A 115,343-nucleotide genomic window follows, 5' to 3' on the forward strand; every position below is an offset into this window, starting at 1 on the left:
GTCAAGGGGATCGTTGATATCTCTCCATCCTTTATCATTCCAAAGGATGGAAAGATAATGGCTGACCTTATCCAAAAAATAAATCAAGCACGTTACCTGCTGTAGAGGCTTCTTTATTGTAAAACTCCGAGTAACCACAATCCGTACAATAAACCACAATAAAACGGTTATGCTGTACATCAAACATTTTCGATAGTCCCGTTCCTGTCATCGCCACCTCTTTTTGATCGGCATTTCGACTGCCGCATTTCATACAACCTGATCCTGTATTCATGTTATCACTCCTTATAAAATAGTTACGAATGGAAATAGTGGTTGGTTTCATTTATATGTAACAGATTTTCAGGAAAAATTCAAACATGCTTCCATTCAAAACGACAAAACTAAACACCTCTTCACTCTTATTATATCAAAAGGGATAAAGAGGTGTTTTATTTCTGCTTACTATAAATATTGTTGACGCTTCATTTACCTGATTGGAGAATTTTTTTGCTCACTCCTTCACCATCCGTGTCACCAGCACCACTAACTCTTCCTGGTAGCTAGCCATATCAAACGAATCATTCTGCAGCAACAAGCTCTCGCTAATCGCTCCATTGATCAGTATAGCTGCTGTCTTCGGCTGGATGGCGGACGAAAATATACCTTCCGTTTGACCTTGAACAAGTATCTCCTCTAATTGTAGATATAAAGCATCCTCGTCATCCCCTGCCAGTTTGTAATACGGGATATTGTCCGCTGTCCGGCCATTAAAAATAATCTCCAGCATGGCTACATTATACTTATAATATTCTGTTTGATAGGTGAGGCTAGCCTGTATAAAGGCAAGTAATTTCTGATATGGACCCTCTTCTGCTTCCACCTTTTCATTAATATAATGGATCTGGGTGGTAACGACATACATCAAAGTTTGGTTCAATACATCCTCTTTATCTGAAAAATGATAAGAAATCAGTCCGGTGCTTATCTTTGCCTGTTTCGCGATTTTGGCTAAACTGACCTTGACATAGCCGATTTCATTTAATACCTCGATAGCTGCCTTGATGATTTGCTCACGGCGAGCTGCTCCAATAAATGATTGCTCTTGTGTCACTGTGTCGTCCCTCCAGCTATTCTTACATATTGGCGTTTATCTTCATCATGAATAACGATGCCTTCTGCTGCCAGATCTTTGCGTAGGGTGTTCGCTTCTTTAGAATCATCCGCTTGCAATGCCTTTTCCCTAGCAGATAGTAAGGCATTAATGGCACTGGAAAAGTCAGGGTGATCCGCTACCCAACGCTGATAGTGGCCAGCATATGGATCGTTTCTCTGCCACGGAAATCGGTGGTCCTGCATGGCTTTTTCGATTGCCGTTACCTTCGCTTCAGACTCCCCACGGTATAACTCCTGTCCTTGCCCTCCTAAAAAGACAATCTCTTTGCGATCCAGGTAAACAGCAGAAAGCGCTTCTCGTTCTAAGTACTCTTGCTGACCAAGCTTTTTAAGCGTAACACCTTGATCGGTCATCGTCATTTTCAACGATTCGCTAAAGGCATATATGATAAAAATGACTCCAGCAATCAGCCCAATAACGAGTCCAATGACAGGAACCCAAACATTATCCCAAGCTGCAATCCAGCGAAAGAATGGATCAAACGGGATAAACGGTACCATCACCAGCCAATCCGCTATTACTGGAATAAACCAGCCCAACAATGCGCCAATTAGCGGTGATAGGACGATCAGAATCCCTTTATCTAACTTTGATAACCCTACGACGGTTTCCTGTTGCATAATCTCTCCACCCTTTTTAACTGTATAACCATTTTTTTGATTGATCAGTTAAATAATACTATAAATTATCTAACATTGCAACCTCATTAAAAAACGGCGTCCTAGTTGGACACCGTTTCTCCACAGCCTATATTAACGTGTCTGCACAATCGTAATCCTGCGCATAAATGGAAAACCAATCAAAGAGAAGACAATCCCAATCGCAAATAGGATAACGAAAGACATAAAATCAACATTAGGAATTACATTCATTACCAAATCTATCATCCAGCCTTCAAACACCCCAAACAATACGGTGACTAACATGGCACCTAGCAGAATACCACCGCCTAACAGACCGGTTCGATAAAAGATAAGTGCAATCAAGTATAATGCAGCCATCAAGAAGAACATCACCAGCGTATCTACCACGATTCGCATCGCCCAATTATCCGTTAACGCCATCGCTGGGTGAACAAATTGATAATTCGTAATGCCAGCCCATTGCTGTAACCATTCGATGATTTGACGAAAAGTGCTGGCAGCAACAGCCATCGCAAAGGAATACAATACCATAAAATACAATTGCATGATATAGATATTTTTCCTGGTTGCGCCCATCTTCAGGCCAAATGGCACATTTCCTTTAATCAACTGGTAAGAAACAATCGCCACATTGGTATACGTAGCAAATGGAATAGCGAAATACATCTCAAAGTCCGCAACATCTAATAAGAGATAACAAATAATATTCATGGTCAGTATAATGGCCACCAGTATCGTCCAAAATATTTTCGTAGAATGAAGTACACCCTGCGTATAATAATAAAGCATGCCTTTGATTTGATGATTCATCGATTATCCCCCTTTCTTTTCTGTTAAATGTATCATCAGTTCTTGAATCGGAACCGCTTCTGTCTGCAGCCCCACTGTTTCCGCTTCTTGCCTCGTACCATAAGCATAAGCCATCGAATGACCCGCTAAGTCGGTCCGCTGAATCACCTCTTTGTTTTCTAAAAAGGTATCTACTTTTGCCTTTGGACCTGATACACCAACGGTTTTCTCTCTCAATGTCTCCGCATCCTCTGCCAAAATCAAAGCACCCTCTTGCAAGATCAGCACTTCTTCAAACATCAAGCTCACCTCATCAATTAAATGGGTTGAAAAAATAATCGTTCGAGGATTTTCTTGATAATCATCCAATAAAATCTGATAAAACGCCTTACGTGACGGGGCATCCATTCCAATATACGGCTCATCAAATACTGTGATCGGTGCCTTGCTTGCCAATCCCACCGTAATGCCCAAGGCCGATTCCATCCCTTTTGATAAGGTTTTGATCTTCATCGATGGTTTTAGATTAAAGGTCTCCAGCAATTCTTCTGCCATTGCTTGATCCCAGCCCGAATAAAAATAAGCAAAGATCTTCAGCACTTGTTTAATGCGCAATTCCGGGCTGAAGTTATCGGCCTCCTTAATCAAACAAATCGATTCGGTTAAACGCTGGTTTTCAAACGGCCTTTCACCATCAATGGTAATCTCCCCTGAACTAGCAAGAATCTGGCCGCTTAAAATGTCCATAAACGTCGTCTTCCCCGCCCCATTTCGACCGAGCAAGCCATATATCTTGTTCTCCTCCAACGTGAACGAGACGTCGTTTAGAGCATATGTCTCTCCATATTTTTTACTTAAATGCTTCACCTCAATCTTCATCCAAATCACCCTCTCTTCTTAACATATCGATTAATTCCTGTTCATTCATGCGCAGCTTTCTCGCCTCTCGTTTCAACGGCAGCATATAATGTTCAAAGAAGGTTTGCTTCCGTTTTTCGATAACAATCTCCTTTGCTTCATCTGTCACAAACATCCCCACACCCCTCCTCTTTAACAAAATACCTTCCGCGACTAGCTCGTTAATCCCTTTCCCAGCCGTCGCCGGATTGATTTGATAGACGCTGGCAAATTCATTAGTAGACGGGGCACGATCTCCCGCCTTTAACGAATCATCCATCACAGCGTCCTCAATCTGTTCCTTGACCTGCAGGAAAATCGGTTTGCTTTCATCCCAATCTTTATTCATTAGCCTCATTCCTTAATTGGTTAATTACTTATGTAACTAACCATATAGCATAACCGTGAAAAAGTCAATTGTTTTTTAGATAAAATCAGAAAAACCGGGCTGAAATCCGCCGGTTCTTTATGACCACCCGAAGCTAGCTACTAACTGCCGATAAGATGGATTATGTGAAAGGTACTCTGGTTCATTCAAGGTCAAATCGTCCCAAATCCCATTATACTAAGGATTCTATGTTTTCTTCTCTTTTAAAAAACCTGCTTCTAGTGGAATCATGATTCTTCCATTAGAAGCAGGGTTGCTGAGAATTTTATATTTCTTGTCTATTAGTATTTAGCGTGCTTTACAGATCTATCAATATACAGGGGAACCTACATACATTTTCGAATACGCCTAAGCGGATTTCTATATCTTTTTACGGAAATACATAATGGCTAAACCATTAATAAGAATCAGGGCAGATAATCCAATAACAACCATTAAACCAAGTACTTCAGCTGAGATATTGGAAAAAGAGATAATTAAAATGAAAATCGCATAAATAAGAAATAACAAACCTACTGTGATATGTGAAGATTTAGCAAGTATCGATTCTCCCCGCTCATCCTTCCCCTCCTTAGAGGAAAAAGTAATATATCTCCCTAAACCAAAACTAGCAATAACAATGGATAAGACAATCATTATATTAATCACTTCGTATCACCCTTTCTAGTATAATCAAAAATGTCTTCAATCTGCTTATCGAATAATAACGCTATTTCAAAAGCTAATTTCAAAGAAGGATTATATTTGTTTGATTCTAAAGAATGAACGGTTTGTCTTGTCACACCTAATTGTTCTGCAACATATTTTTGTGGCCAACGCTTTTCCGCTCTTAAGATGTACAAGTTATTACGAAGTATTCCTTCTTCTTTTTTCACAAACTCACTCCTTCGTTAGATTATTTTTACTTAAGTTAAAAATATATTACTTAAGTAAATAATATATTACTGATATGTTTTTGTCAAGGCACCATTTAAAAACGCCATTTACCGGTACATACCGTTCAAATGGCGTTTGGAGTGATAGCGTATTAAAAAATTGACCTTAGACAGGGCGACGTATCCTGTATCGCTGTTAACTACTCATCATTATCCTAACAAATAGTATCTGGAAACTTTTCTCAGTTCAAGACCCTTTGTTTTTTTATTATTCTTTATCCCCAGGATTTTCGCCTGCAATACCGTAGAAAAATAAGCGGCTAAATTCCATTGAAACAGGTAGCATCTCTTGCATGACGCCTTCTCTTTGGAGATAGTCGGTAAACATTTGTAGATACTGCAACAAGGTTTGATCGCTGATTTGTTCATGGATATAGCCCTCTTCTCTTCCTTGGTGCAGCAGTTTAATCAGTGCAGGTAGCACCTTTTCTTGATAGACTTTCTCGATATAATTCCCTTCTTCTGTATAATACTGCATGATAAATTGCAGAAATTCCTCACTGACTTCATTCGCTATCTCGATTTCATCTAAAAATAATTGCTTGATTTTCTGCTCGAATGACATGTCCTCTTCCATTAAAGCCTGATACCTCTGCCACATCTGGTCCATATAATAAACGATCACTTCTTCTAACAATTTCTCCTTGCTTTCCAAGTAATTGTAGATCGTTACCTGTGATACATTTGCTTCCTTGGCAATCTCTGCGATCGAGACCTTTTTATATCCTTTTTTTTGAAATAACCGCAGACTTGTTTCTAAAATCGCTTGTTTTTTTTGTAATTTCCTGCGTTCAAATCCGTTCATTTTTTCTTCCCTCGTTTCTTCATCAACCCATCATTTCACGCTTATTATACCTATTTTAACATAAAAATTTTGAAATATTTTAATTATTTTATTTCAAAACTCATTGACAATCTTAAACAAAGAGCATATCATAAGAAATGAAATATAAAACATATAATATTTCATAATTCCAAGAGGAGGTTTTCCTATGAACATACTCCAGTTAGAACAAATTTCCAAACGATTCGGACGTTTCCAAGCCTTGAACCAGGTTTCCATGGAATTAAAAGCTGGGGAGATTTATGGTTTTATTGGTCCTAACGGTGCTGGCAAATCAACGACGATTCGCATCCTTTTAGGTATGTTAAAACCTACTAGCGGCAAAGCAGAGATATTTGGCATGGATGCTTGGAAGGAGGCCGCTGCTATCCATAAACGGTGCACCTATGTTCCAGGCGATGTAAATGTCTGGCCCAATCTTACCGGAGGAGAAGTCATTGATGTACTAATGAAAATGAACGGCAGCTCGAATACATCATTAAAAAATCAGTGGATCGAACGGTTTCAATTTGATCCCTCCAAAAAATGCCGTTCCTATTCCAAAGGGAATCGACAAAAGATTGCCCTCATTGCCGCCTTCGCCTCTGAGGCAGACTTGTATATTTTGGATGAACCCACTTCTGGATTGGATCCGTTAATGGAGCATGTTTTTCAACAGGGTGTACAAGAAGTGAAAAATAATGGTAAAACGGTACTACTTTCAAGTCATATATTATCCGAGGTAGAAAAACTCTGCGATCGCGTGGCTATTATCCGTCAAGGAAGTATTATCGAGCAAGGATCCTTGCAAACATTACGTCACTTAACGCGCATGCATATTGCCGTGGAAACACGTGAAGCTTTGGGCGACCTACCTGCCTATCCAGGAATCCATGACATCGAGGAAAATGGAGCTGCCGTTACTTTCCAAGTTGACATGGAGCAGTTGGATACGATTATGCAGTATATCAGCCAGCAAGGAATCATCCGCTTGGAAAGCAGCCCACCGACGTTGGAAGACTTGTTCATGCGTCACTATGAACAAAGTGGAAACGGAGGGGAAAGATAATGCGCCACCTTCAAGGGTCACATTGGCTGTTCTCGATTTTACTGCGTCAGCATAAAATGCGCCTGTTTTATTGGCTTACCGGGCTCACCGTCGTTATAGTCTCTGTCGCCTCTGCTTACCCTTCTATGTATGAAGATCAGGCTGACCGAGAGGCTTATGGTTTCACAATGGATAACCCTACCATGGTGGCGATGTTAGGGATTGGTTATGATGATTATCAAATCATCGGCAGTTTGTTTGCGATGGAAATGTTACTATTTTCTGCTGTCACTGTTGCCATCATGAATATTCTGCTAATGGCCAAGGCTACAAGAGATGATGAAGAGAGGGGGATATTGGAGCTGGTCCGTTCGCGGGCTGTGGGGCGATTAAGTTACTTACACGTCTCTTTGCTGCTAATGCTGGTAACTAATATGCTCTTAACCGTCTTACTAACCGTTGGCATCGTTGTCTTACAGATCGACGGTATGGATTGGCAAGGTGCTTTCTTATACAGCAGTGTACTAGGGGCAACTGGTATACTTTTCGGTAGTCTTACTGCATGGTGTGCCCAGCTGGTAGAGACATCGAAAAGTACGATCACTTTTTCACTGGGGATATTGTTTTTCTGTTATATATTACGCGCGATTGGAGATGTACAATTTACCGCCCTTTCCTATATCAGTCCTTTAGGCTGGCTGTCACGCGCCTATGTATTTACCGATAATGATTGGTGGCCGGTTGTTGCTTTACTCATAGCAGCAGTTGTCATAACACTGATTACCTATTACCTGCAATCGATCAGAGACATAGACGCTGGTTTTCTTCCCGAGCGCAAAGGACGCAGGACGGCTTCCCCTATCTTACAAACAACATTCGGGTTCGTCTTTCACCTGCAAAAGACCATGATCTTCTCCTGGCTGATTGGGATTCTATTATTAGGTAGTGCCTTTGCAGCCATATTAAATGAGTTAGAGGTATTTCTAGCAGAAAATGAAACGATCCAGGAATTATTAACGGCGGAGGGAAGCCTGATCGAGCAATTCGTGCTATTATTGATGGCGATGATGGCCGTTTTCATAACTGCTCCTGTGATCCTGTCTATCCTGAAGCTGCGTGGAGAAGAACAAGCACAGCGGACAGAATTACTCTACAGTCGTTCTTTGTCTCGGCTGCAATGGTACATGAGCTACACATTACTAGCCATCTTGATTGTCTGTATTTTCCCTGTGTTGCTGGCGTTCAGTATCTGGGGAATAGGTTCCTTGACCACCGATAATATGATGTCTTGGCAGGATGTCTTCGGTTCAGCAATCATTTACATCCCTGCTCTGCTGGTTGTTGCTGGTATTACCCTCTGCTTGCTGGGATGGCTGCCCAAGCTTACATCGATCAGCTGGATTCTAGTGATCTATGGCTTTATTGTAATTTATCTTGGGGATTTATTAGATTTACCAAAAGGGGTGAAAAATCTCTCCCTTTACGAGCATATACCTGCTTATCCTAGTGAAGATTTTTCCTTAACGGTATGCCTCCTGTTTCTGTTGATCAGTTGTTTGTTGATTCTGTTTGGTTTTATCGGCTACCGACAACGGGATATGGAAGGGTGAGCGAAAAACGCTCCGCCCACTCAGGCATAGTGGCTGGAAGAAGCGTAAAACTATGTTATATAAACAGAAGTATTGCTATTACTCAGATAAGATGGCATCTAAGGTATGGCGTGCCGATTGTCGCACGTCTTGATCTTCTGCATGGTAAGTAATCAGTGCCTTCCACAGTGCCCAGCCCTTTGCCCGCTGCCAAGTGGCCTCATCCAACGGCAGGTATTTCTTAAAAATCTCTCTGCTTTCCTGATCAAAGAAGGTCCAGGCCATCACCAAATCACAGGCTGGATCGCCAATTGCTGATGTGCCAAAGTCAATCACCGCAACTAATTGACGATTCTTTACCAGCAAGTTTCCACTAGCGATATCACCATGCACCCAGACCGGTGTTTTTGTCCATTTAGTTGCTAATGCGTTAGCGAGGATTTGTTGACATCGATCCGTATCTACTACATCTGCTAATTGCTGAATGGCTTTCTCAGTTTCCTGCCTGTAAACAGCGAAATCTCCTCCACGATAAAAGCTGTGAGCACCTGCACTTGGACCATCTTCCGCATCAAGCGATTGCAGTTGCGTGAGAAATTGTGCTAAATCTACGGCAAATTGGGGCATATCGACAGGAGCAACTGACAACGCTTCTCCCTCTAACCAATTATTAACCGACCACGGTAGCGGATAAATAGCAGAGGGCTCTCCTTTGGCAATCGGCGTAGTGATTGCCATATCTAATCGCGGTGCTAGATATGGCAGCCATTTGGCCTCCTTCTCAATCGCTGCGGCATAAGCCTGATGACTAGGCAGCCGCAGACTCATTGTCTCCCCTAACCGAAACGTGCGATTGTCATGTCCACCTTTTTTTACCTGTCTCACTTGTAATGCCGACCATTCCGGAAACTGCTCTACCACCAACTGCTTAGCTAATTCTGATGTAATATTGATCATTCATCACACCCCTCATAAATTAATCCGTGCTTCTTTTTCTCCTCGATTCATAATCTCTTTCACCGTTTCCTCGGCAGTCATCTCTGTTGAATCAATCCATAAACCAATGCGAGGATTCTCCTTGATTAGCACTTCTTGCAATGCCGCCACATCCCATGTATGATATCCTGTCTTATCTCGAGTCTGTTCCCGTGTTTGCACAGCGGCTAAACTTGGATGAAGTGTAATCAAGTAAAGCGACTTGGTCTGAAATTCTCGTAAAAAATGATAAGCTTCCTTGCCTAAATAGTTGTCTTGTACTATTACGGTGAAACCAGCACGATAGTAGGCTTCTGCAGCCATGGCTGTCAAATGATAGCGCAATCTTAATTGTTCTATGGCTTGGGAAGAGGGCTCATTCGTCATCTCTTCTTTTCCGTTTACAATCATTTTTCGGTAGATATCGCCGTTTATGTGCACACTATGATCGATTCTTTCCGCCAACCTCTGTGCCACCGTCGTTTTTCCGGAAGCCATAATCCCTGTTATAATATAAATCCCTTGTGGAAGAGTCATTTGATCACCTGCTTTTTCAAAAGAAATGAAGCTTGTCTGATAACTTGATAGACCATTAACTAAATGATCATTATTCGTCCTCACCTGTTTTAACCACGCCCATTATCAATAAATTTCCTTCGCAGCAGCTGGCAATTGACGAATATGATCCAGATAAGACCGCACTCGCTCCACCATTGCCGTCGGATATCGGAAATCCAATGAGGTTGCCACATATTTAGCGGTTTGCTGGAACAGGGAACACATGGCATCCAGTGCCCGCCAAGCGCTCTGATAATTACCAGCAGCATAGGTTTCCATCAGCTGTTCCCACTCCTGGGCAGTAAGCAATTGCTCCAAATGCTTGCCCGATTTTCCCACACTCAAGGAAAAATTGGTTTCGATTCCTACACGCCAGCTTAATATCTGCAAGAGCATTTCTCGGATAATCTGCAAGTGATCCTGTGCATAAATAATTTCTCGACGCCACAGTCCTTTGACCACATACGTAGATACCCACCAAAACTCATTACAACAATCATCAAATAACTGCTGATTTGGTTTGTTTACCCAATAATTTACATCGCTTGGCTCTGGCAGAGAAGGTAGGCGATGATCCTTATCTAGTAACACTTTCGCCAATCGATCTCCCCCATGCCATTCCTCTGCACGCTCAACCGGACACAATGTCAAATCGATGCGGTTGCCATCAGTAAATAACATTAAATAAGAGAACATGCCACCTAATTCCGGCGGAAAAAGCTCCATTGCCTCTGGTGTTTGCATGATAATGCGTTCACCAAAGGCACCAACCCAGCTTGAATCTTGAACAAACGCTTCCATATCTTCTACTACATAGACCATATCATAATCTTGAAAAATATCCGCTCGTACCCTCGGATTGGTTCGTGAACCGTTCATCCCCACGGCACGAATCCGTTGATCATCTTTAGCAACCTGTAAAATCAGCTGCATCATTTCTTCTTCTGTACGCATGGTTTAGCCTCCTTATCCTACTTATTTCTTACAACCATTATAACATGTTTCTACCGCATAAAAGGAAGACAAAAGGGCATACTTTATGATAATGACGAAACGATAGAAACAGAAAGGACCGGATTGATCATGAAAAAAAGAGGTATTGTATGGTTAACGCTACTACTATTGTTGCTTTTAGCGGCCTGTAATAACAACGATAATAATGACACGGTCGATGAACGACCAGCCAATGAGAATTACAATGACCCTGACGTTGATATAACAGAAACCAACACCAATGGAAAACACTTATCCATTGACGAGGTTGCCTTATCTGTAAAAGAAGCCTTGGATCTCTATCAGCAAACTTTTCCCGATACGCAAGTAGATTCGATTGACCTAGATGAAGAAAATGGCGAATTGATTTACGAAATAGATGGATTTGATGATACGAATGAATATACAGCACATATCGACGGTTCTGGAGAAGTTATTTATCAAGAGGAAGAAGCCTTGGATGCTGACGATCAACCGCAAGCGCTCGCTATGGGAGATTACGTGGCGATCGAAAATGCTATCATAACGGCAAAGCAGGCACCAGAAGCAGACAACTTAACCACTACAAGCTGGAGCTTAGATGAAGATAATGGCGTGATCGCTTACGAGATTACCTTTAAAGATACAGAAGGGCAAGAGGTAAAGGTGACGATAGACGCAGAAACTGGTGAACAGCTTTCTGTGGAAATGGAGAGTTAAATAAGGACCATGCAGTGAGCCTGCTTACAGTACAGCGGCTCACTCTTTTTTATGGAAAACAAATTTTCGATTCTATTGATTGGATTACGGACCGATAAGCTACCTATCAACTTCAAAGCTATTCTTTATTCCGTTTCTCTGCGCCTTTTGTTATACCCTCTTCTAATCCTTCTTCCTTTCTGTTCACTCAAAAAGTCCAAATATTTCCTAGTGCCATATCGTCTCCTTTCATGTACCTCAATATCATATATAAGAGATGACAATTCCAGCATTATTTTCACCATGTAATGCACCCCTGATTCTCCAGTCCATTTTTGGTCGTCATTTTCCAGATGACTACCGTTTTTTAGTTTTCACACTTGGATTTTGGTCGCCATTTCCACGATGACGCTTTCTTAACAATAGGATAACATTTTCTTTTTACATGTTAGCATAACTTATACATGAGTGAAAAATTTTAGTGAATAAATCAAGATTAAAACAATCGACAAAATTAATAAAGTCATCCCAAATTTTCTATGATTCTTTCTTATCTCCTCTGCACCAAGACTTGCTAAAATAATAACAAAAAGTGTAGCGCTTACATAATAATAAAGTTCATTCACATCAAAAAATAGCCCATATAATGAATAGGTCATTAAAATCACACTAGAAACCACGGTCACTATAACAAACACGTCAACCACTCCAATTTATAACACTATTTACATTATGTTTCTTGTTATTGGTATACTAACAACCCAAATACATAATGTAAAACTTATCTTCGTAATTTTCTTCCTATTTTTATTAGTTGAAATGAAAAAAAGGCTATCTGCCAAAAACAGATAACCTCTTCTTTGATTTGCTTAACGCGGACGTCGATCTTTCACTCCCGGTAGTTCTGGAAAAGGCTGGTGCGGCTTGGTTTGATACCAATAGGCAACCGAAGCAATATCATCCGCTCGTTCAAACAAGCCAATATCATCATTGCCAATTTGCTGAAGCGTGACCGTCAAGTTTTCTTCAAAACGAATCGGATCAGGCAGGTGCCATCTGTACAGGCCATGCATTGGTAAGGCATCTCGGCCAAAACCGTGAGTTGGAATACTATCCTTACGCGGAAAATGATCCCTTGTATGATCTTCCGTCGATTGAAAGGCATAGCCCATAAACGGCGTATTATAGGTGGAAGAACTAATCGTGCCATCATCATGCTTCTTATGGAACGCCCAAGCACCGCCAAAGTAATCCTCTGTGCCTGTACCACAAATGGTCGGATACTTTTCGTCGTCATCGATATAGAATTTAAACTCGCCTTCGCCCCACCAATAACGTTCTAAAGCAGTCAAAGCAAGGTACGTTCCTACATAATGCCCTTTTCCTTTAATATCACTGACTACCGTATAATCAACGGCTTCCTTGGTGTACTTTTCCCGACGCCATTGTGCATGGAAATAGGCGGTATCTTTATCGATTTCATCTTCTACGGTATAATTGATCGTATAAAAGAAAGCCTCGATATCCCCTTCATGTTCATTGGTTATCGTAATACGCGCCTTCTCACGGAATGGCATCGGAAAGTAGCTATTCATCGCACCGGATGGATTGACGACAATCGGCATCGAATTCACTTCACAACGGGCACCAAACCCATTGCAGAAAAAGTCTCCTAGCGGCGATTCTACAGAAGGAGTATCTTCTCCATCCCAGTACATACGCAGCACCAAGTCGCGCAAGACGAAACTACCATGTGTGGTAGCCTCTGTTACCGTCATCCAGATATGACGAATCGTACCTGGTCCTTCTATTTCTGCTAGTGTAGCTGTTTCCCCACTTTTTAAGTCTATTTTTGGATTCCCTTTTCGGCTGGGACCGAGGTCACTATCTGTTGTCCCACCCCTACCTGGTGCACCAGTAGGATTTTCCGGATTAATCGACCGGCTCTTATTATTTTTTAATTTTTCAATTCCATCTAATGTAAACATCTTTCTCATCCTTCCCTATTTTTTCTAACTATTTATCTAACCTTTAATCGCTCCTCCTGTAAGACCAGAGATAATCCCCTTACGGAAAATGATTGTCAGGATAACGATTGGCAGCATCGCAATGATGGAGCCTGCAAAAATCGTGCCATATGGAATCGAGTATGGACCACTAAACAATGCGATCCCTACAGATACCGTCCTCATCGATGGATCCGAATTGATAATCAGCGCCAAGAAAAACTCAATCCATGTCGCAATGTACGTAAAGATTGCGGCTGTAAAAAGACCTGGCTTGACTAACGGTAAATAGATTTTGTAAAAGGTATAAAACGTACTTGCCCCATCTACCCGAGCACTTTCTAGCAACTCGGTCGGGATTTGTGCAAAGTAATTCCGTAACAACCAAACGGCAAATGGCAGGTTAAAGGCAATATACGGGATCACCAGACCGGTGTACGTATTTAACAGCCCCATATTATTCAACATAATATAAATCGCTGGTGCAACCGTAACCGGTGGAAACATGGATAGAATAAGCAAGCCCACCATCATTGGGTATTTATTCGGCAATGGCAGTTTGGCAATTGCAAAGGCAGCCATACTAGAAAAGATCAAGACAATAATCGTTGCCGAAATAGATACAACCATACTGTTAAACATATTGGTTAAGAAGCCATGATCCACTATCGCCTCCCGATAATGTTCTAATGTCCACGTTTCCGGCAAAAATCCTGGTGGATAATCTCCTAATTCAGAGCCTGGCTTAAAGGAGGTAATCACGATCCAATAGAACGGCGAAATAATGAGAATAAGAAACGCTATTAAAACTAGGTAACGACCTACTTTTGATAAACGCATAAGTTATGACTCTCCTTTCACAACGGATCGAATCAGCGGATAAAAGGTGATCGAAAGCATGATAATGAAAAACACTACACTCACAGAAATCGCTGAACCTAATCCAAAATTCAAATTCTGAAATAGAGACTTTTGGGCCAGCATCGCGACAGGCTGTGTTGCATTACCTGGTCCCCCGCCCGTTAATACAAACGGCAAATCAAATACCCCAAACGCCTGTAATAAACGGAAAATGACCGATACTGCAATACTTCCTTTGATCGCTGGTAAGGTGATTTTCCAAAATGTCTGCCAACGATTGGCACCATCCATTGCCGCTGCTTCATACTGATCTTTCGGCACCATCTGTAAACCAGCTAATAAAATAATCACAACAAAAGGCGTCGTTTTCCAAATTTCAGCGGCCATCATACTGATAACAGCCGTATCTGGAGTTGCCAGCCATGCGACTGGTGAATCGATTACATGCACGGCTTCCAGGAGATAATTTAATACCCCATACACCGCATTATAGATATAAGCCCACATCTGTCCTGAAACCACGGTGATCAATGCCCATGGAATCAACATGATTACTAGTGATACATTCAATAATCGTTTTACTTTGTTGATCGCTAAGGCAATCAATAAACCAAGCACAATCTCCACTGCTACCGTTACAAAGGCAAAATAAAAGGTGAACCATAAACTATCCCAATAAACCGAATTGGTAAAAATATTGATGTAATGTTGTAACCCAACAAAATCAAACGTATAACCATCACTCGAAATTCCCACATCGCTTAAACTCATCCGCAATGTGTAGAAAATCGGATAGAACATAATAACAGCAAGTGCCAGAACGGTTGGCAGTACCATTAAATACCCCGGGCGATTCAGTCTCCAAGACTCTCGCAAAGAACGGTTAGACCCATTTGTTCGTTTTGACATACCTGCACCTCACTCCTCTATTTCTTACTGTTTTTTATAGTGCTGGACCTCTTATAGTCCGGAATCGTTAGCCGACTTCATCTGATCTTCCATTGTATCTAAGATATCCTGTACGTCATTATTTTCCACGATCATTTCGTTAACGTTCATGTAAATCCCTTCAGATAAGGCATTGTAATTAGGTGTCTTTGGCCTTGGTGTAGTAATAGCCTCCTGATAGATTTCTAATATTTCGTACTCGTCAATCAGTTCTGGATCTTCCGTGACCGCCGTATTTGTTGGGATCATATCGTGTCCTTCTAACATGATCCGCTGAGCTTCCTCACCGGTTAGATAATCCATAAAAGCCAAGGATGCCTCTAAATTCTGTGTGTTTGGATTGATAAAGACGTTCCAACCGGATTGCGTCGTATGTCGCTCTCCTCCCTCAAAGGCAGGCAAGGCAGAAATTCCGATATTCTCACTCATTGCCGACATTTCCGGATCTTGCAACTGACCATAATAGCTCATCCAATTTCGCAAAAAGGCAGCAGAGCCTGAACTAAAGGTCGTAGTTGCCTCATCTTCATGGAAGGTAGCTACTGCGCTTGGTGTTGCCCCGCCATTCACCAATTCTTGCATAAATGATAAGGCTTTTTCCGTTTCTGGGGTGTTGATATTCACTTCTTCGTTCTCGTCTAATACCTCACCATTAGCGGCATGTAAATATTCTAGAAAATTGGTAGTAAGCCCTTCATACGAGGCGCCTTGCCAAACAAAACCATAGTCTACTAACCCTTTTTCTTTCAGTTCAATCGACATGTCCTGCAACTCTTCCCATGTGCTAGGCACCTCAAGGCCTTCCTCTTCTAAGATGTCCTTGCGATAATAAAGCACACCAATGTTATCGTAGAATGGTGCACCGTAAATTCCACCTTCATAGGTAACAGAGTCGACTAAGGTATCCGGAAAACGATCCCAAAATTCATCCGGCATGATCTCTGACAAATCTAAAGCAATATTGGCATTGCCGAATTGTGCCGGCCAATTGGAATCGCCACTGTAGATATCCGGTTTTTCGCTTTGTCCGCCAATCGTTGTCGTGTAATAAGTTTGCGACTGATTCGTGGTAGAAGGAGCCTCTTGTAATTCTACTTCTACATTCGGATACTTCTCTTCAAACCCTTCTATTAATTCCTGTCGCAAACCAAGACCAGATAAGCTCCCGCTTGACCAGACGATTTTACCTTCTGGATTCGAATAATCTACTGGCTCACTAATATCTTGGTTAGATGCACCATTGTCATCCTGACTACACCCCAGTATCAATAGAAAAAGAAACAAACTCGCCATCCAGATAATCTTCTTCATTGTCTCCCACTCCTTTACTTTGGCAAATGCTTAACTGTCGTTTTCTCCTTTTCGTGTGTAGCTTTCACCACTCAGCTCTATTGTTCGTGATATATAACGACTTTATACATTCCCTCCTGACAAAAGGTAAACGTTTAACTTTTAAGTGTAGAAAAACAAGGGGGTTGATGCTCCCTTTGCTTTTCTCAACTGTCTCTTATCCACTATTCTCGACAGCCACATGTTTCGGCAATGATAAACTGGTTGTTTAAATCCTCACTAAGTGTCACTTTGTTGTTTTTTACATCAATCAATTTTTGCATAGCATGTTTTCCCATGTCTTCAACAGGTTGTTCTACAATCGAAATGGCAGGATGAAGAAATTCCATCCAAGGCTCAACATCAAATCCGATAATTGCCAGTTCGTCTGGGATTTTCATCTGTCTTATTTTTAATTCTCGATAGGCTCCTAACAATAATTTATTGTTAGCTATATAAACCGCTTCCAGCTTGGGATGCTCTTCTAGCAACTGTTTCATGGCTTGTTGTCCGCTTTGAATACTTCCATCTGCTTGAGCCATCAAGTAACCTTTCACTGATAAACCTGCATGATTCATAGCCTTGATATAACCTTGTTTCCGCTCTTCCATCGAGGAGACCTTCGTATCTGCATAAATCAGACCTATCTCACGGTAGGCATGTTGGTGAATCAGATGTTCCACTACGGTTTGAGAAACTTGCAGGTTATTCGTAGCAACTACATAATCTTCTAAACCTGATATTTTTCGGTCGATGAAGACCATTGCGGTATGCTTCATGTATCTGCCTAGCTTTTCCTTTGTCCAGCCTTTTGTAGGTGCCATAATGATGCCTTCTACCCTTTTTTGCATCAAGGAATCAAGGAAAGATTGCTGTGCCTGTAAATCTTCATCGGTACTACCTACAATAATCTTCCAACCTAATGCATCCGCCTGTTCTTGAATGCCTCGGAGAATATTAGTGAAAAATTGGTTATAGCCAATGGTCAAAACGCCGATCAGACGACTGGATCCTGCCTTTAGCTGGCGGGCTGATTCATGCGGTATATATCCTAACTCTTCCACCGAGCGCAATACTCGTTCTTTCGTTTCTTTCTTGACGGGCTTGGTGCCATGTATCACATGAGACACAGTGGCCGTAGACAGCCCGCAATGTTTACTTACTTCTTTCAACGTCACGTTCAAACAAGCCTCACCTCCATGTACACAACTTAAAAATTAAACGTTTAACTGTAGTGTAATCACTTTCATGAAATTTGTCAAACATTGTTTTATTTTTCATGTAAAAAAGATCGATAAACACTGCAGGCTATACCTTACAGCCAAAGTAACAGCTTCACCTTTTTATTCGTTAGTTCGGTTCTGTCAACTTGAGAACATCCACTCTTTTTTTCATAAAATAAAACCCGCAGCACGCGCCGCGGGTTTCATTAATCAGCCTTCGTTATGGGCTGTTTTTTTTCTTTTTTTTGTGAACCAGCCTTTCACTCGTTCTGATAAATTATCAAAGTAAGTGTATACGACCGGGATCAACACAAGAGTGAAAATACTCGATGTAGCTAAACCGAAAATAACGGTAATAGCCATTGGCTGTTGCATCTCTGCCCCTTCTCCATAACCAAGTCCTAATGGAATCATAGCGAGAATCGTGGTTAATGTTGTCATCAGAATCGGACGCAGTCTTGATTTGCCTGCTTCAACAATGGCTTCATGACGATCCACCCCTCGATCACGGAGGATATTGATATAGTCAACCAGGATAATCCCATTATTGACGACAATGCCGGCGAGCATAATCACCCCAATCAATGCCGTTACGGACAATGGTTGACCAGTGATAAATAAGCCGCCAAGTACACCTACAATAGCTGATGGCATCGAGAACATGATAATAAATGGATGCAAGAAGTTCTCAAATTGCACAGCCATAACGGCATATACTAAGAAAATCGACAGCAGCAAGGCCAAGCCTAAATCGACAAAGGCATCCACCATATCCTCAGCCTGACCACCAATGGAGTAATCATAATCATCTGGCCAGTTCAAGGAGCTTAAGGCGTTATCTACTTCCTGCGAAACGGTACCTAAATCACTACCCGAAATGCCGGAAGAGATATTTACCTGACGCTGTTGATTTTGTCTAGTGATAGTCGCTGCACTCTGCACCTGTTCAAAATCGGCGATCGTTGTTAACGGCACTTGAGTACCTTGCTGATTTTGAATTGTAATATTCTCCAGGTCATTAATGGTTGTACGTTCGTCTTCTGGGTACATCAGTCGTACATTCATTTCCTCACCATCTTCACGATACTGCATGACCGTTTGACCAGTGAATGATAATTGTACTTGGCTCATCACTTCCTGATAAGTCAATCCATATTGAGCAGCCATATCTCGATCTACCTGCACTTCCATTTCTGATTGCGTATCAGACAAGGACGAGGTTGGATTGTGTACCCCTTCCACATCCTCTAAAATATGCAGGGCTTGGTCCGACAATTCTTGCAATACTTCTGTTTCAGGTCCAGAGATTTGAATCTGAATCGGATCTCCTAATCCGGCAGCACCAGAGCTAACATCGTCGACGGAAATCTCAGCGCCAGCAATGGCAGCTAGTTCCTCATCTAATTCCGTCACTACATCGCTCGTTGTTTGCTCTCGCTCTTCCGGTGGCACAAGTTGGATCTGATAGGTCGCAGCGCCACCACCTCCCATCAGAGCTTCTTCAGGATTTCCACTGCCAACTGTTACATAGCTGACATCAATGACATCATCATATCCTGATAGCTTTTCATTCACTTCTTCGGTAATATCCAAGCGTTTTTCCTCATTGGTTCCCGTTGGTGTTTCTACGGTAATCGATAACTGCCCCTGATCCCCTTCTGGGATAAATGCAGCACCCATCAATGGTGTCAAGGAAATACTTCCGATAATCGCCACAAGCGTGAGAGCTATTGTTGTCTTACGGAATTTCAACGCTTTTTCCAGTACTCGCTGGTAGAAGTTAATCACTTTTTGCAAGAAGCGATTGAACCAATAACGGCGATTTTTTTCGTCCGTAATCCTCGTAAGCAGCTTGGAAGATAACATCGGCACCAAGGTTACCGCAACAACTAACGAGGCAATCAGCGAGAAGGCTACCGTTAAGGCTAACGGTGTAAATAATTCAGAAGCAATCCCATCGACAAACACAATTGGTAAAAAGACGACCAATGTTGTTGTGGTGGAAGCAATCACGGCAGGTGCTAATTCCGATGCCCCTTTCACCGCTGCTTCTTTCAATTTATAACCCTGCTGTCGGTAACTCACTATATTTTCCAAAATAACAATCGAACTGTCGACCATCATCCCAATTCCGAGCGCCAGACCGCCCATCGTTAAGACATTCAGCGTTTCTCCTGTGAAGTAAAGCAGCACAAAGGTGGAGACAATCGCAATAGGGATCGACAATCCAATAACAAAGGTAGCTCGAATACTCTTAAAGAATAAGAGCAATACCAATAAAGCAAAAATTCCACCGAAAATCATATTTTGAATAACGGAGTCTACCGACTGTTTAATGAATTCAGAGGTATCGACGACTACTTGTAATTCAACACCCTCTGGCAATTCCTCATTCAAACTATCAATTGAACCCAAGATATTGTCTGATACATCAACGGTATTCCCATCCGATTGTTTGAGAATGTTTAGTACGACTGATGTTTCATTATTCACCATGGTTGTTCCGTTCTGTTGCAAGGTATCATTCACATTGGCAATATCAGAGATTTTCACCTGACTGCCTTGTGGGGATTGAATAATCGTATTCGCAATATCATCAACAGAGGTAAACGTGCCATCGACACGCAATTGTAAATCCTGATCCCCTTTTTGAATGGTGCCGGCAGAGCCTGACTGATTAGCACCTTGCAGACCTTGTTGCACCATTTGCGTCGTTATGCCATATTGATCTAAAGCAGCACGGTCTAATTCTAGATCAATCACTCGTTCTTCTCCACCTTCAATACCAACAGAAGCAACGCCGCCTTGTCGTTCAAAATAAGGCTGTACTGTATTTTCTGCTACGGATTGAAGGGTAGTTGTGTCCGCACCGGTTAAACCGACCCACATAATCGGCATTTGATTTGGGTTAAAACGGAGAACACTAGGGTCATCTGCCCCTTCTGGCAGCATTCCCTTCACCTGGTCGACGCTTTCCCTAACATCGAGCAAGGCATTATCAAGGTTGGTTCCATTCTCAAACATCAAAATAACCAAGGATGAGCCTGATTGTGACTGAGATTGAATCGTATTTACCCCTTCAATGGAACTCAGACTTCCTTCTAACGGTTCTGACACCAATTGTTCTACCTCTTGTGGTGCTGCGTCCTGATAATTGGTGGCAACAACAGCAATCGGTAAATCGATCTCTGGAAACAAGTCAATGGCTACATTTCGAACCGATATCACACCCATGGCAATGATAGCGAGGACAATCATGATAACGCCAACTGGCCGTTTTACGGATGTTTTAATAAGCTTCATGATCAATCCTCCTCTACAATACTAATTTGGTTACCATCTGCAAGGGTTAATTGACCACTTACAATAATTTGATCTCCTTCGCTTAGATCCGCCTCAATCGCTGTTTGATTGGAGTGCGTTTCTTGTACGGTTACATCCACTTGCTTCGCCGTATCATTATCCACTATATAAACAAATGTTTCGTCATCTTCTTCTACTAAGGCAGCGGTCGGAATAATTAAACTATCTTGTAGGATATTTTCTTCCACAACCACTTTGGTTACTGTACCTGCTCGATGATTCGTATCTGTATTATCAAACGTTAGATCAACAGTGAATAACCCGGATTCACCTGCCGTATTGCCAATCGAAATGACTTCCGCCACACCTTCTTCATCATCAGCGTTGGTGAGGGATACGTTGACTTCCTGCCCTGTTTCAAACAAATCCAATTGAGTATCTGGCATCTCCAATTGAATCGTCAACTGATCTAAATCAATTACCGTTGCAAAAGGATCTTGATCAGAAATAACCGATCCTTCCTGCGCCTCTAACTGAGATACTGTACCATCAGCCGGGGCCTCCAACGTAACATTACCTTGCTGTGTAGTGATGGTAGCAAGGTCATCCCCTTCTTCTACTTCATCTCCATTTTCCACGTTTAATTCATCCACTTCACCAGCTCCTGGAGGCATCACAGGAATGGTCTGATCCGGCATCGCCCGACCATAAAAAACGCGATCGGCCATCAAATCTCCTTGTGTCACCTCATCTGTTTCAACTGGTACTACTACTTCTGTTTCTTCTTGCTCTTCTGGCTCTTGTGAACAAGCCACTAGCGCTATGGTGATCATAACGAACACAGCTAATAATCGTTTCATTTCATGTCCCCTCTCGTTTTCTTTAATTTTTGAACAGCAGTATAGAAGGATGGATAAGACTCTAAATGGGCAAGCATACTTTGAATAATGATTTGCCTTGGTTCTTGCTTTTCTATTTCCTCCTCTAACGCTTGGAGGGCTTCTTCCATCTGTTGTTTCTCCTTACTACTGGTTTTTTTCATCATTTGTTTCATTTCTTCGATAATTTGCGATGCACCCTGCGTCTCTTCGACGTAAAATCTTGAGAGATCTTCCAGACAGAAAATCGGCTTCTCTGCCCCTGTTATCACTTGTCGGACTAGACAATCGATTTGATTCACTATGTAATCCGCTAATCGCGAGGGAACAAAGGTGATGTCATGCAAGACACTCCACTGCATATAGCTGCTCATCATGCCTTCTAATTGAATCGCTATATCCACAATATAAGGCGTAATCTGTTCACCATAAATGAGAAATAACTGTTCCCGCATCCATTCAAAACTTTCCTTGTGCAAATTGAAGATTAATTGATCCATTTTATCACCAAGATGAACTTGATTACGAATTTGAATCAAAATATATTCTCGATGCTCATTGAAAATTTGCAAAAATACTTCTATTTGCTGCGCGAATTGCTTGCTAGGATCATCGGCTGTCTGTTTTATTTCTCCTATTTTCCCCATCAACATATCGGTATAATATTTGAAGATGTCCACCAATAAGTCATCTTTGGAAACAAAGTGTAAATAGAAGGCACCTTTGGAAACATCGCTTCTGGAGGCAATCTCTTGAATGGAAGTAGCATGAAACCCTTTCTCTGAGAATAACTTTACACTTTCTTGTATAATACGTTCCTTCTTACTATCCACCAGCCAGCAGCTCCTTTTTTATACGTCTTATCCATTCGATTGGTTTCATTTTTTCATGGATGACCAGTCAGTCACTATGTTAATTTACCATGTTAATCACTATTTTTCAATGGATAAGGCTTTATAATTTGGGGGAAAAAGTTTAATTGTTAAAAAGGCTGACTACTGATTCAGTAAAGTCCCCTTCTCTTTGTACTGATGTTATTACGACAAGAGAAAGAAATCAGATGACTTTTGAATAACAGTCTCACTTTATACAGCTTACTAAAGGATGACTTTCCAGCAAACGGTCTGGGGATATATTTTGGAGTAAGACTTAAGGCTTAGAAAAACAAGTGATAATAACATTGGGATGGGAATTTAGTGGAGAGCGGATCATGTGAATCATTTTATTGTACAAAGCCGGATTGCCTCCATGCCTTAATATTGCACCATGTAAAAAGACCAATCCCTATTATTACTGAATTGGTCTTTTCTTCGTTATTCTTCTTCTTGTTTTTGCTCTTCCGTCGTGTTCTCTTCTACTTCTTGTTCTGTTTCATCTAAACGATCTTGCGCATCGCCTTCCATGTCTTCATCTACCGGATTATCGTCATTGGGGTTTGTCTCATCTGCAGGGGCTTCTTCCATCGGCACTTCTTCCTCTGCAGGCTGTTCTTCATTATCATTGGTAGCACAAGCCACGAGCAATCCAACAGAAACAAGGAACGCAGCAAGATATTTGAAATAGCTAGATTTCATGTTATGGCCTCCTTTTTGTTACTTCGATAGGTAGCATAACCACTCTAGCTAGAAATATGCTTCATACCTCACTTTTTTATCAAGACAGTCAAAACCCAGCTATTCGTTGATTGGTTCTCACCTAGCAGAAATAGGAACCATTCAGGTATAGTCTTTAGAGGATCTTTTTTTCAAACTACTATTAGCTAAGCACTTATTTTTCAGGCATAGCGAATGTAACAGAAGCACCATTGCTTTCTTCGATTTTCTTAAATATTTCATGCAGAACTTCTAAAGTTCTAGCTTCTGTTTCATACTTCCCCAAATCTTTGCTCCAGTCATATCTAACCTTCGTACCGACAATACCTTTTATTTTTTTCTTGTTCACTGTAACCTCTTTTGGATTGATGAGGCTTTGTTTATCCTGACTAATAATCCATAACATAGAATAACTCATCCCTTTCATTTAGTTTTTTAATCGTTCTATAATATTACTTATCGAGAAAATTCTTTGTGATATACATCATTTAAAATGGTTATCATAAGTTTAACAAACATCTAATAACGTACTCAACTTATTGTCCCCCGTTTCCCCACTCGCCAGCAGGAAAAACAATACTTGAGCACATAGAATGGTATAAATCGCTAAAACCATTGTCAACGTATTCAATACATTCCACCGTAAATAAACGGATGGTTTTTATAATTTATCTTGCCATTCTCTTTGATCACATGTTTGCGATGAAAGGGAATCATAATTGCCAAAATCAACAGCAGCCAGATTCCTGATACGATAAAAGAAATAATAATTTCTGTTCCCATCTGACTCCTCCTATCTATGATATATGTATAGTGTCATCTTACTCTCTGATGATAGTCTAATAATTGGACATACCAAATGGGGATTTTTATACTAAATATAATAATCTCTAGGAGTGTCTAACATGGCAAAACGATATGATAAAGAATTTAAAGTATATGCAGTAAAATTAGTAGTGGAAGATGGAAGGAAAGCAGCCGAAGTGGCAAGAGAATTAGACTTAGTTCCCCAGACGCTGCAAAAATGGGTAGCTAGGTACAAGGAGGACCAAGAGAATAGCTTTGTAGGAAGCGGTAATCGCAGTCCCAAAGATCAAGCTGGGTATGAAAAAGATAAACGGATTCGTGATTTGGAAGAGGAGGTAGCTATTTTAAAAAAGGCTATGGGCATCTTCGCAAAAAAGCCGAAGTAATCTATGGATTTATTCAAGAACACCACCACGAATTTCGTGTAGAGAAGATGTGCCAAGTATTAGGTGTTTCTAAGAGTGGCTATTATGAGTGGAGAGATCGCCCTGTCAGCGATCAATCTAAACGTAAACAAAAGCTAACAGCTCAAATCAAACGCATATTTATCGCATCCAAAAAAAGATATGGCAGTCCTAAAATCACACAGGTTTTACGCAATGAAGGGGTACCTGTTTCTCCAAAAACAGTGTCTCGTATCATGAAGGAAAATGGTTTACGTTCGAAAACAGTGAAGAAATATAAGGCGACAACGAACTCCAAACATTCGCATCCTGTCTATCCGAATTTATTAAATCAAGATTTCCGGGCAGATAAACCAGGACAAGTATGGGTAAGCGATATCACGTACATTTGGACCAGAGAGGGATGGTTGTACTTAGCGACCATCATGGATTTGTTTTCCAGAAGGATTATTGGTTGGGCCATGAGTCATCGAATGACCAAAGAATTAACACTCACCGCTTTAAGACGAGCCATTAATCAGCAAACGCCGCAAAAAGGATTAATTCACCATTCCGATAGAGGCAGCCAATATGCGGCTAAAGAGTATCAAGCACTTTTAAGAAAACATCATATCACCACAAGTATGAGCCGGAAAGGCAACTGTTATGATAATGCATGTATCGAGTCGTTTCATAGCGTGATCAAGAAGGAATTAATCTTTCATGAAGATTATCAAAGCCGAGAAGAAGCAAAGCGTAGTATCTTTTCTTACATCATGACATTTTATAATTCCAAGCGAATTCACTCCACCATTGGATATATGTCACCAATGGCGTATGAAAAAATGTATCTACGTAAAATAGTTTCATAGAAAAGCGTAATTAGCCTCTGTGTTAAAAGAAGGGGGCGGACTTCCCCTTCTTTTAACACAGAGGGAAGCAAGCGGAGTGCGGTAGGAATTTGAAAAAATTCACCATTTCTATTGTCCAATTTCTTGACATAGATCCATCTCCTTCCTTTTTTCTTTAGTTACTTACTATACAAATGGGGAGGATCAAAAGTTCATTTTTTGATAAAAAAACGGAGCAAAACTAATTCCTATTATACCAAGGTTTATATACTTTCCTAGCTAATAAAAAAACCTAGAGAAAATATCTCTAGGCTTTCCATCTTTTATTTATTTTACAGCAAAGGTGATTTCTGCTTCACAAGCTAATTCCCCATCTACGGTTGCGGTTGCCTTTCCTTTACCAATTGGTCCTTTGATACGAATAATTTCTACCTCAAGGTGAAGCTGATCACCTGGTTTCACTTGGCGTTTGAAACGGCACTTATCGATCCCTGCAAGAAAACCGATTTTGCCCTTGTTCTCTTCTTTATTCAAAATAGCGACAGCACCAACCTGCGCCAATGCTTCCACAATTAATACCCCAGGCATCACTGGGTAATCGGGAAAATGTCCTTGGAAAAAAGGTTCATTAATGGTTACGTTCTTTTTTCCTGTGATTCGTTGTTCCTCTTGTTCCGTAATGACATCCACTAATAAAAAAGGATAGCGATGCGGAATCGTTGCTTTAATTTCTTCTATATCCATTATGTCAGCTCCTTTCCAAGTTATTTAATACTACTACAACGGCTTGAATGTTTAAAACGTGACAGACAAGCAGCTACGTAGCCTAGTCCACTTTTACAAAATCAATAATGTGCTGCCATGTCTCCCATTTCAGTACATCTAAGGGATTTCCGTCTCCAAGTATACTGAAGCCTATCATTAGACCAATCAACAGGGCAAATAAGCTCAAAATAACAATGAGGAGGAATTTTGCCCAGACTGGTATCAGTCGGCGTACATATTTTTTTTGTTTCTTTCGTTGTTTCTTATCTTGCTGTTTTTCTTTCTGTTGCTTATCCTGCTGTTTTTCTTTTTGTTTCTTTTGACTCCTGCTGTTTTCTTTCGCTTGTTTTTCCTGTGTCATACATGATGGCTCCTTACTAGCTTATCTCAATTGATTAATCAAACCATTCATCTGATCGTGCATCGAGATAGTTCTTGCATTGAATTGATATGCCCGCTGTGATTCCAGCATATCTGTCGTTTGCTTAGCAATATCTACATTAGAACTTTCTAATGCACCATTTTGTAAGTTCATCTGATTCGCTGCTACTTCATTTATAACTTCGTCGATTGGGTAGTTTTCTAGGGTGTCTTCTGATAAACGAAATTGATTGGAACCAGATGCCTCTAACAGCTTAGGACGGTCCACTGCTATGACTCCTAATTGTCCTTCCACATTTTGCACGCTATTTCGAGTAACATTGATTTCACCATTTGCCTCTATTTTAAGATCATCCATGTCATTGGCCAATACAATCGGCTCTTGATTAGCACCAAGCACTGGCTGACCTTCTGCGGTGACCAGCATCAACTGTTCATCGGCTACAGGTGACAAATAAAAGTTTCCCGCCCTTGTATACTGGACTTCTTCCTGTCCATTTTCAACGGCACGCACTTGAAAAAATTGATGATCCTCTTGTAAAGCAACATCCAGATTACGGTCTGTTGTTTGCAACGAACCTGGACTAAACTGGAAATTCGTGTGCCCCAGCCGTGAACCTGCTCCCAATCTAAAGCCTTCTGGCGTTTGTCGACCGGCTTGATTCAATGGGTCTGGTTCGGTATTGAACTGTTGCGCAAGTAACGACGAAAAATTCGCATTGCGTTGCTTATATCCAGTCGTATTAGAGTTGGCAATGTTATTGCTGATATTGTCTAGCTGTTGCTGCAGTTGTCCCATCGCAACAGCTGCTTGTAAAGTCATTCTTGACATGTATATCGAACCCCTTCTTGAACATCCTCATTAGCCAAGTCGTGCAATATCGTTGACTGCCATATCGAGACTTCTGTCATATTGCTGTACGATCTTCTGATTCGCCTCAAAACTGCGATAAGCCTGCATCATATCAGTCATTGTTTGTGTCTGGTCAACATTGGAATTCTCCAATTGACGCTGTAATACTTGAAACTGTAGTCCATCAACTGCCCTGGCGTCACCCAAAGCCTCCCCTTCCTCTAGTTCATACAAATCCTGTCCATTTTTTACGAGGTCATGGGGATTTTCGCTATAGCTTATTCCAAGAGGAATCGCTTGATCTGGTAATTCTATCAGTCCTTCAGGTGTCACGGAAAATGCCTGGTTATCAGTCTGGATTGGTTCGCCTGCTTGATTAAGCACATAATAACCTTGATTGGTGGTTAGGTTCCCTTCCCCATCCACCGTAAAATTACCATTCCGAGTATAACGAATCTCCCCTTCATTGTTCTGTACGGTATAAAAGGCCATCCCTAACTCGTCAGGTGTCGTCTGTTGAACCAATGCCATATCAGTGCTTATTCCTGTCTCACGCAAGCTTCCTTGCACAAAATCTGGGATCGTTTCTTGTACATAAACACCGGTGTGAAGCGCACCAATCTCATTCATGCTTGGTACACTCGTATTCTGAGAAGTAGGGATATCTCGATTCTCCATGCGATTAATCAGTAACTCTGGAAAAGCACGTAAAGTGGTTTGATCCTGTTTGTATCCTGGGGTTTGTGCGTTAGTGATATTGTTCGAAAGCACTTCCTGCCTTCTTTGTTGTGCCATCATCCCGTTAATGGCTGTGTAAAAACCTCTAAGCATATCCTTTACTCCCTTCAGAATAACCTAAGCTCACACGACAGAACGTTCTAATTTGTCGATATTGTCTAACATAATACCGGTTCCTTTGGCAACACAATTCATTGGCTCTTCAGCCAGCAATACCGGTACCTTTAACTCTTCTGCCAATAATTGATCCAAACCATGCAGCAAGGCACCCCCGCCTGTCAGAATGACACCTCGGTCAATAATGTCAGCTGATAATTCTGGCGGTGTTTTTTCTAATACACTTTTGGCCGAGTCGACAATCAAAGCAATCGATTCTCTTAACGCCTCTTCTACTTCTGTTGACTTAATCGTAATAGTGCGTGGCAGACCAGAGACCATGTCACGTCCACGAATATCAATGACTTCATCCCGGGCCCCTTCGAAAACCGTAGCGACATTAATCTTAATATCTTCTGCCGTTCGTTCGCCAATTAATAGTTTGTACTTGCGTTTGACATATTGCAGGATTTCGGAGTCAAAATTATCGCCAGCCATCTTAATCGACTGAGCGGTTACAATATCTCCCATAGAAAGGACAGCAACATCTGTCGTCCCACCACCAATATCTACTACCATATTACCGCTCGGCTGAAAGATGTCCATTCCCGCACCAATCGCCGCTACTTTTGGTTCTTCTTCTAAGTATACTTTTTTTCCGCCAGACTTCTCTGCGGCTTCTTTAATCGCCTTTTGTTCTACTTTTGTTATGTTGGTTGGACAGCAAATCAGCATTCTCGGCTTGGATAGGAAACCTTTGGCATTAATTTTATTAATAAAATATTTTAACATGGCTTCCGTTACGTCAAAATCTGCAATAACACCATCTTTAAGCGGACGAATGGCCTCAATATTGCCAGGGGTCCGTCCAACCATACGACGGGCTTCTTCCCCAACTTCTAAAACCTTTCCCGTGTTACGATCCATCGCTACTACAGACGGTTCATCCAGTACAATTCCTTTTCCCTTTACATGAATAAGCACATTTGCTGTACCCAAATCAATTCCAATATCCCTTGAAAACATGAACATTAATCCTCCCTATTCCGTCACATTAGTTGAATTTTATGTCAATTATTAGTGAAAATCCATTCTATTTTTCCCGTTGAGCATAGTTGTTATAGTACATAATACCTCTAACTTATATCATATCATAAACACATGAGAACGGACATATCTTTCTGAGAAAATGTTGTTATTTTTTGAATGAAAATGGCGAAATAATGGATAAGATGAAAGGAAAGATAATAGATCGATAGAGAGGATCAAATAGCTATTTGGTCAATAATTCCTGTTGTGGCGGTGCTTTACGATTATGGAGCTGATATTTGAGTTTCGTTGCTTCTCCTCCTCGGAGATGTCGAATCGCCTTATGATGACTGAGTATTAACTTTACTTCATTAGCAAGCTCTGGATGTAGTTCAGGCAATCGTTCGGTTAAATCTTTATGCACTGTACTTTTAGACACACCGAATTCTTTTGCTATGACCCGAACCGTTTTTTTTGTCTCAATAATATACCTGCCAATCTTTAATGTCCTTTCTTTGATGTAATCATGCACTGTTTGCTCGCCTCCCCAAAGTTGTCAGCGTCCAAGGTGTTCTGATAAAGGCGGAATAATTGCTGTGTATAATAAATGTTGCCTTAGACGTTTTTAAAAAAAGATAATTGCTAACATCTTATTACAGAGCAGTAAACAATATGACTTGTAATTACATCAACCTATGTCAGGACAAGCTGTGGGGAAGTAGTCTGTTGCAGTCAAGGGTAGAATTAAATCGTTGCATAATGAAAACGCAATCAAAAAAAGTGATGAGCAACTCATCACTTTTTACTAACCAATATCACCATAATCTGGATCACATTTTTTCAATACATTCATCCACCTATTCTCCCATCCTAAAATTAGAATCTTTTAAATCTATTTATCAGGCTTTAAGTGGTAACTTTTAGAAAGACGTGCAACATTCATACTTATCAACGAACGTTTTGCCATGATAGCGATTGTTCAAAAAGTATAATAGAACACACTGTGTGCAAGAGCGCTATTTGGTTTAAAAGCGTACGTGCGGCTTTCACTGATTCGACGATTCTTTCTTTTTGCCAAACCTTTTAACTTGCACTTGTCATTACTTTCTTCTCATTGAAAAATATGATCCCTCCTTTTGTGGTAAACTATGATCTCTTATAAAAGATCTACTGAAATATGCTTTTACTAAGGTTTTTTTCACCTTTGATGTATATTTCTGTGAATTTTAGCATACTATTATTATTTCATATTCAGTCAAATATGCAACCAAAATCGTTCGTCAAATAACTAGACAAATCGACATTTTAGCAGTTGTATACTTTGTAGTATGGGAAGTGCACTGATTATGAGCGAATTTGATTGTTTAAATGGAAACATGATAGAAATATTTAGTGATCCACAAGCAAACTACCATAACATTATTATAGTGGCATAACCCAAGCTAGATAACGCACATTAAGATGACCTTTTATTTTTCTAGTGAAACTGGTACTCTTTTGTTCTTACAAAAATAGGGCTGGTTCCATTTGGAATCAGCCCCGTTTTTATTATACTCGTTCTTCCGAGCGAAACGAAAGTTCTTGACTTGCTTCTTCATCCGTTTCTTCTTCTGTTGGTTCTTGGTTTGGCAGTTCTTCTTCTAGCTCACTATCCTCTGCCGGATTATCTGCATTCTCATTCTCGTCTGGTGCACTCTCTTCTTGTCCAGACTCTTCCTGATCCACTTCTTCTTGATTTACTTCACCTTGCTCTTCCTCTTCTTTTTCAGGTGCCGTAATCTTTTGAATCGGCTGATTGATAAATTCTTCTGGATTTACCGGTGTGCCATCTTTTCTTACTTCAAAATGGACATGTACGCCGTTATCTTGTCCCAGCGTATTTTGACCAGCTGTTCCTAAAGAATCACCTTGCTTCAATTCACTGCCTTCTTCTACTACAACATCGTCAAGACTTGCATAATAAGTGGAGATTCCTTCCTCATGCTCCATCTTCACCACATTACCCAACAGTGGATCGTGTTTAATTTCTGTCACTGTGCCTGAAAGAGAGGCCATCACATCAAAAGCCTCATGGTCAGACGTAGAGATCGCAATACCGTCACTTTGATAATATTTATTTTCGTGTAAAATCAGTGCGTCTTGCTGATCCTCTACATCTGCGCCATAATCATAAAATTTGGTCACAATTTCAGTTTGCAGATTTTCTGCGACAGGCATTTGCAATACTTCTTGCTGCTGCATAACAGGTGCTGACTCATCATCTGTCTGATCATGTCTTGAATCACCAACATTCTCTCTTGCATTATCTGCTATGTCTGGTGTATCCGTAATGACCTGCTGATACCATAATACCCCTGTCAGAACAAATGCCGCTGCCACCAGATATACCGCAGGAAAAAACCATTTTTTCTGGAATAGACGTTTCCACTTATTTTTTGGAACGCTTTTGTTTTCCTTCATTTTACATCACCTCAGCAACCATTGTGATCAAATGAAGGAATAAATATACATGTTTTTTTATTTTTTTACTAAAAGAGTTGGCGTAGCCTGTTCTAAAGTGTTTAATTCTGTCCCTTTGTAATAATAAGCAATAATGTCATCGTATGTCTTTCCCTCTTGTGCCATACCGTTTGCACCGTACTGACTCATTCCCACTCCATGCCCAAAACCTTTTGTTGTAAAGACATAGTGATCATTTTTCTTACTAATCGTGAAATCATTAGATGATAACCCTAATTGTTCGCGTATATCCCTACCACTAAATGTCTGACCGCCTATTTCTACTTGATCTACCCGTTGACTATCTGTCCTGGTTAGCTGAAATTGATCTGACTGATTGGACAGACTGACCTGTAGCTTATTCTCTAGTTCTGCCGAAGTAAATACCTGTTGATCAAGGAACTTAGGAGATATATCCTCATCCCAGGGACTTTCAACGGCACGCAAATAAGGTAATTCATTCTCCCAATAATCCTCTGAATTCTCTGTATAACCATTACTGGTAGAGAAAAAGGCTGGTGTAATCGGTTGGTCCTCATACGTAATAACTGTGCCCTGGGTAGCAGCTACCGCTTGTTCAATCTTGTCAATTTTCCAATGATAGTCGCTGCCCCATATCTGTCTTAGTTCATCCGTGTTTTTATACACTTGATGATCAACCGTATCTGTTACATCGGCACTGTCTGGTAAATCCTCTGATTGTTCGTATGTCAGAAAGCGTACGATATAAGTTCTCGCGGCTAAAGCTTGTGCCTTTAACGCCTCTAATTCAAAATCTGCAGGCATTTCCGAGGCCACTACATGTACGACATAGTCTTCTAGTGGGATTTCTTCCACTGTATCCTCTTCGGTACGGAGAACACGGACATCAAAAGGTGATACCAGCTTTTGGTTTGCCTGCTTTTCTTCTTGGACGACTGGCTCCGCTTCCTTGGACACCTCTGACTCCTCACCACCAGCAAAAGGTAAGACAATCACGGTAGGAATGACAAACATAAAGGTAAATAAGATAGAAATAAAGATTAGACTAGGTGTTTTCCAGTTTTTCTGCTTGCTTTTGTTCGGCCGTCGCAGCATGAATAACCTCCTCTGTTCGTTTCTACTCTATCTTATTCTGTAAGCTAAGAGATTAGAACTGATCAGTGAACTTATTACATTGCCCAATCTTCTGATATTTTCCATATAAAATGGACCCCATGCCGAAGCTACGCCTCTGCTTAACAGGGCGTAGCTACGCTGTATAACGTTATTAGATTCCTCTGCAAGCAGAAAAAGGATAACTTTTCACAAACCTTTCTTACTGCCAGTTCATAAGTTATCCTTTTTGCCTGTTACTATACTTCTGCTTGTTCCTGCATCGTGTTAATTGGCGTAGATTCCACTTCCACACGTTCAATATCGGCACCAAGCTGCGCAAATTTATCAGTAATATTTACATAACCTCTATCAATGTGATAAAGCGAGGTTACCCGGGTATATCCATCGGATACCAATCCTGCTAATATTAAGGAAGCACCAGCACGCAGATCTGTCGCAGCAACTTCTGCTCCCTGTAATGAAACAGGCCCTTCCACTATCACACTACGGCCTTCAATCTTCAATTTGGCATTCATACGGCGAAATTCTTCCACATGCATAAAGCGATTTTCAAAAACCGTTTCCGTAATGACACTTGTGCCGTTAGCAGCAAGCATTAACGCCATCATCTGTGATTGCATATCAGTTGGAAAACCTGGATGTGGAAGTGTTTTAATATCGGTGGCCTTTAAATAATCAGGTCCAATTACACGAATACCACCTGTCAATTCCTCGTATACCTCAACACCCATTTCCTCCATCTTTGCAACCAAGGCACGTAAATGCTCTATCTCGGCATTCTCTACCAACACATTTCCACCGGTGATAGCTGCAGCCACCATAAAGGTTCCCGCCTCAATACGATCCGGGATTATCGCATGTTCGGCGCCAACTAATTTATCTACTCCTTGGATCTTAATGGTTTCTGTGCCTGCACCTACCACATTAGCGCCCATCTTATTTAAATAGTTTGCTAGATCTACTATCTCTGGTTCTTTTGCTGCGTTTTCAATCGTTGTTTTTCCCTCTGCCAGTACCGCTGCACTCATAATATTCTCTGTTGCACCTACACTTGGCATATCTAAATAAATCTTCGCCCCTTGCAGTCTTCCCTGTACCGAAACCTCGACAAAGCCATTTCCGACATTGACATTGGCCCCCATTGCTTCAAACCCTTTTAAATGCAAATCAATAGGTCTTGATCCAATGGCACATCCTCCAGGTAAAGCTACCTTCGCATGGCTGTATCGGGCTAATAATGGACCAAGCACTAATACAGAAGCGCGCATCTTTCGTACATACTCAAAAGGAGCTTCTGTTAATACTTCTTTTGTTGCATTAATGGTTACGGTATTTTTATCATATACTACATCTACATTCATATGTCGTAATACTTGGTTTATCGTGTTTACATCTGCCAATGCAGGTACTTCATGAATCACACTTTTGCCTTCACTTGCTAGTATACTTGCAGCGATAACAGGTAGTACAGCGTTCTTTGCACCTTCAACCCTAACTGTACCCTCCATTTTTCTTCCGCCACGAACGATGATATTTTCCAAAGTTCATTCTCCTCTGTGTCCATATTCATTATTATTAGTATTCAGTAATAAGGATAGGTGTGCCAATTGTGATATTGGTTTTATCGCCTATCCTTTCGCTCACAGCAATATGTACATTGATATCGTCATCCTGCTGTTTTAATTTATTCGTCCATTGTTTCGTATAACCTGTCCATGTATAAAATTCGGGTTCATTTATTTCGTCAATAATTGTTATATCTAATTGTTTTTTTACAAATTTTATAAAAGAAACAATATCTATAATATCATCTTTCCATGCCTCTAGACAAGAGAAATATTGAGCATTTTGTGAAAATAATTCATTAGTAACCTTTTTTACTTTCAAATGGTAGGTATCAAGTACTTTCATCTGGTCTAAAGGTGACGAGATCGTATAAATGATTTGGTATGTTGAATCCTTTGCTGTTGGTACTAATAATAATGTTTCTTGTGTTGGCATCTTATTTTTATCAGCTGATTCAAATCGGATGTTTTTTTCATTTTCCACTATATTCATGTGATACCCTTTCATGCTTTCTATAAAACGGTCCATTTCCGAAATTTTTCTTGTTTCTTTGATCGTGGTTTGCAAGTTTGCTAGATTCAGGTCATATGTCTGGAAGGTGGCCAGCATATCCCCTATTTCCTCTTCGTTCGCGGCGGCTTTGTCCCCTGGCGCATATATAAAATTCCAAGCAAGCATCATACTACATAAAAAAAATAAATACCTCATTCCCCATTCACCCTTTCTTTTTTAAAAGTGTTGGCAGGAAATAAGATATTTATACGTGTGATAATCGAATTCGTTTTCTCAAAAAGGAAGCCTTCTTCATAACTTCTTTGTTACTTTATTACATGGTCTTACTATGCATTTTTATTCAAAAAGATAGATAAGCTGCTGAGACCATTGCAGAAAATCGAGAAAGAAGTTACTAACGGTAGTGCCTATCACAATAGTAATTAAAATGATCAAGATACGTGCCTCAAATACTCTTTCTTTGCGAAAAAAATCATCAAAATTGACGGATTGAATCACCCGCCAAGTAATAACAATAAAAATAATGTGCGATATAATCGATATTAGCCCTTCTTGGGCAACGGTTTGCATCATTTGAAATCCCTCATTCATTCACTTTTGGTTTTAGTTTAACATATTTGTGTCTTCGTGTCTTGATTCGTTTCTTCTTTATTTCCCGGGAAATTTCGACTTGATATGTTGTCAATTTTTCAATCATTAACAAGAAAAACCGTGCAAATGTCGCCCGTTCCTTTACCGACCACTTAAAGAAGTCACTGAACTGCCGATAAGATAGACTATGTAAAGTATCCCACTTTCCTTAGTGGTGAGTTTGATCATTTTATTTGTGCTAAGCAAACGCTGCGGGAATATGCTGCGCTTTTACCCACAGGGCATAAGTCAACAGGCGATTCGAGCAAAGAACGCTCTCATCGTGTTTCCTATACCGTGGGGCCGGCTTCAGCTAACTTGCAAAAGAAGAGCACTTTTACAAGTGGATCTTCAGCTCGTCCTGGTCCCACAGGAGTCTCCGCATATTCCCTCCGCTAGATATACGTACAACAATGGTTGTTACTGCAAGGATGAAGCAGCTTAGGTACCAAGCCAGTGTTGTAGTAAAAGGAGAAAATCGTCAACTGATTTTTCGGATATGCCATGGATCATGCTACAAAATGGTTCTTTCATTTATAAAAACCATAATGTATGATCGAATCATGCTCTGAACAAGTTTATCTAGCATGATAATGGTGCCTAGAATCCTACATTTTAGCAGTCATTCGATTGTAGTCCTACTACCTAGCGGAGGAAATAGGTGGAGACTCCTGCGAGAAAGGTGGAAAGCGGAACCTATTTCCGAAGCGTTTCCTAGCACAGACAAACAATCAACTTTACTACATGGAATAGATGGACTTGTTACTTTACATAACCCGTCTTATCGGCACATTGACTGGAAGTGATGCTAATTTTCTGGAATCGTCTTCTACTCCCGTTCAAAATCGTTCAAACCCTATTGTTTTTTGAATAGAAAAGAGACTGTATCAATTTTTAATATTGAGACAGTCTCTAATGCTATTATATTAGAAAATCAGTATGCAAAAACGTTGTCTTACCTGTTTTCCACAACATCAATTCGATTTAAGGCACGCTTAAGTGCTAATTCTGCCCTTCTGAAATCTATTTCATCTTGTTTAGCTTGTAAACGACTTTCAGCTCGTTCCTTCGCAGCTCGTGCTCGTTTGACGTCAATATCGTCGGGACGTTCCGCTGATTGAGCTAAGATGGTCACTTTATCAGGACGAACCTCCAAGAAACCTCCACTAACTGCTACACGTTGAGGATTGTCACCCTTCAATCGCACACCACTAATAGATAATGGAGCAACGAGCGGAATGTGACCAGGTAGAATACCCAACTCACCATTTTCTGCTTTACAGCTAACCATTTCAAAAGCTTCTTCCAGAACAGGGCCATCTGGAGTAACAACACTTACCGTTATTGTTTTCAACAGAACCCCTCCTTAGACTGTTATAAACTGAATGTTAGTTGAACCATTCGGGCCGTTATTGGCTGTTGGATCCTCCACCCAAGCATCACACTTTTCCTTCATTCTTGTAGTGGGAGTCTTACAGCCATTACACTGAAATAAGACAGATTTTCTACTATGCAAATTGTTTTGCTTTTTCAATGACCTCTTCAATACGTCCAACTAATCGGAAGGCATCCTCTGGAAGATCATCATATTTACCATCGAGAATCTCACGGAAACCTTGTACTGTTTCCTGAACAGGGACATAAGAACCTTCCTGGCCAGTAAACTGCTCAGCCACGTGGAAATTCTGTGATAAAAAGAATTGGATACGACGTGCACGAGCTACTGTGAGCTTATCTTCGTCTGACAATTCATCCATCCCTAAGATGGCGATAATATCCTGTAATTCTTTATACTTTTGTAAAGTTTGCTGTACTTCTCGCGCTACGTTGTAGTGATCGTCTCCCACTACTTCCGGGTCTAATGCACGTGAAGTAGAAGCAAGTGGATCCACCGCAGGATAAATACCTTGTTCGGATAACTTACGATCAAGGTTGGTTGTTGCATCTAAGTGTGCAAAGGTAGTTGCTGGGGCCGGGTCCGTATAGTCATCGGCAGGAACGTATACCGCTTGGATAGAGGTAACAGAACCTTTATTCGTTGACGTAATACGTTCTTGTAACTGCCCCATTTCCGTTGCAAGTGTAGGCTGATAACCAACGGCTGACGGCATACGACCAAGTAAGGCAGATACCTCTGAACCTGCTTGGGTAAAACGATAAATGTTATCGATAAATAATAACACGTCCTGCCCTTGTTCATCACGGAAGTATTCCGCCATAGTCAGGCCTGTCAAGGCAACACGCATACGCGCTCCAGGTGGTTCGTTCATTTGTCCAAACACCATGGCTGTCTTTGATATAACACCGGAATCCTTCATTTCATAATAAAGGTCATTCCCTTCCCGTGTTCGTTCACCTACCCCTGCAAATACAGAGATACCACCATGCTCTTGGGCAACATTATTAATCAGTTCCTGAATAAGTACGGTTTTACCTACACCCGCACCACCAAACAAACCGATCTTACCACCTTTAATATAAGGTGCTAATAAGTCTACTACCTTAATCCCAGTTTCTAAGATTTCGGTATCTGTTGCTAATTCCTCAAATTTAGGTGTTGGACGATGAATCGGATCACGACGTATATCGTCACTCAATTTCTCATCCAGATCAATATTATCACCTAGCAGGTTGAAGACACGACCTAATGTTTCTTCTCCAACTGGTACAGAGATTGGCGCTCCCTGGTCAATTGCCTCTGCTCCACGTTTTACACCTTCCGTTGATTCCATAGCAATCGTGCGTACGGCGTCATCTCCAAGGTGAAGCGCTACTTCGACTGTAAGTTCATTTGCTTCACCGTTGACATCATATTGAATTTTCAACGCATTATAAATCTCCGGGAGGTTGCTGTCTGCGAATTTCACGTCAACAACCGGCCCCATGATTTGGATAACGTGTCCTGTAGCCATCGATTTCCCTCCTATCATAATCAATCCTTACCGTTTCTTCTATTCTAATGCTGCTACGCCACCAACAATTTCCGTAATTTCTTGTGTAACAGCCGCCTGTCTTGCACGGTTGTACTGCAGTGAAAGATCATCAATTAGATCATCTGCATTATCTGTTGCACTCTTCATAGCGGTCATACGTGAGGCATGCTCACTTGCCTTACTATCAAGCAATGCTCCAAAAATCAGGCTTTCTGCATATTGTGGCAATAATGTATTCAAAATTTCCTGTTGGTTTGGTTCATATTCATAAGCACTTTGTACACCTTTCGCCTCTTCTGCCAACTCAGTAAGTGGTAAAAGCTGTTTATTGGTTACCTTTTGCGAAATCGCACTAACAAAGTGGTTATAAAAAATTACCAATTCATCAATCTCTTCCTCTACAAAAAGCTGTACCGTTTCTGATGTTAGATCTTGAATATCTGCAAAGCTTGGTTGATCAGAAAGACCTGTTATCTCTTTTAGAATCGGCATCTGACGTTTTTTGAAGAAGTCACGACCAATACGGCCTACTGCAATAATGGCGTATTCATCTGTTGATTGATGTTTCTCTTGAATCGTACGATATACTTCACGAAGAACTCCACTGTTGAAAGCTCCAGCCAGACCACGATCGGAAGTGATCACAAAATATGCTGTTTTTTTCACTTCGCGGCTTCGTAACATCGGGTGTTCTGCTTCTCCGCTCCCAGCGATACTGTTAACGACTTCCTTAATTTTATTGCTGTATGGATCAAATGCCTTTGCGAACTCTTCCGCTCTGGACAATTTAGAGGCAGATACCATATGCATAGCCTTGGTGATTTGCTTCGTTTTTTGTGTGGAGGTAATCCGAGTTTTAATATCTCTTAACGATGCCACTTCGTTTCACCACCCTTTCCTTCAAGGTTGACGCTTGGAATCCCATTATTCTGACGCTACGAATGTTTGTTTGAAGCTTTCAATGGCTCCATTCATCTCATCGGCATCTGGTAATGCACCTGTATCTCTAATACTTGCTAACAATTCAGGCTTGTTATTATCTAACCAAGTCATAAATTCTTCTTCAAATCGTGTAATATCCACAACAGGAATCTCATCCAGAAAGCCTTTCGTTAAGGCATAGATAATCATAACCTGCTTTTCAACTACTAATGGTTTGTGAAGTCCTTGCTTCAAGACTTCAACGGTTCGTTCACCACGATTCAGTTTGGCCTGGGTTGCCTTATCCAAATCGGAACCGAACTGAGCAAATGCCTCTAGTTCACGGAAAGATGCTAAGTCGAGTCGAAGTGTACCAGCAACTTTTTTCATCGCCTTGACTTGGGCAGAACCACCAACACGTGATACGGATAAACCAGGATTTATCGCTGGTCGTACACCCGAGAAGAACAAGTCTGACTGTAAAAAGATTTGTCCGTCGGTAATCGAGATCACGTTGGTTGGAATATACGCTGAAATGTCCCCTGCTTGTGTCTCAACGAATGGCAGTGCTGTTAAAGAACCTCCGCCTTTCGCATCACTAAGCTTTGCTGCACGTTCTAATAAACGAGAGTGTAAATAGAACACATCACCAGGGAATGCCTCACGACCTGGCGGGCGACGTAGTAACAAAGAAAGTTCACGATATGCGTTAGCCTGTTTAGTTAAGTCATCATACACAACCAAGACATGCTTACCGTTATACATGAATTCTTCGCCCATGGAAACTCCAGCATATGGCGCTAGATATTGAAGTGGTGCAGGATCACTGGCACCTGCAGAAACGACAATGGTATAATCTAACGCCCCATACCTGCGCAGTACTTCAACCGTACTGCGGACGGTGGAATCCTTTTGTCCAATCGCCACATAAATACAAATCATATCTTCATTTTTTTGGTTCAAAATGGTATCAATTGCTACCGTTGTTTTACCTGTTTGACGGTCACCAATGATTAACTCACGCTGACCACGACCAATTGGCACCAAGGCATCGATTGCCTTAATCCCTGTTTGTAGTGGCTCATCCACCGATTTACGATCCATAACACCAGGTGCAGGTGACTCCAATGGACGTGATGCTGCCGTCTCCACTGGCCCCTTACCATCTACTGGCTGCCCTAATGGATTAACGACACGACCAATAAGTTCCTCACCAACTGGCACTTCCATAATACGACCCGTACGACGAACTTCGTCACCTTCACGGATCTCTGTATAAGGTCCAAGGATTACAATCCCGACATTAGATTCTTCTAAGTTCTGTGCCATACCCATGACACCATTTGAAAATTCGACAAGCTCACCAGACATGACGTTATCCAAACCATGTGCACGTGCAATACCGTCACCGATTTCGATAACCGTACCCACATCACTTACTTCAATATCTGATTCATAGCTCTCGATCTGCTGCTTAATCAGTGCACTGATTTCTTCAGCTTTAATGCTCATGCCATTTCACCCCTATCGTCCTTAATTTGCTACTGTTATTTGTCGCTCTAAGCGATCTAGTTTACCTTTAAGCGAACCGTCATATACCGTATTGCCGACTTTAATTCGAATACCGCCAATAACCGTTGGATCCACTTGGTTATTTATCTTTAACGATGTTACATTCCATTTTTTCGTAAATACACGTTCAATCTCTTGTTGTTCTACTTCTGTCAATGCTCTAACCGAGTATACAGTCGCCTCTTTGATACCCTTTGCTTCATTGGCAAACGTGATAAAGTGATCGACAATTTCAGGCACAATCTCCTCGTTATGGCGGTCAACAAGGATGAAAAGAGTATGTAATACATCCTTGGAAAAACCGGAGAACGCTTCTGAGAGAAGTTGTTTTTTCTTTTCACCAGCTACTTGAGGATGTTGTAGAAAGGCTAGGAACGTTGCATTTGCCTGAAATACTTCCTTCACTGTAGCTAATTCTTCTTCTAACATATCCGTTGTTGATTTCTCTTGAGCTATTTGAAAAAGAGCTTCTGCGTAACGTTTGGCTACATTTGCTTTACTCATCGCTCTTCTCCTATCTCTTTAATGTAGTCATGAATCAATTGTTCTTGATCTTCTTCGTTAATTTCTTTCTCAATTACCTTGGTAGCAATCTGAACAGATAAGGTCGCCACCTGTGCTTGAAGTGCTTCCACTGCTTTCTCTTTTTCACGCGCGATATCTTCTTCAGCTGATTTCTTAATACGAACAGCTGCCTGATTAGCCGCCTCTACAATCGAGCGCTCCTGATCAACGGCTGCTTTCTTCGCATCTTCAATAATTTTCTGTGCCTCTTGACGAGTTGATTTCAATTGCTCATTTGCTTCTAATACGGACTTTTCAGCCTCTCTGCGATTCTTTTCTGCCGTATCAATTTCATTGGCAATGTGGTTCTCTCGTTCTTCCATCTTGTTCATCAACGGGCCCCACGCAAACTTCTTCAATAGTGCAAGCAAAATTAAAAAGCTGATAATCGCAAAAGCCATATCTCCACCTTGCAATCCACCAATTGCTGCCTGTAAAACAAGGCCATCTGTTAAAAGTTGCACCGTGTTCACTCCTTCCTACCGTTAGTTATCTATTTCACCATTCATTTCATTCCACGTTAAGTATCCAATAACTGCTTACAAAGGAATGGCGAAGGTTGTCTTAGACGAACTTCGCCATTCTATTCTTCATTTAAATAATAATTACATTACCATAAAGGCAATAACTACGGCGAAAATTGGAATCGCCTCTACTAGCGCTACCCCGATAAACATTGTCGTTTGAAGTGGACCTCTTAATTCGGGTTGACGAGCAATCCCTTCTACTGTACGACTTACGATCATACCATTACCTAAACCAGCACCAAGTGCCGCCAAACCAATTGCTATTGCAGCTGCTAAAGCTCCCATTGTGTGTTTCCTCCTTTAAAATGTATAAGTAATAAAGATTAAATTATATTAATGGTCTGAACTCACTTTATGAGACATGTAAACCATTGTTAACATGGTGAAAATAAATGCCTGGATAGCCCCAATAAATAAACTGAAACCTTGCCATGCCATCATCGGTACAATAGAGACGACGGTGGTAAGTGGGACTGCTATCATCGCCATTTTCGTGATAAGTGATAATAAAATTTCACCAGCAAAGATATTACCGAAAAGACGCAGACCTAGCGTTAAGGTATTTGTAAATTCCTCAATAATTTTGAAAGGTAATAAAAATGGTACAGGGCGGATGTAATCTTTCAGGTATTCGCCAACCCCTCTTGTTTTTATCCCATAGTAATGCGTTAAAATAATGACCAACGCAGATAGCGATAATGTAAGTGTTGCATCCGAGGTAGGTGACTTCCACCACAACGTATGCCCCCATACTCCCATGGTAATAACACCTAGAATATTACTGATAAAAATGTACACAAGTAAGGTTAACCCTAATGGGAGAAAGACCTTCCCTGTCTTCCAATCCATTGTATCTCCAATAATCCCCTTAACAAAATCGACAATCCATTCCATGAAGTTCTGAAAACCAGTAGGCTTCATCTTGAGGTTTCTCGCTGCTAAGGTACAAATGATAAACACAATGATAGAAGAGATAAGCGTCATAAGTGATGTTGATAAGTCAAAATCCAGCCATGGTATACCAAATACATCATTCAACATCGGTGATTCGTGATCCAATTCCTTCACCTCACTTCCCTTTGCTAGTTCTATAAGTAGATATTGCAAAATCTATCATAATAACAACATAGGTTGTCATTAATCCCAAAATAACGGACATCAAATGGAATTGTTCTTCAAAGCGCATAGCAATAATGACGGCTAATGCGGCGGTGGCTAAACGGGTGAAAGTTCCGATTCCTGTTGCTCGATTTTCTTGAGCAACGGCCTGTCCAAAACGATCGATCTTCCGTTGCATTGTCCATAAGCTGTAAAAGCTTAATGCTGTTCCTAGAAGGAGTCCGAGGAATATTCTTGTATAAGGTGTAAAACCCCAGCCAAGAACAAATAATGCAAGAAGGTAGAACATCCATTTACGCTGACGGGTTATCATCTGTTTGTATTGATTCATCATTTATTCGTCTCCCGTTACGTCTCTTACGTAAAGAATCGTTCCATATAATCCGGCTCCTAACCCTAAAAGAAGTCCAATGATTAAAAAAAGTGGTGAGGTTGATAAGTGGTTGTCAAGATACTTCCCTGTGAAGAGTCCCAACAGCGGTACTCCAACAAGCTGTGACAAAATTGCAGAATAAATTGCAAAACCGTTGTAGATTTTCCCTTTAGGTGGTGACATCTACTCACCTCATTTAATCAAGCACAAGTTTAAAGGACGGTAGAGTGATACGTTACACCATGCTGTCATGCTAAAAAGTAACTATTTATGTATGTACGCAACAAACGCATAACTTATGCAAATATTTTATCACAAAGCTGAAACCCTTATCATCCATACTAGATTAGAATACAATAGAGACCCATTGTTGTCAATCGAATTTTAGGACAAAAACCCAAAATAAATGATTCTTTTGCTCTTTTTTTCGAAATATGCTAGATTAACTTCTCTTTTACAAGTTCATTCTTCTTCTTTGAATGAAATGTGACAATTGTTTCGTCCACCGAAATAATGGAACTGGGGAGAGTTACTCTCCCCAGCTTGCTTGATATTGATAGGTCTGTCCCGTTGTTGTTTCCACCGTGACATTTGCAATATAGGCATGTTCTAATAGCTCCGTCTGGTTGATTTCACCTTCCAACACTCCCTGTGGCGCGTCTTTCACTTCTGCCGCCGTTGTTACAAAGGCGAAAGTCACCGGATCATAAAGATCGATGGTTACTTTATTGGCTGCTTCCACTAAATACAGCTGATATTGATAGCTGTCCTCAAAAGGGATAATATCTAACTCTAATCCCATTGCCTGTGGGATATCGGCGTTATTACTGACATACATATAAGGTAGTGGCTGATCATTGAGAAATAAGTAACCTTGATTAATCGGCTCTGGCTTCCCAGTCTGTCTAATGGTCGCTTTTATGTTGATCTGCTTGCTCTCATTTGGTTCAAGGGTAAAACTTTTGGGTAATTGAAAGCGAATGGCCTGCTTTTGTTTCGGCAGATGAAAAGCATATTGCTGGGTTTGATTGGATACATTATAAACCGTAATTGTTTCCGTTGTTTGTTCACTCTGTTCTGTTTTTTTGCCAAAGGATAATAAAGAGTGGTCCAACAATGTAGCTGTTTCAATAGCGGCCCTTGGGTTTATCTTTCCTGCCCCTTGTTCCAATGGCAGATAATCAGGTAAGGGTTTTGCAGTGGTTAAAACGGCTGCTTTTAATTGAGCAGGTGTCCAATCCGGGTGTGCCTCTTTTATCAGGGCTAATACGCCGGCTACATGTGGAGAGGCCATGCTAGTTCCGCTCAAAGCTTGATACCCACCAGGCACGGTGCTAAGAATATTTGCCCCGGGGGCAACAATCTCCGGTTTAATCGCCCAGTTTACCGTTACTGGTCCTCTGGAACTAAAATCGGTAATCGTATCTGAAACTGAAGTCTGCTTTATCTGGAGATAACCTTGGTTCTTTTCCAGCCATTCTCCGTCCTCCTGTGAGATGGCGGCAACTGGAATGGAAACCTCCGCTTCAACCGCCCCTTGAAATAAGCCCGGTTCTTTATTGGCAATTAATAAAGCCGTCGCCCCTTGACGTTCTGCCTCCAACGCCAGTTTAGCAAAGGGAACATCACTTCTTTTGACTACTAAAATACGGTCATGATGCTTTAGCTGTTTTTGATTGGTAGTTACTTTAAGGTCCTTCTCTAATTCCCATTCTGCCGATCCTTGCATAGGAGCTAATTCGATTGTTTTATCTTGAAAACGGTCATACAAATAAGGCTGCTGAAGTTCTGGCGTGGAGGCACCTACCGAAATTACATGGTCCGCCGTTGCAGGTGAGCCTACCGTCCATAGTTCCGGACCTGTATTCCCATTCGCTATGACAACAGATACCCCTTGCTCCACTGCTCGGTTAACGGCTACACTGGTCGGCCAGTCAGGACCATTAATGGAGTTGCCAAGCGATAGGTTAATAATATCCATTTCGTCCTTGACGGCTTGTTCAATCGCAGCCATCACTTGAATCGAGGATCCAGTCCCCCCAGGGCCAAGCGCTCGGTAGGCATACAGCTCTGCATCTGGAGCAACCCCTTGCATCTCTCCATCCGCCGCAATAATCCCTGCCACATGACTGCCGTGATTTGTTGGAAGACCGTCCTCCACTTTTGTTTCCATCGGATCGTCGTCTAAATCGACAAGGTCATAGCCCCCTTGATAATTCTTTTGCAAATCTGGATGGCTATAATCAATTCCTGTGTCAATTACTCCAACCTTCACTCCTTTACCACTGTAAGGAAGATCATCCGGGATTAAAAATGGAATGCTCTCGTTTATATTGCTGGTAACCGTTTGTGTTTGATAGGTTTGAACAGGATAGCTCTTTTTTATAAAAGATCGCCGCTCCAACTTTTTTAGGTTGCGTTGATCGGTTTTAATCGCCACCCCATTAAATATCGTATCGTACACTGCGAGAATGTCTATCTGAGGGTAGTATGTTTCGATTTGTTCTGCAGCATCATGAGGGTCATTTTCTACTTCGATAATTAATGAATAATCTTCAGAGGCAGTGAACAGCATTAGTGATAGTAAAAACGACATAGTGAGCACTCCTTTTTCAAATAGGAGTAGTATGTGTTACTTCCTGGTTAGATATGTACACCATGCTTATTTTTCGTCTTATAGCTGTCTGAGTGGAAGATTTTGATGGTTGGGATTTGACGTTTTTTTGTCCGTTAGATTCATTCTTATGGACTGTGGAACGGGATTTAATCTCTTCAGTCCGCGAGATTTATTCTTACGGACAAAATTTCGCGTTTGGGCGGTTTTGTGTCTGTTAAATCTATTTTTCCATTATGGCTGAGTAATGCTATCTTTTTTATTTGCAGCCTGATTCGTTCCAGGTCCAGGTCATTCCATACCCTATTATACCAAGGATGGTATTCTTTTTTAAGCTATAAAAAAGGCAGCTTTGTCTCGCATAAACTGCCTTTTGCGACAAAACTGCCTCCTCATTTATTTCGTTCCAAATAATCGATCACCGGCATCGCCTAGACCTGGCACGATGTAGCCTTTTTCGTTTAGTTTTTCATCTAATGCACCTAAATATATATCGACATCTGGATGTTCTTTTTGCACCAACTCTACCCCTTCAGGAGCGGCAAGCAGGCACATCAATTTGATATTGACAGCACCACGTTTTTTCAAAGAGTGGATCGCGTCATTCGCTGAGCCGCCAGTAGCAAGCATTGGATCTACGACAATTAATTCACGTTCTTCGATATCACTTGGTAATTTCAAATAATATTCAACTGGTTTTAATGTTTCTGGATCTCGGTATAAGCCAACATGTCCGACTTTTGCTGCTGGAATTAATTTCAGAATGCCATCAACCATCCCTAAACCAGCTCTTAGAATAGGGATAACACCGATTTTTTTACCACTAATGACTTGTGATGTTGTTTCCTGGACGGGGGTTGGAATGGTTGTTTCTTCTAATGGAAGATCTCTGGTAATCTCAAATGCCATTAAGGTCGAAACCTCATCAACTAAGGCCCGGAACTCCTTGGTCCCCGTATTTTTGTTACGAATATACGTTAATTTATGCTGGATTAATGGATGATCTAGAACAAATAACTTACTCATGCGAAAAACTCCTTTACCCTATTAAATTTTGTCGATATTCAAACGAATCATCGTTCAAATTGTACAGAAAAAACACCAGTCATGCAAGCACCTTCCTAATAATCCATGTGCACAGACGAAAGCAGACTCATCCAAAAGACGAGTCTGCTATTATTTATTGATATAAGGGGAATTTTGCCGTTAGAGCACTTACTCGATCACGAGCTTCCGTTAACGTTGCTTCGTCGGAAGGGTTCTTTAGCGTTAAGGCGATAATTTTTGCTACTTCTCCCATTTCTGCTTCAGCAAAACCACGAGTAGTAACAGCAGCAGTACCAACACGCACACCAGATGTAACAAACGGGCTTTCTGGATCAAATGGAATCGTATTTTTGTTCGTAGTAATACCCACTTCGTCCAAGGCTGCCTCGGCTTTTTTTCCTGTTAGCTGTAAATCACGAACATCTAATAATAATAAATGATTATCTGTACCACCTGAAACAATGCGAATACCTTCTGCTTGCAGTACCTCCGCAAATTTCTTCGCATTTTTGATAATATTTTCACCGTACACTTTAAAATCCGGTGATAGAGCTTCTTTGAAAGACACAGCTTTCGCTGCGATCACATGCATTAATGGGCCGCCTTGCATTCCTGGAAAAACGGTTTTGTCAATTTTACGACCATACTCTTCTTTACACAAAATCAAACCACCGCGCGGGCCACGTAATGTTTTGTGTGTCGTTGTCGTTACAAAATGGGCATGCGGTACAGGGTCTGGATGTAAGCCTGCCGCAACTAGACCTGCAATATGTGCCATGTCTACCATTAAATAGGCATCCACAGCATCCGCAATTTCACGAAATTTCTTGAAGTCTATTTCACGTGAATAAGCACTTGCACCAGCAACGATCAATTTTGGTTTTACTTCTTTTGCCTTTGCTAGCACTTGGTCATAATCTATTCTCTCGGAATCCTTATCTACTCCATAATCGACAAAATGGAATAACTTACCGCTGAAATTAACTGGACTACCATGTGTCAAGTGACCGCCGTGATTCAAATTCATTCCAAGCACTGTATCACCTGGATCCAACACTGTGAAATAAACAGCCATATTTGCTTGTGCTCCAGAATGTGGCTGCACATTGACATATTCTGCACCAAAGATTTCTTTTGCTCGATCACGTGCCAAATCTTCCGCCACATCCACGTATTCACAACCGCCATAATAACGTCGACCTGGGTATCCTTCTGCGTATTTATTGGTTAATACAGAACCCTGCGCTTCCATTACTGCTTGAGAAACAAAGTTTTCTGAGGCAATTAACTCGATTTTATCATGCTGACGTTTACGTTCTAACTCTACCGATTGATAGATCTCCGGATCAAAATTTTTCAAGTGCTCCATGGATGATTTCCCCCTGTATTCATTATTGATAGTGTGTAAACCATTCGTTATTTCGTGCAACTTATTCTAAAATAACATGATTTTGAAGAAAATTCTAGCACTTTTTACGAATGTTAAAAAGAAAAGATGCACCTTTATTCGTAAATAAAGATCCATCTATTATAAAGCAGTTCATGGAGAGACCGGATAAACCGCCCTCGGTCCACCGATTAACTTCGGTCTTGTGCGAGCATGGGTTGTTCGTGCTTGACCGACATAACGTTGCGTTAAACGAAGCGGAACGGCTACCGGCTTTAAATGCATGCCAATCATTGTCTCACCAATATCTATTCCTGCATCTGCTTGTAAGGCCTCTACCACTACCGCTTCAGGCAAATGTTGATAAGCATAGGCAGCCATTGATCCACCAGCATGACGAACAGGTTGTACAGAAACTTGAGTGAGGTTCCGCTCCTGTGCTAGCTGCTTTGTAACTACGACGGCGCGATTCAAGTGCTCACAGCACTGAAAACATAGGTGAACGCCTGTTATATCCTGCAGATGTTTGAACGCATCATACAGCATTGCTGCCACTTCTTCACTGCCTGCTGTTCCAATATGCTCACCAACTACCTCACTGGTAGAACAGCCAATTACAAACAAATCACCTGCTGTTAGAAAATCGAGTGATATCCATTCATCTACCATCGTTCTTATTTCTGTTTGCCATTGTTCTAGTTGCATGAATAGTTCCTCTTCTCCTTTTCATACATGTATCGAAACGCTTTGTTTTTTTATCCTCTTGTCGGGCACTGCCACATTACTGATTTTCGTAACTTGTTACTTTGCCGACGCGATTAGCATGACGTCCACCTTGAAATTCAGTGGTTAACCATGTACGGGCAATTTCACGGGCAAGACCTGCCCCTACGACACGCTCTCCCATTGTCAATACATTGGAATTATTGTGCTCCCGTGTTGCTTTGGCACTGAATAGGTCATGTACAAGCGCTGCCCGAATCCCATTCACCTTATTAGCAGCAATCGACATACCAATACCCGTCCCACAAATTAAAATAGCCCGATCAAATTCCCCGCTCGCCACACGCTCGGCTGCAGGTATGCCATAATCCGGATAATCTACGGAGTCAGTACAATGACAACCAATATCCTCATATGGGATGGCTAACTCCTCTAATAAAGAGACAATTTCTTTTGCCAAATGAATGCCTCCATGATCTGATGCTAAAATGACCTTCATGTTATAATGCTCCTTTGCCTAATTAATATCCTTTATATAGGCTATCTTATCATATTTAGCAACAAAATACTTCTTTTTTAGAGGTTGTTTCAACATTTCAATACAAAACGTCCTTCTGTTTGAAAAGGCTAACAGAAACATAGGCAAAACGATATTAATTCAGTTTAAATTGACTAATTTTTCCTTGTAAATATTGTGCCTGACGATCCAGGGTGACTGCCAACTCCTCTAAATGTTCCGCAAAATCGGCCTGTTCCGTGATCGTTGCATGCATCTCCTCGGCACCAGCTGACGTTTCTTCAGCAATCGCCGCCACATTCTCAGACTTAGCTTGGGTCGCTTCGATTTCCTGTAATTGTGTATTCACTATTTGCGAAATGGCTTGAATCGAAGAAACTACCTCATTGATAGAAGTGGCCATTTGATCAATCACGATCGTTGTTTGTTCCCCTTTTTCCACCTCGGCATGTGTGCCATCCACATGCTGACGGATCGTATCGACTACTACATTGACATCCTGTTGCATCGTCTTAATCAAGGCAGAGATCGTTTGGACTGCCTCAGAACTCTGATCTGCCAATTTACGCACTTCCTCCGCCACCACGGCAAATCCTTTTCCTTCTTCTCCCGCTCTTGAGGCTTCAATGGAGGCATTCAATGCTAGTAAATTGGTTTGTTCACTAATATCACCAACCATCGAAATGACATTCTCTACTTCTTTCGCCTTTTGCGACAATTGATTGACATCTTGAAGAGCCGCTTCTTGATTGTCTGCCAACCCGCTAATCCCCGCCACCAACTTACTGATCACTGCTTTTGATTCTTGAAGCTGTGCTACCATTTCATTGGACTTGACCTGGGAGTCCTCTGCCTTCTGATCCACCTGTGTAGCCAATCTTGTGGAATTCTCTACGGCCTCTGCTGTTTGCTGAATGGCTTCTGAAGTTTCTTCCGCACCTGAAGAAATTTGCCCAACCGTATCTTCCAATGCCGTGGTTTGCTCCTTCGTTTTCATAGTTGCTTCTTTCATTTGTTGTACAGAAGCAGAGGTTGTTTGTGCATGCTGATTAATCTCTTCTAATACAGCTCGTAAATGATACACCATTTTCTGAAAGGCAATGGTCAAAGCACCAATTTCATCATCCGTTGTGCGCGGTGGGGAGATATCTTGATTCAGATCCCCTTCTGCTACTCTCGTTGCAATGTTTTTTAAGCGTTTTAGCGGTTTAGTGATGACACCAGCTGCCACAAAGGCCAGAATGCCAGACCAAATAATCCCTAATAATAATGTAACTAACACAAATACAAGTTCGGGAATATCAATATATGCTTGAATCCTCTCCTGAAGCACATAAATAAAAAATGCACTTGTGGAATATGTAATAATTGCTAATGTAGTAGTAAATAGGACCAACTTAATCCCCAAATTAATTCCTTTCTTTTGTTGTGTTGCCATTCCTTCCCCTCCTGAACCATGACTTTTTATCTACTTCTATTGTCTATCTTTTTAACCAATAATTCAAGATAATTATCGATTTCTTGATAAATTTTTTGATAAGTCATGATATTACCACCAAAAGGGTCAGCTATATCGGTATTTTGCACGATTTTCTCTAATTGATTAATTTTTTGTTGTTTTTCTTCTATCTGTTCATCATTTGATAACTTGGCCTCTTCTAATGCAGCATAGGCCTTCTTCAACTGTTCCCACACCTTTTGAAACTGCGGATCTGCATATTCTTTTAAGGTAAAGATTTTTTCCTCAAAGGGAAAGTATTGTTGTTTAAGAATGTCACGGTGACCTTGCGTCATAGCCAAGACCAAATCTGCCGATGCGATCATTTCTTCATTAACTGGTTGTGAAGAATGACGAAAATCGATCCCATGCTCGTCCAATACCATACGTGTTCCGTCTGAGGCAGGTTGTCCTTCCCCAGCAAAAATACCAGCAGATTGCACATCGTGTTCTGTCTTATCCTGTAGAATGGCTTGAGCCATCGGGCTTCGGCATGTATTTCCAGTACAAACAAATAATATCTTCATTCTTGCTGCCTCCATTTATTCATTCACTTCTTTATCTACTATATCGTGTACGTTTATGATACGCAACATCAGAAGGGTTGCCTTACCACCAGACTTGTAAACCAAAGAAAAAAAGAATAACGCCACCTGCCACCTCACTATAAGCCCCCAATAAGTGATGGGCCCTCCGACCGATCAATAAGGCAAGCCAAGTGAAGACCATACTAAACAATCCAAATAAGAGAAGCGCCAATAAGGTCACTACACCAGACAAGCCAAGGGACAGACCAATAGAAAAACTATCCAGGCTGACAGTAAAGGCAAAAATCAAGAGACCAAGCCCTGCTGGAGCGAGCATCGGTGTTTCTCGCTTTAAACATGTTTGCAGAATCATTTGCAAACCAATCGCACATAACAATAATCCCGCCGCTAAATGAGCAATACCTTCTATTTTATCAGATAGAATGGAACCTAAACTGAGACCCGCAAATGGCATCATCACATGAAACAAACCAACGATAAATCCAATATAGGCAATGCGCTTTAATCTAATCTCTTGCATGCCAATAGCTAGTCCTACGGAGAAGGCATCCATTGATAAGGCAAGCGCAATACAGCTAATCGACAACAATTCTCCCACATAAAAACCCCCTGTACAAAAATGGACAAACACGACTACTTCTTGTCCCATTTCTATGCAGGGGGAGTGGATTATATGTGTTGGATTCGATCGGTTGCTGCTTTGTCAAGCCTGTTCATAATGGCTGCTCCCATTCCTTGAGCAGGAAAACACTCAGATAAAATAACATCGACCGTTTTATGATTAAAATAGCGCAAACCTGTATAAAGGTTGGCTGCCACCTCTTTCAAATTATCCTGTTCTCCCATCGTGAAAGCTTCATCCGCTGTAAGTTTCGTCATCAACGGGGTCGTGGCCATGACCCCAACTTTCTTACCAGCTTGCTGAAAATGGATAATTTGTTGTTGAAAGAAAGCCGATTCTCCTTCTATTAAATATAAAGGGGCTTCTGGTTCATAATGATTATATTTCATACCAGGTGATTTCGGTTGAGCTTCTGCCGCTAATGACTTGGTCAACTTCACCTCACCAATAACCGCTTCGATTGCTTGTTTCGTAATGCCTCCTGGACGCAAAATGACAGGTACCTCTCCTGTCGCATCGACAACCGTTGACTCCAAGCCAACTCCTGTCGCCCCCCCATCCAGAATACAAGGGATCCTGCCACACAAATCTTGATAAACATGATCCGCAGTAGTAGGACTTGGTTTACCAGAAACATTAGCACTCGGCGCGGCTAGCGGTAAATTAGCAGTCTGTATTAAGGCCTGTGCTACCGGATGTTGCGGTACACGGATTGCCACAGTATCCAAACCGGCCGATACGGTTGGTGCTACCTTTCCATTACTTTTCAGGATAATGGTAAAAGGACCAGGCATAAATTGATCAATCAGTTGTTGTGCCATTACAGGTATCGTCTCCGTGTAGTACTTGATCTGTCCTGGTTCATGAACATGCACAATCAACGGGTTATCCGCTGGGCGTCCCTTCGCCTCAAAAATCTTGGCCACAGCTGCTTCACTTGTGGCATCTGCCCCTAGTCCATACACAGTCTCGGTAGGAAAGGCTACGACTTCCTGTTGTTGTATATAAGCTGCTGCTTCTGCTAGTGTGTCGCTAGCTGCAGTTAATCTTTCTGTTTTCATATTATCCCTCGATCTATTCATTGCACTATTTGTTACCCCCTGCTGCCGTTTAGCAGCAGGCATAACAGGTATTAAAATGTTTATCTATTAGGATGCATAGCAAGCCTTGACTAATGATCGTCTCGCTTTATTATGAACGGGCTCACACAAATGTGCAAGCAAGATAACTTATCCACAAACTTATGCACAAGTTACTTGTAACCTGTGCATAAATACCTTGCTTATCCACACTTTCACTAACGCTTTTTTGTTAATAGTTTGATACATTCTATTTATACACATATCCATGCACAGATAAGCCTAGCTTTGTGTATAACTGCTTGTTTTATCCACATTTTCCAGTGAAGTTATCCACCAATTTGCTTCTATAGATTGATCTAATGCCTGATTTGACGGTTTATAACCCAATTGTGTGAATAACTCATCAAGTATTTGACTGGTGCTGTGGGTAACTAAATGGGACGCTTGACGATTTGCTGCTAATTGTTCCGCAGACTGAATTAAACTGACTGGCAGCAAAATATGGGCTTGACGTTTGATCAGTAAGCTACGCAGCCAACAAACCTGATCCTCCATCTCTATCAATGTAAAAAAGGCGATGGGCAGATCGTGATCATAAAGAAAATAGCCATGTTCTTTATGCTGCACCTGTTCTACCCCTGGCATTGTCTCATCAAAAAAAGCCTGGAATTCCTGATCATCTAAATATTTGGTTGCTTTTAGCTCCATTTCAATTCACCTCTATCATTTTTCTATTAGTGTTAATCTATGTGAAAAATGATAGATATATGATTACTGAAACCATTTTAAAAAGAAAAAAGTATATTCCACTTCCTCTTCTGACGTTTCCGTTACTTCTGGTTCTTTCTCCTGACCCTCATCATCCTCTACCGTGGTACCGAAAGAAAAGTCTAAAAAGCACAAAGGTGGGAACACGACACACCACCAGTTGGATCCTTCTGCCTCACCGAGTGTAATAAGAATCGCTTCATACTCACCAGCCGGGTAAAGATAGTCGCCATAAAGTTTGACAGGAAAGGCAACATCCTCACGGTAATCTACCTGATAATCTTCATTGCCGACCGTTTCTGCCACTATCTGATCAATATCATCAATTCGTTCATTAATAAGTTCTCTCGCCTCTTCTATATTACGAATATCTGCTACCCACTTGGTTACTTCCTCGTTTACCGCATCGCGCACCTGATGTTTTAACGCCTGGTCCTCATCTGAATCACTGTTAGCTAGAATACGTAAACGAATCGCCTCATCTGGAATGACCTGTGGACCGCTTTGTTCACTTGCTACCTTTTGTGGAAAAAAACCAATGATTAAGCCAATAAGTACAGTAAATAAAATAAGTTTTCGCATGATTATCCCCCTGTGGATCGTTTGTTATCCCCATTGTGGACAATATCGAAAACTTTTAAACTTGCTATCTATTATTTTATGGAAGTTCCTCTCTGATTCTAGCTGCACATTCCATTGTAGTGCTATCGTTAGCCTTCACCTTGGCATATCGTAACGTTTCTTCCCTTTATAGTCTTGCTTGAATGATACGGTCTTTTCCATTGATATCTTGCAAGACGGTCACCTGACTCATAGGAAATTTGGTTTGAATAAGGGTTGTCACCGACTGTGCTTGGGTATAACCAATCTCAAAGAAGAGCCAGCCGTTTGGATTCATCACATAAGCTGCCTGCTGGATAATTTTTTGATAGGCATATAAGCCGTTGTTTTCAGCAAAAAGGGCCAGCTCAGGGTCGAAGTGACGAACGGTTTCTGTCAGCTCTTCTTTCTCCTGATAGGAAATATAGGGAGGATTGGAAACCAATATATCTATTTTTATATCTTGTTCTATAAGCGGTTTTAAAAAATCTCCTTGATAGAAGCACACAGGTGCCTTTAATAACGTTGCATTCCTCTTTGCGATTTGTAGTGCCTTATCCGATATATCCACAGCCAGTAAGTCTGCTTGTCGTTCTTGCGCCCACTCCTTTGCTAGGGTGATCGCAATCACACCACTTCCAGTCCCAACATCCACACAAGTAAAAGAAGGATACTCCACTTGCTGCAAGACTTGTTGCACTAGTTCTTCCGTCTCTGGACGGGGGATCAGCACATCGGAACTCACGTAAAATTCTCTGCCAAAAAAAGTTTCTTTTCCCGTTAAATGCTGTACAGGCACTTTTGTCCTAGCATGTTGTTCCACTTTGTGCATAAATTGTTGATAAGTTTGCGCTGCAATTGGATCTCTTAAACGAGTGATCAATTCTGTCTTTGTCCATTGTAATTGGTCTAACAAAAGGATCTCAGCTACCTTGGTCTCACATTCAGACTCCTCTAAAAAAGAAGAAGCCCTATTCAGGGCCTCGTGAATTGTTTTTACCATTATCATTCACCGATTTCTTCCATTTTTTTCGCTTGTTCCTCAATAACTAAGGCTTCGATCACTTCATCCAGTTTTCCTTCCAAAATCTGATCCAGCTTCTGAATCGTTAAACCAATACGGTGATCAGTCACACGATTTTGCGGAAAGTTATACGTCCGAATACGTTCCGAGCGGTCGCCTGAACCAACCGCTGATTTACGCGTCTGGTCGTATTCTGCCTGTGCCTCTTGTTGAAATTTGTCATAAATACGAGCACGCAATACCTTCATTGCCTTTTCTTTGTTTTTTATCTGTGATTTTTCATCTTGAATGGAAACAACAATTCCTGTAGGTACATGCGTCAAACGCACCGCTGACATCGTTGTATTAACCGATTGTCCACCAGGGCCACTGGAGGCAAACGTGTCCACACGGATATCTTTTTCATGTACATCTACTTCCACTTCTTCAGCTTCCGGCATAACAACAACCGTGGCAGTGGAGGTATGAATACGTCCGCCTGATTCGGTTTCTGGTACACGCTGCACACGATGAGCACCGTTTTCGTATTTCAGTTTGGAGTAAGCGCCTTTTCCATTAATCATAAAAACAACCTCTTTAAAACCACCAACTCCTGTTGTATTGGAATCCATGACATCCATCTTCCAGCCTTGCGCTTCCGCATAGCGGGAATACATGCGGAATAGGTCTCCCGCAAATAAAGCAGCCTCATCACCACCTGCAGCTCCGCGAACCTCCATAATAACGTTCTTATCATCATTGGGGTCTTTAGGAAGCAATAAAATGCGCATCTGTTCTTCTAATTCCTGTTGATGCTTAGACAATTCATTAATCTCGACCTTAGCCATTTCCCGCATTTCATCATCCAGATCCTCTTCCAACATTTCTTTGGCTTCACTCAATTGTTGGGTTACCTCTTTATATTCTCGATACGTTGTAGTTACCTCTTGAAGATCGGATTGTTCTTTTGAGTATTCCCTTAATTTTTTCGTATCATTAATTACCTCTGGATCACTCAATAATTCATTTAATTTATCATAACGTGCTTCTAGCGATGCTAAACGATCTAACACGTATCTCACCTCTTTCTCCGATTCGCCTATATAAATAGTATATAGAATTTACAGGAAGCCGTCAAAAACTACCGGTAATGTGTTTTCAATTTCTCCTTAGGATGGTTCGGCACCTCATGATGGTGGCGACATCTTGGTTCGTAATTCTCGGTAGCACCTAGCAAAAAAACCGGATCATCATAGGAAGCTGGACGTCCATCAATGAGACGCTGCGTTCTGCTAGCGGGAGATCCGCATATCGGACAGACAGCGTTTAATTTCGTCACAAATTCACTAATGGCTAATAGCTTCGGCATCGGGCCAAAAGGCTCTCCACGAAAATCTGTATCTAATCCAGCGAGTACCACTTGGTATCCTCGATCAGCCAGTTCGGAAACAACCGGTACAATCTCATCATCTAGAAATTGCACCTCATCGATCGCAATCATGTCAACTTTTTTTGCTACATCCATTAAGATATCCAATGGCTTTTGAATTGGTTTGGCAATTACCTCAATACCGCTATGTGAGACTACGCATTCATGACTGTAACGATCTTCCCATTGGGGTTTATAGACAGCCACACTTAGGTTACCATATGTAGCGCGATGTACTCTGCGGATCAATTCCTCTGATTTTCCCGAAAACATACCCCCGCATATTAATTCGATCCAACCAGCCTTTTTCATAATATGCATGTTTCATACTCCCTCCAACGTTCATACCCTCTCATTTTACCACGAATGATCATGGAATATGTAGATTTCTTCTTCTGTTGTGTGAGTTGCATCGTTACCGAGTACACTCTTGATTGAGAAAAAAGAATTCGAATAAGAACATCGTCAATCATTTTCCTGCCATGGCATGTGAATGACGGACGGTTTTTTGTTTTTTCCTCGGATTTTGGCCGTCATTTCCGTGATGACGTCCATTTCGACGCTTGCTCCTCGGATTTTGGCCGTCATTTCCGGTATGACGCCCATTTCAGCGCTTCCCCCTCGGATTTTGGCCGTCATTTCCGTGATGACGCCCATTTCGACGCTTGCTCCTCGGATTTTGGCCGTCATTTCCGGTATGACGACCATTTCAGCGCTTCCCCCTCGGATTTTGGCCGTCATTTTCGGTATGACGCCCATTTCGACGCTTGCTCCTCGGATTTTGGCCGTCATTTTCGTGATGACGCCCATTTCGGCGCTTACTCCTCGGATTTTGGCCGTCATTTTCGTGATGACGGTCGTTTCCCTCGGATTTTTTTCCGTTCTAGGTTCTTTCCTTCACTCAAACAAAAACAGACAAATGAGTAACCATTTGTCTGTTTCTAAACCTTATATCGTTTTTTTAAAATACCGATTAGCTAAGGTTGTATTTTTTCTTGAATCGATCTACACGACCACCGACTTTGTCAGCTCTTTGCTTACCAGTATAGAACGGGTGAGAAGCTGAACTAGTCTCTACACGGATTAATGGGTAGGTGTTGCCATCTTCCCATTCGATTGTTTCATCGGACGTTGTCGTTGATCCGGTTAGAAATTTGTAGTCAGAGCTTGTATCAAGAAATACAACTTTGCGGTATTCTGGATGAATTCCGTCTCTCATATCTATCCACTCCTTTTGCCCTGAATCCCTTGGAAACAGAGTTAATTCACATGCGTTCGTACACGCATGTCACACAGAAGAATTATATCAGTATGAACCATGGTTTGCAAGAGTAAGTTACATTAAACTGATTTTTTTGTTCCTTTTCGTTTCATTTCTTCATCAAGGGCCGTCAAAAATTCTTCATTACTTTTGGTCGAACGTAATTTTCGCAAGAAGCGTTCCAGAAAATCTGGTGAATCCTGCATACTCTTACGGATCGCCCACATTTTTTCCAAATGATTTTTCGACACGAGCAGTTCCTCTTTTCTCGTGCTGGAACGTAAAATATCGATCGCTGGGAAAATACGACGTTGTGCCAAATTCCGATCTAAATGAAGTTCCATATTGCCTGTTCCTTTAAATTCCTCATAAATAACATCATCCATGCGAGATCCAGTTTCCACCAAGGCTGTCGCTAATATGGTAAAGCTACCACCATCCTCGATATTTCTTGCTGCACCAAAGAAACGTTTCGGTCGATGGAATGCCGCTGGATCTATCCCGCCGGACAACGTCCTTCCACTTGGGGGAATCACCAGGTTATAAGCACGTGCAAGACGTGTAATACTATCCATCAGAACCACAACATCCTTCTTATGCTCCACCAAACGCATGGCACGTTCCAAAACGAGTTCTGCTACTTTGATGTGATTTTCTGGTACTTCATCAAAAGTGGAACTAACGACGTCTACGTTTTCACCAACCGATCGTTCAATATCCGTAACCTCTTCCGGGCGCTCGTCCACTAATAAAATAATTAATTTCGTATGTGGATGGTTTGTAGTAATACTGTTGGCAATCTGCTTTAACAGCATAGTTTTACCGGCTTTCGGAGGAGCAACAATCAAACCGCGCTGTCCATAACCTACCGGTGTTAATAAATCCATAATACGTGTTGAAATTAACTTTGGTCCTGTTTCTAAATTCATTAATCGATCAGGATAGAGAGGGGTTAATGCAGGGAAATGCACTCGTTCTTTGGCAGCCTCGGGATCTTCTCCATTAACGGCATCAACATGTAATAAGCCATAATAACGCTCATTTTCTTTCGGGGGGCGTACCTTACCAGATACTTTGTCCCCATTGCGCAAATCAAAACGACGAATTTGTGAGGCAGAAATATAAATATCCTCGGCACTCGGCGAATAATTAATCGGGCGTAAGAAACCGAATCCTTCGGTAGGAATAATCTCCAAAACTCCATCCATAAAAAGATAACCGCTTTTTTCTGCTTGTGCCTTCAAAATAGCAAATACCAATTCCCTTTTGGTTAATTTCGCATAATAGGATACTTTGAAATCTTTTGCTTGGGCATATAATTCTTTCAATGTCATTGACTCTAATTCTGAAATGGTTACTTCACTCACAAAATCACCACACCTATATTTATTATAATATTTGTTTATCTTACAGATTTAAAAATTTTCTACATAAACCATTCCCCTGACTTGCACAGCAAAAACACACAAAGCGTGGAAGTGCAAGACTTAGCCGCTTTGCAAACACTACTATTGCGTGATGCGCAACAAAGCGGATTTGCTATTGCTTTTCTTCTCTGTTTATACACATGTAAAAATCCTCAATCAATCTTTTTGGAATCATTTATGTAATGTTTCATTCATTTGGATAACATTATTTTGGAAGCACAGAGATCACTTAAAACCTCAAGAAGAATTTGAGATGGGAGCCACATTCACCTATCTGTGTATAGATGACGATACGAAGCACGTATTAAGCCCTTACTATTTTCTATAGTACATGGTACGGTCTAGATATTCAACTTATTTTTTAAGAAATATGAAATTTTCGAAAAAAAGGCTGCGGAAAACACTCAAGCAACGCCCTTGTGTATCCACAGTCTTTATCATCTGCTAAGAATTCTGAAATTGCTGAATTTCTTGTTCAGACATCTCTTCTCGCCAAATATTTGCCCCGAGACTTTTGAGTTTCTCGGTAATATTAGCATATCCTCGGTCAATATGATCCACGCCGGTAATCTCCGTGACACCGTTCGCAAGCAGTCCTGCTACAATAAGCGAGGCGCCCGCTCGCAGGTCACTTGCTTTCACCTTGGCACCTTCCAACGGTGTCGGTCCTTGTACAATGGCAGAGCTGCCTTCCACTTTAATTTGCGCATTCATCCGTCTTAGTTCATCGGTATGCTTAAATCGGGCTTGATAGATGGTGTCAGTAACTACACCAGTCCCTTTCGCTTGCGTTAATAAGGCGGTGAAGGGTTGCTGCAAGTCGGTCGGAAATCCAGGGTGTACCAAGGTTTTAATATCAACACATTGTAAGTCCGCACGACGTTGCACACGTAAATGCTCTTCCCCTTCTTCAATATATACGCCCATCTCTCTCAATTTAGCTAGTAGTGGTTCCAAGTGTTGTGGAATAACGTTATCTATAATCACATCTTCTCCCTTAGCAGCCGCCATAATAATATAAGTGCCTGCTTCAATTCGATCAGGAATAATGGTATGCATACAACCGGTTAATCGTTCGACTCCATCGATACGAATCACATCGGTCCCGGCACCTTTAATCTTCGCTCCCATACTGGTTAAAATGGTTGCCACATCAATAATTTCTGGTTCCCTGGCTGCGTTCTCGATGACCGTCCGTCCCTCTGCACGTACAGCGGCCAGCATAATATTAATCGTAGCTCCCACACTGACTACATCCAAATATATCCGAGCTCCTGTCAGCTTCTCCGCTCGCAAATAGATAGCACCCTGCTCATTTGTCACGGTTGCCCCTAATGCCTCGAATCCTTTAATATGCTGATCAATGGGACGCGGACCTAAATAGCAGCCTCCTGGCAAACCAATGACGGCTTCTTTAAAACGTCCCAGCATGGCCCCCATGAAATAATAGGAGGCCCTTAATTTTTTTACGCGTCCATTTGGTAATGGCATGGCTGTCATATTAACGGGATTGATATGTACCGTATGCCCTTTTCGCTCAACAGTACCACCGATTTCTTCCAGCAAATAACTCAATGTCTTTACATCTGATATATCCGGGAGTCCTTCAATGACCACTTCTGATTCGGCTAAAATAGCTGCAGGCAATAATGCGACTGCACTATTTTTCGCTCCACTTACACGTACCTTGCCTCTTAGTTGATGTCCACCCTCAACAAGCAATTTATGCATGATGTTATCCTCACTTTCTTCAAGTTCCATTCCGTTTCATTCTATTATCTATACCTTTGATCGTTATCTTGATTTTATAATTAGCTTGTACGATGATTACCATATTTATGTAACCTTTTTTCAATCAATACTATTATAGCTTATTTGAAGAGGAATTCAAATAGGAGGTCTGACTTAATAAGCGAAATTCCCCCACTAGTTTTTTCTTCATTCCACTGAATGGTGTTAATTTTGCTGAGTGTAGCATGAGTTAGGAGACTTACTCTACTTATCCCCCCTTTGTAAGAGAATATTTCTTTTTTATTATCTATTTATGACTGATTGGAAGATTCGACTTATCTACACCTCTTTGAACCAATATATACAAACTTACCATAAAATAACTTGCACCGAACTAAAAGTTTAGGTAAACTCTATAAATGATAATGATTATCAATATCAAAAAGAAGGAGTTTGATTTCTCATGCAAACGAGGAGAAAAACGTGGATATTGGGTGGATTACTGGCTTTACTACTTATATTAGTAGCTTGTAGCCAAGAAACAGATTCAATGGATTCATCAGATAGGGAGGAGAATGCAGAGGATGTTCGTGAGGTTACCCATGCAATGGGAACAACCACTATAGAGGGAAACCCAAAAAAAATTGTTACCCTCTATCAAGGAGCAACAGATTCAATTATATCATTTGGGATTACTCCAGTAGGTGCAGTTGAGTCATGGCAGCAACAACCCATGTACGATTATCTAAAGGATGATTTGGAAGGTGTTACATATGTAGGGCAAGAAACACAACCTAATCTGGAAGAAATAAATAAATTAGAGCCAGATTTAATTGTTGCTTCAAAGGTAAGACATGAGGAAATCTATGACCAATTATCAGCCATTGCACCAACCGTCATGGAAGAAACTGTTTTTGCATTTAAAGATACAATTCATTTAATAGGAGAAGCAACAGGGGAACAAAATAAGGCAGAAGAAATTCTAACAGAATGGAATGATAGGGTAACTGATTTTCAAAATAAGGCAGAAACTGAATTTGCAGACACTTGGCCGTACCACGTATCCGTGCTGAATTTTAGAGCAGACCACGCTAGGATTTATTTAACAGGTTTTGCTGGTTCTATTCTTCAAGAACTAGGTTTTCAGCCGCCAAAGCAATTATCAGATGATACACAAGATATCATTCAGCTAACGGACAAAGAGAGTATCCCAGAGATGAATGCAGATGTTTTTTACTATTTTATTCAAGATGAAGCAGCGGAAACAACCTATGACGAATGGACAGAGCATCCACTATGGCAGGAATTAGACGCCGTGCAATCAGATCAAGTATATCAAGTAGATGAGATCACCTGGAATTTGGGTGGGGGAATTCATGCTGCCAACCTGATGTTAGATGATATCTATGACCGTCTTGATTTAGAAAAATAGTAAGACAAAATGAATGATCTTATGTAAACGTAAGAATTATTAACCTATAATTGGATTGTGGGTTTCTTAGCGAAGGAATTTCTTAGCGAGAGTATAGAAGCCAAGAAAGTATCCTTCCAATTATGTTTTGATGTGTTGAAAAGGAACCGTAAAACCTTTCCTTATTTTCTCAATTCGTAGAAAAGGACGTTCGAATGATGCATACCACTAATCATATAACGATAAAGTTTATATGCGTTATCGCAAGCGGCATACTGTTAATTTTTTCGTTTCTCGCAAGTATATCGACAGGACAAACAGCTATTACCTTCTCGGAAACTTTAGAAGCATTGTTCCACTATGATGCAGTCAATACCGAACATGTTATTGTACATACTTCACGGTTAACAAGAGCCGTTATCGCCATGGTAATAGGTTCCAGTTTAGCTTTAGCAGGAGCGCTGATGCAGGCTTTGACCAAAAATCCTTTGGCTGCTCCAGATATTTTAGGAATCAATGCTGGTGCTATTTTCTTTATTGTTTTTTCTGTCACTTTTTTCTCTTTAGATTCACTTGTTCATTTTATGTGGATAGCGTTTATTGGGGCTGGACTAGCGGGTGTTTCTGTATATAGTTTGGGGGCTATCGGCAACAATAGTCTTTCATCGATAAAAATCGTGTTAGCGGGATCCGCCATCTCGGCTTTGTTTATTTCGTTTACCCAGGGCCTATTAGTGATAGATGAACAAAGATTGCAAAGTGTGTTGTTTTGGCTGGCAGGTTCAGTAGCAGGACGAGAAATGGATATGTTGTTGCCTATATTGCCTTTTTTATGCGCAGGATGGATGACGGCGTTACTTTTGGGCGGATCTGTCAATATCCTGCTCTCAGGGGAGGATGTAGCTAAAGGACTTGGACAAAAGGTCTGGCTGATTAAAATACTGATTGGCATAGTCGTTGTATTGCTAGCCGGAGGTTCTGTTGCTATTGGAGGCGCCATTGGTTTTATTGGATTAATTGTGCCGCACATAGCTAGGGGGCTGATTGGTCCGGATCATCGTTGGCTCCTTCCTTTAAGTGCTATCTTGGGAGCAAGCTTATTACTATTATCTGATGTTGTTGCACGTATAGTGATAATGCCTCAAGAAGTACCAATTGGCGTTATGACAGCCATGATCGGAACACCTTTTTTTATTTATATCGCACGCAAGGGGTTGAAATAATTGAAAAATCTTCAATCCGTTAAACACAAGATGAATTGGAAAGCATATATTGTTATTCTTACCCTTGTCATTCTTCTATTCCTCCTTAGTTTATCTACTGGGAGTACACTGATTCCTATCCAAGAATTATGGCAGCATATCACACGCCAATCTGATCAGCATGTATTTACAATCAATATATTAAGAATGCCTAGAGCTTTACTGGCATTATTAGTCGGAGCGGCACTTGGAACAGCTGGTTTAATTCTGCAATCGATTATCAGAAATCCGCTTGCTTCTCCAGATATCATTGGAATTACATCAGGTGGCTCATTTGGAGCCCTATTTTTCATAGTCTTTTTGCTAGATATGTTTAGTATTCAATGGTTACCTCTTGCAGCCATTATCGGTGCTGCTTTGGTTGCTACACTTGTATATCTGCTTTCATGGAAAAATGGAGTAACACCGACGAGACTTGTTCTGATAGGAATTGGAATAGCAGCAGGAATGAGTGCTTTAGTAACTTTCATGGTGGTTTTTAGCGAAACGGCGGTGACAACAAAAGCTTATCTATGGTTGACTGGTAGCTTATATGGTGCAGCAATGACTGAAGTATGGCAAATGTCAATTTGGTTTAGCAGCTTATTCATAGTAGTTCTATTGCTTGCGAAAACGATGGAAGTATTAGAACTGGGAGATGAATTAGCTACAAGTTTAGGGGTTAGAGTGCAATTATTACGTTGTGCATTACTGTTTACTAGCGTGGGTCTAGCAGGAGCCGCGGTTGCATTTGCAGGCGGAATTGGTTTTATTGGTTTGATAGCACCGCATATAGCGAAGAAAATCGTTCCTTATTCCTTGTTGCATTTACTGCCTATTACCGCAATGATTGGTGGATTCATGCTAATGAGTGCTGATCTAATTGGTCGAATAGCCTTTATGCCATTGGATATCCCCGCTGGAGTATTCACAGCAAGTATTGGTGCACCGTTTTTTATTTATTTACTCTATAGGAATCGTTATATATAAGGGAGAGAAAACAAAAGATGTTAAACTTAGAACGTTTTTTCATTGATCAAGGAAATAAAGTAGAAAATGGTGTATGGTTAATCGATATTTGGCAGCAATCCAGCTGTGAAGATTTTTTAGAAGAACTAAAGCAGAGATGGGGAGCTTCTCATTCAAGTATTGCTGCCTCGATGCTAGTGAAACGCCTAGCTGTTATGATGGTATCTTCAACTTTATATTGTATGGCTGTTTATCAAAAAGCACCTGAATTTACACTCCATCAACTCAAATGGACAAATCAAAATCGTTTAACGAGTGAAGACAACCAATTAGGATATAAATCTGTTCAGCATGCAGAAGAGCGTCAAGCAAAACTACAAGAGTTGTTGCAGCAGATTATTTCTCCATTAATTGAACTGTTACATCAACAAACAAGGTTGAAAAAAACTATATTATGGGAAAATGTGGCTGTTAGGATTGCCTCCATCAACCGAAAAATGAAACAAGAAGAACTACCAATATGCAGTATAAATCGGTTTCAGAAAGACTTGATTTTTTTAAGTGATCAGCAAAGTCCTCTTGTTGAAGGTATAAATCCACTAGCCAATTATCTCTCATCGGAAGAGGGTGAGCAATGGAGGAAAACCTGTTGTTTATACCATCAATTGGACAAAAACAAAGGTAAGGGAATCTATTGTGTACTTTGCCCCTTAAAATAGGTCTACATATACTTGTTCCAAAGTTAGAAATAGTTTTTAATATACCATTGTAGTTTAGCTTCTATGCTTTCTTGTCCCATAAAAAAACACCCTCTTTCGGAAAAACGATAAGAGGGTGTTTTTTACCTATTCTAATATACCTTACGCTTGGTTGGAAGATCCAAATTCGCGCATTTTACTTACAACTGTTTCTTTGATCGCATCTCTACCAGGTCCTAGGTATTTACGCGGATCAATCATTTCTGGATTCGCCTCTAATACTTCGCGAACTACTTTTGTTTGTTGGATCTGGTTTTCCGTATTTACATTGATTTTAGAAGTACCATACGAAATGGCCTTTTGAATATCTTGTGTTGGAATACCTGTTCCGCCATGAAGTACTAACGGCACACCGGCAACCACATTTATCTCTTCCATCTCTTTGAAACCTAAATTAGGCTCTCCTTGATAAGGGCCATGCACAGAACCTAGCGCAGGAGCAAGACAGTCGATTCCCGTACGATCAACTAATTCTTTACACTCTTGCGTATCAGCGTACATAATACCACCTTGTACTCCATCTTCATTACCACCAACGGTACCAAGCTCTGCTTCAACAGATACACCATGGAAATGGGCAAGCTCCACTACTTTAGAAGTCACGGCAATATTCTCTTCAAATGGATCATGAGAGGCATCGATCATTACCGAAGTAAATCCAGCATGAATAGCCTTTGCACAAGCTTCAAAGCCAGAACCATGATCTAAATGGATGGCCACTGGCACGGTAGTACCCTGTGCTTCCATTGTTGCTTTTACCATTGCTACTACTACACCAAAGCCACCCATATAACGTCCTGCACCTTCAGATACACCTAAAATAACTGGGGACTGTTCATCTTCTGCCGCTTGAAGAATAGCTTGTACATATTCCAGGTTATTAAGATTAAACTGGCCTACGGCATAGCTATTTTGATTTGCTTTAATAAGCATTTCTTTCATTGATACTAATGGCATTCTTTTTTCCTCCTTTAAGTATGTAAACTCTGTTGATATAAACATTCGTTCGTTTGTGAATGATTGTACCTAATATATAGAATACCAATTCCGACAGAAAGGTGCAACAAAACTTTTCAGTGAACCGCTTTCTTATGCGATTTCTTTCGATTATTTTATATTGCGTATGGAAGTGCCATATATTCGAAGTACTGGCAGTCCCTAAAAGATGCTCATTGTTTCATTTTATAACAAATTTGGAAATGAGAGTTCTTTCGTATTGAAGGATAAACGCCGAACGTTATTCAGCCATTCCTTAGCCAGTTGTGTCGTTCTCCATCTTATTAATCATTACAATGTCGTTTATTTTTGCATAAGAAAACCCTTATCTGAACGCCTTTTTATCTTATGCGCTGGATAGATGTTTATCATGGCGAATGACTGATTATTTCAAGATATTGCTTACCATCTCCCGTATATCGTTTAATTGAAAGGGCTTTTCCACAATTTCACAAACCATATCAATATTTTTTACCCCTTCCCTCGCCTTATCCGGTAAACCGCTCATCATCACGATCGGGATCTGATAATTTTTCTCCGCTAACATTTCAATCAATCTCGGGCCATCAATAATGGGCAGCCTATAGTCGAGCATAATTAAATCTGGCTGTTTATCTACTATCTTTTCATAGGCTTCCTTACCATTGACGGCAAGTTCTACATGATAGCTCTCCTGCGTGATCACTTCCTCTAATAAGAGGCGTATCCCTACTTGATCATCTACCACTAACACTGTTTTTGTCATGTTCATTATCCCCTTCTACCGTTTTCTCGTCTAGTTGATTCCATTGTCTAAAAATAGTCAAAGATTTCACGACAATTATATATTGTAATTCGCTATTTCCGGTGAAATTCCTGCATCATTTTCACTTTTTTTACATTATTAATAGCAATTTCGTTCCTTTAAACAAACCTTTAATATCCTTTTCATATACAAAAACCCAAAAAGACACCATAGTTCAGCTGAACTACGGTGCCTTTTCTGCTATTCTGCATGAACGGCCGCCTGGATAAATCCATTAAATAATGGTTGTGGACGAGTAGGTCTTGATTTGAATTCTGGGTGGAATTGAGATGCAACAAACCAAGGATGATCTTTTAGTTCAATCGTTTCTACCAATTTCTTATCCGGGCTTGTACCAGAGAATACAAAGCCGTGATCTTCCATTTGCTCTCGATATACATTATTGAACTCAAAACGGTGACGATGACGTTCATAAACGATATCTTCGGCGCCATATGCCTCTTTGGTCTTTGTTCCCTCTTGCAGACGGCATGGATAAATTCCAAGGCGCAAGGTACCACCAAGGTCAGAAATATCCTTTTGCTCTGGTAACAAGTCAATAATAGGATGTGGTGTATTGGGATCAATCTCAAAGGAATTGGCTCCAGTCAATCCAACTACATTGCGGGCGAATTCAACAGTTGCCAGCTGCATACCTAAACATATGCCCAAGAAAGGAAGTCGATTCTCACGAGCATAACGAATCGCAGCGATTTTCCCCTCGATTCCTCGATCACCAAATCCGCCTGGTACTAGTAATCCTTCCACATCGGCTAATTCATCCGCCACATTACTGCTAGTAATTCCTTCTGCATTAATCCATTTAATATCTACATCTGCATCATGCGCATATCCGGCATGTTTCAGCGCCTCTACTACTGAAATATAAGCATCTGGCAGTTCAACATACTTCCCGACCAGACCAATTTTTATTTTCTTAGAAAGCTGTAAGACACGCTGGACTAATTGATTCCATTCCGTCATGTCAGCCTCACCGCAGTCCAGGCCAAAATGATCACACGTAATTTGGTCAAGATGTTGCTTTTGTAAATCAAGCGGTACATGATAAAGCGTATCTGCATCACCCGCTTCGATGACGGACTTCTCGTCTATATCACAGAATAAGGCAATCTTCTCTTTCATTTCTTGACTGATGGTGTGTTCTGTCCGTAATACAATGACATCAGGCTGGATACCTAAGGATCGCAATTCTTTCACACTATGCTGGGTCGGCTTCGTCTTTAATTCCCCAGCCGCTTGAATATAGGGAACCAAGGTACAGTGGATATACATGACATTTTCCCTGCCAATATTACTCTTGATTTGACGAATAGCTTCTATAAATGGTAAAGACTCGATATCACCTACCGTGCCACCGATTTCTGTGATAACAATATCGGCATTGGTTTGCTTGCCTGCCTGAAAAACCTTGTCTTTAATTTCATTTGTGATATGCGGAATGACTTGGACGGTCCCTCCTAAGTAATCACCATGACGTTCTTTTTTAATAACGGTGGAGTATATTTTTCCTGTCGTAATATTACTATATTGATTCAGATTGATATCAATAAACCGTTCATAATGACCCAAATCTAAGTCCGTTTCAGCTCCATCATCGGTTACGAATACTTCTCCATGCTGGTAAGGGCTCATCGTCCCTGGGTCTACATTGATGTAGGGATCAAATTTCTGGATCGTCACTTTCAATCCCCTATTCTTTAGCAATCGGCCTAATGACGCAGCCGTGATACCTTTTCCAATGGAAGAAACAACACCACCAGTTACAAAAATATACTTGGTCACACTATATCCCTCTTTCTATATTTTAATCACTCTATATTAGATCTAGCCCACAAGGTGTCTATTATTGTTCGTATAACACAAAAAAAGAATAGCGCTCCCCTTGAGCAGGGAACGCTATGTATTTCTATTATGAATAGAGCCCAATAAAAATTTTACTTAGAAGCTTCTCGAAAGTCAAGTGCCTAACAGAACTATTTTTCTAAATCGTCGTCATTAGTGAACTCATCATCGATGTCGCCTTCGATCTCTTCTTCGTCTTCCTCATCGTCCAGATTGAAATCGTCATCCTCTAAATCATCGTCGACTAATTCATCGTCGTCATCAAGGTCATGAAGATCCTCAACTGCACCAACGATCGTTTCGTCAAGATCCTCGGTTTCATCCAGTACCTCTTCTTCTTCTTGCTTTTTCTTTTTCTTGGCTTTTTTCTTTTTCCTTTTTGGTGCTACCGTAATATCTTCATCGATGTCTTCTACAGGGTACCATTTCTTCAATCCCCAAAGGTTAGACCCTTTTGTCAAAAAGCGTCCATCAATATTTAAGTCGGTATAATATTGAGAAATCCAGGCATCTTTTTCGGATTCCGAGAAACCTTTCAATTCTGCCACTCGATCAAATATATCGCGAAAATCTAATGCTTTATTTTCGGATTCTAAAATCATTGATGCAATATCAATCATAGCCATTTCATCTATCTGTTCTTTAGATAAATCCTGTAACTTCACAGCTAAGCACTCCTTTTTTTCATCCATCTCTATGTGCGTATTCAAAAAAGCTTGGTGAACACCCTTTTTAAATAGCTTCTATATGTAAATCCAAGCACATGATGATGTAGTCTATCACCATATTATATGGCTTTGTTCATGGAAATGCAATACTCAGTGTTTGATTGATTGTCAAGTTTCCTCAAGTCCGTCTATGCCTTAATAAAATCGACTAGGCGCTCGACTTTGTCTGACGTTATTTTCCCCGAATTTTCAAACACATGAATATGCTTGGATGGGATATCCCAATTAATGGTCGGGATAAAGTCTACCCTAGTTTCATAAGAATCCCAATTATCAAGCTTCCATGTATCACGTACGGTACCGCGCCCTTCAATACGCTTACGTTGTTGTTCAACATCTTGCAATGTAACAATAATAACCTTGATATCGATCTCTGCTCTTGTCTTACCGCTTGCCGCAATCACTCCATCCAACCACGCTTGGCTTTTGAGTTCTGTCGTGAAAGGAGAAATCATAAACACATTTTGTCCAACCCGCAAGTTCTCCATACATACATCCTTCGTTGCATTATATTCTAGATCCCGCAGATTTTCTTTATAAAACTGGGAATCGCGATCATTGGGATCCTCCCCATTCATTTCCAGAAAACGCTCAACAAAACGTCCTCCTACGGTATCACGATCCAAAAAAGCACAAGGGACATGTTTTGCAACTTCCTCTGCTACTGTTGATTTTCCTGTCCCTGCTACACCTACAAAAAAAACTAATCTTTGCACAAGTTTACACCTCTTCTACATTTATCTTCTGTTAATATGTTAACGTATTCTGAACAAAAACGCACCCCTTATGTTACTCAGCTTTCACATCTCGAAAATGTAAATAGCAGAGATACCCCCTGATCATAGTGGACGTAATATGCTTGATATCGAGGAGCACAGCTGACACATGCCAGAAAACCTTTCAAATGGTGAGTTAATACCTGTCGGTTTCATTTTGATATATTTTTTCAATGATTTGTTTCGTATCCGATGCGTCGATCCCTCTTCTTACAGCTGTTTCTATCACAATATACAATAATACGAAAAAAATAATAGCGGAAATTATGAGGAATGAAATGGATAATTCCACGCTTGATCACCTCCCTGACATGATGTAACAGCTTCCATACTATCATAATATTTGGGAATTTAATATGGTTACAAGAAATATACTAGGCTTTTATAGGTCACGCGCTGATAAGCATGTCGCTATGATTCTCAGCAACTAGGATTCAAAGGGAAGTTTATCTAATTATTCCTTTCTGTATGATCAAGCTATAGACGAGACTTGTTCCGATTTTTTTCTGCTGTGAAAATGGAATTCTTGATTAATAAATTATCATTTTTGGGCATTCTAAGATAAAAAGCGGGGGATATGGCATGTTATGGATCCTATTATTGCTGCTACTTATTTGGCTCGATTTTCAATTAGGGAAACGACTAGCAGCAGGACAAAATCATAGTAAAAGCTGGCAAACATCGATTAAGGATGTAGAGGTGTTCACAACAGGAAACAATCTATTCAAGGCAATCTGTGCCGATATAGAACAGGCCAAGCATACCATTGATATTCAATTTTTTATTATTCGTAATGATCGGCTGAGCAATCAAGTTTACAGTCTGTTAGCACGAAAACAAGCAGAAGGTGTTAAGGTACGTTTTTTAACCGATTGGGGTGGGAGCATTCGGTTTCGCAAAAAATGGTTGCAAGATAAATTCGCCTTTCAAAAACGGAATGGTCCTGCCTTCCCACTTTTTTATCATTTGCAGCGCCGCAACCATCGCAAGGTATTAGTTGTTGACGGTCAAATCGGTTATGCTGGTGGTTTTAATTTGGGTGATGAATACCTGGGCAAGGATTTAGCATTAGGCAAATGGCGTGATTATCACATCCGTGTAACTGGAGATATAGTCGATGTACTACAGGAAAGCTTTCTTAATGATTGGAAAAAAGACAGCGAACATGCAATGGTAAGTGATCATGGAGATATAGAGGTGTTAGCTTCGGAATCAACCACTTTAGAACAGCTGCTACTGCATTATATCGAAAACAGTGAGCATTCCATTGATATTGGCTCCCCCTATTTCATCCCGAGCCGTATGATAGAAAAGGCACTCACTACTGCCTTACAAAGAGGAGTCCAATTGACCATTTTAATCCCTGACAAGGCCGATCATCCCTTAACAAAAGCAGCGGCTCTACCATATTTACGGCGTATGGCGCAACAAGGGGCAATCATTCGATTGTATAAGGATGGCTTTTTTCATGGAAAAGTAATCTTTATTGATGAACAGTTCTGCCTCACTGGCACCGCAAATTTTGATCGACGCAGCTGGCAGCTTAACCAGGAACTGAATATCATCGCGCCTAGTACGTCCTCTTTATATGACAAGCTTTATCATGCCTTTTGGCAAGACGTCCTGATCAGCAAAAGCTTGACGAAGGGCTGGTTGAAGCATCAACCGCTCTATTTAAGATTGCTTGCTTGGCTGACTGTTCCAATTCGAGGCCTGTTATAAGTAGGTAGCGATCAGATTCATGAAGTGTTTCCGGACAGTTTTAGCTGTTTTCCTGACGATTTTGCGTTCTTTCCGGACGGTTCGAGACTTTTCCCGGACAGTTTTGCGCTCTTTCCGGACGGTTTCAGCTCCTTTCCGGTCAGTTTCGTATTATGTCAACTAAAAGCGCCGTAAAAAATCCCCCTTCACGCTATTGGTGAAGAGGGGATTGTTTTACATACTTTCTGGTACCTGAACGCCAATTAATGCTGCGGCGTTGGCGATGGTAATGCGCACCGATTCCATTAAGGCTAAACGGGCTTTAGTCGCCATCAGGTCTTCTTGATTGATCACTTTTTCCGCGTTATAGAAGCTGTGGAGCTGGGCAGACAGATCGAACACATACTGTGTGACGCGATGCGGTGTACGGTTTTCTGCGGCATCGGCAATCACTTGAGTAAATTCACCGAGCTTCTTCAGTAAATCTACGGCCTTTTCCGATTGCAATAAGCTCGCATCATAATCGCACCAGTCGATCCCTTTTTCCTGTGCTTGTTTTAGCATCGTACAAATCCGCGCATGGGCATATTGAACATAATAAACTGGGTTGTCGTTCGATTGCGATTTTGCCAAGTCCATATCAAAATCTAAGTGAGAATCGGCAGAGCGCATTACAAAGAAATAACGCATCGCATCAATGCCTACCTCTTCCATAAGTTCACGCAGGGTGACTGCTTTTCCTGTCCGTTTACTCATTTTCACTTTTTCACCATTTTCAAATAGATTGACCATTTGAATAATCTGCACTTCAAGGGTATCGGCGTTATAGCCTAATGCTTGAATCGCCGCATGCATTCTTGGGATATAGCCGTGGTGATCAGCTCCCCAAATATCGATCAGCTTGTCAAAGCCGCGATCAAGTTTATTTTTATGATAGGCAATATCTGGTGAGAGATAAGTATAGGAACCATCCTGTTTAACTAGTACACGGTCCTTATCATCCCCAAATGCAGTGGCACGAAACCATGTTGCACCATCTTCTTCAAAGATATATCCCTTTTCTCTTAATAGCTCGATCGCTGGGACAATTTTATTCTCATCATATAGTGACGTTTCGGAAAACCAATGATCAAAAGGCACGCGAAATTGTTTTAAATCATGAGCCAATTTATCCAATTCAACTTGCAAGCCGTAAGTACGGAAAAAAACAAGCTGATCCTGTTCTGCTTTCTCTACAAGGGAATCACCATGCTCTTCTGCCAAAGTCTCGCCAATTTGGATGATATCTGGTCCATGATAGCCGTCCTCAGGCATAGGAAAATCCTTACCTAATGCTTGCATATAACGTGCCTGAATGGATAGCGCGAGATTATCGATTTGGTTACCAGCATCATTGATATAATATTCACGTTGTACTTTGTAACCAGCCTTATCCAGAATATTGCACAACGAATCCCCTACAGAGGCACCACGGGCATGACCAAGATGGAGATCTCCCGTTGGATTCGCTGAGACAAACTCCACCTGAATCCTTTGTCCCGCGCCAGAATCAGAACTGCCATAATCTTGACCTTCATTTAAAATAGCTGGGATTAACTCCGCCAGATATTGATTATTCATCGTAAAATTGATAAAACCCGGCCCTGCAATATCCACTTGTTTGATCGATACCTTTGCTGTATCCAATTGAGCTGTCAGTTCTTCCGCAATTTGACGTGGCGGCTTTTTGGCAATACGGGCAAGCTGCATGGCAATGTTTGTGGCATAATCGCCATGTGCCTTGTCTTTTGGTTTTTCCAAAATAATATCCGGCACCTCTGCTTCTGCCGCTAACTTCGCTTTTACTACGGCCTGTTTAATTTCCGCTTTTACTTTCTCTTGTAGCTCTTGCATCACGTTCATATTGGTTACCTCCACTAATCTCTATAATTCAATAAAATGGTGAGCTTATGCTGCCTCGGCTCCTCGCCATTTAAACTCGTTTGGTAGTTTACATACAGCTTACCCGTCTTTTCCCCTAGAGGACGGTCAAAGTAAACTTGTTCAGTCGTGGTTTCCATATGCATAGAACCATACGCGTGTTTATATATATTCTCGGTTATTTGACCTGCGATAAACCGCTGAACCATGGAAATCCCCCCGTTCCTCTTCACGGTTACTTTGTCCTTTTGTATCGTGATGAGGGAATCAATCGGTTCTTCCTCATGATGCTGTTCACGAAAGGTTAACACAGTCAAATTACCTCTTTCCATCAATTGACCCTCTTCTTCTACTACGGTTACTTCTTGTTGATCCTGGTCAATGATCTCCATCGTCATCTTGACGGACACGATAGATTTATTCACGTTATCATGCATCCTTTTATTTATCAAGTCTGTTTAGTGCTTCTAATGGTAATCTGGCGTAAAAATAATCATCCCGCTCATCGATAAATCGTTGATAAGAAGCCCGCAACAATTCTTTATCCTTTTTCGCCAAGCCCAAATAATATTGTTGAAAAGGGGTTAAACTGGAAAAGCTATTCAGTATCTCAATGCATTCCTCATTTCGGTTATCCGCTAAAGCAAGATGAGCTTGCTCTGCCTTGTCCTCCGTCTCTATACCATCGTTTTTCCCATGATAGGCGGAGATAAACGCCAAGGTATAATTCTTCAAACCGTAAACAGCTCGTTCATTATCAATATCTTTGGCAATCTTGAATGCTGTATGAATATGATGAATGGCTTGATCATAACTCTCATAAATGTACCCTTGCGCCAAAATATTGTGGATATCAATTTTCTTCCTAGGGTTATTAATCGATTGTAATAACTGATAGCCATACTTGCGGGAAAGAATTAGCTCATTACGCTTCCAATGATAAATAAACAAAGCTTCTTGCAAACGGAGATCAAGCAACCGATATAATAATGGATCTTTGATCTTGCTTAAATGTTGTTTGATGGTTTGGTTAAACGTGCCAATCATGCCATATTGGTACATATCAAAGTAACAATAAATATGGACAAGATCACTCAATATCCTCAGAAAATAATCCTCTTCCTGCATCTTCATACGATGTAGCTTCTTCAAATATTGGACTGGCGCATCTGGCTTAAGCTGTTTTTTCCCTAATGTTTTGCGCTCGTACATGATTTGATAGATCTTGGCTACTTTTCGACAGAAGGATTGATCAGTTTGACGAACCTTCTCCAATAGCTGCCTTAACTCTTCGTATAATCCATTTATATATAAGTACTCCATTGCGACACACTGATTTACTGCTTGCTCACTCGCCAAACAGATCTCACTCATATCGCGTAATTCATTAGGTTGATTTTCTAGTTGACGATAGACGGCATACAACGGTATTTCCTTCTTATTCAACTTAAAGTCTTCCACAATTGTATTACGTTCCATAGAATATCTCCTAATCTTTTTTTACTAAATGACTGTCTAGAGGTTACAAGTATGTTTGTGCAATTCTTTTACTATACAACATTTTATCATATTATGACACAGGTTGGGATGAAAGCAATCGTTTTAATTGAAACTTTTTCATCTGATAGCTCTATTCCACGCTTTCTTGGTGTTAAATTCCCAAAAAATGCATGTTTATTATGTGTTTTTTAAGCCATACTGCTAGTAATGAAGAGAATGGGGTGGGAGAGCAATGCGACGCCTGGCGAAGGTTCTTTTTTTTCTATTAATGATGATGATTTCTTGCTTTACTGTGTTGATGATTGCTTGTTTTCTGCTTGGTCCCCCTTCACTGGATCGATCACAGAATACCATCTATTTCAGTAATACCGAGGAAGTAATCGGGGAAACATCCGGCTCGGAAAAACGTTATTGGGTGGAATTACCTGAAATTGATGACAAATTAGAAAAGGCAACCGTTTGGACAGAAGATCAGCATTTCTATCAGCATGTTGGCTTTGATTTCAAACGACTATTAAGCGCGATTTGGAAGGATATTCGCACTTTGTCCTTAAAAGAAGGTGCAAGTACGATTACCCAGCAGTATGCACGAAATCTTTTTTTAACGCATGAAAAAACATGGAAACGCAAGCTGTATGAGGCTTTTTATACGATTCGTTTAGAAATGTTTTATGATAAAGACGAATTATTAGAAGGTTATTTAAACACGATCTATTATGGACATGGTGCCTATGGCATTGAAGCTGCCAGCAGACATTTTTTTGATAAATCGGCCAATGATCTCAGCTGGGCAGAGGCTGCAATGCTTGCTGGCATCCCGAATGGCCCGTCCCATTACTCCCCTTTTCATAACGAGAAACGCGCAAAGGAAAGACAGGAATGGATCTTGAAAAATTTAAACGACAAAGGAGTGATTGATCAAGCGACTTACCAAAGGTCGATCAACGAATCACTGGCTTTTGCAAATCAAGAAGAAAACCAGACAGCAGCGATTGCTCCTTATTTTCAAGATGTGGTCAGCCATGAATTGGAAGAATTACTAGGCGTGGACGAAGAAGAGATCCGTTCTGGCGGTTATCAGGTATACACCACACTAGATGCCCAGCAGCAACAATTTTTAGAGGAAACGGCGGAGCAGGTTATCAACAATCAGGAAATACAGATTGGTGGAATGGCTATGGACCCCGAATCCGGAGCAATCACCTCCTTAATAGGCGGGCAAGATTATCAGGATTCTTCTTTTAATCGTGCTACTCAGGCAAAGCGAATGCCGGGATCTGCCTTTAAACCTTTTTTATATTATAATGCCTTGGAGGGTGGAATGACAGCTGCTACAGCACTAATGAGCAAGCCGACTACCTTTGAATTGCAGGATGGAAAAAGTTATCAGCCAAGCAATTATCACGATTACTATGCGAATAAGCCGATTACCTTGGCACAAGCATTGGCATTATCGGATAATATTTTTGCTGTTAAGACGAATTTGTTTGTCACTCCAGAGCATTTTGCCCAAGCAACCAAAGAAAAATTTCAATTCACCAGCGATTTAGACCCTGTCGCTTCCCTGGCATTGGGCACAGAGGTCGTTACCATCAAAGAGATGGTAACCGGGTACAGTATCATTGCAAATGGCGGTGAAAAGATTCATCCTCATACGATCACCAAGGTAACCGATGGCTTTGGCACTGTTTTATATGAAAGAGAGAAAGCGGTGAAAGAGACGAGTGGCTGGAATATTCTTCGTAAAAAAGACGATAAGCAAGTATTAAATCCAAGCTACGCTTATATTCTTAGCGATTTAATGAAAGGTATGTTTGATGAGTCATTGAATGGATATATGCGAGTAACCGGCGCTTCGATTGCCGATGAATTAACTCATGAGTATGCCGGTAAATCAGGCACAACCAATGTCGATAATTGGATGGTCGGCTACAGTCCTGCTCTGGCTGCGGGGTTCTGGGTTGGCTATGATGATAACCGGGAAATTGTCAGTACTGAGGATCAGCAATATGCCAAAGAAGTCTGGGCCAAGTTTATGGAAAAAGCCCACACTGGCCATGCTGATACACATGTGGTAAAACCGGATAATATCACAGAGGCGGAGATCGACTTAGAAACAGGACTATTAGCAGCGGAGGGCTGCGGACCAAGCCATGCCATGCTATTCGTCCGTGGTACGGAACCGACCGAATATTGCCATAAAGACTCTGAAAAGGAGACTATTCCTGAGGATCATTTGTTAGAGAACTGGTGGGAGTGGCTTTGGACCGGTGAAGAGTAATTTTATATCGAAGGTGACTGTTGGATTAACGTAAAAAGGCTGAGCACAATGCCCAGCCCTCTTACGGTCCTAGTAACTAAGAGTTACCTTGTATCTATTCTATTAATATTGAACGCTAAGAACAAGTCTAATTTACCCTTTTATTAAAAGTTCATAAAATGTTCATATTCTCTTTCTGCACAATTCACTGCTAAAATGCTTGGTGATATGTTGCTATTCCGGTAATGCCTGCTTTAATTCATCTGATGAAAGTTCCCACATGCTAGCATCAAACTCTCGCAGGAAATCTCCTAATAGTTGTTTAGACTTTTCATCCATATGATCCACAATCACATGGCCCTTCATCGATTTATCCATACGATTAACATGCTCTGGCATCGATTTATAGGCGCGTTTAATCGGGCGGTCCACGATAATTTCACAAGCAGTTACGCCATAATAGAATGGACCTTTTTCTGTTTTTTCTACCGTAACCCAGACAATCCAATATAGTTTGCCATTAGGTACTTCGTCTTTGTTTGGCAGAAATTTCACTCGTCGCTCCACTTCACTTCTGCCATGCATGGCTCCTATGTCAATGAAGGCACGATCTTCTTTTGGATCGATAATAACGGGAGAAATGTTTTCCAGACTGATGGAGCCAACACCATAGCCGCCATGACCGTCGTTAGGATCATCCTTCATAATCGTAAATTGATTCGATTTTTTGGGTTTATTATCACTCATGAGCAAGTTCCTCCTCATACTAATTTTCTCTCTTATTGTAGCATCGTTATTTTCTACATTTCATTTTCTATGTTCACCTTTTACTTTACATGATATACATCCTCATCTGCAAATAATGGCTTTTCCGTGTTCTGTAGATTGATCTCGGCTCGGCTCTTTTGATGGGAGTTGTCTGGTTAGCTGTAGAACTCCTTTTCTCGTGGAACCCCCGTTTCCTTAGGAATGACGACCGTTTTTTCGGTTTATCCTCCGATTTTGGCCGTCATTTTCGTGATGACGCCCATTTCAGTGCTTTCCTCTTCGATTTTGGCCGTCATTTACGTGATGACGCCCATTTCAGTGCTTTTCTCTTCGATTTCGGCCGTCATTTACGTGATGACGCCCATTTCAGCGATTTCCCCTCCGATTTTGGCCGTCATTTACGTGATGACGCCCATTTCAGTGCTTTTCCCTCGGATTTTGGCCGTCATTTCCGTGATGACGCCCATTTCAGTGCTTTTCCCTCGGATTTTGGCCGTCATTTTCGTGATGACGCCCATTTCAGCGATTTCCTCTCCGATTTTGGCCGTCATTTCTGCGATGACGCCCATTTCAGCGATTTTCCCTCCGATTTTGGCCATCATTTGTTTTCAATCTATAAGTCGCAATGGTTAATCACGCTGTTCACCGCTCTATGATGAAGTTTACCATTCTTTTTCTTCATAAAAAAACACCAAGTCTATGGTGTCTTTTAGAATGATTCAGCTACTTTCCCCAAATAATAGGGCATTTGACGACGCCACCATACCCAATCATGGGCGACATCATCTCCCCACTCATCAAACCATGCAGGGATTTGTTTTTCAGCACAGGCCTTTTTTAACGTAAAGTAGGAGGGAAGTCCATCCTGCTCCCAATCTCCTAACCCGGTACAAACAATAATATTGGCGGAACGATAGCGATCGATAAACCAGCCGTCATGCTGGTTCCAAATGTAGTCACTAGGCGAATTCTCATAGACAAGCGGATCATTGCCGTACTCCCCAAAAAAGAACCGTACATCGTATACCCCGCTTAAGGCAATCGTTGTTTGAAAGACGTCTGGATGCCGCAAGAAAAAGTTGACCGCGTGATATGCGCCCATACTGCACCCCGTTGTCATCATCGGATCAAACCAGCCTGTTTGGTGCTTTATAAGCGGAACTGCCTCTGATATCAGATAACGATCATATGCCTCATGGGCTTTTGCTCGATCATGTGGTGATTTCCCATCATCCAGCCAACTTTCACTGTCGATGCTAGCTAAGGTGAAAAATTGAAATTGCCCTGATTCGATAAAATCATGACAAGCATCGATCATTCCGAAATCACTATATTCCATATGCGAGCCCCCGGATGAAGGAAACACCACAATCGGCATACCGCTATGGCCATACCTGTTTACTGGCATATCACGTCCTAATTCCCCACTCCAATGACTCAGCTGTTCCATATACATAACGAAAACCCCTATCCTTGAATTTTTCGTGCATGTACAAATCGAACGATATCGTCAACTTCTTCCTGCGAATCGGCATTAATCGCATAAAATTGGTTCCCTTGGAGCTCAGCAAATGCCTCTGGTATACGCTGGACAAATTTCACTTTAGCACCAAAACGTTGATAGATCGCCTTTGTATCATGTTGATAGACGTACACATCACGTTGTGTGACACCAACGCAAAACTGATTATCAACCTCAGGCTCGCGGAATGAACCACCCGTTACAAGGGAAGCATATTGGGCAAATAAGTCGATTGAATACGCATAATTATACATATCAACCGTATAACCTCCAGCCAAACGGTTATTATACTCAAGTGCCACATAATCACCATTGGCTAATTGAAAGAACTCAATATGAAAAAAACGCTCCTTCATGCCAAAAGTCTGTACTATTGCCTTGCCATACGCTTCAAGCTTGGGATCGATTTCCTTCTGAATGACATATGCTAAGTCGAGCTGGCCTGTAACCAGTTCCAGTGTGGGGACGTTATAGGTGAAGCTTGTTTGGAAGACAATATCCCCTTGCTGATTCACTAATCCATCGAAGGTACAAAGCTTGCCTTCGACATATTGCTCCAAGAAGTAAACAATCGTTTCATCCCATTTTTCTTCAAAACGGGAGACAGCCTCTCTTGTATCGAGCTTATGGGTAGCTGCCGTACCCACACCATTATCAGGCTTGGCAATGACTGGAAGACCTAACACGTCAACCGCCTGAGCTAACTCCGCTTTCGTGCGTACCACCTTGCCATCTACTACTGGAACCCCTGCTTGTCTAAACAGTTTTTTCATTTCGGATTTATATTTTACCTTTTTCAAATCATCTGGCTTATTCCCATACACATAAAATTGTTCACGCAGAGTCGCATCCAACGTTAACCAGTACTCATTATTTGATTCTATTCGGTCAATCGGACCATGTTTATAGAACAAAAAAGCAACGGCGCGTTTCACTTCATCCAGATTAGTTAGATCATTCACGCGAAAATATTCAGATAACGCCAGTTGTAAAGCCGCGTCTAACTGCTCATATGGCTCTTCACCAATGCCTAAAACATGGACACCAGCCTCTTTTAAACGCGTAGCAAATGGCTGAAAATTGCGAGGGTAATAGGGAGAAATTAAAATATAATTCATCAGAGAGCTCCTCTCGCAGCTTTTTAAAAAGGGTTCATATTACCTTTAAAATACCATTACACCAACAGAAAATCAATCTAAATTTTCGAAAAAATCTGACAATAATAGACGCAATATTCTACCGTTCCTCTTTCAGCTCTTATGAATGCCATTCTTCACTTAAAAATCGTAAACATTCCGGCAAATGCTTCGCCCAAGCTACTTCATCGTGCTCTTCGTCAGCAAATATACGCAAACGAAGCTGATCGATTGGAAGGCCTCCTTGTAGAAGTTGCCGATAATACGCAAGCGAGCAATCAATATAGGCTTGCTTCATATTACCGTACATCAATTGCCGATCGGTCTCATCCCCTTCTTGTGTCCCAACTTGAATATATACCCGTTGCTCAGGATCCAGCTTTTCTTTTGTAATATAATGGTCAAAGGGTGCGCTGGCGATCCAATTGGCCAGTGAAAAAACACCCAATGCACCAATTTGGTCTTTACAGGCAATCCCCATAAAGGCGGTGATATTACCACCTAGCGAACTGCCAATCATGGCGGTATGTGACTTATCTGGTTTCGTACGATAATGTTGATCGATAAACGGCTTGACGACATCGATGACAAACTCGGCAAATTCCGCACCACCACCGCCTAATGCAATATCTTCTGGAAGTGGGCTTTCCGTTATTTTCCACGGGGTATACTCATCGATTCGATCTTGTTCGGCATTATCTATGCCTACCACGATCATTTTCGGTAAATCAGGGTTGCGCTTAATCGCCGGAATCACTTTCCATGAATGGCCACTGTAGGCCTCACTGCTGTAAAAAACATTTTGTCCATCATGCATATATACAACGGGATAGTGGGTGTCCTCTTCCACTTGATAGTCTTTTGGCAATAGAACACGGATACGTCGTTTTTCGTTTTTATAAGGCATAGTTAAGCGATGTGTCTCCAATTTTAAATAGAAATAGGATGAATTTTTCATGTTTTTCTCCCTTTCTGATGAGTAGACCCTGCCAAATTAAGATATGGCTTGTCTTAAATGCTGAATAAACGTCCGCGCTTCCGTAATATCTTCTTTCGTATAGTTAGATTTCTTTTTCACTTCTGCGACTTTCTCTTCTATCTCTACTTCACTTAAATGATCAAAATACTGCAGCGTTGCGACCAATTCTAAAAAACGTGAGCTCCGCTGTTTCATATCCTGCAACAAGGTAGAGGCAATCGAAAGTTTTGCCTGAGAATGCTCTAGAAAATCTTCCCCTTCCGGTGTCACTTGATAGCGATATTGATAGTAATTACTTCGCTTTTCCTTTACTTCTGAGACGAATCCTAGGTTAGTGAGTTCTTCGATCCGCAGGCTAAGTTCCTCAGAATAAGGTCCATAGAAATAGAAGGTATACTTCTCCTCAAAAGGGAATCCTAACTGCTTCATGATATAAATCATTTTCTGCAATTTCTTACGTCCTACGATTCCATCTGCCGTAGCGATGACTTCCACTAATCTAGCATGGTTATCTAGCAATGCAAACACTCCAGTTCTTTAAGAGGCAGTTCAAAAACAATCCTAGCGTTTGTATTTATCAAACTCTTTTTGAACAGTTATTCCCCTAATGGTTATTGTTCTAGTATTCTTTGTATCTTGAGTTTCTCTGGACGATCATCTGCTAACTGTTCGATAGCATCCTTCGGGTAATAAAGTTTATGATCCGTTCGTTTCTTACCAGAAATAGCTTCCACCACGTCGGATTGCCGTGATAGTTCCCTTAACTCCTGATTTGGCATCAACAAATGAATCGGCAATCTCTCCTCTTCTTCACCTGGCCGATAGAAATCATAAGGCAAATCCGATGACGAGTCGACAATCAAGTAATATTCTGGGTCTATACCTACTTGTTGGAAAAGCTGATAAAGCTCCATCCATGCCTTCATTTGTAGATTGGGATTAAATTCAATATATTTAAATAGACGACGATTCATAAAACGATCAGCCAAATCGGCTAAGACCGGGTCATCTTCCTCCATCCACATTTGGAAATAGTAGACTACAACGGCCTCATCCAGTCGTATGTAGTCCGATAAGGAAACATCCTCCTCGAAGAAAGAGATGAACGGGGTTGGCTTCACTTGAAACTGATACCCTTCACGATATAAATCCTTCACTCGATGAAGAATTTTCGTCAAGATCACTTCGGCGCTTCTTGTCACCGGGTGAAAATACACTTGCCAGTACATCTGGTATCGACTCATAATATAGTCTTCTACCGCGTGCATCCCGGATTCCTTGATAACCACTTGATCCTCTAGCGGGCGCATCACGCGCAAAATACGCTCCATATCAAAATGTCCGTAACTCACCCCTGTAAAATAGGCGTCACGCTGTAAATAATCCATTCGATCGGCATCAATCTGGCTGGAAATCAGACTAACCACTAATTTATCATGATAGGTTTTATTAATTACATCCGCTACTTTTTGCGGGAAGTCTGCTCCTACTTCGGCCAAAATTTGGTGTACTTCGGTATCCCCCAAAATAATCGCCCTTGTATATTCTTCATGGTCGAGCTTAAAGACCTTTTCAAAAGAATGGGAGAATGGACCATGCCCCAAATCATGCAGTAATGCGGCACATAAACAAAGCAGCCGCTCCTCACGATTCCAATTGGGGCGATCCTCAAAGTTAATCAAAATACGCCGGACGATCTCATAAACACCCAATGAATGATTAAATCGGCTATGTTCGGCGCCATGAAAGGTTAAAAAGGTAGTGCCTAACTGCTTAATCCTTCTTAACCGCTGAAATTCCCGCGTGCCAATCAAATCCCAGATGACGAGATCTCGAACATGGACATAGCGATGGACCGGGTCTTTAAACACCTTCTCTTCATATAATTGTTCATCTTTATAAGCCATGGCAAATACCTTCCTCTTTTTACTTTCTATTAGTATAATATAGTTCAGAACGATCTTCAAAATTTCGTGATGTAAGAAGCTGGAGGAAACTTGATGAACGATTGGAAAAATTTTTTCGCAGATAAACATATTCGGCTCGTGGACCATCGTAATCCACAGGTGCTGACGACAGCGATGGCTTCTTTTGCCGTTGATGACGCCTTATGTGAATCCATTGGAGGTGCGATAGATCAGGTAGCTTGCCGTTTTTGGGTGCATGATACGACAGTTGTGCTGGGAATCATTGATACCAGACTGCCTGAGATCGAGCACGCTGTCTCCTTTTTACAAGATCAAGGGTATGAGGTGATCGTGCGGAATTCCGGTGGCTTAGCGGTTGCATTGGATCGGGATGTCCTTAATTTTTCTTTTATTTTGCCGGATCTACCAGAGCTGGGGATTCACTCAGGCTATCAGCTAATGACGGCATTTGTCCAGGATATGTACCGTGATTTAACCGATGAAATCGAGGCCTATGAAATCACCGGCTCATACTGCCCAGGTGACTATGACTTGAGTATTGGCGGGAAAAAATTTGCCGGCATCTCACAACGACGGGTAAAAAAAGGGATTGCCGTGCAAATATATATATGCATGTGTGGCAGCGGCGCCAAACGAGCGGAATTGATTCGTGATTTTTACCAAGCCGGGAAAGCCAAAACAGACAAGCGTTTTGAATACCCGATTATTAAACCCGACACCATGCGGTCGTTGTCGGAATTGCTTGGTGCGGATTTGACCGTAGAGAATGCGATAGAACGTGTGTTAAAACAACTGGGTCGTGTGGTTGAGTCAGATCTTACTGGAGAGGAGCTTGCTATTTTTGAACGGCGGATGAAACAAATGATCGAGCGGAATCGGAAGGCACTTGGGTAAAATGCATTCTATATGATGGAAAAGGGGCTTGCAATACACCCTTTTCCATTGACTTTTATAGGGTGAAAGGCGGAATAAACCGTCCATCTATATCAGTAAATTGATACATTTTTGCCAAATCAGCGCTCCTAAACACCTGACCTGTCTTCTCCAACCTGGTTGGATCACCTGCCAAGGCAGCTACTCCTTTTCCAACATAATGCGGTGTTTCCGTTCTGCTTAAATCCTCCGCCTCCTGCCAATTTTCTTCATCTGATGCATGATATTGCAAAACTAACTCCGTCCTCATAAACCCTGGTGAAACAGCAATAACCGCAATATTTTCCGGTTTTAGTTCTATAGATAGTCCATAGGACATGCGGATTAATGCTTGTTTTGCTAAATCGTAATAAAATTGCCCAGTGTATTTATTATCATCCCAGAAGGTGGTATGGATGATCAAAGCTTGTTCACTTTTGCGAAGCAATGGTACAGCAAAATGATTGGTTGCTAATTGTGCCCGTACACCGGCTGTAAACATTGTCTCCCAATTTTTCAAAGATAACTGCCAAAATGGTTTTGCTTCTACCCCTAGATCATGCGCCCCCCACACATTGTTAACCAGGATATCTAATTTGCCTTGCTCTTGTCGGATTTTATCAATAACGGCTTCTGTTTCTACATCCTTTGTATGGTCACAGCGAACAGCAATAGCGTTTCCGCCATCAGATGTTATTTTAGAAGCTGTGTCATCAATCGTCCCCGGCCAATTATTAATGGATTTATGTTTAGTACTGCGCCCCGTCAGATACACCGTTGCCCCAGCTTGTGCCAACTCTATAGCAATCCCCCTTCCTGCTCCTCTGCTGGCACCTGTTACAAGTGCTATTTTTCCTTCAAGTGGTTTCATCGCTTTTCCTACCTTTCTACATGAGTTATCGTGATTATACCGAACCATTCTTGACAACAAGTGTCATATTTCAAGAAATAAAGAATGCTTGCATGTCCTTTCTGTTAAAATAAGAAATATGCACCTATTGAAAAACTAGCCATTTTAAGAAAAGAGGAATGTAAGATGCGCGGAGATCGCTTGATATCCATTTTGTTATTGTTGCAAACACATGGACAGATGACAGCCAAACAATTGGCAGAACGATTAGAAGTCTCGGAAAGAACCATATACAGAGATATGGAGGCGTTGAGCGGTACAGGTATCCCCATCATGGCAGAACGAGGTACGAACGGGGGATGGTCCTTATTGGAAAACTACCAGACAAAGCTAACCGGGTTGAAAGAAATCGAAATACATTCCCTATTGGTTTCACCTGCTATCCAAGTACTCGAGGATTTAGGGCTAAGTCATACTTCCGAGGACGCCAGAAATAAACTCATCGCCTCTCTTCCATCCATATATCGGGAAAATGCGAAGGATGTTTGGAACCGAATCCATATTGACACCAGTTCGTGGCGGAAACCAAAAGAAAAAATGGCTGTCTTTGACGTAACAAAACAGGCCATTTGGAAAGATACTAAATTGAATATATTGTATCAGCGTGCTGATGGAGAAGTCATGGAATACCTCGTAGCACCGCTCGGATTGGTTGCTAAGGGGGAGAATTGGTACTTAGTTGCCTCTAAAGAAAATGGAAAGGTGCGCAATTATAGGATTACTCGAATCCAAGAAGCCGCTCCAGTTTCCGAAACGTTTACAAGACCGAAACAATTTTCCCTAGCGCAATACTGGAGGGACTCAACCAAAGCTTTTGTCCAAAAATTACCCAGCTACGAAGTCAACATATTGGTTACAGCCTCTATTTTGCCAAGACTGCAATTCAGCGGACGTTTTGTACGGATTATAGAAATAGGAAACAGCGAAAAAGACGGCTGGATACCTGTTACGCTCTCTTTTGATACAGAAGAAGAGGCAAAGGGATATATACTAGGATTTGCCGATCAAATCAAGGTGAGGAAGCCGAAAGAATTGCACCATAAAATCCTTAAAATGGCAGCTACTACGGTTGCTTTTTACCAATCGGACCGATAACGTCAGTTTTTGAGTTATCTTGATTCATTCTTTTTACATCTGCTCAAAATAAAACAATGGGATGATAAGTTTGTTATTTTCTTATCCAACGCTAGTTGATATTAACTGCTATACACCTGCTCACTTGTAGATAAATCAACTTGATAGCCCATACCAGGTTGTTCTGGTAACGTGATCATACCTTTTTCCATGCCGATTTCCGGTTGAATGATGTCTCGCTGCCAATAACGGTTCGATGGCCCTGGATCGGCAGGATAATAGAAATTAGGTAAAGTGGCTAGCGCCAAAGACTGTGCTCTGCCGATGCCTGCTTCCAGCATCCCGCCGCACCATACCGGCACACCGCGCTCTTGACAGTAATCATGAATAGCACGCGCCTGATTGAATCCCCCTACTTTTCCAAGCTTGATACTGATGATCTGACAGCTCTTCAGCGCTAACGCAACCTGAACATCTGCCAGCGTATCAATACTTTCGTCTAAGCAAATAGATGTCTTTAGCTCTTGTTGCAGGATACTATGATCAAGCAAATCATCCGATCCCAATGGTTGTTCGATCATCAATAAGTTAAAACGATCTATCTGCTGAAGCAATGCCGTATCTTGTAAGGTGTATGCACTATTGGCGTCTACCATAAGCGGTATATCGGGATAATGACGGCGCACTTGCTCCAATACATGCAGATCGTACCCTGGCTTTATTTTCAATTTTATTCGTTGAAAACCGCTGGCAAGTGCTTCTTCTATTTTTGTTAACAAGGTTGGTAGATCGGATTGTATGCCAATAGCTGCACCTACTGCTACTTGGTTCGTTTTACCACCTAACACTTGATAGAGCGGCTGCTTCATTTTTTTTGCATAGATATCCCAAACCGCTCCCTCCAGTGCCGTTTTTGCCATATGATGGCGCTGTACCGAATCGAGATTCAGCTCACGTGGGTGGGTGATCTCTTGTGATTGGAGCAGCGGCCACAAATGTTGTTGAATCATGTGTTGTGCCGTCTCAACCGTTTCCTCTGTGTACCATGGTGAATCAAATGCGACACACTCCCCATATCCTCGCAGACCATCTTGATCGATGAGTTCAGCAAACAGTACGTCTTTTTCTGTTACAATGGTGGAGCTGTTTTGAAATGGGTGTTTCAGTGGTAGCGCCTGACGGTAGAGACGAAGCTTGGTGAATGATAGCGTCATAAGATAGTCCTTTCTTTCCGTTTGGTCGTCATTACCAATATGACGACCGTTTTTTGAAATTCCGCTTGATCTTGGTCGTCATTACCAATATGACGACCGTTTTCTCAGGATGTCACTGCTTTTTGGTCGCCATCGCCTATTTCAAGATCAAGACCATTCCAATATCTATTGTAGCAGAGATGACATGCTTTCATATATAAGAAAACGCACAGCAAAATTCACTGTGCGTCTAAAGATTGGGCAGCGGTGATCAGAGCCAATTTATAGGCATCCTCACTGCTGCAACCTCTTGATAGGTCATTCACTGGTTTATTCAATCCCTGTAAGACCGGACCTACTGCGTCAAATCCGCCAAGACGCTGAGCAATTTTGTATCCGATATTACCTGCTTCCAAACCCGGGAAGACGAAGACATTGGCATCCCCTTTTAATATAGAACCTGGTGCCTTTTTCTCCGCTACAGAAGGGACAAATGCGGCATCAAATTGGAACTCACCATCAATCGTTAATTCTGGAGCCTTTTCCTTAGCGATCGCTACTGCCTCTGCCACCTTGTCCGTCTCTTCTGACTTGGCAGATCCTTTGGTAGAAAAGCTTAACATAGCTACCCGAGGATCGATGTCAAACAAAGCAGCCGTCTTAGCACTCGTAACGGCAATCTCTGCTAAGTCCTGACTATCTGGCGCAATATTAATGGCACAATCTGCAAAGGCATATTTCTCATCATCACGCACCATCACAAAACAGCCAGATGTTTTTTTAATCCCTGGTTTCGTTTTAATAATCTGCAAAGCTGGTCTTACCGTATCTGCTGTAGAATGTGCAGCCCCGCTTACCAACCCATCAGCTTTATTCATGTAAACCAGCATCGTTCCAAAATAGTTTTCATCCAATAACATTTTTCGCGCGTCTTCTTCTGTTGCCTTTCCCTTACGACGCTCCACAAAAGCTGTAACCATTTCTTCAAACGCTGGGTAAGTACTTGGATCGATCACTTCCACATCTTGGATAGAAACATTGATTTCTTTCGCCTTCTGTTCTATTTTTTCTTGTAATCCAATTAGTACAGGTTCGACTAGCTCATCTTTTTTTAATTGACTTGCTGCTGTGATAATTCGTTCGTCAAGCCCTTCTGGTAATACGATTCTGTTAGACTTTCCTTGCAACCTCTTCTTAATATCTGCAAATAAATCGCTCATGCATATAACCCTCCATTTGATTATCTGTATTATATGATACACTATTTCGTGTAACATGAAAAGTAAATATGATATCCGTTTCCAATCAAATATTTAGACAATACATAACTATCGTTCCCTAATACCTTCAACTTAAAACGCTTTTACTTGCTCCACTCTTGCCAATCTCTACTCAGAAAAGGTTCTTTATTTATTCATTTTTTTGGGATTTATTAGTCAATTTACATAGTAGGTTCGTGCTTATCTTTCCTACAATATGTTATAGTAAAGCAAAGGAATGAAAAAAAGGAGTGAATTCTTATGCCAGAAGCGGTAGAAACGATGGATGGCTGGTATTGTTTACATGATTTACGCAAAATAGATTGGACCAAGTGGAAAAAGGCAACAGAAGAAGAACGCAAACAAGCAGTAGAAGAATTACAAAACATGTTGCGCAAATGGGAGACGGTAGCTGAAGACAGGGATGGCAGTCATGCCTTCTACTCCATTATTGGGCAAAAGGCTGATATTATCTTGATGATCCTACGCCCTACTATGCAGGAACTCAGTGACATTGAATTAACATTCAACAAGTCCAAGTTCGCTGAGTTCACTATACCTAGTTATTCTTATGTATCTGTTGTGGAATTATCGAAATATATGTCAAAAGAGAATGATAATCCTGAAGATAACCCTGGTGTGCGTGCACGACTAGCACCAAAATTACCACAATGGGATCACATTTGCTTTTATCCAATGGACAAGCGTCGACAAGGGGATGACAATTGGTATATGCTTCCTTTTGATGAGCGTCGTCAGCTTATGTATGAACATAGCTTCACCGGCAGGAAGTATGCAGGCGAGATCAAGCAGATTATTACCGGTTCTATGGGATTTGACGATTGGGAATGGAGTGTAACGCTCTTCGCCAAAGATGTTCTACAAATCAAGAAAATAGTCTATGAAATGCGTTTTGATGTCGTTAGTGCACGCTATGGTGAATTTGGTTCCTTTTATGTGGGAAATATCCTCAAGACGGAGGATGTACCCGCTTATCTAGCAGTATAATAAGTGAAATGGCTGGCTTGGAGACCCTAAGCCGGCTTTTTGGTTTTGATGGATTCTACTAATCTGCAGTGGAAAAACCACCTGTTGCATGAAGTTTTAGTTTATTGGAATGTTCACCCTTTTCGTTGCATATAGATAAGTTAGCAGACCGATGCTTGACTATCGAAAGGGGTTTTATGGATGAATCAATATGATAACCAAGGCCAGTTTCAGGCACAGCCTTTTTACCCGCAAAACTTTTATAACAATGGTAATGGCATGCAGCAATTTCCTATGCAAAATCAGCAGACAGCTCCGATGACACAGCAACAACAGCAACAGCAGCAACAATCGCTAAATCCTCCTGGGATGCTGCCCGTCGAACAATCCTATATTGAAAACATTTTGCGACTTAATAGAGGCAAACAGGCGACCGTTTACATGACCTTCGAAAATAATGACCGTTGGAATGCCAAAATATTTAAAGGAATTATTGAGGCAGCTGGGCGGGATCACATTATTTTAAGTGACACGGAGACAGGAAAAAGATACATTCTATTAATGGTTTATTTGGATTACATTACATTTGATGAAGAAATTGCCTATGACTACCCTTATAATATGGCTAACAATTCTCCTCGCTAATAAGGCAGGACACGGATGAAAGCTGCGATTGACGACATACACATCGCCTGTTTTTGCATGACGTTAGCGCTCATTATGATTGCCTGGGTCTACAGCTCTATGCTGTTGGCCATGATCGCTCTTACTAGTTTGAGCATTAACCTTTTTATCGATGCCTTTAAAGAATGGCGGCAAGGGAATACGTACTTCTTTTCACAATCGCTTGTAAGGGGGTTAGGTTTGATCGGGACAATTCTGCTGATCCTCTTTATTTAAAAGCTAGTGCATTCGCAGTGAATGCACTAGCTTTTTTAGTCTGTTACATTACCTCTCACGCTTTAAGTATATTTCATTACAGCATAACCTAATAAGATCCAACCGATTAAAAAGGCTACTCCGCCCAATGGTGTGATCATGGCAAAGGTCTTGATTTGTGTCGTAGAATAAATGTATAAGCTGCCGGAAAATAGGATAATCCCCGCCAAGAAAAACCAGCCGGCAGACACGATACTCCCTGCCGTGATTTTCTGCATCAGCAACCCTGTTACAAACAATGCCACCGTATGGAACATCTGGTATTGTACCGCCTTATTCCATGTGTCGATCATCTTCTCCGACAGTTTACCTTCCAAACCATGTGCGCCAAACGCACCCAATGCAACGGCGATAAAACCATTTAGCGCCCCTAATAATAAAAACAATTTCATTTCTTGGTACACTCCCTTATTAAAAATCTAATAACGAATCACTGGTGCCTGCTTCATCATCTGACTTTTGTGTTGATTTAGTGATGGGTGGTGGCGCAGGTTGTCCAACCATCTTCTGCCACTCCATATCCTCAATTTTTTTAACAGAAGAGCTGATTGGCGCATCATGTTCCAGTAATAAATCTGTCAATGTCTGAATCGCCCTGGCATGCTCTCGTACTTTTGTTTCATTTTGTAACGCCTGTTCACACTCGGCGATTATTTTTTCTAATATTTGTTGATTGGTAATAGCCATTGAATTCATCCTCTCTCCACTCATTATACAATGGTTGTAGACCGTTGCAAAACACAAACCCACTTCTTGTATACTAAAGTCGATTATTTTTTTCAAAACGTGACCATGATATACTGAAATACAGGGAGGTAATAGACATGGAAGAGAAATTAAGACAATTAGGTGACGACACATCAATACGCAAGATTCAACCTGTATCTGGCGGTGATATTAATCAAGCCTACTATGTCGCAACGGAGAAACAAGACTATTTCATTAAGGCAAATCGAAAGGTGTCCAGTAACTTCTTCCAGATAGAAGCCGATGGATTAGAACGCATCCGTGCTACACAAACCATCGCCGTTCCCGATGTGTACTATTATGATCAAAAAACAACAGACGAGGACATGGTATTGATTATGGAATGGATAGATGGTGAAAAAACCACAGCTACCAGTCAACAACTTGGTGAACAGCTAGCTGCTATGCATTTAGCCAAGAACACTGCTCAATATGGGTACAATCAACCTACTTTTGTTGGGGAATTAACACAATTGAATCAATGGTACGATAACTGGGTGGATTATTATCGCGAAAAGCGGTTGCTGCCACAAATGGAATTGGCTATCCAGCAAAACCGAATGCCTCAAGCAAGAAGATCACGGTTGACGTCACTGATTGAGCACTTGGAGAAGTATCTGCCTAGCAAGCCTCGTACTTCCTTATTACATGGAGATTTATGGGGAGGAAATTGGCTGACCGGTCCACATGGCAGACCCTATATCATCGATCCTTCCGTTGTTTATGGCGATCATCTCTTTGAACTTTCTTTCACCGAACTATTTGGCGGGTTCCCGGCCGATTTTTATCATCATTATCAGGATATTTTCCCATTAGCGGATTATTATCAGGAGGTAAAGCCTCTCTATCAGTTGTTCTATTTACTGGTCCATTTGAATATCTTTGGCGAAGGATATGGAGCAAGCGTCGATCGAATTCTCAAGCATTATGTTGATAAATAGCTAAGCTTGCACATGCTAATATCAAGAATTATAAACTTTCCTACCTTACTAAATAAGGGCCGTTGCCTTTTTTAGCGCAACAGCCCTTTTGATCTGACTTGATTAAGATGATTTTTCTTTCATTTGATATGCCTTTTGCCGTCCTCTTCGCTCTTGCAGCCATGTTTGCATTAGATCGTTCTTCCCTTCTACGATCGGTTGTGCAAAAGTAACCACCCATTTGGAGGCTAATAGCCAGACAATCGAAGCTGCAATGACAGCCAATCCTAGTACATCTAAGTTTTGATCTACTGCTAACAAGTTTGCCTCTCGTGCATATTGAATAATCACCCCATGCAACAAATACACATACATTGTGTTTTGACCTAGGTTGGAAAAACCAAGGCTTTTACGAGGAATTAACATCAGTACCGCAAACACCATTAAAAGAGCGACTCCATATAACAACGCTCGGTAAAGTCCACCGGTCATGGCAACATCCATTCCATTATAAGATTGCGATCCAAACAACCATTGTACCGGTATTCTTGGCGTCACATATGTTATTGCAAATACGGCAAATAATAATCCAGCCGCTGTTACTTTCTTTGGAATCGTTTGCCATTTATATAACTGCGCAGAATGGAGCCAATACCCAATCAAGAAAAATGGAAAGAATACAAATGTTCTCGACAAACTAAAATCCGGACCAATAAACGGTAAGTAACCCGCCCCGATTCCGATTAAAAAGGCAAGTGGAATACCAATAACTGGCTGGATCTTTTTGAAACCAATTAACAGCATATGCCAGCTGAACAGGCTCAATAAAAACCATAACCCCCATTGTGGATCATACACTGCTTGATCCCAGCTGCTTTTCCCAATTGTAAGAAAATAAACAGAATAAAAAACTTGAAACATAAAATATGGTAGTAAGATTCGTTTTGCTAGTTTGATTATATAACCACGATCTCCTGCGCCTTTTGCGAAGAAACCGCTGACTAAGATAAAGATTGGCATATGAAATAAATATATCCATTGATACAAAGCACCAACTACCTCAATGTTATCTTTTAAAGGTTGAATCAAATGTCCAAACACAACCAAGAAGATAAACAAGAGTTTAGCATTATCAAAATAAACCTCTCGTTTCATATCCCATTCGCCCTCTTTCTTTTAACTATTCTTCTTCATGATACCCCCTTTTTAAATGAAGCAAAAGCGTTTTGGCCGATTGTTATCACTTTGTAAATGTACTGTTATCAAGCTGCAATTATTAGTAAAGCTGTAATGAAAATGATGAATGTATGATATGATAAACAGAGGACTTTTAGGCGAGACATGTCCTGCAGAGATAAGAATAAACGTGACATCAATTCATGACAAGCGAGGTGGTCGTATTGAGAAGAGTGATTCGATACAGAAAAATCGTCTGGGTATTTGTTCTATTATTTATTATTGTCGGTCTGTTCACTTACCTACAAACACCCAAGCGAGATATTCCTGAAATAGAGCAGCATATGGCCTCTGTTTCCGTTGCCTACCCTGGAGCCAATCCAGAAACGGTAGAGAAAACAATTGCTAATCCTATCGAAGAGGAAGTGGTCGATTTGGCTGGCATTGATCAGGTGAATTCCACTTCTACCAATGGATTTGCTAATGTCACCATTTCTTTAGCTGATCAAACCGACACCGAGGCGGTCTATGCCATTATTCGACAGACCGTACAAGATGTTCAGCAGGATTTCCCTGACGAGGTGGTCTCCACAACCGTTGACACGGATTTGGTATCATCTAGCGTTGCTACCTATCATTTACAAAGCGACGACAGAGAAAAACTCTTGCAATTAAGAGAACAGCTGACGAACTGGGAAGACACATTAACGACGATCCCTGGGGTACAATCAATTTCTATCAAAGGGCTCCCGGAACAAAAGGTAGTCGTATCTCTCCAGCAAGAGGATTTAATGGCCTCGCAGCTTCAGCCAAATCAAGTAATAGAGGCGATTCAACAAGCAACAAGCCCATCTCCATTAGGCGTAGAGAAAAATGAAGAGCAGCAGATTTTATTACATGTGGAAGAAGTGAATCAGTTCGATCAATTGGGAGAAATTTATTTGCCAGGAGCAAATGAAGCATCCCTTCAATTATCCGATGTTGCCACTATATCTGTAGAAGAGGAACCATTAGAAGATCTAATAACAGTCGGAAACCATGCTGCCTTATCGATAACTGTCTTTGCAGAAGACGGTACCGATATTACCAGCCTACAAGATAACATTGATCAACAGATAGAAGAGCTGACGCAAGAACTGCCAGACCATATATCAACAGAGAAATACTATTCACAGAGTCAGATCATTGATGAGGTCTATCGCAGTTTATTAATATCTTTTGTCTTATCTTTTATCTCTGTGATCATCATTATGGTGCTTGGGTTACCTCTATTTTCTGCCATTTTGGTTGCCTTGGCTATCCCAGTTTCTATTCTTATCGGACTTATTCCCATGCCCTACGCTGGGGTAGATCTCAACCAGATCTCTATCATTGGAATTATTGTGGCCATTGGTATATTAGTCGATGATGCCATCGTAATGAATGATAATATTATGCGGCGTTATCAATTAGGGGATGGCCCTGTAGCAGGGATTCAAAAAGGAGCAAGAGAAGTGAGGATATCGATTATCACCTCTACCTTGCTGATTATTTTCAGCTTTTTCCCTCTCACCTTTTTGTCTGGGAGTAATGGAGATTTTATTCGCGCCTTGCCTATTGCTTTAATGGGAAGTATTATTGCTTCCACCTTGGTTGCCTTGACTGTCATCCCTACCTTGCAATACGTGCGCAAAAAGGCAAAAGGTCGAGAAAAAAAACCAAAGACTGGTTTATTAGCACATTTTTTTGAATGGATCGCGAATCGTTATGCCGACAAGATTTTACCCAACATGATTAAAAAACCTTGGCTTACGACGATATTAGGTTTTCTTATCTGTATACTCCTGATCCTGCTTGTTTTCAAGGTACCATTTGAATTTTTCCCATCGGCTGACCGTGAGGAGGTTACTTTGTCCTTCACCTTGGATGAGGGAACACCTATTGCTGCAACCGATGAGAAATTAGCAGAAATAGAAGCGTATATTCAGGAAGAAACCGATCATGTCAAAGAAACAGTAAGGTATACCGGTGGTGGTTTACCAAATATTTTCAACTCGGCTTTGAATCGATCTGGAGAAAATACAGGGCAAATTGCGATTCGCATTGATCGTGATCACACCTCTGCTGCAGCCTATATTTCCGATTATCAGCAATCATTGCGCGAGACCTTCCCAGATGGGGACCTTTTTCTCGAAACGATTGTTTCTGGCCCACCACCGTCTGCTGCACTAGAATTGAAGCTAAAAGGACCTGATTTAGCAACACTGCTCGAAAAATCGACTCTACTTAGTGAACAGCTAAATGAACTAGACACAGTGGAGATCGCAACACGAAATACCGGTTCCAGCCAGCCTGTCAAAACGTATCAGATCGATCAGAACTTTCTTGCAGAACAACAGATTCCTTTAAATCAAATAACCGGAACCTTACAGTTAGCCAATGCTGCTATTCCATTGACGGAAATACAGGTTGATAACCATCGACTAGACATGGAGCTTATCCTGGATGAAGGAGAAACAGATGGTATTGATCTTGAAAGCTTGAATGCTGTAGCGCCTAATCAAGGGGAAGTGTTTCGTTATGACAGCTTTATTTCTTCCCACACAGAGGAACAAATGGCTGCCATTACCCATGAGAACGGGGAACGCACCATTACTGTTTCTGTGTATGAGGCAGAGGGGAATCAACACTTTCATAGCGAAACAGAAACGGTTATAGAAGACATTCGTAATCAACTCGGTCCAGAATACCAACTAGTGACAGATGGAGAGGCAAGTGCCGAAACAGCTTTCTTTGTCGAAGTCGCCAAATTGTTTATCATTGTGTTATTCCTGATTTACATTACATTAGCTATTCAGTTTAATTCCTTACTAACACCCGTTTTAATCGCAAGTACGATATTCTTAGCAATTACAGGTGCGATTGTTGGTTTATTTATTAGTGGGCAGCCTTTGAGTTTCTTAGCGGTTTTAGGAATTGTCTCTTTATCTGGTGTGGTTGTACGTAACTCGATTATTATTATCGAGTTTATTGAACAAAACAAAGATGTATACCAAGGGGATCTGACAAGATCAGTGATTGAGGCAGGTCGCGCCAGAATAAGACCGATTATCTTGACCGCCCTTACTTCTATCGCGGCTTTAACGCCTATTATAATCATGGGCGATGTTTTATTCACGCCATTAGCGGTTTCGATCGTAGCAGGTATTATTTTCTCCACTGTGTTAACCTTGTTATTACTGCCAGCGATGTATATAGCGACAAAACAGAGAAGCAGAACGAGGAAAGTGTCTGATCAATAATGATACGCTACCTGTTAGCCATTTTGCGATATGATGATGCTTATCTTATTAAGGAACGTGTGACAAGCAAGCCTTTGCTCGCATTATTTCCTGATAACACCTCGTTTGATCCATTCGTGTGAATGACCACTCACACGCCCTTGAGCTCTACTGAAAGGTAGCAGTATGAGGACCCCACGTCTTATTATACCAAGTTTTATACACTTTACTTATAAAAAGGAAACCCCCATCAGTGGTCAAAGCTGATGGGGGTTCTTATTAAAGAGCGATATCCTTGTTAATCGCCTCTTTGTCATTATACGTTTTAATGTTTAATTTTTTCATAATCTTTGATGTAATCGTACCGGACAAGATCGAGTCATTGACATTCAACGCTGTACGCCCCATATCAATCAACGGCTCTACTGTAATAAGCAGACCAGCCAATGCAACTGGTAAGTTCATCGATGAAAGTACGATCAAGGCTGCAAAGGTTGCACCACCTCCGACACCTGCCACACCAAATGAACTAATACCGATGATTAAAACTAGAGATAGCAGGAAGTTTGGTGATAATGGATCGATTCCTTGCGTTGGCGCAATCATCACCGCCAACATAGCTGGGTAGATACCTGCACAACCATTTTGACCAATCGTTGCACCGAATGAGGCCGCCATGTTGGCTGTACCGCTATGCACACCCAAACTTTCTCGCTGGACCTGGATAGATAGTGGAATCGTACCTGCACTGGAACGTGAGGTAAAGGCAAAGCCTAATACCGGCAGCACTTTTCGAACATACGTAAATGGATTTAACTTGAACACAGCCAGGATAATCATATGAATGATAAACATGATGATCAAGGCCACATAAGAGGCACCAACAAACTTACCAAGCTCTATAATACCAGCAACATTCGTCTGCGCTACGGTATTGGCCATTAATGCTAAGATACCATATGGTGCTAAACGCAAAATAATGGTAACTAACCGCATCACTACGGTATAAATGGTATTAACCAGATCAATAAATTTATCGGCTTGCTCTGGCTGTTTTCTTTTCACACCTAATACGGCAACACCGACAAGCATGGAGAATATGACTACTGCAATAACAGATGTTGCCCTGTCACCCGTCATATCCAAGAAAATATTCGATGGAATAAACTCTAAAATCTTCTGAGGCGTAGTCATATCCTCTACAGAACCCAATCGGTCTTCTAAGTCTAAGCCACGCTCCTGCTCCTCTTGACCAACATCAATCTGATCGGCATTTAAATCAAAAATCGAAGCGCTGGTTACCCCGACCAGGGCAGCAACCATGGCAGTTGTAACCAATATACCAATTACCCATGCCGATATTTTTCCCAAATCCGATGATTTCTCCAAGTTAATGATCGATTGGATGATCGAAACCATGACGAGTGGAATAACAATCATCATTAAGAGCCTGATATAACCGCTCCCTGCAATACTGTACCAATCCGATGATGCACTAACGATTTCAGAGTCTGCGGCATATGCAAACTGCAAAAAGGCACCTAATAAAATTCCCAAACCTAAACCAGTGAAAACACGCTTACTAAATGACACGTGCTTTCGCTGCATAAAAATAAGAATACCTATAAATGCAAGCATTATAGCAACGTTAATTAAAATAAATAAAGTATCCAATGTATTCCCTCCTTTTTTTGTTTTTCGAAATTATCAAAGGCTTAAAACTTATTATTGCTACTATTCCTTTTATGAAATGATGTCCAAATCACCAGTTTGATAAATCCGATAAGATTACTATGGATATAGTACTACCATTACTACCTTATGTCAATTATATGAACTGATATTGAAAATAGGAACGAATAATGATTTATTACGGTTTAGTTTATAAAAAGTATATCCTCCTTAACTGGCTTGAAACCCTCTCCCAGCAAAGTAGAAAATCACCAACTCATTGTAAAACAGCGCCAAATATAGTTTTGACGCCGTTCTAAATCCTATTTTATTCGCGTTGCATAGGACTTTTATTCATTGGCAAGTTTCTTATCTTTCTTGATAAAGAAGCTAATGACAACTCCGATAAGTGACAATATAGTAATAACCATAAAAGCCCGGTTGACACCGTGAATCATCGGATAAGCTATATCTGGATCAAGCTTTGCAGCTACTTCCGTTGTCGTCATCACTGTAATAACGATAGCTGTTCCAATCGAGGCTGAAACCTGGCGCATGGTATTGGTCATCGCAGTACCATGTGGAAGCAACTCTCGAGAAAGCTGATTTAAACCGGCCGTTGTCACTGGCATCATGACCATAGATAAACCAAACATTCGTATGGCATACAAAATCATAATCATCAACATCGATGTAGAAGCACCTAAATTAGAAAAGGCAAGAGTAGCAATCGTGATAATCGTTAAGCCGATAATGGAAAGCCATCTTGCACCGAAACGATCAAATATGCGCCCCGTAATTGGCGACATCATCCCATTCACAAGTGCACCGGGAAGAAGTGCGATTCCTGCTTCCATCGCTGTAAAATTGCGACCATTTTGCATATAAAGCGGAATCAGTGTTTCTGCACCAATCAGTCCCATAAACGCAATCATAGGAATAATCGTCGACAAGGTGAAGATTGGATTTTTAAATACTCTGAAATCAAGCATAGGAGTCTTCATACGTAATTGTCTAACAATGAAACATGCTAAAGACACAGCGCCAATAGCTAATGTAGCAATCGTGATAATACTCTCCCAGCCATTGTTACCCGCGCTTGTAAATCCATATAAAAATCCGCCAAAACCGAAAGATGATAGGATAATCGATAATATATCCAGTTTTGGATATGTTAATTCCGTCACATTTTTCATCACTTTCGCAGCAACTATAATGATAATAATTGCAATAGGCAGGATGATAAGAAAAACGGCACGCCATGAATAAGCGGTGATGACCCAGCCAGACAAAGCCGGGCCAATCGCCGGAGCAAAGGAAATCACAAGTCCTACAAGCCCCATTGCCACCCCTCGATTTCTAATTGGAAAGAGTAGTAAAAATACAGTTTGCATTAGTGGCATAATGACGCCTGCCCCAGTAGATTGAATGGTTCTGCCTAAGAGTAACATACCAAAGTTTGGCGCAAGGGCAGAAAAAGCGGTTCCGACAGCAAACACAATCATCGAGGTAATAAATAACTGTCTTGTCGTGAATCGCTCCATTAAAAACGCCGTAACAGGGATCATTACGCCATTAACAAGCATGAAAACCGTCGTCAGCCATTGCGCCGTATTTGCAGTAACATCCATTTCTTCCATAATTGGCGGAATTGCAGTAATCATTGTTGTCTGATTTAAAATAGAAATAAACCCACCAGTCAGAAGTACGATAATGATAGGTGTTTTATTAAATGATTGCACTTTCTTGAGCTCCTTCCTTCATACATTAAATTACAATAGTGACCATCTTACATGAATGATTTGATTTTGTCGATGATTGTGTTTTTCTTTTCCCTCCCACAGTAACCTTTTCACCCCACTATTTCCTAATATACGAAAAACGTTTGACAAGCAAGCCTTTGCTTGCATTATTTCCTGATAATACTTTGTTTGTTCCATTCTTGTAAATGGATCAAGAGCACCTATCCAATCCATGAGAAATGATTTCATTCACCTTAATCATCAAAAGAACATGCTGACTACCGATAAGGAGGGGTGATGTTAAGTAGGTAGCGCCTTTTACGGATTGGTGCATTTGATCGTTTTATTTGCGCTATCTAGCACCGACAAACGATCAACTTTACCACATGGAATAGATGGACTGGCTACTTTACATAAGACATCTTATTCCCCTTGATTCGTTCAAGGTCAAAATCATTCCAAGCCCTATTATACCAAGGATTATTTACTGTCTTTACATATAAAAAAAGACCACTCCGAAAAGAGTTGGTCTTTTATTTGACGATTATCTCTACTCCCACAAAATACAATGGTTTTCACATCATACCCCTGAAACAGACAGGTTTTCTTCCAATTCCACGGCTACATTCCCCTTAATTGCTCTAGAAATCATGCACGATGACTCGGCCTGGCTGATGATGTTTTGCAGCCGCTGCAATTGTTTATCTGTCGCCCCTTTTTGCAAGATTACGATCGGCTTATGGATAATTCGTTTGTACGTGATCACACCATTAGTAACATCGACCTCGCCTACCGAGTTCAATTCCATATGTTGAAGTGGCAGCTCTGCCCTTTCTATCATAGCCGCAAGCGTAATCAAATAACACGTCGAAGCTGCCCCTAATAACATCTCATCAGGGTTTGTCCCAATCCCAGGACCATCCATTTCTGGCGGGATGGAAATCTGTGTTTCTAAATTACCAGCTTTTATATATCCTGACTGATTTCTGCCTCCAGGCCAAGAAGCCTCTAAGGTAAAATGGTGTCGTGCCATGCTTATCACTCCTTCACCATTTATTATAATGGCTTAGCTTGATGACGTTAAACCATACGCCCTTCTTTTTTTCGTTTATTCCCTGAAAGAAACCATCCTGCTAACGCTATCCCTACTAAAATAAGATAGAAAGTCAGTTTCCAAGGTAAAGAATGAGCGAAATCATGGGAAAGGATATGGACATCTTCATGAGCCAGTACACTAACCACTAATTTAACCCCTACCCAGCCAACAATCACAAAGGCGGCAATCTCTAACCCTGGACGATCATGCAATAATTTCACAAATACATTGGCAGCAAATCGCATAATGATTAAACCAATCATCCCACCTGCCAGTACCACAATAAATTGACCAGTATCTAAGCTACCAACCGTACCTAAACCTGTCGCCGGTAATGCTACGGCCAGTGCAACAGCTGCCAGAATAGAGTCTACCGCAAAAGCCAAATCAGCCAGCTCTACTTTAATAACCGTCGCCCAAAAGCCTTTGCCTCGTTGTTTCTTTCGCTTTTCCACTTGGTCATCCGACTTTTCCTTTTTACCAAACTTGTCGTAAAGGTTTTTGATCGATATAATCAATAAGTAAGCCGCTCCAATTGCTTGCACCTGCCAAACATCAACAAGAAAAGAAATAATAAATAAAGAACCGAATCGCAACACAAAGGCACCAGCTAATCCATAGAAGAGTGCCTTTTTCCGTTTTTCCTCCGATAAATGCTTGACCATAATCGCTAGCACTAATGCATTATCCGCTGCTAGAATCCCCTCTAAACCGACTAACACAAGTAATACCCAACCGTACTCTAAAAGTAACTCCACTAGTCCCATCTCCTTTGATATTTCGGCGCTAATTGTGCTTTTTCACTCCATCTACTTGGAATAAAAAAGTGATCTCCACCAGTTGGCAAAGATCACAAAAAACGAGACCTTTACCAACAACAGTGGTAAAGGTCTCGCTAACAACGTTGAGTTGCCAATAATGCCGGAGATGTCTCTCGAAATGACGACATTTATTGTGCAGCTACTCCCCTTTATTGATGTTATAACTATAAGCCTTTTTGTGAAGCCTGTCAATCATCTTTTTGAAAAAACTTGTAATTGGTTTGGCTTTCTTAAGTCGAAAAGGCCATTTCTGCAACACCCACTGTAGCTTCTCTACTATGTAACAAAAAGAAAGATGACTTCTGGAATTAAGTCATCTTTTAGTATGGCCGCACAACGATTATTTTATTCTTTTGAAGAACCAGTTATTTCCTGATACCAGGTCTGTAAATCTGTCTTCATCTGCTCGGTTAACTCAGGATATTCATCTGCTGCATTATGGCGCTCTCCTGCGTCTTTCCGCAAATTAGTCAATTGAATGACATCTTCTGCTGTCTCATCAAAATCAAGCTTTCCATTCCAAACCAGCTTCCAATCTCCTTGCCGCATGGCCAATTGATCATTATATTCCCAGAATAATTGATCATGAGGAGACTGGGGATTTGACTGTCTCGTTAACATATCCACCATGCTTTTTCCGTCTATAGCACGATCAGCAACAGGTATGCCAGCAAACTCCATAAAGGTAGGCAGGATATCCATCATGATGCCTGCTTCTTCTACAACTTGCCCACCTTGTATTTGAGCCGGATAACTAAAGATAGCCGGTTCACGAATACCACCTTCAAACAAACTTCCTTTATGTCCTTTAAATATCCCTGCATCACCACCATAATACTTGTCAGGCGTCCCATCCAACCAGTTTCGCACCTCGGTAGAAGGACCATTATCACTGGAAAAGAAAATCATGGTATCTTGATATTGTCCAGATCGTTTCAAGGCATTGATCACTTCTCCGACACCATCGTCCACTGCAGAAATCATTGCTGCCATCACTTGACGATCCCATGGCAAATGAGAAAAACGCTCCATATATTTGGCCGGGGCATGCATTGGATAATGTGGCGCATTATAAGGAACATAGAGGAAAAAAGGCTGATCCTCCCCTTTATCCTGGCCCTGTCCTTGGATAAATTGAACCGCCCTCTCGGTAATTAATTCTGTCATGTATTCGCCATTATTCCAGACCTCTTCCTCATTCTCCCATAAATCATGAACAGGTACTCCCTCCCAGTAAAAGATATGAGAGAAATAATCGACACAACCTGCATGAAATCCAAAGAATTCGTCAAAGCCATGAGCATTAGGACTCGTTTCTGATGTTGTGCCCAAATGCCATTTACCATACATAGCTGTTCGATAACCATGCTGCTTAGCAATCGAAGGTAAACTCTCATGACCATGAGATAATCCTGCGGCACCCCTTTGCCCGCTCAAAATTTGATCCACTTCTGTCCGCATTGGATATTTCCCAGTAAGTAATGCCGCTCTTGACGGAGAGCAAACAGGGGAATTCGAGTACCAGTCGGTAAATCGAACACCGTTTTCCGCCAATTGATCAATATTTGGTGTCTTGATCTGATCCGATCCATAACAGCCTAAATCGCCATATCCCAAATCATCACAATAAAACACAATAAAATTCGGTCTACTCATCATCTTTCCCACCTTTCTTAAAATCGCATGTCTTGGTATTGCTCTAATGCCCTATCCTGATGATTCTTCATCCATTCTGCCAGCAGGTTCCGCATATGACTTAACATCTCTTGATAATCGGTGTTGTCGATCTGATTCACAAGCTCATACTGGTCTTGCTCTAAGTCATATAATTCATCGGTATCCCCACAATTAAAGATATATTTCATCTTGCCATAGCGCAACATTCGCTGTGTATAAAGAATTTCCGCTAAACCATTACCTTCTGTTACCGCTATTTCCGGCCAGTCCGGTACAGGCTGATGATTCACTAGTGGCACCAGAGAGCGGCCATCACCTGTAATGCCATCTTCTGGTATACCTGACCAATTCAAGAAGCTGGCATATAAATCACAAGTACCAACAAACTTCTCCTCCCGACGAGTATTTGACAGTTTCTCTAATGGTTTCACCACCAATGGAATATGGCATGTTTCTTCGTACATAAAGAAATTTTTGTCGCATAAGCCACCATGAATACCCAACGATTCCCCATGGTCTGCTGAGAAAACAATAATGGTATTATCATATAAATCATGCTGTTTCAAATATGCGATTAAGCGTCCAACCTGTTCGTCAATCAAGCTTACATTAGCAAAGTAATGCTTGACGTAAGGTTCAAAGGTTTCCCAATCTCTGTTTTTGGAACGCTTGACATCATGGATAGCTGGTTTATTATTAGACGAATCAATAAAATTACCCCATGGTTCAAGATCCAAATCCCGATACAGATCCAAATGTTTGGTAGTAGCAATATACGGCTCATGCGGTCCCCAGAAATTCAATTGAAAATAGAAAGGCTGGTCTGCTTGACGAAATTGGTCGATATAGCCAATTGCCTGTTCTGTCAGAAAATATTCAACGGTTGTTTCTACTGGTGAAACGACTTCTGCTGCATAATGTCCTTTGTAATGCCCCGTTAATTTATTTGCATATTTTACTTCTAATTGGTGGTCTTTGAGATATTGATGATATTGCTCATAACCATGACCTCCCGCACCATGGCCTGGAAAATCATCCCCCTGATAGCCAACTTCTGTCGGACCCCAGCCGAGATGCCATTTACCCGTATAGCCAATTTGATAGCCTTGCTTCTTTAACTGGTTGCTTAGCAGTCGGTCCGTATTAGGCAATCTATCGTATCTACAGCCAGGTTCTGAAGTGTTATTTCTCATTTCATGATTATGCGGGAACAACCCCGTTTGCATCGATGCCCGTGCTGGGGTACAAACCGGGCAGCTGGCATAAGCATTATCAAACACCACGCTATGTTCTGCTAATTGATCAATATTCGGTGTTTGACATACCTCCCCTCCATATGCCTTAAGCGTATCTACTCGTTGTTGGTCCGTTAAAATAAAAAGTATATTGGGTTGATTTTTTGACATATGTATCCTCCTTGGTCACGATTCTAAATGATGTTTTATTGAATGATAGCGGATTACAGACTGAATAGTGTAAAAGATCTACTCAGTCTGTAATCATGCCATTATTAACTATCTGCCCAGCGGTCATAAGCCGTCTGATGAATTTCGACATATCGATCAACATTCATGTTTTCAATGGTTTTTACATAAGAATCCCAATTTGATAATGGTTCAACACCTGTAATAAACTTTGCCTCCATTTGTTCAATATAGGACTCTAGATCGACCTCAATTGTATTGATTTCAGCCTGCTCTTCTTCTGTAAGATATACAAGAGGAAACGGTATTTCTGCATGGGGTTCAATCTTCGTTTCTGTCTCTTCCCTGACAAACTGATCGAACTCATTCTCCTCTTTTCCAGTAATAGGAACGACTAAGCCCGGTGCTGAAATCCCGAAATTCGGCGTTAACGTACCCCGATAATCCTCCGTTGATTCAAAGCCTTCCGGCGCTTCATCATACCATGTTTTTGTTCCTGCTTCTTCATCTTCCCATTCCCAAAGGTATCCTTCAGGACCTTGTGCCAAGAAATCAAAGCCTTCTTGAGAATAGAAATAATCAACCCAGCGGATCGCCGCTTCTGGATTCGGATTATCCTTGGTAATAGCGAATGTTCCTCGGGAAATGGCTGGATTTCGTGTAATAACTGGTTGCTCCGAATACTCACTGGTTAAAGGTTGAAACATTGGATTATTAACAGCTTCTGATGGTGACTGTCCCGTGGCAAAATAAGAAAACCACGTTTGAAATACACCTAATCGGTTACTTTGTCCTTTTGCCGTTTCTTGTTCACTAGTTTGCGCAAAGGTTTCCGGGTCCAATAATTCTTCTTCATATAATTTATTCATAAAAGCTAGAAATTCTCGATAATTTTCCGTAATGGGAGTATACCTTACTGTTCCATTAACTTCCTCAATTCCCCACTCTTTCAAACCAAAGGCACCCATAAGCCATAAACGAGTATATCGCTCTTTTGTATCACTTAAAGGGATTTCATCTGCCTCTCCATTTCCATTAGGATCTTCTGTTTTAAAACGCTTTAATAGTTCATAAAACTCATCAACTGTTTCCGGAAGTTCTTCTACACCTAAGGCATCTAACCATTCCCCATTATACCACATCGGCCCCAATGCCCATGCATTAGTCGGACCTCTGGAAACCCTAGGTAAGGAATAGATATGTCCATCAACGGTGGTCACAGATTTTTTAATATTTGGATCTTCCTCAAACAGTCGTTGAATATTCGGCGCATGTTCTTCAATGAGATCTTCTAGTGGTAACAATATCCCTTGTTGTCCGTAATCCACCTCCATACCTGGTGTCAAATTATCAGAGCCTGCTCCATAAATAACGTCTTTTAAATCTCCACTAGCAAAAGCCAGATTCAATTTCGTTTGAAAATCACTTAAAGGTGGCGTGTCAAATGCAAAATGTACATTTGTCATCTCCTCATACTCTTGCAACACAACCATATCCTTCCACTCTGCTTTCCCTGTTCCAGGAGCCATCATGGTCATGTCAATCGATTCATCTACTATTGGAAAACCATCTTCATTAATACTTACTTCTGGTTGATCTGACTGATCTGATGAGGATGCTTCTTCCTCTTCCTCCCCTGAAGCACATCCATATAAAAAGATGCTCATTAATACTAATACAAATAGAAAATTGCTAATATTACCTCTCATCATTTCCCCTCTCCTTCTTTACTATAATTATGATGTTAAGTGAATATCGCTTTCGTTGAAGGCGTTTTCACTTAACCTTCATTCTATGGAGATGAGGTATTGTAAACAATATGTGAAATTTAATGAGTGTACAAATATAAAATAACCTTCCCATAAAAACGCTTGCAATAGAGGCTTTTGTTAACACAAAATATGTTTTATTTAATAAATATGTAAAACTTGATATTGTGATGTCAGAAGGATCTTATTAGCTTTTTGAACAAATTTCATTGAAAAAGTTTGCGATATTGACCTGGCGTCATACTCTCTACTTGTTTAAAACGCCTGGTAAAATTCGATACATCCTTATACCCAACGGTTTCAACAATTAGTTTAATTGGATGGTTTGTCTCTCTTAGTAGTTTTTTCGTCTCCTCGATACGCATTTGAAAAACATATTCAGTGAACGTAACCCCTGTCTGATCTTTAATAAACTTACTCAAATAAGGGACTGATAAGTGAAACTGATTAGCTAAACCGTCTAAACTAAGTTCAAAATCCTTAAAATGCTTTTGTATATAGGTGAGAATATCATTTATTAAGCGTTCTGTGTGACTAGCTTCTCTTTGTTGCACTCTATTACATATTTCTATTATCACCATTTGCAAGGACTCTTGCATCTGTTCCATGGAATCAAAATCACCAATCGCTTTAAAATCATCAATATTCTTGGTCAAACCAAGCTCCATAGCTGTTTTGATAACCGTGTTAATAATGTCAAAACAGATATACCGTAATGTATTCATCGAAACTTCTGCTTCTCTTAAACTATTCACAATAAAATTAAGCGTTTCGATTGCAACGATTGCATCACCTTCTCTTAAGCTTTGTGACAATTTCATTTGAGATTCTTGCGGATATCCACCTTCTGATTGATGATTAGAAACTAATTCTTCAAAATAAATTGTGCTACCTTGCGAAACCGTCAATTTATGTTCTAGGGCTGCCATCGCTTCTATAAAGGAACGATTAATATGTGTTATTTTTTCATAATAGTTACCAACTGCCATCACCTTTATATTAATTTTGCGTTCTTGAAGGATTTTTTTCTGAATAATTCTAGTGATTTGCTTCCTCTTTTTTTGGTTGTTTCCTTCCGTCCTCAAACTTACGATAAATGCAAACAAATATGGATTAAATAATTCAACCCCATTCATTGTTGCTTGTGATAAATTAAAGTCTGATAAGGAAAATATATCTCCTCTATGTTTTGGAATCGTCTCTTCTATAAATTCCACCACTATTACAAAATGCGGACCATGGGCAAATGGCATCGATAAGGTCTCTATTAATTGCTCAACTGTATCCTCACGTTCAATGTCTCCTTTTAAGATATGTGATAACAATTGATCTTTTGCATACGGTTCTTGTAGGTCCAATGTTTCCGTTAAATGCTGCCGGTCGTTTAATATATCAGTGATGGACTGATGAAGGGCTTCTATTTCATTCTGCCCCTTCTGGGTATAACGATTCTTACTTACTTGTGTTAAAGAGGCCAATCGTTTAATCGGCCGATATTGGTTCTGCCCAATAATAATAGCAAGAATCACACCTACTATGAATAAAATAACTATTAATAATACAAAAAAAGTCTCTCGTTGAACTACTCGTTCCGTAAATTGTTCAACATCCATTACCGTAATAAATGTCCAGCCACTCACCTCAGAAGTTATCGAAGAAACAGAATAATCACGGTTATCTATTGTTACCGTGCGAACACCTTGCTGTTGAAACGACTTCTGATTCAATTGTTCCCACGAAACCTCCTCTCCATTTGAAGCAGAGACAATTAACTGATTATTTTCATCAACTATGTACGTACTACCTTGAAAATCACCTAATGTATTCTCTGTTAAATTCGTTAACATAGATTCCTCCACAAAATACATAATGGCTCCGTATGGATTGGGGTTACTTGGAGAAATTGGATATGTAAAAGCCATCATTTTATCTTCGGTACCATTCTTAAACTCCACTTTTTTGGGTGACATTACGGTAGGTATATCACTATTCAAGTAAACTTTGAGTTCTTCCTCAGTAACTTCTTCAAAACGGTAGCTTCGCTGCAACAACTCAGAAAAACTATATGGTCCTTGAGAAGAGTACAACAATTGTTCTTGTTCATAAAGGTAAATAAAAAGTTCATGAATAATCGCATTATTATCTTTAAGATTACTTAATTCTTCAATTGCCTCCCCTCCATAGTATCTATGACTTATCTTATAGGGGGTAAGTTGTGGAGAAAAGGCAATTTTTGAAGCAGTATTTTCTAATTCTTTGATGCGCTCATTCGTAATGCTCTCTATCTGTTCTAGTTTATTGACATTCGAACTCTCTATTTCTTCTCGCAGACTGACAGAAGATTGGTAGTAAACATACAAACTCATAAAAACAAAAGGAATCAGAAAAACAAGAATATAAGATATAATATACCGATATACCAGGCGAGGTTGAAAATAATGATGTTTAGGCATGTCATCCTTCCTTTACAGAGATAGATTCTTTTCTTATCATTCTTAATCATTACCATTTCATTTTTAATATTACCACACTTATATCCATTTTGGTTTAAAGCACAAAGACGTTTATCTCATAACATCAAAGAAATCAACAAAGTAATAACATAGCAAAAATTGGTAAGGTATATTTTCAAAAAATTATAATTGGAACAAAACAGTACCGAGAATGGCTTTTGGAATATCTTATATGGTTTAAACATTTCCAATTTATTTCATTCATTTTGTTTGAACCAATATAATGCAAGAGACAATACTGTTTAAAAAAGCCCAAACGAACTCGATCAGAATATATATGGTCTACCTCCGTAGCATTTAGGACATAACATGTAAGTATTATGAATTTTTTTGATACGTATAACGATATTCACTAGGTGTTAAACCTACTGATGATTTAAATTTCCTTGTAAAGCTAGGAGGATCAATATACCCGATTTCAATTATAATTTCCTTAATCGGTACACTGGTCTCAACTAATTGTTTTTTTACCTCTTTAAGTCGAAGCTCCCAAACATATTGAGAGAAAGTTTTTGAAGTTTTTTCTTTTATAAACCGACTCAAATAAGAAATCGATAAATTAAAATCTTTCGCTATATTGTCCAGACTAAAATTTTGGTCTTTAAAATTATTATGAATATACTCTATGATATCAACTTGCAATTGGTCTTTTTGAGTTTCTTTCTTTTCTGATATTTTGTCACAAATTTCGCCGGTTAATTCGAATAAAGAAGTTTGAAAATGATACCAGTTTTCATTATTCATTTGAAAATATATTTTTTGAATATCCAACGAGATGCCTGTTTCACTTGTAATTTTTATCAGAGTATTCACTAAATCATATTTCATGTATTTCAATAATGGAGGAGGAGCACTATGTTGCAACCAATAAACCAATGATTGAATGGTTTCATCAGCTATTTCTTTATTTCCTTGCTTGCAACTCTGCGTTAATTTAAGTAAATCAGTATTAGGAAGCCACATTGTCTCTTGTTGTTTTTTTATTTCATCGAAATGAACAATTCCTTTAACTTGATTTGCTTTCCCATATTCAAACGAGGCAAAAGCTTCGATGAAAGAATGATTCATAGAATTTGTTCCACTGTATGTTTTACTAACTCCAATACATGAAAAATTATCAAACGGAATTAGTGTTTGAAATTGAGTTAGAAACATATTTTTTTTCGCTTTTGAGTCGACTAACCCATTAACGATATAAGCTATTACCTTGTCATTTATTAACTCCACTCCATACACTTTGGTATTCTTCATTAACTGACTAGCAGTTGTTTCAACCTTTTTCATATCTATAACACGTAATTGCTCTTGGGAAAAAGCAGTTACAATCACAAAGGCATAAGGACCACTAAGATCAAGCTCTAAAGAATCAAATAACTCCTTTGGAGGATAAACAGTTGTGGATTGTCCTTTAAGAAGGAGGGTCAAGCATTGATCTCGAACTAAGGGTTCTTGTTTGTAATATTTGCTGTTTAAATCATCATGTTCCAAATACAAGTTTTCAATAGCAGAACTTAAATTTACTAAGTCACTTTTACTTTTAAATTGAAAGCTTTCATCCTTCTTTTTTATAATATTGTAAAGCATCACTTTATTTCCTCTCAAATAGGGTTATCTTGTTCAAACTCCTCCAGGATAATTACTGTACTTTCCTGAAGTAATATGCTAAATTTTTTGCATATTATAAGGGGGAGTTTTTTAATGATTTTTTTACACGACTTTGGAATTGGGATAGAAGAATATGAGAAGAAAGGAAAAAAGAATAACTTTCCGTTATTTAAATGGTGCCCAAATTGCCAAGCAATTGCTTATGGAAACTTGCACAGACATGGTTATTATTGGAGATACGGAATAAACCAGGAAGAGGAACTACACATTCCTATATGTCGTTTCAGGTGTTTGGTTTGTCAAGTAACGATCTCTATTTTACCGAGTTTCTTAATTCCCTATTTTCAACATACATTGGATACCATGATGGAAAGATTAAGCAGTGTGCTTAAGGGAGAGAAAGTAAAAGGAAGTCGCCAGCAATTAGAACAACATCTGAAACGTTTTTATGAAAGCATCCATTGGACCCATAGCTTTTTTACAGACGCAGGATATCAATTGGGTTTCACGAAGGATATAAAAAAAGAAGCCCAAAAATACGTGACAATGATCCAAGATTTTGGCGAATCAACCTCCTTCTTCCGAAGGAGCTGGGGTCATTTATCATCCTATTTTATGGGCAAATTAATTCTACCATATTTACCACCAAAAAAGAATACTATTCATCCCACATAGACTTTTCCTAGCACTGATGGGAAGGACAAAGTAGAATAAAAGCAATGGATAACCGGTTATCCTTCTATAAAAAGGAGGAAAAGTTCATGAATGAAAAAACACGGGAAGAAATTGCTTTATTTCGTTATGGATTGATTGCCCCACTTTTGAATGGACAAGTAAAGCCAAAGGATTATTTGAAAGAAATGGAAGGGAAAATGCATACGATTCCTTATTATGGGGAACGAAAGGTTGCAGCCAAGACAATGCAAGAATGGCATCTGCATTACCGAAGGAATGGATTTGATGCATTAAAGCCTAAAAGGCGTTCTGATCGAGGGGGCGCCAGAAGATTATCTCCGGATGACAAAGATCATATACTAGAAACACGAAAAAAATTTCTCCATATGCCTGTTAGTGTTTTCTACGAACAACTAATAGGAAATGGAGAAATCAACAAAAATCAAATCTCTTACTCTACTATAAACCGATTACTAAAAAAACACAAGATGGCAGGAAGGAATTATATTCATTATCATCCAGAGAAAGAACGAAAACGCTTTGCGCATGATAAAGTCAATGTACTATGGCAGGCAGATTTATCACACGGCCCTTATGTCCCGGTTAATGGAAAAATGAAGAAAACGTTTCTTATTGCTTATATTGATGATTGTTCGAGATTGGTACCGTATGGACAATTTTTCTCTTCTGAGAAATTTGATGGTTTAAGAGAAGTGACCAAAGAGGCATTCATACGCAGAGGAAAGCCAAACATCATTTATGCAGATAATGGAAAGATCTATCGGTCAGAAACGCTACAGTATGCATGTGCCCAATTAGGAATTACCTTAGCTCATACGCAACCCTACGATCCTAAAAGCAAAGGGAAAATAGAAAGGTTATTTAAGACGATACAAACGCGTTTTTATCCACTACTTCAAACCAATCCAGCTACCTCTTTGGAGGAATTAAATGAGAGATTCTGGTGTTGGCTCGAAGAGGATTATCATCGGAGAGTACACGCTTCCTTAGAAGGAAAAACGCCACATGAAGTATTCCAATCGCAGCTAGATCGAATCAGCTTTTTAGAGGACCTCTCTATTTTAGAAACCATCTTTTTAAGACGGGTAGAGAGAAAAGTAAAGCAAGATGGAACGATTACATTGGACAAGCAGTTATATGAAGTTCCTTCGGAATATATTGGTCAGCGAATTGAAGTTCGTATGGATGAACAACATGTTTATGTATTTGAGGACGGAAAAAAGGCAGCTGAAGCCAGAGCGGTCACCATCCACGATAACGCCCATATCAAACGTGGACCATCGCCGTTTTCTCTCTCTGAAGCAAGGCAGGAGGAGGGAAAGGATCATGTATAAAACATACTATTCCTTAGCAAAGGAAGCCTTTACCAAGGAAGCAACAGCAACAAATGCCTTCCAATCGACGAGTTATCAAGAGGCAATGAATGGTCTTGGGTATTTACAAAAGTCTAAAGGAATTGGGTTGTTGATAGGTGACCCTGGTGCTGGGAAGACGTACACCTTACGAGCCTTTAAGAATTCACTTAACCCAGCCTTATACCATGTCGTCTATTTTCCGTTGTCCACCGGAGGGGTGATGGATTTCTACCGGGGGCTAGCATACGGACTAGGAGAAGAACCTAAGT

At 40.8% G+C, this 115,343-nt stretch carries 114 protein-coding genes (1 of these 114 only partly in view); 21 read left to right on the forward strand and 93 right to left on the reverse strand.

Annotated elements, in window-relative coordinates; all coding sequences use genetic code 11:
- Nucleotides 1-67: 67 nt before the first annotated feature.
- From E0E32_RS05880 to E0E32_RS05920, 9 genes are all read right to left on the reverse strand, one after another.
- On the reverse strand, nucleotides 68-274 hold the full coding sequence (locus tag E0E32_RS05880; protein ID WP_066188002.1) for a zinc ribbon domain-containing protein: 207 nt from the start codon (nucleotides 272-274) through the stop codon (nucleotides 68-70).
- A 219-nt stretch (nucleotides 275-493) separates the two neighbouring features.
- The gene (locus tag E0E32_RS05885) at nucleotides 494-1,093 is read right to left on the reverse strand and encodes a TetR/AcrR family transcriptional regulator (protein ID WP_066188004.1); all 600 of its coding nucleotides are present in this window, start codon (nucleotides 1,091-1,093) and stop codon (nucleotides 494-496) included.
- Nucleotides 1,090-1,776 (reverse strand): YqeB family protein, encoded by a 687-nt coding sequence (locus tag E0E32_RS05890; protein ID WP_066188006.1) that lies wholly within the window; start codon nucleotides 1,774-1,776, stop codon nucleotides 1,090-1,092. Before E0E32_RS05890 ends, E0E32_RS05885 begins: the two co-directional genes overlap by 4 nt.
- A gap of 132 nt (nucleotides 1,777-1,908) precedes the next feature.
- Nucleotides 1,909-2,610 carry a hypothetical protein gene (locus E0E32_RS05895; RefSeq protein ID WP_066188008.1) on the reverse strand — a complete coding sequence of 234 codons (702 nt, stop codon included), beginning with the start codon at nucleotides 2,608-2,610 and terminating at the stop codon, nucleotides 1,909-1,911.
- A gap of 3 nt (nucleotides 2,611-2,613) precedes the next feature.
- Nucleotides 2,614-3,468 carry an ABC transporter ATP-binding protein gene (locus tag E0E32_RS05900; protein WP_066188010.1) on the reverse strand — a complete coding sequence of 285 codons (855 nt, stop codon included), beginning with the start codon at nucleotides 3,466-3,468 and terminating at the stop codon, nucleotides 2,614-2,616.
- The gene (locus tag E0E32_RS05905) at nucleotides 3,458-3,835 is read right to left on the reverse strand and encodes a GntR family transcriptional regulator (RefSeq protein ID WP_066188012.1); all 378 of its coding nucleotides are present in this window, start codon (nucleotides 3,833-3,835) and stop codon (nucleotides 3,458-3,460) included. The genes E0E32_RS05900 and E0E32_RS05905 overlap by 11 nt, the downstream gene beginning before the upstream one ends.
- Before the next feature lie 399 nt (nucleotides 3,836-4,234).
- Nucleotides 4,235-4,522 (reverse strand): DUF2178 domain-containing protein, encoded by a 288-nt coding sequence (locus E0E32_RS05910; RefSeq protein ID WP_130859265.1) that lies wholly within the window; start codon nucleotides 4,520-4,522, stop codon nucleotides 4,235-4,237.
- Nucleotides 4,519-4,749, reverse strand: a complete 231-nt coding sequence (locus tag E0E32_RS05915) for a helix-turn-helix transcriptional regulator (protein ID WP_066188016.1) — start codon at nucleotides 4,747-4,749, stop codon at nucleotides 4,519-4,521. The genes E0E32_RS05910 and E0E32_RS05915 overlap by 4 nt, the downstream gene beginning before the upstream one ends.
- 268 nt (nucleotides 4,750-5,017) lie before the next feature.
- Nucleotides 5,018-5,614, reverse strand: coding sequence for a TetR/AcrR family transcriptional regulator (locus tag E0E32_RS05920; protein ID WP_130859266.1), 597 nt, complete (start codon nucleotides 5,612-5,614; stop codon nucleotides 5,018-5,020).
- A 187-nt stretch (nucleotides 5,615-5,801) separates the two neighbouring features.
- Between E0E32_RS05920 and E0E32_RS05925 the strand changes: the two genes are divergently transcribed.
- Nucleotides 5,802-6,701 carry an ABC transporter ATP-binding protein gene (locus tag E0E32_RS05925; RefSeq protein ID WP_130859267.1) on the forward strand — a complete coding sequence of 300 codons (900 nt, stop codon included), beginning with the start codon at nucleotides 5,802-5,804 and terminating at the stop codon, nucleotides 6,699-6,701.
- Nucleotides 6,701-8,290: an ABC transporter permease gene (locus E0E32_RS05930; protein ID WP_130859268.1), complete on the forward strand. Its 1,590-nt coding sequence runs from the start codon at nucleotides 6,701-6,703 to the stop codon at nucleotides 8,288-8,290. The genes E0E32_RS05925 and E0E32_RS05930 overlap by 1 nt, the downstream gene beginning before the upstream one ends.
- 78 nt (nucleotides 8,291-8,368) lie before the next feature.
- Here the strand turns inward: E0E32_RS05930 and E0E32_RS05935 are convergent, their stop codons facing one another.
- From E0E32_RS05935 to E0E32_RS05945, 3 genes are read right to left on the reverse strand one after another with little or no spacing between them, the layout of a single operon-like run.
- On the reverse strand, nucleotides 8,369-9,226 hold the full coding sequence (locus E0E32_RS05935; protein WP_130859269.1) for an aminoglycoside phosphotransferase family protein: 858 nt from the start codon (nucleotides 9,224-9,226) through the stop codon (nucleotides 8,369-8,371).
- Between the two features lie 12 nt (nucleotides 9,227-9,238).
- Complete coding sequence (locus E0E32_RS05940; RefSeq protein ID WP_350308619.1) at nucleotides 9,239-9,865, reverse strand: AAA family ATPase; 627 nt, start codon at nucleotides 9,863-9,865, stop codon at nucleotides 9,239-9,241.
- 21 nt (nucleotides 9,866-9,886) lie between these two features.
- The gene (locus E0E32_RS05945) at nucleotides 9,887-10,756 is read right to left on the reverse strand and encodes an aminoglycoside 6-adenylyltransferase (protein WP_130859270.1); all 870 of its coding nucleotides are present in this window, start codon (nucleotides 10,754-10,756) and stop codon (nucleotides 9,887-9,889) included.
- A gap of 129 nt (nucleotides 10,757-10,885) precedes the next feature.
- On the opposite strand from E0E32_RS05945, the gene E0E32_RS05950 reads away from it, so the two are divergent.
- The gene (locus E0E32_RS05950) at nucleotides 10,886-11,494 is read left to right on the forward strand and encodes a PepSY domain-containing protein (RefSeq protein WP_130859271.1); all 609 of its coding nucleotides are present in this window, start codon (nucleotides 10,886-10,888) and stop codon (nucleotides 11,492-11,494) included.
- 848 nt (nucleotides 11,495-12,342) lie between these two features.
- On the opposite strand, the gene E0E32_RS05955 is transcribed toward E0E32_RS05950, so the two are convergent.
- From E0E32_RS05955 to E0E32_RS22105, 11 genes are all read right to left on the reverse strand, one after another.
- Nucleotides 12,343-13,461: a glycoside hydrolase family 172 protein gene (locus tag E0E32_RS05955; RefSeq protein WP_066188029.1), complete on the reverse strand. Its 1,119-nt coding sequence runs from the start codon at nucleotides 13,459-13,461 to the stop codon at nucleotides 12,343-12,345.
- Nucleotides 13,462-13,497: 36 nt separating this feature from the next.
- Nucleotides 13,498-14,319: a carbohydrate ABC transporter permease gene (locus E0E32_RS05960; protein ID WP_066188031.1), complete on the reverse strand. Its 822-nt coding sequence runs from the start codon at nucleotides 14,317-14,319 to the stop codon at nucleotides 13,498-13,500.
- A 3-nt stretch (nucleotides 14,320-14,322) separates the two neighbouring features.
- Nucleotides 14,323-15,249: a carbohydrate ABC transporter permease gene (locus tag E0E32_RS05965; protein WP_066188033.1), complete on the reverse strand. Its 927-nt coding sequence runs from the start codon at nucleotides 15,247-15,249 to the stop codon at nucleotides 14,323-14,325.
- 51 nt (nucleotides 15,250-15,300) lie between these two features.
- Nucleotides 15,301-16,599 (reverse strand): ABC transporter substrate-binding protein, encoded by a 1,299-nt coding sequence (locus E0E32_RS05970; RefSeq protein WP_130859273.1) that lies wholly within the window; start codon nucleotides 16,597-16,599, stop codon nucleotides 15,301-15,303.
- A gap of 203 nt (nucleotides 16,600-16,802) precedes the next feature.
- On the reverse strand, nucleotides 16,803-17,795 hold the full coding sequence (locus tag E0E32_RS05975) for a LacI family DNA-binding transcriptional regulator (RefSeq protein WP_286171832.1): 993 nt from the start codon (nucleotides 17,793-17,795) through the stop codon (nucleotides 16,803-16,805).
- A 255-nt stretch (nucleotides 17,796-18,050) separates the two neighbouring features.
- A complete protein-coding gene (locus E0E32_RS05980; protein ID WP_130859275.1) occupies nucleotides 18,051-21,143 on the reverse strand; it encodes an efflux RND transporter permease subunit in 3,093 nt (1,030 codons plus the stop codon).
- A 2-nt stretch (nucleotides 21,144-21,145) separates the two neighbouring features.
- Nucleotides 21,146-22,003: an efflux RND transporter periplasmic adaptor subunit gene (locus E0E32_RS05985; RefSeq protein WP_130859276.1), complete on the reverse strand. Its 858-nt coding sequence runs from the start codon at nucleotides 22,001-22,003 to the stop codon at nucleotides 21,146-21,148.
- Nucleotides 22,000-22,854, reverse strand: a complete 855-nt coding sequence (locus E0E32_RS05990) for a TetR/AcrR family transcriptional regulator (RefSeq protein ID WP_066188042.1) — start codon at nucleotides 22,852-22,854, stop codon at nucleotides 22,000-22,002. Before E0E32_RS05990 ends, E0E32_RS05985 begins: the two co-directional genes overlap by 4 nt.
- 480 nt (nucleotides 22,855-23,334) lie before the next feature.
- Nucleotides 23,335-23,595 carry a hypothetical protein gene (locus E0E32_RS05995; RefSeq protein WP_130859277.1) on the reverse strand — a complete coding sequence of 87 codons (261 nt, stop codon included), beginning with the start codon at nucleotides 23,593-23,595 and terminating at the stop codon, nucleotides 23,335-23,337.
- 193 nt (nucleotides 23,596-23,788) lie between these two features.
- On the reverse strand, nucleotides 23,789-24,019 hold the full coding sequence (locus E0E32_RS06000; RefSeq protein WP_130859278.1) for a hypothetical protein: 231 nt from the start codon (nucleotides 24,017-24,019) through the stop codon (nucleotides 23,789-23,791).
- Nucleotides 24,020-24,240: 221 nt separating this feature from the next.
- A complete protein-coding gene (locus E0E32_RS22105) occupies nucleotides 24,241-24,396 on the reverse strand; it encodes a hypothetical protein (protein ID WP_165444973.1) in 156 nt (51 codons plus the stop codon).
- A 122-nt stretch (nucleotides 24,397-24,518) separates the two neighbouring features.
- On the opposite strand from E0E32_RS22105, the gene E0E32_RS06005 reads away from it, so the two are divergent.
- Nucleotides 24,519-25,675 (forward strand): IS3 family transposase gene (locus E0E32_RS06005; RefSeq protein WP_207302271.1). Its coding sequence is split into 2 segments (ribosomal slippage): nucleotides 24,519-24,777 and nucleotides 24,777-25,675, totalling 1,158 coding nucleotides; the frame shifts between segments, so codons are not numbered across the junction.
- A 306-nt stretch (nucleotides 25,676-25,981) separates the two neighbouring features.
- Here E0E32_RS06005 and fabZ read toward each other — a convergent pair.
- The 39 genes from fabZ to murA (E0E32_RS06200) form a co-directional block, all read right to left on the reverse strand.
- Complete coding sequence (gene fabZ / locus E0E32_RS06010) at nucleotides 25,982-26,398, reverse strand: 3-hydroxyacyl-ACP dehydratase FabZ (RefSeq protein WP_078059936.1); 417 nt, start codon at nucleotides 26,396-26,398, stop codon at nucleotides 25,982-25,984.
- A gap of 82 nt (nucleotides 26,399-26,480) precedes the next feature.
- Entirely contained in the window at nucleotides 26,481-26,780 is a 300-nt protein-coding gene (locus E0E32_RS06015; RefSeq protein ID WP_066188060.1) for a DNA-directed RNA polymerase subunit beta, read from the reverse strand.
- Nucleotides 26,781-26,801: 21 nt separating this feature from the next.
- A complete protein-coding gene (locus E0E32_RS06020) occupies nucleotides 26,802-27,632 on the reverse strand; it encodes a flagellar hook-basal body protein (protein ID WP_130859279.1) in 831 nt (276 codons plus the stop codon).
- Nucleotides 27,633-27,662: 30 nt separating this feature from the next.
- Nucleotides 27,663-28,484, reverse strand: a complete 822-nt coding sequence (locus E0E32_RS06025) for a flagellar hook-basal body protein (protein WP_130859280.1) — start codon at nucleotides 28,482-28,484, stop codon at nucleotides 27,663-27,665.
- 30 nt (nucleotides 28,485-28,514) lie between these two features.
- Complete coding sequence (locus E0E32_RS06030) at nucleotides 28,515-29,513, reverse strand: rod shape-determining protein (protein WP_066188065.1); 999 nt, start codon at nucleotides 29,511-29,513, stop codon at nucleotides 28,515-28,517.
- Between the two features lie 247 nt (nucleotides 29,514-29,760).
- Entirely contained in the window at nucleotides 29,761-30,048 is a 288-nt protein-coding gene (gene spoIIID, locus E0E32_RS06035; RefSeq protein WP_066188066.1) for a sporulation transcriptional regulator SpoIIID, read from the reverse strand.
- A 1,016-nt stretch (nucleotides 30,049-31,064) separates the two neighbouring features.
- A complete protein-coding gene (spoIIQ, locus tag E0E32_RS06040) occupies nucleotides 31,065-31,976 on the reverse strand; it encodes a stage II sporulation protein SpoIIQ (RefSeq protein WP_066188068.1) in 912 nt (303 codons plus the stop codon).
- Nucleotides 31,977-32,033: 57 nt separating this feature from the next.
- A complete protein-coding gene (gene spoIID, locus E0E32_RS06045) occupies nucleotides 32,034-33,092 on the reverse strand; it encodes a stage II sporulation protein D (RefSeq protein ID WP_066188072.1) in 1,059 nt (352 codons plus the stop codon).
- Nucleotides 33,093-33,349: 257 nt separating this feature from the next.
- Nucleotides 33,350-34,654, reverse strand: coding sequence for a UDP-N-acetylglucosamine 1-carboxyvinyltransferase (murA, locus tag E0E32_RS06050; protein WP_066188073.1), 1,305 nt, complete (start codon nucleotides 34,652-34,654; stop codon nucleotides 33,350-33,352).
- Between the two features lie 34 nt (nucleotides 34,655-34,688).
- Entirely contained in the window at nucleotides 34,689-35,387 is a 699-nt protein-coding gene (locus E0E32_RS06055; RefSeq protein WP_130859281.1) for a YwmB family TATA-box binding protein, read from the reverse strand.
- A 141-nt stretch (nucleotides 35,388-35,528) separates the two neighbouring features.
- Nucleotides 35,529-35,765, reverse strand: a complete 237-nt coding sequence (locus E0E32_RS06060; protein WP_066188076.1) for a DUF1146 family protein — start codon at nucleotides 35,763-35,765, stop codon at nucleotides 35,529-35,531.
- Nucleotides 35,766-36,777: 1,012 nt separating this feature from the next.
- Nucleotides 36,778-37,176, reverse strand: a complete 399-nt coding sequence (locus E0E32_RS06065) for a F0F1 ATP synthase subunit epsilon (RefSeq protein ID WP_066188078.1) — start codon at nucleotides 37,174-37,176, stop codon at nucleotides 36,778-36,780.
- Between the two features lie 154 nt (nucleotides 37,177-37,330).
- Nucleotides 37,331-38,734, reverse strand: a complete 1,404-nt coding sequence (gene atpD / locus E0E32_RS06070) for a F0F1 ATP synthase subunit beta (RefSeq protein ID WP_066188080.1) — start codon at nucleotides 38,732-38,734, stop codon at nucleotides 37,331-37,333.
- Between the two features lie 39 nt (nucleotides 38,735-38,773).
- Nucleotides 38,774-39,634 carry an ATP synthase F1 subunit gamma gene (atpG, locus tag E0E32_RS06075; protein WP_130859282.1) on the reverse strand — a complete coding sequence of 287 codons (861 nt, stop codon included), beginning with the start codon at nucleotides 39,632-39,634 and terminating at the stop codon, nucleotides 38,774-38,776.
- Between the two features lie 45 nt (nucleotides 39,635-39,679).
- The gene (atpA, locus tag E0E32_RS06080; protein ID WP_066188085.1) at nucleotides 39,680-41,188 is read right to left on the reverse strand and encodes a F0F1 ATP synthase subunit alpha; all 1,509 of its coding nucleotides are present in this window, start codon (nucleotides 41,186-41,188) and stop codon (nucleotides 39,680-39,682) included.
- A gap of 21 nt (nucleotides 41,189-41,209) precedes the next feature.
- Nucleotides 41,210-41,752, reverse strand: coding sequence for a F0F1 ATP synthase subunit delta (locus E0E32_RS06085; RefSeq protein ID WP_066188087.1), 543 nt, complete (start codon nucleotides 41,750-41,752; stop codon nucleotides 41,210-41,212).
- Complete coding sequence (atpF, locus tag E0E32_RS06090) at nucleotides 41,749-42,276, reverse strand: F0F1 ATP synthase subunit B (protein WP_066188089.1); 528 nt, start codon at nucleotides 42,274-42,276, stop codon at nucleotides 41,749-41,751. Before atpF ends, E0E32_RS06085 begins: the two co-directional genes overlap by 4 nt.
- Before the next feature lie 141 nt (nucleotides 42,277-42,417).
- On the reverse strand, nucleotides 42,418-42,624 hold the full coding sequence (atpE, locus tag E0E32_RS06095) for a F0F1 ATP synthase subunit C (RefSeq protein WP_066188092.1): 207 nt from the start codon (nucleotides 42,622-42,624) through the stop codon (nucleotides 42,418-42,420).
- A 48-nt stretch (nucleotides 42,625-42,672) separates the two neighbouring features.
- Nucleotides 42,673-43,398, reverse strand: a complete 726-nt coding sequence (gene atpB / locus E0E32_RS06100) for a F0F1 ATP synthase subunit A (RefSeq protein WP_130859501.1) — start codon at nucleotides 43,396-43,398, stop codon at nucleotides 42,673-42,675.
- Between the two features lie 10 nt (nucleotides 43,399-43,408).
- Complete coding sequence (locus E0E32_RS06105) at nucleotides 43,409-43,789, reverse strand: ATP synthase subunit I (RefSeq protein WP_066189005.1); 381 nt, start codon at nucleotides 43,787-43,789, stop codon at nucleotides 43,409-43,411.
- A gap of 3 nt (nucleotides 43,790-43,792) precedes the next feature.
- Nucleotides 43,793-44,014, reverse strand: coding sequence for an AtpZ/AtpI family protein (locus E0E32_RS06110; RefSeq protein ID WP_066188094.1), 222 nt, complete (start codon nucleotides 44,012-44,014; stop codon nucleotides 43,793-43,795).
- A gap of 346 nt (nucleotides 44,015-44,360) precedes the next feature.
- Entirely contained in the window at nucleotides 44,361-46,427 is a 2,067-nt protein-coding gene (locus tag E0E32_RS06115) for a S8 family serine peptidase (protein WP_286171753.1), read from the reverse strand.
- A gap of 414 nt (nucleotides 46,428-46,841) precedes the next feature.
- Nucleotides 46,842-47,471 carry a uracil phosphoribosyltransferase gene (gene upp, locus E0E32_RS06120; RefSeq protein ID WP_066188098.1) on the reverse strand — a complete coding sequence of 210 codons (630 nt, stop codon included), beginning with the start codon at nucleotides 47,469-47,471 and terminating at the stop codon, nucleotides 46,842-46,844.
- A gap of 154 nt (nucleotides 47,472-47,625) precedes the next feature.
- A complete protein-coding gene (glyA, locus tag E0E32_RS06125) occupies nucleotides 47,626-48,861 on the reverse strand; it encodes a serine hydroxymethyltransferase (RefSeq protein WP_130859283.1) in 1,236 nt (411 codons plus the stop codon).
- Nucleotides 48,862-49,032: 171 nt separating this feature from the next.
- Nucleotides 49,033-49,584 carry a TIGR01440 family protein gene (locus E0E32_RS06130; RefSeq protein WP_130859284.1) on the reverse strand — a complete coding sequence of 184 codons (552 nt, stop codon included), beginning with the start codon at nucleotides 49,582-49,584 and terminating at the stop codon, nucleotides 49,033-49,035.
- Between the two features lie 76 nt (nucleotides 49,585-49,660).
- Entirely contained in the window at nucleotides 49,661-50,101 is a 441-nt protein-coding gene (gene rpiB / locus E0E32_RS06135) for a ribose 5-phosphate isomerase B (protein ID WP_130859285.1), read from the reverse strand.
- 154 nt (nucleotides 50,102-50,255) lie between these two features.
- Nucleotides 50,256-51,557 carry a methyl-accepting chemotaxis protein gene (locus tag E0E32_RS06140; RefSeq protein WP_130859286.1) on the reverse strand — a complete coding sequence of 434 codons (1,302 nt, stop codon included), beginning with the start codon at nucleotides 51,555-51,557 and terminating at the stop codon, nucleotides 50,256-50,258.
- A gap of 26 nt (nucleotides 51,558-51,583) precedes the next feature.
- Nucleotides 51,584-52,144: a low molecular weight protein arginine phosphatase gene (locus E0E32_RS06145; protein ID WP_130859287.1), complete on the reverse strand. Its 561-nt coding sequence runs from the start codon at nucleotides 52,142-52,144 to the stop codon at nucleotides 51,584-51,586.
- A gap of 82 nt (nucleotides 52,145-52,226) precedes the next feature.
- Nucleotides 52,227-52,814 carry a manganese efflux pump MntP gene (locus tag E0E32_RS06150; protein ID WP_066188110.1) on the reverse strand — a complete coding sequence of 196 codons (588 nt, stop codon included), beginning with the start codon at nucleotides 52,812-52,814 and terminating at the stop codon, nucleotides 52,227-52,229.
- Nucleotides 52,815-52,834: 20 nt separating this feature from the next.
- On the reverse strand, nucleotides 52,835-53,848 hold the full coding sequence (locus E0E32_RS06155) for an L-threonylcarbamoyladenylate synthase (protein WP_130859503.1): 1,014 nt from the start codon (nucleotides 53,846-53,848) through the stop codon (nucleotides 52,835-52,837).
- A 300-nt stretch (nucleotides 53,849-54,148) separates the two neighbouring features.
- Nucleotides 54,149-54,577: a hypothetical protein gene (locus E0E32_RS06160; RefSeq protein ID WP_066188112.1), complete on the reverse strand. Its 429-nt coding sequence runs from the start codon at nucleotides 54,575-54,577 to the stop codon at nucleotides 54,149-54,151.
- 63 nt (nucleotides 54,578-54,640) lie between these two features.
- Entirely contained in the window at nucleotides 54,641-55,219 is a 579-nt protein-coding gene (spoIIR, locus tag E0E32_RS06165; RefSeq protein ID WP_066188114.1) for a stage II sporulation protein R, read from the reverse strand.
- Nucleotides 55,220-55,385: 166 nt separating this feature from the next.
- A complete protein-coding gene (prmC, locus tag E0E32_RS06170) occupies nucleotides 55,386-56,240 on the reverse strand; it encodes a peptide chain release factor N(5)-glutamine methyltransferase (protein WP_130859288.1) in 855 nt (284 codons plus the stop codon).
- Nucleotides 56,241-56,242: 2 nt separating this feature from the next.
- Nucleotides 56,243-57,313 carry a peptide chain release factor 1 gene (gene prfA, locus E0E32_RS06175; protein WP_066188116.1) on the reverse strand — a complete coding sequence of 357 codons (1,071 nt, stop codon included), beginning with the start codon at nucleotides 57,311-57,313 and terminating at the stop codon, nucleotides 56,243-56,245.
- 68 nt (nucleotides 57,314-57,381) lie between these two features.
- Nucleotides 57,382-57,990 carry a thymidine kinase gene (locus E0E32_RS06180; protein ID WP_130859289.1) on the reverse strand — a complete coding sequence of 203 codons (609 nt, stop codon included), beginning with the start codon at nucleotides 57,988-57,990 and terminating at the stop codon, nucleotides 57,382-57,384.
- 144 nt (nucleotides 57,991-58,134) lie between these two features.
- The gene (locus E0E32_RS06185; protein ID WP_165444974.1) at nucleotides 58,135-58,512 is read right to left on the reverse strand and encodes a hypothetical protein; all 378 of its coding nucleotides are present in this window, start codon (nucleotides 58,510-58,512) and stop codon (nucleotides 58,135-58,137) included.
- Nucleotides 58,513-58,642: 130 nt separating this feature from the next.
- Nucleotides 58,643-58,888: a type B 50S ribosomal protein L31 gene (locus E0E32_RS06190; protein WP_066188124.1), complete on the reverse strand. Its 246-nt coding sequence runs from the start codon at nucleotides 58,886-58,888 to the stop codon at nucleotides 58,643-58,645.
- A 122-nt stretch (nucleotides 58,889-59,010) separates the two neighbouring features.
- Nucleotides 59,011-60,297 (reverse strand): transcription termination factor Rho, encoded by a 1,287-nt coding sequence (rho, locus tag E0E32_RS06195; RefSeq protein WP_078059937.1) that lies wholly within the window; start codon nucleotides 60,295-60,297, stop codon nucleotides 59,011-59,013.
- 504 nt (nucleotides 60,298-60,801) lie between these two features.
- Complete coding sequence (gene murA / locus E0E32_RS06200) at nucleotides 60,802-62,088, reverse strand: UDP-N-acetylglucosamine 1-carboxyvinyltransferase (RefSeq protein WP_066189016.1); 1,287 nt, start codon at nucleotides 62,086-62,088, stop codon at nucleotides 60,802-60,804.
- A 463-nt stretch (nucleotides 62,089-62,551) separates the two neighbouring features.
- Between murA (E0E32_RS06200) and E0E32_RS06205 the strand changes: the two genes are divergently transcribed.
- From E0E32_RS06205 to E0E32_RS06220, 4 genes are all read left to right on the forward strand, one after another.
- Nucleotides 62,552-63,520, forward strand: coding sequence for an ABC transporter substrate-binding protein (locus tag E0E32_RS06205; protein ID WP_130859291.1), 969 nt, complete (start codon nucleotides 62,552-62,554; stop codon nucleotides 63,518-63,520).
- A 194-nt stretch (nucleotides 63,521-63,714) separates the two neighbouring features.
- Entirely contained in the window at nucleotides 63,715-64,722 is a 1,008-nt protein-coding gene (locus E0E32_RS06210; RefSeq protein ID WP_130859292.1) for a FecCD family ABC transporter permease, read from the forward strand.
- Complete coding sequence (locus E0E32_RS06215; RefSeq protein ID WP_286171757.1) at nucleotides 64,723-65,730, forward strand: FecCD family ABC transporter permease; 1,008 nt, start codon at nucleotides 64,723-64,725, stop codon at nucleotides 65,728-65,730. It abuts the gene before it with no gap.
- Nucleotides 65,731-65,747: 17 nt separating this feature from the next.
- Nucleotides 65,748-66,428: a ferric iron reductase gene (locus tag E0E32_RS06220; RefSeq protein ID WP_066188130.1), complete on the forward strand. Its 681-nt coding sequence runs from the start codon at nucleotides 65,748-65,750 to the stop codon at nucleotides 66,426-66,428.
- 141 nt (nucleotides 66,429-66,569) lie between these two features.
- On the opposite strand, the gene fba is transcribed toward E0E32_RS06220, so the two are convergent.
- The 6 genes from fba to E0E32_RS22110 form a co-directional block, all read right to left on the reverse strand.
- A complete protein-coding gene (gene fba / locus E0E32_RS06225) occupies nucleotides 66,570-67,424 on the reverse strand; it encodes a class II fructose-1,6-bisphosphate aldolase (RefSeq protein WP_066188132.1) in 855 nt (284 codons plus the stop codon).
- A 424-nt stretch (nucleotides 67,425-67,848) separates the two neighbouring features.
- Entirely contained in the window at nucleotides 67,849-68,208 is a 360-nt protein-coding gene (locus E0E32_RS06230; RefSeq protein WP_066188133.1) for a response regulator, read from the reverse strand.
- A 240-nt stretch (nucleotides 68,209-68,448) separates the two neighbouring features.
- On the reverse strand, nucleotides 68,449-70,050 hold the full coding sequence (gene pyrG / locus E0E32_RS06235) for a CTP synthase (protein WP_130859293.1): 1,602 nt from the start codon (nucleotides 70,048-70,050) through the stop codon (nucleotides 68,449-68,451).
- 191 nt (nucleotides 70,051-70,241) lie between these two features.
- Nucleotides 70,242-70,775, reverse strand: coding sequence for a DNA-directed RNA polymerase subunit delta (gene rpoE, locus E0E32_RS06240; protein ID WP_066188137.1), 534 nt, complete (start codon nucleotides 70,773-70,775; stop codon nucleotides 70,242-70,244).
- A 191-nt stretch (nucleotides 70,776-70,966) separates the two neighbouring features.
- Nucleotides 70,967-71,554, reverse strand: a complete 588-nt coding sequence (locus E0E32_RS06245) for a P-loop nucleotide/nucleoside kinase family protein (protein ID WP_130859294.1) — start codon at nucleotides 71,552-71,554, stop codon at nucleotides 70,967-70,969.
- 196 nt (nucleotides 71,555-71,750) lie between these two features.
- Nucleotides 71,751-71,906: a hypothetical protein gene (locus tag E0E32_RS22110; protein WP_165444975.1), complete on the reverse strand. Its 156-nt coding sequence runs from the start codon at nucleotides 71,904-71,906 to the stop codon at nucleotides 71,751-71,753.
- Between the two features lie 290 nt (nucleotides 71,907-72,196).
- Here E0E32_RS22110 and E0E32_RS06250 point away from each other — a divergent pair, with 290 nt between their 5' ends.
- Nucleotides 72,197-73,336: a phospholipase D-like domain-containing protein gene (locus E0E32_RS06250; RefSeq protein WP_066188141.1), complete on the forward strand. Its 1,140-nt coding sequence runs from the start codon at nucleotides 72,197-72,199 to the stop codon at nucleotides 73,334-73,336.
- Nucleotides 73,337-73,549: 213 nt separating this feature from the next.
- Here E0E32_RS06250 and argS read toward each other — a convergent pair whose 3' ends face one another.
- Genes argS through E0E32_RS06265 form a run of 3 tightly spaced genes read right to left on the reverse strand, consistent with a single transcriptional unit; the run spans nucleotide 73,550 to nucleotide 76,714 of the window.
- The gene (argS, locus tag E0E32_RS06255) at nucleotides 73,550-75,217 is read right to left on the reverse strand and encodes an arginine--tRNA ligase (RefSeq protein WP_130859295.1); all 1,668 of its coding nucleotides are present in this window, start codon (nucleotides 75,215-75,217) and stop codon (nucleotides 73,550-73,552) included.
- A 14-nt stretch (nucleotides 75,218-75,231) separates the two neighbouring features.
- Nucleotides 75,232-75,660 carry a YwiB family protein gene (locus tag E0E32_RS06260; RefSeq protein ID WP_078059938.1) on the reverse strand — a complete coding sequence of 143 codons (429 nt, stop codon included), beginning with the start codon at nucleotides 75,658-75,660 and terminating at the stop codon, nucleotides 75,232-75,234.
- 16 nt (nucleotides 75,661-75,676) lie between these two features.
- Nucleotides 75,677-76,714 (reverse strand): AimR family lysis-lysogeny pheromone receptor, encoded by a 1,038-nt coding sequence (locus tag E0E32_RS06265; RefSeq protein WP_066188145.1) that lies wholly within the window; start codon nucleotides 76,712-76,714, stop codon nucleotides 75,677-75,679.
- Between the two features lie 253 nt (nucleotides 76,715-76,967).
- Between E0E32_RS06265 and E0E32_RS06270 the strand changes: the two genes are divergently transcribed.
- Entirely contained in the window at nucleotides 76,968-79,016 is a 2,049-nt protein-coding gene (locus E0E32_RS06270) for a transglycosylase domain-containing protein (RefSeq protein WP_286171759.1), read from the forward strand.
- A gap of 213 nt (nucleotides 79,017-79,229) precedes the next feature.
- Here the strand turns inward: E0E32_RS06270 and E0E32_RS06275 are convergent, their stop codons facing one another.
- A complete protein-coding gene (locus E0E32_RS06275; protein ID WP_066188149.1) occupies nucleotides 79,230-79,742 on the reverse strand; it encodes a YwhD family protein in 513 nt (170 codons plus the stop codon).
- A gap of 222 nt (nucleotides 79,743-79,964) precedes the next feature.
- Here E0E32_RS06275 and E0E32_RS22115 point away from each other — a divergent pair, with 222 nt between their 5' ends.
- Nucleotides 79,965-80,396, forward strand: coding sequence for a hypothetical protein (locus E0E32_RS22115; protein ID WP_165444976.1), 432 nt, complete (start codon nucleotides 79,965-79,967; stop codon nucleotides 80,394-80,396).
- A gap of 76 nt (nucleotides 80,397-80,472) precedes the next feature.
- On the opposite strand, the gene E0E32_RS06285 is transcribed toward E0E32_RS22115, so the two are convergent.
- The 5 genes from E0E32_RS06285 to E0E32_RS06305 all read right to left on the reverse strand — a co-directional run bounded on the left by E0E32_RS06285 (nucleotide 80,473) and on the right by E0E32_RS06305 (nucleotide 85,307).
- Nucleotides 80,473-81,219: an esterase family protein gene (locus E0E32_RS06285; protein ID WP_130859297.1), complete on the reverse strand. Its 747-nt coding sequence runs from the start codon at nucleotides 81,217-81,219 to the stop codon at nucleotides 80,473-80,475.
- An 11-nt stretch (nucleotides 81,220-81,230) separates the two neighbouring features.
- Entirely contained in the window at nucleotides 81,231-82,403 is a 1,173-nt protein-coding gene (locus tag E0E32_RS06290; RefSeq protein ID WP_130859298.1) for an ATP-grasp domain-containing protein, read from the reverse strand.
- A 139-nt stretch (nucleotides 82,404-82,542) separates the two neighbouring features.
- Complete coding sequence (locus E0E32_RS06295) at nucleotides 82,543-83,379, reverse strand: alpha/beta hydrolase (RefSeq protein ID WP_130859299.1); 837 nt, start codon at nucleotides 83,377-83,379, stop codon at nucleotides 82,543-82,545.
- A 36-nt stretch (nucleotides 83,380-83,415) separates the two neighbouring features.
- Nucleotides 83,416-83,919: a YwgA family protein gene (locus tag E0E32_RS06300; RefSeq protein ID WP_130859300.1), complete on the reverse strand. Its 504-nt coding sequence runs from the start codon at nucleotides 83,917-83,919 to the stop codon at nucleotides 83,416-83,418.
- A 92-nt stretch (nucleotides 83,920-84,011) separates the two neighbouring features.
- Nucleotides 84,012-85,307, reverse strand: coding sequence for an HD domain-containing protein (locus E0E32_RS06305; RefSeq protein ID WP_066188160.1), 1,296 nt, complete (start codon nucleotides 85,305-85,307; stop codon nucleotides 84,012-84,014).
- 93 nt (nucleotides 85,308-85,400) lie between these two features.
- On the opposite strand from E0E32_RS06305, the gene E0E32_RS06310 reads away from it, so the two are divergent.
- Nucleotides 85,401-86,222 carry a lipoate--protein ligase family protein gene (locus E0E32_RS06310; protein ID WP_130859301.1) on the forward strand — a complete coding sequence of 274 codons (822 nt, stop codon included), beginning with the start codon at nucleotides 85,401-85,403 and terminating at the stop codon, nucleotides 86,220-86,222.
- A 55-nt stretch (nucleotides 86,223-86,277) separates the two neighbouring features.
- On the opposite strand, the gene E0E32_RS06315 is transcribed toward E0E32_RS06310, so the two are convergent.
- On the reverse strand, nucleotides 86,278-87,111 hold the full coding sequence (locus E0E32_RS06315) for an SDR family NAD(P)-dependent oxidoreductase (RefSeq protein ID WP_130859302.1): 834 nt from the start codon (nucleotides 87,109-87,111) through the stop codon (nucleotides 86,278-86,280).
- A gap of 165 nt (nucleotides 87,112-87,276) precedes the next feature.
- Here E0E32_RS06315 and E0E32_RS06320 point away from each other — a divergent pair, with 165 nt between their 5' ends.
- A complete protein-coding gene (locus tag E0E32_RS06320) occupies nucleotides 87,277-88,245 on the forward strand; it encodes a helix-turn-helix transcriptional regulator (RefSeq protein WP_130859303.1) in 969 nt (322 codons plus the stop codon).
- 101 nt (nucleotides 88,246-88,346) lie between these two features.
- On the opposite strand, the gene menC is transcribed toward E0E32_RS06320, so the two are convergent.
- Both menC and pta read right to left on the reverse strand, forming a co-directional pair.
- On the reverse strand, nucleotides 88,347-89,438 hold the full coding sequence (gene menC / locus E0E32_RS06325) for an o-succinylbenzoate synthase (RefSeq protein ID WP_130859304.1): 1,092 nt from the start codon (nucleotides 89,436-89,438) through the stop codon (nucleotides 88,347-88,349).
- A gap of 218 nt (nucleotides 89,439-89,656) precedes the next feature.
- The gene (pta, locus tag E0E32_RS06330; protein WP_066188172.1) at nucleotides 89,657-90,637 is read right to left on the reverse strand and encodes a phosphate acetyltransferase; all 981 of its coding nucleotides are present in this window, start codon (nucleotides 90,635-90,637) and stop codon (nucleotides 89,657-89,659) included.
- 300 nt (nucleotides 90,638-90,937) lie between these two features.
- Between pta and hemQ the strand changes: the two genes are divergently transcribed.
- The 3 genes from hemQ to E0E32_RS06345 all read left to right on the forward strand — a co-directional run bounded on the left by hemQ (nucleotide 90,938) and on the right by E0E32_RS06345 (nucleotide 92,563).
- Nucleotides 90,938-91,684, forward strand: a complete 747-nt coding sequence (hemQ, locus tag E0E32_RS06335) for a hydrogen peroxide-dependent heme synthase (protein ID WP_066188174.1) — start codon at nucleotides 90,938-90,940, stop codon at nucleotides 91,682-91,684.
- A gap of 180 nt (nucleotides 91,685-91,864) precedes the next feature.
- Nucleotides 91,865-92,308: a spore coat protein GerQ gene (gene gerQ, locus E0E32_RS06340; protein ID WP_066188178.1), complete on the forward strand. Its 444-nt coding sequence runs from the start codon at nucleotides 91,865-91,867 to the stop codon at nucleotides 92,306-92,308.
- A gap of 57 nt (nucleotides 92,309-92,365) precedes the next feature.
- Nucleotides 92,366-92,563: a hypothetical protein gene (locus E0E32_RS06345; RefSeq protein ID WP_165444977.1), complete on the forward strand. Its 198-nt coding sequence runs from the start codon at nucleotides 92,366-92,368 to the stop codon at nucleotides 92,561-92,563.
- Nucleotides 92,564-92,625: 62 nt separating this feature from the next.
- Here E0E32_RS06345 and E0E32_RS06350 read toward each other — a convergent pair whose 3' ends face one another.
- Together E0E32_RS06350 and E0E32_RS06355 are read right to left on the reverse strand one after the other, a co-directional pair.
- A complete protein-coding gene (locus E0E32_RS06350) occupies nucleotides 92,626-92,994 on the reverse strand; it encodes a DUF423 domain-containing protein (protein WP_066188181.1) in 369 nt (122 codons plus the stop codon).
- A 19-nt stretch (nucleotides 92,995-93,013) separates the two neighbouring features.
- Nucleotides 93,014-93,289, reverse strand: coding sequence for a YwdI family protein (locus E0E32_RS06355; protein WP_130859306.1), 276 nt, complete (start codon nucleotides 93,287-93,289; stop codon nucleotides 93,014-93,016).
- 137 nt (nucleotides 93,290-93,426) lie between these two features.
- On the opposite strand from E0E32_RS06355, the gene E0E32_RS06360 reads away from it, so the two are divergent.
- On the forward strand, nucleotides 93,427-94,290 hold the full coding sequence (locus E0E32_RS06360) for a fructosamine kinase family protein (protein ID WP_130859307.1): 864 nt from the start codon (nucleotides 93,427-93,429) through the stop codon (nucleotides 94,288-94,290).
- Between the two features lie 102 nt (nucleotides 94,291-94,392).
- On the opposite strand, the gene E0E32_RS06365 is transcribed toward E0E32_RS06360, so the two are convergent.
- Nucleotides 94,393-95,424 (reverse strand): acyltransferase family protein, encoded by a 1,032-nt coding sequence (locus E0E32_RS06365; RefSeq protein WP_130859308.1) that lies wholly within the window; start codon nucleotides 95,422-95,424, stop codon nucleotides 94,393-94,395.
- Between the two features lie 254 nt (nucleotides 95,425-95,678).
- Between E0E32_RS06365 and E0E32_RS06370 the strand changes: the two genes are divergently transcribed.
- Nucleotides 95,679-98,726, forward strand: a complete 3,048-nt coding sequence (locus E0E32_RS06370; RefSeq protein WP_286171834.1) for an efflux RND transporter permease subunit — start codon at nucleotides 95,679-95,681, stop codon at nucleotides 98,724-98,726.
- Between the two features lie 258 nt (nucleotides 98,727-98,984).
- On the opposite strand, the gene E0E32_RS06375 is transcribed toward E0E32_RS06370, so the two are convergent.
- The 10 genes from E0E32_RS06375 to E0E32_RS06415 form a co-directional block, all read right to left on the reverse strand.
- On the reverse strand, nucleotides 98,985-100,379 hold the full coding sequence (locus E0E32_RS06375) for an L-cystine transporter (protein WP_066188188.1): 1,395 nt from the start codon (nucleotides 100,377-100,379) through the stop codon (nucleotides 98,985-98,987).
- A gap of 347 nt (nucleotides 100,380-100,726) precedes the next feature.
- Entirely contained in the window at nucleotides 100,727-102,118 is a 1,392-nt protein-coding gene (locus E0E32_RS06380) for an MDR family MFS transporter (RefSeq protein WP_130859310.1), read from the reverse strand.
- Nucleotides 102,119-102,148: 30 nt separating this feature from the next.
- Nucleotides 102,149-102,367: a hypothetical protein gene (locus E0E32_RS22490; RefSeq protein WP_207302272.1), complete on the reverse strand. Its 219-nt coding sequence runs from the start codon at nucleotides 102,365-102,367 to the stop codon at nucleotides 102,149-102,151.
- 331 nt (nucleotides 102,368-102,698) lie between these two features.
- Complete coding sequence (locus E0E32_RS06385; RefSeq protein ID WP_066188193.1) at nucleotides 102,699-103,151, reverse strand: OsmC family protein; 453 nt, start codon at nucleotides 103,149-103,151, stop codon at nucleotides 102,699-102,701.
- A 47-nt stretch (nucleotides 103,152-103,198) separates the two neighbouring features.
- The gene (locus E0E32_RS06390; RefSeq protein ID WP_392388583.1) at nucleotides 103,199-103,972 is read right to left on the reverse strand and encodes a TerC family protein; all 774 of its coding nucleotides are present in this window, start codon (nucleotides 103,970-103,972) and stop codon (nucleotides 103,199-103,201) included.
- 408 nt (nucleotides 103,973-104,380) lie between these two features.
- Nucleotides 104,381-105,691 carry a sulfatase-like hydrolase/transferase gene (locus E0E32_RS06395; RefSeq protein ID WP_066188200.1) on the reverse strand — a complete coding sequence of 437 codons (1,311 nt, stop codon included), beginning with the start codon at nucleotides 105,689-105,691 and terminating at the stop codon, nucleotides 104,381-104,383.
- Nucleotides 105,692-105,708: 17 nt separating this feature from the next.
- Nucleotides 105,709-107,118 (reverse strand): sulfatase family protein, encoded by a 1,410-nt coding sequence (locus E0E32_RS06400; protein ID WP_130859311.1) that lies wholly within the window; start codon nucleotides 107,116-107,118, stop codon nucleotides 105,709-105,711.
- Between the two features lie 104 nt (nucleotides 107,119-107,222).
- A complete protein-coding gene (locus E0E32_RS06405; protein ID WP_286171761.1) occupies nucleotides 107,223-108,848 on the reverse strand; it encodes an extracellular solute-binding protein in 1,626 nt (541 codons plus the stop codon).
- Between the two features lie 263 nt (nucleotides 108,849-109,111).
- Nucleotides 109,112-111,358 (reverse strand): helix-turn-helix domain-containing protein, encoded by a 2,247-nt coding sequence (locus E0E32_RS06410; RefSeq protein ID WP_130859312.1) that lies wholly within the window; start codon nucleotides 111,356-111,358, stop codon nucleotides 109,112-109,114.
- Nucleotides 111,359-111,736: 378 nt separating this feature from the next.
- Nucleotides 111,737-113,002 (reverse strand): helix-turn-helix domain-containing protein, encoded by a 1,266-nt coding sequence (locus E0E32_RS06415; RefSeq protein ID WP_130859313.1) that lies wholly within the window; start codon nucleotides 113,000-113,002, stop codon nucleotides 111,737-111,739.
- Nucleotides 113,003-113,116: 114 nt separating this feature from the next.
- On the opposite strand from E0E32_RS06415, the gene E0E32_RS06420 reads away from it, so the two are divergent.
- The 3 genes from E0E32_RS06420 to E0E32_RS06430 form a co-directional block, all read left to right on the forward strand.
- Nucleotides 113,117-113,698 carry a DUF6431 domain-containing protein gene (locus E0E32_RS06420; protein WP_066189519.1) on the forward strand — a complete coding sequence of 194 codons (582 nt, stop codon included), beginning with the start codon at nucleotides 113,117-113,119 and terminating at the stop codon, nucleotides 113,696-113,698.
- Nucleotides 113,699-113,784: 86 nt separating this feature from the next.
- Complete coding sequence (locus E0E32_RS06425; RefSeq protein ID WP_066189521.1) at nucleotides 113,785-115,053, forward strand: TnsB C-terminal domain-containing protein; 1,269 nt, start codon at nucleotides 113,785-113,787, stop codon at nucleotides 115,051-115,053.
- Nucleotides 115,046-115,343: the 5' portion of an ExeA family protein gene (locus E0E32_RS06430; RefSeq protein ID WP_066189525.1), read on the forward strand. It continues 503 nt past the right edge of the window; 298 of the gene's 801 nt are visible here — the first part of the coding sequence; its start codon is at nucleotides 115,046-115,048; its stop codon lies off the right edge, out of view. Before E0E32_RS06425 ends, E0E32_RS06430 begins: the two co-directional genes overlap by 8 nt.

Origin of the sequence: Gracilibacillus phocaeensis (assembly GCF_900626275.1) — a bacterium.
Taxonomy (GTDB): Bacteria; Bacillota; Bacilli; order Bacillales; family Amphibacillaceae; genus Gracilibacillus; species Gracilibacillus timonensis.

Bases quoted from the DNA above. Each gene is read 5' to 3' on its own strand.
- E0E32_RS06350 (WP_066188181.1), bottom strand. From the start codon at position 92,994: ATGAAATTGTTTTTATTATTAGGGGCGCTAAATGGTTTTATCGCCGTT.
- E0E32_RS06400 (WP_130859311.1), bottom strand. From the start codon at position 107,118: ATGTCAAAAAATCAACCCAATATACTTTTTATTTTAACGGACCAACAA.
- E0E32_RS06130 (WP_130859284.1), bottom strand. From the start codon at position 49,584: ATGCAACTAGAACAATGGCAAACAGAAATAAGAACGATGGTAGATGAA.
- E0E32_RS05970 (WP_130859273.1), bottom strand. From the start codon at position 16,599: ATGAAGAAGATTATCTGGATGGCGAGTTTGTTTCTTTTTCTATTGATA.
- E0E32_RS22115 (WP_165444976.1), top strand. From the start codon at position 79,965: ATGACGACCGTTTTTTCGGTTTATCCTCCGATTTTGGCCGTCATTTTC.
- E0E32_RS06155 (WP_130859503.1), bottom strand. From the start codon at position 53,848: ATGAAAACAGAAAGATTAACTGCAGCTAGCGACACACTAGCAGAAGCA.
- E0E32_RS22105 (WP_165444973.1), bottom strand. From the start codon at position 24,396: ATGGGAACAGAAATTATTATTTCTTTTATCGTATCAGGAATCTGGCTG.
- E0E32_RS05900 (WP_066188010.1), bottom strand. From the start codon at position 3,468: ATGAAGATTGAGGTGAAGCATTTAAGTAAAAAATATGGAGAGACATAT.
- E0E32_RS05930 (WP_130859268.1), top strand. From the start codon at position 6,701: ATGCGCCACCTTCAAGGGTCACATTGGCTGTTCTCGATTTTACTGCGT.
- E0E32_RS06230 (WP_066188133.1), bottom strand. From the start codon at position 68,208: ATGACAAAAACAGTGTTAGTGGTAGATGATCAAGTAGGGATACGCCTC.
- E0E32_RS06310 (WP_130859301.1), top strand. From the start codon at position 85,401: ATGAACGATTGGAAAAATTTTTTCGCAGATAAACATATTCGGCTCGTG.
- E0E32_RS05960 (WP_066188031.1), bottom strand. From the start codon at position 14,319: ATGCGTTTATCAAAAGTAGGTCGTTACCTAGTTTTAATAGCGTTTCTT.
- E0E32_RS06020 (WP_130859279.1), bottom strand. From the start codon at position 27,632: ATGTCAAGAATGACTTTACAAGCAGCTGTTGCGATGGGACAACTGCAG.
- E0E32_RS06345 (WP_165444977.1), top strand. From the start codon at position 92,366: ATGACGTTAGCGCTCATTATGATTGCCTGGGTCTACAGCTCTATGCTG.
- E0E32_RS06420 (WP_066189519.1), top strand. From the start codon at position 113,117: ATGATTTTTTTACACGACTTTGGAATTGGGATAGAAGAATATGAGAAG.
- E0E32_RS06320 (WP_130859303.1), top strand. From the start codon at position 87,277: ATGCGCGGAGATCGCTTGATATCCATTTTGTTATTGTTGCAAACACAT.
- E0E32_RS05995 (WP_130859277.1), bottom strand. From the start codon at position 23,595: ATGAAATCTAGCTATTTCAAATATCTTGCTGCGTTCCTTGTTTCTGTT.
- E0E32_RS06295 (WP_130859299.1), bottom strand. From the start codon at position 83,379: ATGAAAAATTCATCCTATTTCTATTTAAAATTGGAGACACATCGCTTA.
- E0E32_RS06025 (WP_130859280.1), bottom strand. From the start codon at position 28,484: ATGCTTAGAGGTTTTTACACAGCCATTAACGGGATGATGGCACAACAA.
- prmC (WP_130859288.1), bottom strand. From the start codon at position 56,240: ATGGTAAAAACAATTCACGAGGCCCTGAATAGGGCTTCTTCTTTTTTA.
- E0E32_RS06395 (WP_066188200.1), bottom strand. From the start codon at position 105,691: ATGAGTAGACCGAATTTTATTGTGTTTTATTGTGATGATTTGGGATAT.
- fba (WP_066188132.1), bottom strand. From the start codon at position 67,424: ATGCCATTAGTATCAATGAAAGAAATGCTTATTAAAGCAAATCAAAAT.
- E0E32_RS06425 (WP_066189521.1), top strand. From the start codon at position 113,785: ATGAATGAAAAAACACGGGAAGAAATTGCTTTATTTCGTTATGGATTG.
- murA (WP_066189016.1), bottom strand. From the start codon at position 62,088: ATGCATAAATTGCTTGTTGAGGGTGGACATCAACTAAGAGGCAAGGTA.
- E0E32_RS05895 (WP_066188008.1), bottom strand. From the start codon at position 2,610: ATGAATCATCAAATCAAAGGCATGCTTTATTATTATACGCAGGGTGTA.
- E0E32_RS06160 (WP_066188112.1), bottom strand. From the start codon at position 54,577: ATGGAGCTAAAAGCAACCAAATATTTAGATGATCAGGAATTCCAGGCT.
- spoIID (WP_066188072.1), bottom strand. From the start codon at position 33,092: ATGCTGCGACGGCCGAACAAAAGCAAGCAGAAAAACTGGAAAACACCT.
- E0E32_RS06085 (WP_066188087.1), bottom strand. From the start codon at position 41,752: ATGAGTAAAGCAAATGTAGCCAAACGTTACGCAGAAGCTCTTTTTCAA.
- E0E32_RS06265 (WP_066188145.1), bottom strand. From the start codon at position 76,714: ATGGAACGTAATACAATTGTGGAAGACTTTAAGTTGAATAAGAAGGAA.
- E0E32_RS06015 (WP_066188060.1), bottom strand. From the start codon at position 26,780: ATGACACAGGAAAAACAAGCGAAAGAAAACAGCAGGAGTCAAAAGAAA.
- E0E32_RS06000 (WP_130859278.1), bottom strand. From the start codon at position 24,019: ATGTTATGGATTATTAGTCAGGATAAACAAAGCCTCATCAATCCAAAA.
- spoIIQ (WP_066188068.1), bottom strand. From the start codon at position 31,976: ATGAAGGAAAACAAAAGCGTTCCAAAAAATAAGTGGAAACGTCTATTC.
- fabZ (WP_078059936.1), bottom strand. From the start codon at position 26,398: ATGGATATAGAAGAAATTAAAGCAACGATTCCGCATCGCTATCCTTTT.
- E0E32_RS06055 (WP_130859281.1), bottom strand. From the start codon at position 35,387: ATGAGGTATTTATTTTTTTTATGTAGTATGATGCTTGCTTGGAATTTT.
- E0E32_RS06220 (WP_066188130.1), top strand. From the start codon at position 65,748: ATGTTAAACTTAGAACGTTTTTTCATTGATCAAGGAAATAAAGTAGAA.
- E0E32_RS06150 (WP_066188110.1), bottom strand. From the start codon at position 52,814: ATGGGACAAGAAGTAGTCGTGTTTGTCCATTTTTGTACAGGGGGTTTT.
- E0E32_RS05925 (WP_130859267.1), top strand. From the start codon at position 5,802: ATGAACATACTCCAGTTAGAACAAATTTCCAAACGATTCGGACGTTTC.
- E0E32_RS06105 (WP_066189005.1), bottom strand. From the start codon at position 43,789: ATGAATCAATACAAACAGATGATAACCCGTCAGCGTAAATGGATGTTC.
- E0E32_RS05950 (WP_130859271.1), top strand. From the start codon at position 10,886: ATGAAAAAAAGAGGTATTGTATGGTTAACGCTACTACTATTGTTGCTT.
- E0E32_RS05880 (WP_066188002.1), bottom strand. From the start codon at position 274: ATGAATACAGGATCAGGTTGTATGAAATGCGGCAGTCGAAATGCCGAT.
- E0E32_RS05890 (WP_066188006.1), bottom strand. From the start codon at position 1,776: ATGCAACAGGAAACCGTCGTAGGGTTATCAAAGTTAGATAAAGGGATT.
- E0E32_RS05980 (WP_130859275.1), bottom strand. From the start codon at position 21,143: ATGAAGCTTATTAAAACATCCGTAAAACGGCCAGTTGGCGTTATCATG.
- E0E32_RS05920 (WP_130859266.1), bottom strand. From the start codon at position 5,614: ATGAACGGATTTGAACGCAGGAAATTACAAAAAAAACAAGCGATTTTA.
- E0E32_RS06360 (WP_130859307.1), top strand. From the start codon at position 93,427: ATGGAAGAGAAATTAAGACAATTAGGTGACGACACATCAATACGCAAG.
- upp (WP_066188098.1), bottom strand. From the start codon at position 47,471: ATGAGTAAGTTATTTGTTCTAGATCATCCATTAATCCAGCATAAATTA.
- E0E32_RS06180 (WP_130859289.1), bottom strand. From the start codon at position 57,990: ATGCATATTATGAAAAAGGCTGGTTGGATCGAATTAATATGCGGGGGT.
- E0E32_RS05945 (WP_130859270.1), bottom strand. From the start codon at position 10,756: ATGCGTACAGAAGAAGAAATGATGCAGCTGATTTTACAGGTTGCTAAA.
- gerQ (WP_066188178.1), top strand. From the start codon at position 91,865: ATGAATCAATATGATAACCAAGGCCAGTTTCAGGCACAGCCTTTTTAC.
- E0E32_RS06385 (WP_066188193.1), bottom strand. From the start codon at position 103,151: ATGGCACGACACCATTTTACCTTAGAGGCTTCTTGGCCTGGAGGCAGA.
- E0E32_RS06270 (WP_286171759.1), top strand. From the start codon at position 76,968: ATGCGACGCCTGGCGAAGGTTCTTTTTTTTCTATTAATGATGATGATT.
- menC (WP_130859304.1), bottom strand. From the start codon at position 89,438: ATGACGCTATCATTCACCAAGCTTCGTCTCTACCGTCAGGCGCTACCA.
- E0E32_RS06415 (WP_130859313.1), bottom strand. From the start codon at position 113,002: ATGCTTTACAATATTATAAAAAAGAAGGATGAAAGCTTTCAATTTAAA.
- E0E32_RS05905 (WP_066188012.1), bottom strand. From the start codon at position 3,835: ATGAATAAAGATTGGGATGAAAGCAAACCGATTTTCCTGCAGGTCAAG.
- E0E32_RS06315 (WP_130859302.1), bottom strand. From the start codon at position 87,111: ATGAAACCACTTGAAGGAAAAATAGCACTTGTAACAGGTGCCAGCAGA.
- E0E32_RS06250 (WP_066188141.1), top strand. From the start codon at position 72,197: ATGTTATGGATCCTATTATTGCTGCTACTTATTTGGCTCGATTTTCAA.
- E0E32_RS05965 (WP_066188033.1), bottom strand. From the start codon at position 15,249: ATGTCAAAACGAACAAATGGGTCTAACCGTTCTTTGCGAGAGTCTTGG.
- atpA (WP_066188085.1), bottom strand. From the start codon at position 41,188: ATGAGCATTAAAGCTGAAGAAATCAGTGCACTGATTAAGCAGCAGATC.
- E0E32_RS06290 (WP_130859298.1), bottom strand. From the start codon at position 82,403: ATGAATTATATTTTAATTTCTCCCTATTACCCTCGCAATTTTCAGCCA.
- argS (WP_130859295.1), bottom strand. From the start codon at position 75,217: ATGAACGTGATGCAAGAGCTACAAGAGAAAGTAAAAGCGGAAATTAAA.
- E0E32_RS06285 (WP_130859297.1), bottom strand. From the start codon at position 81,219: ATGTATATGGAACAGCTGAGTCATTGGAGTGGGGAATTAGGACGTGAT.
- E0E32_RS06410 (WP_130859312.1), bottom strand. From the start codon at position 111,358: ATGCCTAAACATCATTATTTTCAACCTCGCCTGGTATATCGGTATATT.
- E0E32_RS06405 (WP_286171761.1), bottom strand. From the start codon at position 108,848: ATGATGAGAGGTAATATTAGCAATTTTCTATTTGTATTAGTATTAATG.
- E0E32_RS06305 (WP_066188160.1), bottom strand. From the start codon at position 85,307: ATGGCTTATAAAGATGAACAATTATATGAAGAGAAGGTGTTTAAAGAC.
- E0E32_RS06185 (WP_165444974.1), bottom strand. From the start codon at position 58,512: ATGACGGCCAAAATCCGAGGAGTAAGCGCCGAAATGGGCGTCATCACG.
- E0E32_RS05955 (WP_066188029.1), bottom strand. From the start codon at position 13,461: ATGTTTACATTAGATGGAATTGAAAAATTAAAAAATAATAAGAGCCGG.
- glyA (WP_130859283.1), bottom strand. From the start codon at position 48,861: ATGGAGCACTTGAAAAATTTTGATCCGGAGATCTATCAATCGGTAGAG.
- atpD (WP_066188080.1), bottom strand. From the start codon at position 38,734: ATGGCTACAGGACACGTTATCCAAATCATGGGGCCGGTTGTTGACGTG.
- E0E32_RS22490 (WP_207302272.1), bottom strand. From the start codon at position 102,367: ATGAAATCATTTCTCATGGATTGGATAGGTGCTCTTGATCCATTTACA.
- E0E32_RS06060 (WP_066188076.1), bottom strand. From the start codon at position 35,765: ATGATGCAAACCGTTGCCCAAGAAGGGCTAATATCGATTATATCGCAC.
- E0E32_RS06205 (WP_130859291.1), top strand. From the start codon at position 62,552: ATGCAAACGAGGAGAAAAACGTGGATATTGGGTGGATTACTGGCTTTA.
- E0E32_RS06115 (WP_286171753.1), bottom strand. From the start codon at position 46,427: ATGTCGTTTTTACTATCACTAATGCTGTTCACTGCCTCTGAAGATTAT.
- E0E32_RS06030 (WP_066188065.1), bottom strand. From the start codon at position 29,513: ATGTTTTCAAGGGATATTGGAATTGATTTGGGTACAGCAAATGTGCTT.
- E0E32_RS06355 (WP_130859306.1), bottom strand. From the start codon at position 93,289: ATGGCTATTACCAATCAACAAATATTAGAAAAAATAATCGCCGAGTGT.
- E0E32_RS06365 (WP_130859308.1), bottom strand. From the start codon at position 95,424: ATGAAACGAGAGGTTTATTTTGATAATGCTAAACTCTTGTTTATCTTC.
- E0E32_RS06140 (WP_130859286.1), bottom strand. From the start codon at position 51,557: ATGGCAACACAACAAAAGAAAGGAATTAATTTGGGGATTAAGTTGGTC.
- spoIIR (WP_066188114.1), bottom strand. From the start codon at position 55,219: ATGCGAAAACTTATTTTATTTACTGTACTTATTGGCTTAATCATTGGT.
- E0E32_RS06110 (WP_066188094.1), bottom strand. From the start codon at position 44,014: ATGTCACCACCTAAAGGGAAAATCTACAACGGTTTTGCAATTTATTCT.
- hemQ (WP_066188174.1), top strand. From the start codon at position 90,938: ATGCCAGAAGCGGTAGAAACGATGGATGGCTGGTATTGTTTACATGAT.
- E0E32_RS06190 (WP_066188124.1), bottom strand. From the start codon at position 58,888: ATGAGAGACGGAATTCATCCAGAATACCGCAAAGTTGTATTTCTTGAT.
- E0E32_RS06210 (WP_130859292.1), top strand. From the start codon at position 63,715: ATGATGCATACCACTAATCATATAACGATAAAGTTTATATGCGTTATC.
- atpE (WP_066188092.1), bottom strand. From the start codon at position 42,624: ATGGGAGCTTTAGCAGCTGCAATAGCAATTGGTTTGGCGGCACTTGGT.
- E0E32_RS05935 (WP_130859269.1), bottom strand. From the start codon at position 9,226: ATGATCAATATTACATCAGAATTAGCTAAGCAGTTGGTGGTAGAGCAG.
- E0E32_RS06275 (WP_066188149.1), bottom strand. From the start codon at position 79,742: ATGAGTGATAATAAACCCAAAAAATCGAATCAATTTACGATTATGAAG.
- rpiB (WP_130859285.1), bottom strand. From the start codon at position 50,101: ATGAAGGTCATTTTAGCATCAGATCATGGAGGCATTCATTTGGCAAAA.
- E0E32_RS05985 (WP_130859276.1), bottom strand. From the start codon at position 22,003: ATGAAACGATTATTAGCTGTGTTCGTTATGATCACCATAGCGCTAGTG.
- pta (WP_066188172.1), bottom strand. From the start codon at position 90,637: ATGAGCGATTTATTTGCAGATATTAAGAAGAGGTTGCAAGGAAAGTCT.
- E0E32_RS06145 (WP_130859287.1), bottom strand. From the start codon at position 52,144: ATGAAGATATTATTTGTTTGTACTGGAAATACATGCCGAAGCCCGATG.